The sequence below is a fragment of the Nonomuraea sp. NPDC049486 genome, from assembly GCF_040676925.1.
GTDB classification, from domain to species: Bacteria; Actinomycetota; Actinomycetes; order Streptosporangiales; family Streptosporangiaceae; genus Nonomuraea; species Nonomuraea ferruginea.
On record NZ_JBFAPV010000008.1, the window covers coordinates 200230 to 312373 of the forward strand.

The 112144-nt window shown below is 71.4% G+C and carries 105 protein-coding genes (2 of these 105 running past the window's edge); 61 read left to right on the top strand and 44 right to left on the bottom strand.

Translation table 11 applies throughout. The annotated features are described in order from the left end of the window. The 5 genes from AB0K05_RS24010 to AB0K05_RS24030 all read left to right on the top strand — a co-directional run. Positions 1-1333, top strand: partial view of an RICIN domain-containing protein gene (locus tag AB0K05_RS24010; protein ID WP_271276073.1) — the 3' portion only. It extends 689 nt beyond the left edge of the window; 1333 of the gene's 2022 nt are visible here — the last part of the coding sequence; the start codon falls outside the window, past its left edge; the stop codon is at positions 1331-1333. 43 nt (positions 1334-1376) lie between these two features. Then, complete coding sequence (locus tag AB0K05_RS24015; protein WP_148036254.1) at positions 1377-2828, top strand: non-reducing end alpha-L-arabinofuranosidase family hydrolase; 1452 nt, start codon at positions 1377-1379, stop codon at positions 2826-2828. A 132-nt stretch (positions 2829-2960) separates the two neighbouring features. Next, on the top strand, positions 2961-3986 hold the full coding sequence (locus AB0K05_RS24020) for an iron ABC transporter permease (RefSeq protein ID WP_364231729.1): 1026 nt from the start codon (positions 2961-2963) through the stop codon (positions 3984-3986). Further along, positions 3983-4756, top strand: a complete 774-nt coding sequence (locus tag AB0K05_RS24025; protein WP_271276071.1) for an ABC transporter ATP-binding protein — start codon at positions 3983-3985, stop codon at positions 4754-4756. The genes AB0K05_RS24020 and AB0K05_RS24025 overlap by 4 nt, the downstream gene beginning before the upstream one ends. Positions 4757-4769: 13 nt before the next feature. Then, positions 4770-5768 (top strand): ABC transporter substrate-binding protein, encoded by a 999-nt coding sequence (locus AB0K05_RS24030; protein WP_364231733.1) that lies wholly within the window; start codon positions 4770-4772, stop codon positions 5766-5768. Positions 5769-5783: 15 nt separating this feature from the next. Here the strand turns inward: AB0K05_RS24030 and AB0K05_RS24035 are convergent, their stop codons facing one another. The 3 genes from AB0K05_RS24035 to AB0K05_RS24045 are packed head-to-tail and all read right to left on the bottom strand — an operon-like array spanning position 5784 to position 8384. Further along, on the bottom strand, positions 5784-6443 hold the full coding sequence (locus tag AB0K05_RS24035; protein ID WP_271276069.1) for a TetR/AcrR family transcriptional regulator: 660 nt from the start codon (positions 6441-6443) through the stop codon (positions 5784-5786). Positions 6444-6447: 4 nt separating this feature from the next. After that, positions 6448-7533, bottom strand: coding sequence for an MFS transporter (locus AB0K05_RS24040; RefSeq protein ID WP_364231736.1), 1086 nt, complete (start codon positions 7531-7533; stop codon positions 6448-6450). Between the two features lie 50 nt (positions 7534-7583). Beyond that, positions 7584-8384: an acetylxylan esterase gene (locus AB0K05_RS24045; protein WP_364231739.1), complete on the bottom strand. Its 801-nt coding sequence runs from the start codon at positions 8382-8384 to the stop codon at positions 7584-7586. 114 nt (positions 8385-8498) lie between these two features. Between AB0K05_RS24045 and AB0K05_RS24050 the strand changes: the two genes are divergently transcribed. Continuing rightward, positions 8499-9620 (top strand): helix-turn-helix domain-containing protein, encoded by a 1122-nt coding sequence (locus AB0K05_RS24050; protein WP_364231742.1) that lies wholly within the window; start codon positions 8499-8501, stop codon positions 9618-9620. Here the strand turns inward: AB0K05_RS24050 and AB0K05_RS24055 are convergent. The 5 genes from AB0K05_RS24055 to AB0K05_RS24075 all read right to left on the bottom strand — a co-directional run bounded on the left by AB0K05_RS24055 (position 9592) and on the right by AB0K05_RS24075 (position 15273). Then, positions 9592-10986, bottom strand: coding sequence for a carboxylesterase family protein (locus AB0K05_RS24055; RefSeq protein WP_364231745.1), 1395 nt, complete (start codon positions 10984-10986; stop codon positions 9592-9594). The two genes, AB0K05_RS24050 and AB0K05_RS24055, sit on opposite strands and share 29 nt — an antisense overlap. A 40-nt stretch (positions 10987-11026) precedes the next feature. Continuing rightward, complete coding sequence (locus tag AB0K05_RS24060; RefSeq protein WP_364231748.1) at positions 11027-11485, bottom strand: hypothetical protein; 459 nt, start codon at positions 11483-11485, stop codon at positions 11027-11029. Positions 11486-11612: 127 nt separating this feature from the next. Further along, a complete protein-coding gene (locus AB0K05_RS24065; RefSeq protein ID WP_364231751.1) occupies positions 11613-12791 on the bottom strand; it encodes an MSMEG_0565 family glycosyltransferase in 1179 nt (392 codons plus the stop codon). Beyond that, the gene (locus tag AB0K05_RS24070; RefSeq protein ID WP_364231754.1) at positions 12788-14338 is read right to left on the bottom strand and encodes an FdrA family protein; all 1551 of its coding nucleotides are present in this window, start codon (positions 14336-14338) and stop codon (positions 12788-12790) included. The genes AB0K05_RS24065 and AB0K05_RS24070 overlap by 4 nt, the downstream gene beginning before the upstream one ends. Continuing rightward, positions 14335-15273 carry a carbamate kinase gene (locus tag AB0K05_RS24075; RefSeq protein WP_364231756.1) on the bottom strand — a complete coding sequence of 313 codons (939 nt, stop codon included), beginning with the start codon at positions 15271-15273 and terminating at the stop codon, positions 14335-14337. The genes AB0K05_RS24070 and AB0K05_RS24075 overlap by 4 nt, the downstream gene beginning before the upstream one ends. Positions 15274-15387: 114 nt before the next feature. On the opposite strand from AB0K05_RS24075, the gene AB0K05_RS24080 reads away from it, so the two are divergent. The 3 genes from AB0K05_RS24080 to AB0K05_RS24090 all read left to right on the top strand — a co-directional run bounded on the left by AB0K05_RS24080 (position 15388) and on the right by AB0K05_RS24090 (position 17856). Then, on the top strand, positions 15388-16044 hold the full coding sequence (locus tag AB0K05_RS24080; protein WP_364231759.1) for a hypothetical protein: 657 nt from the start codon (positions 15388-15390) through the stop codon (positions 16042-16044). A 179-nt stretch (positions 16045-16223) separates the two neighbouring features. Beyond that, positions 16224-17393, top strand: a complete 1170-nt coding sequence (locus AB0K05_RS24085; protein WP_364231762.1) for an MSMEG_0568 family radical SAM protein — start codon at positions 16224-16226, stop codon at positions 17391-17393. Then, positions 17362-17856 (top strand): MSMEG_0567/Sll0786 family nitrogen starvation N-acetyltransferase, encoded by a 495-nt coding sequence (locus AB0K05_RS24090; RefSeq protein ID WP_364231764.1) that lies wholly within the window; start codon positions 17362-17364, stop codon positions 17854-17856. The genes AB0K05_RS24085 and AB0K05_RS24090 overlap by 32 nt, the downstream gene beginning before the upstream one ends. A 32-nt stretch (positions 17857-17888) precedes the next feature. Here the strand turns inward: AB0K05_RS24090 and AB0K05_RS24095 are convergent, their stop codons facing one another. Continuing rightward, positions 17889-18842, bottom strand: a complete 954-nt coding sequence (locus tag AB0K05_RS24095) for an AIR synthase related protein (protein WP_364231767.1) — start codon at positions 18840-18842, stop codon at positions 17889-17891. Between the two features lie 83 nt (positions 18843-18925). On the opposite strand from AB0K05_RS24095, the gene AB0K05_RS24100 reads away from it, so the two are divergent. The 6 genes from AB0K05_RS24100 (at position 18926) to AB0K05_RS24125 (ending at position 25978) form a co-directional block, all read left to right on the top strand. Further along, on the top strand, positions 18926-19747 hold the full coding sequence (locus tag AB0K05_RS24100) for a phosphosulfolactate synthase (RefSeq protein ID WP_364231769.1): 822 nt from the start codon (positions 18926-18928) through the stop codon (positions 19745-19747). Further along, entirely contained in the window at positions 19744-20658 is a 915-nt protein-coding gene (locus tag AB0K05_RS24105) for a hypothetical protein (RefSeq protein ID WP_364231771.1), read from the top strand. Before AB0K05_RS24100 ends, AB0K05_RS24105 begins: the two co-directional genes overlap by 4 nt. Continuing rightward, positions 20655-21857: an adenylosuccinate lyase family protein gene (locus AB0K05_RS24110; RefSeq protein ID WP_364231774.1), complete on the top strand. Its 1203-nt coding sequence runs from the start codon at positions 20655-20657 to the stop codon at positions 21855-21857. Before AB0K05_RS24105 ends, AB0K05_RS24110 begins: the two co-directional genes overlap by 4 nt. Positions 21858-21949: 92 nt before the next feature. Then, a complete protein-coding gene (locus tag AB0K05_RS24115) occupies positions 21950-22978 on the top strand; it encodes a pyridoxal-phosphate dependent enzyme (RefSeq protein WP_364231776.1) in 1029 nt (342 codons plus the stop codon). Continuing rightward, positions 22975-24558 (top strand): argininosuccinate lyase, encoded by a 1584-nt coding sequence (locus AB0K05_RS24120; RefSeq protein WP_364231778.1) that lies wholly within the window; start codon positions 22975-22977, stop codon positions 24556-24558. The genes AB0K05_RS24115 and AB0K05_RS24120 overlap by 4 nt, the downstream gene beginning before the upstream one ends. Next, the gene (locus tag AB0K05_RS24125) at positions 24545-25978 is read left to right on the top strand and encodes a DUF1116 domain-containing protein (protein WP_271280108.1); all 1434 of its coding nucleotides are present in this window, start codon (positions 24545-24547) and stop codon (positions 25976-25978) included. The genes AB0K05_RS24120 and AB0K05_RS24125 overlap by 14 nt, the downstream gene beginning before the upstream one ends. Before the next feature lie 40 nt (positions 25979-26018). Here AB0K05_RS24125 and AB0K05_RS24130 read toward each other — a convergent pair whose 3' ends face one another. From AB0K05_RS24130 to AB0K05_RS24150, 5 genes are all read right to left on the bottom strand, one after another. Further along, positions 26019-26432 carry an OsmC family protein gene (locus tag AB0K05_RS24130; protein ID WP_187281463.1) on the bottom strand — a complete coding sequence of 138 codons (414 nt, stop codon included), beginning with the start codon at positions 26430-26432 and terminating at the stop codon, positions 26019-26021. A 77-nt stretch (positions 26433-26509) separates the two neighbouring features. Continuing rightward, on the bottom strand, positions 26510-27343 hold the full coding sequence (locus AB0K05_RS24135) for an amidohydrolase family protein (RefSeq protein WP_148034931.1): 834 nt from the start codon (positions 27341-27343) through the stop codon (positions 26510-26512). Continuing rightward, entirely contained in the window at positions 27343-27834 is a 492-nt protein-coding gene (locus AB0K05_RS24140; protein ID WP_148034932.1) for an MSMEG_0572/Sll0783 family nitrogen starvation response protein, read from the bottom strand. Before AB0K05_RS24140 ends, AB0K05_RS24135 begins: the two co-directional genes overlap by 1 nt. Positions 27835-27881: 47 nt before the next feature. After that, complete coding sequence (locus tag AB0K05_RS24145; RefSeq protein WP_148034933.1) at positions 27882-28136, bottom strand: hypothetical protein; 255 nt, start codon at positions 28134-28136, stop codon at positions 27882-27884. 1 nt (position 28137) lies between these two features. Further along, a complete protein-coding gene (locus AB0K05_RS24150; RefSeq protein WP_333485759.1) occupies positions 28138-29493 on the bottom strand; it encodes an FAD-dependent oxidoreductase in 1356 nt (451 codons plus the stop codon). A gap of 130 nt (positions 29494-29623) precedes the next feature. Between AB0K05_RS24150 and AB0K05_RS24155 the strand changes: the two genes are divergently transcribed. Further along, positions 29624-30199: a cupin domain-containing protein gene (locus AB0K05_RS24155; RefSeq protein ID WP_148036247.1), complete on the top strand. Its 576-nt coding sequence runs from the start codon at positions 29624-29626 to the stop codon at positions 30197-30199. Between the two features lie 51 nt (positions 30200-30250). On the opposite strand, the gene AB0K05_RS24160 is transcribed toward AB0K05_RS24155, so the two are convergent. Further along, positions 30251-31135, bottom strand: coding sequence for a sulfotransferase (locus AB0K05_RS24160; protein WP_148036246.1), 885 nt, complete (start codon positions 31133-31135; stop codon positions 30251-30253). 317 nt (positions 31136-31452) lie between these two features. Here AB0K05_RS24160 and AB0K05_RS24165 point away from each other — a divergent pair, with 317 nt between their 5' ends. The 7 genes from AB0K05_RS24165 (at position 31453) to AB0K05_RS24195 (ending at position 38088) form a co-directional block, all read left to right on the top strand. Further along, on the top strand, positions 31453-31719 hold the full coding sequence (locus AB0K05_RS24165; protein ID WP_271280234.1) for a hypothetical protein: 267 nt from the start codon (positions 31453-31455) through the stop codon (positions 31717-31719). A 129-nt stretch (positions 31720-31848) separates the two neighbouring features. Next, on the top strand, positions 31849-33507 hold the full coding sequence (locus AB0K05_RS24170) for a PQQ-dependent sugar dehydrogenase (RefSeq protein WP_364231785.1): 1659 nt from the start codon (positions 31849-31851) through the stop codon (positions 33505-33507). Positions 33508-33516: 9 nt separating this feature from the next. Further along, positions 33517-34017: a DinB family protein gene (locus AB0K05_RS24175; RefSeq protein WP_271280236.1), complete on the top strand. Its 501-nt coding sequence runs from the start codon at positions 33517-33519 to the stop codon at positions 34015-34017. Positions 34018-34057: 40 nt separating this feature from the next. Then, positions 34058-35680, top strand: coding sequence for a lysine--tRNA ligase (gene lysS, locus AB0K05_RS24180; RefSeq protein WP_271280237.1), 1623 nt, complete (start codon positions 34058-34060; stop codon positions 35678-35680). Next, positions 35677-36201: an AAA family ATPase gene (locus AB0K05_RS24185; protein ID WP_271280238.1), complete on the top strand. Its 525-nt coding sequence runs from the start codon at positions 35677-35679 to the stop codon at positions 36199-36201. The genes lysS and AB0K05_RS24185 overlap by 4 nt, the downstream gene beginning before the upstream one ends. Positions 36202-36372: 171 nt before the next feature. Continuing rightward, positions 36373-37098, top strand: coding sequence for a glycosyltransferase family 2 protein (locus tag AB0K05_RS24190; RefSeq protein WP_148036241.1), 726 nt, complete (start codon positions 36373-36375; stop codon positions 37096-37098). Positions 37099-37116: 18 nt separating this feature from the next. Continuing rightward, positions 37117-38088, top strand: a complete 972-nt coding sequence (locus AB0K05_RS24195; protein WP_148036240.1) for a 2-dehydropantoate 2-reductase N-terminal domain-containing protein — start codon at positions 37117-37119, stop codon at positions 38086-38088. On the opposite strand, the gene AB0K05_RS24200 is transcribed toward AB0K05_RS24195, so the two are convergent. Beyond that, the gene (locus AB0K05_RS24200; protein ID WP_271280240.1) at positions 38054-38581 is read right to left on the bottom strand and encodes a DUF6886 family protein; all 528 of its coding nucleotides are present in this window, start codon (positions 38579-38581) and stop codon (positions 38054-38056) included. The genes AB0K05_RS24195 and AB0K05_RS24200 overlap by 35 nt on opposite strands. A gap of 83 nt (positions 38582-38664) precedes the next feature. On the opposite strand from AB0K05_RS24200, the gene AB0K05_RS24205 reads away from it, so the two are divergent. Further along, the gene (locus tag AB0K05_RS24205; protein WP_364231789.1) at positions 38665-39129 is read left to right on the top strand and encodes a hypothetical protein; all 465 of its coding nucleotides are present in this window, start codon (positions 38665-38667) and stop codon (positions 39127-39129) included. 102 nt (positions 39130-39231) lie between these two features. Continuing rightward, positions 39232-41133, top strand: a complete 1902-nt coding sequence (locus AB0K05_RS24210; RefSeq protein WP_364231792.1) for a nitrate- and nitrite sensing domain-containing protein — start codon at positions 39232-39234, stop codon at positions 41131-41133. Between the two features lie 7 nt (positions 41134-41140). Here AB0K05_RS24210 and AB0K05_RS24215 read toward each other — a convergent pair whose 3' ends face one another. Both AB0K05_RS24215 and AB0K05_RS24220 read right to left on the bottom strand, forming a co-directional pair. Continuing rightward, the gene (locus tag AB0K05_RS24215) at positions 41141-41881 is read right to left on the bottom strand and encodes an MBL fold metallo-hydrolase (RefSeq protein WP_364231794.1); all 741 of its coding nucleotides are present in this window, start codon (positions 41879-41881) and stop codon (positions 41141-41143) included. A gap of 10 nt (positions 41882-41891) precedes the next feature. Then, on the bottom strand, positions 41892-42032 hold the full coding sequence (locus tag AB0K05_RS24220; protein WP_187281584.1) for a hypothetical protein: 141 nt from the start codon (positions 42030-42032) through the stop codon (positions 41892-41894). 341 nt (positions 42033-42373) lie between these two features. Between AB0K05_RS24220 and rho the strand changes: the two genes are divergently transcribed. The 3 genes from rho (at position 42374) to AB0K05_RS24235 (ending at position 46368) form a co-directional block, all read left to right on the top strand. Then, positions 42374-43447 carry a transcription termination factor Rho gene (gene rho, locus AB0K05_RS24225; RefSeq protein WP_364231796.1) on the top strand — a complete coding sequence of 358 codons (1074 nt, stop codon included), beginning with the start codon at positions 42374-42376 and terminating at the stop codon, positions 43445-43447. Between the two features lie 61 nt (positions 43448-43508). Continuing rightward, positions 43509-44450 (top strand): putative RNA methyltransferase, encoded by a 942-nt coding sequence (locus AB0K05_RS24230; protein ID WP_364231799.1) that lies wholly within the window; start codon positions 43509-43511, stop codon positions 44448-44450. Between the two features lie 151 nt (positions 44451-44601). Beyond that, a complete protein-coding gene (locus AB0K05_RS24235; protein WP_364231803.1) occupies positions 44602-46368 on the top strand; it encodes a prolyl oligopeptidase family serine peptidase in 1767 nt (588 codons plus the stop codon). Here the strand turns inward: AB0K05_RS24235 and AB0K05_RS24240 are convergent. Beyond that, a complete protein-coding gene (locus AB0K05_RS24240; protein WP_271279592.1) occupies positions 46365-47855 on the bottom strand; it encodes a GAF domain-containing SpoIIE family protein phosphatase in 1491 nt (496 codons plus the stop codon). The two genes, AB0K05_RS24235 and AB0K05_RS24240, sit on opposite strands and share 4 nt — an antisense overlap. A 177-nt stretch (positions 47856-48032) precedes the next feature. Between AB0K05_RS24240 and AB0K05_RS24245 the strand changes: the two genes are divergently transcribed. Then, positions 48033-52208, top strand: coding sequence for a HAMP domain-containing protein (locus AB0K05_RS24245; protein ID WP_271279591.1), 4176 nt, complete (start codon positions 48033-48035; stop codon positions 52206-52208). A gap of 2 nt (positions 52209-52210) precedes the next feature. Then, positions 52211-52840 carry a response regulator gene (locus AB0K05_RS24250; RefSeq protein WP_148037228.1) on the top strand — a complete coding sequence of 210 codons (630 nt, stop codon included), beginning with the start codon at positions 52211-52213 and terminating at the stop codon, positions 52838-52840. A gap of 4 nt (positions 52841-52844) precedes the next feature. On the opposite strand, the gene AB0K05_RS24255 is transcribed toward AB0K05_RS24250, so the two are convergent. Continuing rightward, the gene (locus AB0K05_RS24255) at positions 52845-54053 is read right to left on the bottom strand and encodes an NYN domain-containing protein (RefSeq protein WP_364232111.1); all 1209 of its coding nucleotides are present in this window, start codon (positions 54051-54053) and stop codon (positions 52845-52847) included. A gap of 184 nt (positions 54054-54237) precedes the next feature. Then, on the bottom strand, positions 54238-58260 hold the full coding sequence (locus AB0K05_RS24260; protein WP_364231807.1) for a zf-HC2 domain-containing protein: 4023 nt from the start codon (positions 58258-58260) through the stop codon (positions 54238-54240). 109 nt (positions 58261-58369) lie between these two features. Here AB0K05_RS24260 and pyrE point away from each other — a divergent pair, with 109 nt between their 5' ends. Beyond that, positions 58370-58903 carry an orotate phosphoribosyltransferase gene (gene pyrE / locus AB0K05_RS24265; RefSeq protein WP_271278350.1) on the top strand — a complete coding sequence of 178 codons (534 nt, stop codon included), beginning with the start codon at positions 58370-58372 and terminating at the stop codon, positions 58901-58903. On the opposite strand, the gene AB0K05_RS24270 is transcribed toward pyrE, so the two are convergent. Further along, positions 58878-59273, bottom strand: a complete 396-nt coding sequence (locus tag AB0K05_RS24270; protein ID WP_148036231.1) for a hypothetical protein — start codon at positions 59271-59273, stop codon at positions 58878-58880. The two genes, pyrE and AB0K05_RS24270, sit on opposite strands and share 26 nt — an antisense overlap. Positions 59274-59601: 328 nt before the next feature. On the opposite strand from AB0K05_RS24270, the gene fbaA reads away from it, so the two are divergent. The 3 genes from fbaA (at position 59602) to AB0K05_RS24285 (ending at position 62451) form a co-directional block, all read left to right on the top strand. Beyond that, on the top strand, positions 59602-60624 hold the full coding sequence (gene fbaA, locus AB0K05_RS24275; protein ID WP_148036230.1) for a class II fructose-bisphosphate aldolase: 1023 nt from the start codon (positions 59602-59604) through the stop codon (positions 60622-60624). A gap of 34 nt (positions 60625-60658) precedes the next feature. After that, entirely contained in the window at positions 60659-61069 is a 411-nt protein-coding gene (locus tag AB0K05_RS24280; protein WP_148036229.1) for a DUF3151 domain-containing protein, read from the top strand. 98 nt (positions 61070-61167) lie between these two features. Beyond that, the gene (locus AB0K05_RS24285) at positions 61168-62451 is read left to right on the top strand and encodes an adenylosuccinate synthase (protein ID WP_148036228.1); all 1284 of its coding nucleotides are present in this window, start codon (positions 61168-61170) and stop codon (positions 62449-62451) included. 7 nt (positions 62452-62458) lie between these two features. Here AB0K05_RS24285 and AB0K05_RS24290 read toward each other — a convergent pair whose 3' ends face one another. Further along, positions 62459-63106 (bottom strand): GNAT family N-acetyltransferase, encoded by a 648-nt coding sequence (locus AB0K05_RS24290; RefSeq protein ID WP_271278351.1) that lies wholly within the window; start codon positions 63104-63106, stop codon positions 62459-62461. Between the two features lie 85 nt (positions 63107-63191). Here AB0K05_RS24290 and AB0K05_RS24295 point away from each other — a divergent pair, with 85 nt between their 5' ends. Together AB0K05_RS24295 and AB0K05_RS24300 are read left to right on the top strand one after the other, a co-directional pair. Continuing rightward, complete coding sequence (locus tag AB0K05_RS24295; RefSeq protein WP_271278352.1) at positions 63192-63560, top strand: GNAT family N-acetyltransferase; 369 nt, start codon at positions 63192-63194, stop codon at positions 63558-63560. Positions 63561-63615: 55 nt separating this feature from the next. After that, positions 63616-64521 carry a glycerophosphodiester phosphodiesterase family protein gene (locus AB0K05_RS24300; protein ID WP_364231814.1) on the top strand — a complete coding sequence of 302 codons (906 nt, stop codon included), beginning with the start codon at positions 63616-63618 and terminating at the stop codon, positions 64519-64521. Here AB0K05_RS24300 and corA read toward each other — a convergent pair whose 3' ends face one another. Beyond that, positions 64522-65532 (bottom strand): magnesium/cobalt transporter CorA, encoded by a 1011-nt coding sequence (gene corA, locus AB0K05_RS24305; protein ID WP_261809017.1) that lies wholly within the window; start codon positions 65530-65532, stop codon positions 64522-64524. It abuts the gene before it with no gap. A 494-nt stretch (positions 65533-66026) separates the two neighbouring features. Here corA and purD point away from each other — a divergent pair, with 494 nt between their 5' ends. From purD to AB0K05_RS24330, 5 genes are all read left to right on the top strand, one after another. Further along, the gene (gene purD / locus AB0K05_RS24310) at positions 66027-67241 is read left to right on the top strand and encodes a phosphoribosylamine--glycine ligase (protein ID WP_364231817.1); all 1215 of its coding nucleotides are present in this window, start codon (positions 66027-66029) and stop codon (positions 67239-67241) included. Further along, a complete protein-coding gene (locus AB0K05_RS24315; protein WP_148036223.1) occupies positions 67238-68074 on the top strand; it encodes a phosphoribosylaminoimidazolesuccinocarboxamide synthase in 837 nt (278 codons plus the stop codon). Before purD ends, AB0K05_RS24315 begins: the two co-directional genes overlap by 4 nt. Positions 68075-68152: 78 nt before the next feature. Further along, positions 68153-69418 carry a UDP-N-acetylglucosamine 1-carboxyvinyltransferase gene (murA, locus tag AB0K05_RS24320; protein WP_148036222.1) on the top strand — a complete coding sequence of 422 codons (1266 nt, stop codon included), beginning with the start codon at positions 68153-68155 and terminating at the stop codon, positions 69416-69418. Between the two features lie 201 nt (positions 69419-69619). Beyond that, complete coding sequence (locus AB0K05_RS24325; RefSeq protein ID WP_364231821.1) at positions 69620-70909, top strand: GTP cyclohydrolase IIa; 1290 nt, start codon at positions 69620-69622, stop codon at positions 70907-70909. 273 nt (positions 70910-71182) lie between these two features. Beyond that, on the top strand, positions 71183-72130 hold the full coding sequence (locus AB0K05_RS24330; RefSeq protein ID WP_148036220.1) for an EamA family transporter: 948 nt from the start codon (positions 71183-71185) through the stop codon (positions 72128-72130). Here AB0K05_RS24330 and hisC read toward each other — a convergent pair. From hisC to AB0K05_RS24360, 6 genes are all read right to left on the bottom strand, one after another. After that, positions 72117-73178 (bottom strand): histidinol-phosphate transaminase, encoded by a 1062-nt coding sequence (hisC, locus tag AB0K05_RS24335; protein WP_219545483.1) that lies wholly within the window; start codon positions 73176-73178, stop codon positions 72117-72119. The genes AB0K05_RS24330 and hisC overlap by 14 nt on opposite strands. Positions 73179-73223: 45 nt before the next feature. Further along, complete coding sequence (locus AB0K05_RS24340) at positions 73224-73889, bottom strand: NUDIX domain-containing protein (protein WP_271278355.1); 666 nt, start codon at positions 73887-73889, stop codon at positions 73224-73226. A 38-nt stretch (positions 73890-73927) separates the two neighbouring features. Next, positions 73928-75721 (bottom strand): DUF4434 domain-containing protein, encoded by a 1794-nt coding sequence (locus tag AB0K05_RS24345; protein WP_364231823.1) that lies wholly within the window; start codon positions 75719-75721, stop codon positions 73928-73930. 10 nt (positions 75722-75731) lie between these two features. After that, positions 75732-76823 (bottom strand): glycosyltransferase, encoded by a 1092-nt coding sequence (locus AB0K05_RS24350; protein WP_148036216.1) that lies wholly within the window; start codon positions 76821-76823, stop codon positions 75732-75734. A gap of 18 nt (positions 76824-76841) precedes the next feature. Further along, on the bottom strand, positions 76842-78095 hold the full coding sequence (locus AB0K05_RS24355) for a nucleotide sugar dehydrogenase (protein ID WP_271278362.1): 1254 nt from the start codon (positions 78093-78095) through the stop codon (positions 76842-76844). Positions 78096-78219: 124 nt separating this feature from the next. Continuing rightward, on the bottom strand, positions 78220-79857 hold the full coding sequence (locus tag AB0K05_RS24360) for a glycosyltransferase family 4 protein (protein WP_261809016.1): 1638 nt from the start codon (positions 79855-79857) through the stop codon (positions 78220-78222). A gap of 103 nt (positions 79858-79960) precedes the next feature. Between AB0K05_RS24360 and wecB the strand changes: the two genes are divergently transcribed. From wecB to AB0K05_RS24375, 3 genes are all read left to right on the top strand, one after another. Further along, on the top strand, positions 79961-81091 hold the full coding sequence (gene wecB, locus AB0K05_RS24365) for a UDP-N-acetylglucosamine 2-epimerase (non-hydrolyzing) (RefSeq protein WP_148036213.1): 1131 nt from the start codon (positions 79961-79963) through the stop codon (positions 81089-81091). A 65-nt stretch (positions 81092-81156) separates the two neighbouring features. After that, positions 81157-83193: a glycosyltransferase gene (locus tag AB0K05_RS24370; RefSeq protein ID WP_364231827.1), complete on the top strand. Its 2037-nt coding sequence runs from the start codon at positions 81157-81159 to the stop codon at positions 83191-83193. 59 nt (positions 83194-83252) lie between these two features. Next, positions 83253-83663 carry a DUF302 domain-containing protein gene (locus AB0K05_RS24375; protein ID WP_271278360.1) on the top strand — a complete coding sequence of 137 codons (411 nt, stop codon included), beginning with the start codon at positions 83253-83255 and terminating at the stop codon, positions 83661-83663. A 22-nt stretch (positions 83664-83685) separates the two neighbouring features. Here the strand turns inward: AB0K05_RS24375 and AB0K05_RS24380 are convergent, their stop codons facing one another. Then, complete coding sequence (locus tag AB0K05_RS24380) at positions 83686-84333, bottom strand: hypothetical protein (protein WP_219545478.1); 648 nt, start codon at positions 84331-84333, stop codon at positions 83686-83688. A 294-nt stretch (positions 84334-84627) separates the two neighbouring features. Here AB0K05_RS24380 and AB0K05_RS24385 point away from each other — a divergent pair, with 294 nt between their 5' ends. The 5 genes from AB0K05_RS24385 to AB0K05_RS24405 all read left to right on the top strand — a co-directional run bounded on the left by AB0K05_RS24385 (position 84628) and on the right by AB0K05_RS24405 (position 89992). Further along, a complete protein-coding gene (locus AB0K05_RS24385) occupies positions 84628-86349 on the top strand; it encodes an NAD(P)-binding protein (protein WP_364231829.1) in 1722 nt (573 codons plus the stop codon). Positions 86350-86576: 227 nt separating this feature from the next. Further along, positions 86577-88679, top strand: a complete 2103-nt coding sequence (locus tag AB0K05_RS24390) for a nitrate- and nitrite sensing domain-containing protein (protein ID WP_271276685.1) — start codon at positions 86577-86579, stop codon at positions 88677-88679. Next, positions 88676-89080 (top strand): roadblock/LC7 domain-containing protein, encoded by a 405-nt coding sequence (locus AB0K05_RS24395; protein WP_148036208.1) that lies wholly within the window; start codon positions 88676-88678, stop codon positions 89078-89080. The genes AB0K05_RS24390 and AB0K05_RS24395 overlap by 4 nt, the downstream gene beginning before the upstream one ends. Continuing rightward, positions 89077-89439 (top strand): DUF742 domain-containing protein, encoded by a 363-nt coding sequence (locus AB0K05_RS24400; RefSeq protein ID WP_148036207.1) that lies wholly within the window; start codon positions 89077-89079, stop codon positions 89437-89439. The genes AB0K05_RS24395 and AB0K05_RS24400 overlap by 4 nt, the downstream gene beginning before the upstream one ends. Then, complete coding sequence (locus tag AB0K05_RS24405; protein WP_148036206.1) at positions 89420-89992, top strand: ATP/GTP-binding protein; 573 nt, start codon at positions 89420-89422, stop codon at positions 89990-89992. Before AB0K05_RS24400 ends, AB0K05_RS24405 begins: the two co-directional genes overlap by 20 nt. Here AB0K05_RS24405 and AB0K05_RS24410 read toward each other — a convergent pair. The 4 genes from AB0K05_RS24410 to AB0K05_RS24425 form a co-directional block, all read right to left on the bottom strand. Further along, positions 89989-90375 (bottom strand): DUF742 domain-containing protein, encoded by a 387-nt coding sequence (locus AB0K05_RS24410; protein WP_148036205.1) that lies wholly within the window; start codon positions 90373-90375, stop codon positions 89989-89991. The two genes, AB0K05_RS24405 and AB0K05_RS24410, sit on opposite strands and share 4 nt — an antisense overlap. Then, entirely contained in the window at positions 90372-92660 is a 2289-nt protein-coding gene (locus AB0K05_RS24415; protein WP_364231834.1) for a nitrate- and nitrite sensing domain-containing protein, read from the bottom strand. The genes AB0K05_RS24410 and AB0K05_RS24415 overlap by 4 nt, the downstream gene beginning before the upstream one ends. A gap of 62 nt (positions 92661-92722) precedes the next feature. Next, positions 92723-93475 carry a DUF998 domain-containing protein gene (locus AB0K05_RS24420; RefSeq protein WP_364231837.1) on the bottom strand — a complete coding sequence of 251 codons (753 nt, stop codon included), beginning with the start codon at positions 93473-93475 and terminating at the stop codon, positions 92723-92725. Between the two features lie 54 nt (positions 93476-93529). After that, complete coding sequence (locus AB0K05_RS24425) at positions 93530-94237, bottom strand: TetR/AcrR family transcriptional regulator (protein ID WP_148036202.1); 708 nt, start codon at positions 94235-94237, stop codon at positions 93530-93532. A gap of 83 nt (positions 94238-94320) precedes the next feature. Here AB0K05_RS24425 and AB0K05_RS24430 point away from each other — a divergent pair, with 83 nt between their 5' ends. Continuing rightward, a complete protein-coding gene (locus AB0K05_RS24430) occupies positions 94321-95568 on the top strand; it encodes a saccharopine dehydrogenase C-terminal domain-containing protein (protein WP_364231840.1) in 1248 nt (415 codons plus the stop codon). Here the strand turns inward: AB0K05_RS24430 and AB0K05_RS24435 are convergent. Both AB0K05_RS24435 and AB0K05_RS24440 read right to left on the bottom strand, forming a co-directional pair. Then, positions 95557-95742, bottom strand: a complete 186-nt coding sequence (locus AB0K05_RS24435) for a hypothetical protein (protein WP_148036200.1) — start codon at positions 95740-95742, stop codon at positions 95557-95559. The genes AB0K05_RS24430 and AB0K05_RS24435 overlap by 12 nt on opposite strands. A gap of 59 nt (positions 95743-95801) precedes the next feature. Next, complete coding sequence (locus tag AB0K05_RS24440; RefSeq protein WP_271276680.1) at positions 95802-96251, bottom strand: MarR family transcriptional regulator; 450 nt, start codon at positions 96249-96251, stop codon at positions 95802-95804. Between the two features lie 61 nt (positions 96252-96312). Here AB0K05_RS24440 and AB0K05_RS24445 point away from each other — a divergent pair, with 61 nt between their 5' ends. Continuing rightward, a complete protein-coding gene (locus AB0K05_RS24445; RefSeq protein ID WP_271276679.1) occupies positions 96313-96822 on the top strand; it encodes a VOC family protein in 510 nt (169 codons plus the stop codon). 60 nt (positions 96823-96882) lie between these two features. Continuing rightward, a complete protein-coding gene (locus tag AB0K05_RS24450) occupies positions 96883-97149 on the top strand; it encodes a hypothetical protein (protein ID WP_148036198.1) in 267 nt (88 codons plus the stop codon). On the opposite strand, the gene AB0K05_RS24455 is transcribed toward AB0K05_RS24450, so the two are convergent. Then, positions 97146-98438, bottom strand: a complete 1293-nt coding sequence (locus AB0K05_RS24455) for a TIGR04013 family B12-binding domain/radical SAM domain-containing protein (protein WP_271276678.1) — start codon at positions 98436-98438, stop codon at positions 97146-97148. The genes AB0K05_RS24450 and AB0K05_RS24455 overlap by 4 nt on opposite strands. Positions 98439-98611: 173 nt before the next feature. After that, positions 98612-99535 (bottom strand): prolyl aminopeptidase, encoded by a 924-nt coding sequence (pip, locus tag AB0K05_RS24460; RefSeq protein WP_271276677.1) that lies wholly within the window; start codon positions 99533-99535, stop codon positions 98612-98614. Between the two features lie 400 nt (positions 99536-99935). Here pip and AB0K05_RS24465 point away from each other — a divergent pair, with 400 nt between their 5' ends. Further along, on the top strand, positions 99936-100121 hold the full coding sequence (locus AB0K05_RS24465; protein WP_219545470.1) for a hypothetical protein: 186 nt from the start codon (positions 99936-99938) through the stop codon (positions 100119-100121). Here AB0K05_RS24465 and AB0K05_RS24470 read toward each other — a convergent pair. Continuing rightward, positions 100118-102133 (bottom strand): CehA/McbA family metallohydrolase, encoded by a 2016-nt coding sequence (locus tag AB0K05_RS24470; protein ID WP_364231846.1) that lies wholly within the window; start codon positions 102131-102133, stop codon positions 100118-100120. The genes AB0K05_RS24465 and AB0K05_RS24470 overlap by 4 nt on opposite strands. 279 nt (positions 102134-102412) lie before the next feature. Here AB0K05_RS24470 and AB0K05_RS24475 point away from each other — a divergent pair, with 279 nt between their 5' ends. Beyond that, positions 102413-103402, top strand: coding sequence for an LLM class flavin-dependent oxidoreductase (locus tag AB0K05_RS24475; RefSeq protein ID WP_364231848.1), 990 nt, complete (start codon positions 102413-102415; stop codon positions 103400-103402). Here AB0K05_RS24475 and AB0K05_RS24480 read toward each other — a convergent pair. Continuing rightward, complete coding sequence (locus AB0K05_RS24480; protein ID WP_364231850.1) at positions 103352-103822, bottom strand: nitroreductase family deazaflavin-dependent oxidoreductase; 471 nt, start codon at positions 103820-103822, stop codon at positions 103352-103354. The genes AB0K05_RS24475 and AB0K05_RS24480 overlap by 51 nt on opposite strands. A gap of 100 nt (positions 103823-103922) precedes the next feature. On the opposite strand from AB0K05_RS24480, the gene AB0K05_RS24485 reads away from it, so the two are divergent. The 3 genes from AB0K05_RS24485 to AB0K05_RS24495 are packed head-to-tail and all read left to right on the top strand — an operon-like array spanning position 103923 to position 106675. Beyond that, entirely contained in the window at positions 103923-105050 is a 1128-nt protein-coding gene (locus AB0K05_RS24485; RefSeq protein ID WP_364231852.1) for a sensor histidine kinase, read from the top strand. Beyond that, positions 105047-105640 (top strand): response regulator transcription factor, encoded by a 594-nt coding sequence (locus AB0K05_RS24490; protein ID WP_271276672.1) that lies wholly within the window; start codon positions 105047-105049, stop codon positions 105638-105640. The genes AB0K05_RS24485 and AB0K05_RS24490 overlap by 4 nt, the downstream gene beginning before the upstream one ends. Positions 105641-105685: 45 nt before the next feature. Beyond that, entirely contained in the window at positions 105686-106675 is a 990-nt protein-coding gene (locus AB0K05_RS24495) for a hypothetical protein (protein WP_271276671.1), read from the top strand. Here AB0K05_RS24495 and AB0K05_RS24500 read toward each other — a convergent pair. After that, positions 106654-107205 (bottom strand): ABATE domain-containing protein, encoded by a 552-nt coding sequence (locus AB0K05_RS24500; RefSeq protein ID WP_271276670.1) that lies wholly within the window; start codon positions 107203-107205, stop codon positions 106654-106656. The two genes, AB0K05_RS24495 and AB0K05_RS24500, sit on opposite strands and share 22 nt — an antisense overlap. 85 nt (positions 107206-107290) lie before the next feature. Here AB0K05_RS24500 and AB0K05_RS24505 point away from each other — a divergent pair, with 85 nt between their 5' ends. The 3 genes from AB0K05_RS24505 (at position 107291) to AB0K05_RS24515 (ending at position 110423) form a co-directional block, all read left to right on the top strand. After that, a complete protein-coding gene (locus tag AB0K05_RS24505) occupies positions 107291-108547 on the top strand; it encodes an MFS transporter (protein ID WP_271276669.1) in 1257 nt (418 codons plus the stop codon). A gap of 88 nt (positions 108548-108635) precedes the next feature. Beyond that, complete coding sequence (locus AB0K05_RS24510; RefSeq protein WP_364231856.1) at positions 108636-109751, top strand: DUF5931 domain-containing protein; 1116 nt, start codon at positions 108636-108638, stop codon at positions 109749-109751. 21 nt (positions 109752-109772) lie between these two features. Beyond that, positions 109773-110423: a response regulator transcription factor gene (locus tag AB0K05_RS24515; protein ID WP_364231858.1), complete on the top strand. Its 651-nt coding sequence runs from the start codon at positions 109773-109775 to the stop codon at positions 110421-110423. 6 nt (positions 110424-110429) lie between these two features. Here AB0K05_RS24515 and AB0K05_RS24520 read toward each other — a convergent pair whose 3' ends face one another. After that, positions 110430-110720 (bottom strand): YiaA/YiaB family inner membrane protein, encoded by a 291-nt coding sequence (locus AB0K05_RS24520; RefSeq protein ID WP_364231860.1) that lies wholly within the window; start codon positions 110718-110720, stop codon positions 110430-110432. A 133-nt stretch (positions 110721-110853) separates the two neighbouring features. Between AB0K05_RS24520 and AB0K05_RS24525 the strand changes: the two genes are divergently transcribed. Next, a complete protein-coding gene (locus AB0K05_RS24525) occupies positions 110854-111729 on the top strand; it encodes a hypothetical protein (protein WP_364231863.1) in 876 nt (291 codons plus the stop codon). A 10-nt stretch (positions 111730-111739) separates the two neighbouring features. On the opposite strand, the gene AB0K05_RS24530 is transcribed toward AB0K05_RS24525, so the two are convergent. Next, positions 111740-112144, bottom strand: the 3' portion of a protein-coding gene (locus AB0K05_RS24530; protein WP_219545459.1) for a nuclear transport factor 2 family protein. Its footprint extends 51 nt past the window's final position; the window shows 405 of its 456 coding nt (coding positions 52-456); the start codon falls outside the window, past its right edge; it ends in the stop codon at positions 111740-111742.

Sequence of the window (112144 nt, forward strand, 5' to 3'; positions counted from 1 at the left end):
GGTGCCGAGGCTGGACTTCGGCTCGGGCGCCTACGACCTCAACGGCGGCCGGGCGTACGTGAAGGGCATCTGGGCCTCGACCCTGAACTACCGGCCCAGCAACAGCACCTACTACTGGATCGGCTGCGTCGAGTTCAACCGGACGTACGTCTACACCGCCTCCGCCGTGGACGGCACGTGGAGCAAGCGCTCGCAGATCAACAACTGCTACTACGACGCCGGCCTGCTGGTCGACACCGACGACACCATGTACGTCGCGTACGGCAACGGCACCATCAGCGTCGCCCAGCTCACGGCAGACGGGCTCGGCCAGGTCCGCGCCCAGCAGGTGTTCCAGACCCCGAGCAGCGTCGGCACCCTGGAGGGCGCCCGCTTCTACAAGCGGAACGGCTACTACTACATCTGGCTGACCCGCCCCGCCAACGGCCAGTACGTGCTCCGCTCCACGTCGCCGTGGGGTCCGTACGAGATGCGCCAGGTCCTGCTCGACATGCCCGGCCCCATCTCCGGCGGCGGCGTCCCCCATCAGGGCGGGCTCGTCCAGACCCAGAACGGCGCGTGGTACTACATGTCGTTCGTCGACGCCTACCCCGGCGGGCGGGTCCCGGCGCTCGCGCCGATCACCTGGAACGGCGACTGGCCGACCGTGCAGACCGTCAACGGCGGCTGGGGCGTCACCTACCCGAAGCCGAACATCCAGACCAGCCGGACCGTGGCATCCATGATCGGCCCCGACACCTTCACCTCGGGCAGCCTCGGGCACCGCTGGGAGTGGAACCACAACCCCGACACCAGCCGCTTCTCCACGGGCAACGGCCTGCGCCTGCAGACCGCGACCGTCACCGGCGACCTCTACAACGCCCGCAACACGCTGACCCACCGCATCCAGGGCCCGTCGTCGACGGCGACGATCGAGCTCGACTACTCGCAGATGAGCAACGGCGACCGCGCCGGGCTGGCCATGCTGCGCGACCAGTCGGCCTGGATCGGCGTCAAACGCGACAACGGCGTCAACCGGGTCGTGATGACCAACGGGCTCACCATGAACAGTTCGTGGCAGACCACCGGCACCGGCACCGAGGCGGCGAGCGCGAACATCTCGGGCGGCCGGCTCTGGCTGCGGGTCAGCGCCGACATCCGGCCCGGGTCCGGCAGGCAGGCCCGCTTCTCCTACAGCACGAACGGCAGCGACTTCGTGAGCCTCGGCCCGGCCTTCGCCCTGAACAACGCCTGGCAGTTCTTCATGGGCTACCGCTTCGGGATCTTCAACTACGCCACCCAGTCACTCGGCGGCGCGGTGACCGTGCGCCGCTTCGACCTCACCACCCCTTGACCTCGACCCCTTGACCTCGACGCAGAAAGGCGCGAACCCGTCCATGAAGAACAGATTCCTGGCCGTCCTCGCGACGGTGGCCGCCTTACTGGCGAGCCTGCTCGTCGCCCTTCCCGCCGCCCACGCCGCCACCGTGGACACCAACGCCTGGTACGTCCTGGTGAACCGCAACAGCGGCAAGGCCCTGGACGTCTACAACCTGTCCACCGCCGACGGCGGCCGCATCACCCAATGGACACGTAACAACGGCAACCAGCAGCAATGGCAGTTCGTCGACTCGGGCGGCGGCTACTACCGCCTGAAGTCCCGCCATTCCGGCAAGGTGCTGGACGTCTACAACTGGTCGACCGCCAACGGCGGTGCGATCGTCCAGTGGGCCGACCACAACGGCACCAACCAGCAGTGGCGGCTGGCCGACAGCCCGGACGGATACGTGCGGCTCATCTCCCGCCACAGCAACAAGGCACTCGAAGTGCAGGGCGCCTCCACCGCCGACAACGCCAACATCGTCCAGTACGACGACTGGGGCGGCAACAACCAGCAGTGGCAGCTCGTCCGGGTGGACGGCGGCGGCGGCGACCCGGGCCAGTGCGACCTTCCCTCGACGTACCGCTGGACGTCGACGGGCCCGCTGGCGCAGCCGAAGTCGGGCTGGGTCTCGCTCAAGGACTTCACCGTCGCCCCCTACAACGGCAGGCACCTCGTCTACGCGACGACGCACGACACGGGCACCAGGTGGGGCTCGATGAACTTCAGCCTGTTCACCAACTGGTCGGACATGGCCTCGGCCAGCCAGAACACGATGTCGTCCTCCACCGTCGCGCCCACGCTCTTCTACTTCGCCCCCAGGAACATCTGGGTGCTCGCCTACCAGTGGGGCAGGACCGCCTTCTCCTACAGGACGTCGAGCGACCCCACCAACCCGAACGGCTGGTCGTCGGAGCAGCCGCTCTTCTCCGGAAGCATCTCGAACTCCGGAACCGGCCCCATCGACCAGACGCTCATCGGTGACAGCACGAACATGTACCTGTTCTTCGCCGGCGACAACGGCAGGATCTACCGGGCCAGCATGCCCATCGGGAACTTCCCCGGCAATTTCGGCACCACCTCGACCGTGATCATGAGTGACACGACGAACAACCTGTTCGAGGGCGTCCAGGTCTACAAGCTCCAGGGCCAGAACAAGTACCTCATGCTCGTCGAGGCGATCGGCTCCCAGGGCCGCTACTTCCGCTCGTTCACGGCCACCAGCCTGAACGGTTCGTGGACGCCGCAGGCCGCCACAGAGGGCAACCCCTTCGCCGGCAAGGCCAACAGCGGCGCCACCTGGACCAACGACATCAGTCACGGCGAGCTGGTCCGCGCCAACGCCGACCAGACCTTCACCGTCGACCCCTGCAACCTGCAGCTGCTCTACCAGGGGCGCAGCCCCAACTCCGGCGGCGACTACGGGCTCCTGCCCTACCGCCCGGGTCTGCTGACCCAGCAGCGCTGATGGCGTGACCTCGAAGGCGGGCCCTGCACAAGGGCCCGCCTTTGACATGCCGTGCCGCTTCCCTGATGATAAGCGGCAATGAAAACGGTTTTCGTTCCTAAGCGGCCGTCCGAGGCGCGCGAAGGCCCGCGCGTGGGCGTGATCGTCGTGTCGCTGGCCGTCGCCCTGGCGGTGTCGGTGCTGCTGGCGATCGGCTCGGGGGCCGCGGCCGTGCCTCCCGGCCAGACGCTGCGCTACCTGTGGGCGGCCGTCACCGGCGGTGCGATCTCCGCCGAGGAGATCACGGCCTACCAGATCATCTGGCAGGTCAGGACGCCGCGGGTGCTCCTGGCCGTGCTGGTGGGAGCCGGGCTCAGCGCGGTCGGCGTGGCGGTCCAGGCCATGGTGCGCAACGCGCTGGCCGACCCGTTCGTCCTGGGGGTGTCGTCAGGGGCGTCGGCCGGGGCCGTCCTGGTCACGGTGTCCGGCGGGCTGGCCGCGATGGGGATCTACGCGGTCTCCGCGGGCGCCTTTCTCGGCGCGCTGCTCGTCTCGGCCCTGGTCTACCTGGTCTCACGTCGAGGCGGCGGGCTGGAGCCGCTGCGCCTGGTCCTCACCGGGGTGGCGATGGCGTTCGGGTTCCAGGCGGTCATGAGTCTGATCGTCTACTTCGCCCCGGACGGCGAGTCGACCAGCACCGTGCTGTTCTGGTCGATGGGCGGCCTGGGCGGGGCGACGTGGGGAGCGCTGCCGGTGGTGACGGTCGTCGCGGCCGTCTCCGTCGTGGTGCTGCGGCGGCTCGGCCGGAGCCTGGACGTGCTGGCTCTGGGCGACGAGACCTCGATGAGCCTGGGGGTGGACACCGAGACGCTCCGCCGCGGGCTGTTCGTCCTGACCTCGCTGCTCACGGGCGCGATGGTGGCCGTCAGCGGCGCGATCGGGTTCGTCGGGCTGGTGATGCCGCACGTGGTGCGGCTGTGGGTGGGTGCCGCGCATGTGCGCGTGCTGGCCGTCGCGCCGCTCGCCGGCGCCGTCTTCATGGTCTGGGCCGACCTCATGGCGCGGACCGTGGTGGCGCCGCGCGAGCTGCCGATCGGGGTGATCACCGCGCTGGTCGGCGTGCCGGTGTTCGTCACGCTGCTGCGCCGGCGCGGCTACCTCTTCGGGGGCCGGTCATGACGGCCGACCTGAAGGTGGACGGCCTGTCGGTGTCGCTGGGCGGCGCCACCGTCGTCAGGAGTCTTTCGCTCGCCGTCGGGCCCGGCCAGGTCGTGGGGCTGATCGGGCCCAACGGCTCGGGCAAGACGACGGCGTTGCGGTGCGTCTACCGGGCGCTGCGGCCGTCGCGCGGCGCGATCTGGATCGACGGTCAGGACCTGTCCGCCATGACGCTGCGGGACAGCGCGCGCGTGGTCGCCGCGCTCACCCAGGAGGGAGGCGCGGATCTCGACTTCACGGTCGAGGAGGTGGTCGCCCTCGGCCGGGCCCCGCACGTACGGGGCAACCAGGCGCTCGGCCCGCGCGAGCGGGAGCTGTGCCGGCAGGCCATGGAGCGGATGCAGGTCCTGCACCTGGCGGGCCGGGGGGTGTTGTCGCTGTCCGGCGGCGAACGCCGGCGGGTGCTGGTCGCCCGCGCGCTCGTCCAGGAGCCGCGGCTCCTCGTCCTGGACGAACCGACCAACCATCTCGACCTGCGCCACCAGATCCGGCTGCTGTCGATGCTCAAGGGCTCCGGCCTCGGCGTGCTCGTCACCCTGCACGACCTCAACCTCGCCGCCTCCGCCTGCGACCACCTGGTCGTGCTCGCCGCGGGCGAGGTCGTCGCCTCCGGCACGCCCGGCGAGGTCCTCACCGAAGCTCTCCTGCGCGACGTCTTCGACGTCGTGGCCAGCGTCGTCCCCCATCCCCTCACCGGTGTGCCGCAGGTGCTCTACGACCTCGGCCCATGAAAGGAACCACCGCATGATCGCGCGTACGTCCCGCTCCCTCCGTCCGATGGCCGCCATCCTGACCGGGACACTCCTGCTCGCCGGCTGCGGCGCGCGGATCCAGGACGGTACGGCGTCCGTACGGAAGGTGACCGTCAACCGGTGCGGCGAGCAGGTCGAGTACACGACGCCGGCCCGCGCCGTGGTGTACGAGGCCGGCAGCGCCGACAAGCTGTTCGCCCTCGGTCTCACCGAGCACGTGCACGGCTACGTCATGCCGCCCGCGAACCCTCCGGTCGAGGAGTCCCCCTGGGCCGCCGAGTACGCCGAGGTCGAGTTCCTCAGCGACGACCTGCTCAACCGCGAGCTCGTGGTGGACGCCAAAGCCGACTTCGTGGTCGCCGGATGGCGTTCGGGCTTCAGCGACCAGCGCGGCATCACCCCGGCCATCCTCGACGGGCTGAAGATCCAGAGTTTCATGCACGCCGAGTCGTGCTTCAACTATCCCGGCCATCCCGAACGGGTCACCCCCTTCGAGGGCCTCTACACCGACCTGGAACGCCTCGGCCGGATCTTCGGCGTCGAGGACCGGGCACGGGCCCTGGTCGCCGGATACCGGGAGCGCGTCGAGGCGGTGCGGGCGCGGACGCCGAAGGGCGACCCCGTGCCGGTCTTCCTGTACGACTCCGGCACCGACAAGCCCTTCACCGCGGGCGCCCAGGTGCCGCCCAACGACATCATCCGCTTCTCCGGCGGCCGCAACGTCTTCGCCGGGCTGGACGCCCGCTGGAGCGAGGTGACCTGGGAGGCGGTGGTCGAGGCGCGGCCGGAGGTCATCGTCATCCTCGACTACGGCGACAAGCCCGCCCGGGAGAAGATCGCGTTCCTGAAGGAGTTCCCCGCCACCAGCGCACTGCCCGCGGTGGTGCACGACCGCTTCTACGTCCTCGACTACAACGAGGGCATCAGCGGGCCGCGCAACATCGACGGTCTGGAAGGCTTCGCCGCCTACCTCCGCGACCTGGAACGGTGACCGGGCCCACCGTCGTCAGGGGCGCCCCGCCAGGGTCAGCCGCAGGGCGAACTCCGCGTAGGTGTCCGCGACCTCCTCGGGTTCGTACGGCATGGCGGAGTCGTACCAGTTGGCCACCCGCATCCCCATCCCGCTGATCGCCGTGACCGCCAGGAAGGCGTCGGGCACGTCGAAGACGCCCTCGCTGATGCCCTCGTCGAGGATGTCGATCAGCAGCTGGCGGCCGTCGGCGCGGAGCATGAGCGCGGGGCCGGCCAGCTCGGCGGAGAGGGCGTGCAGTTCGTTGTTGGCGACCACCGCGAGCATGGGGAACTCGGCGTGGACCAGGACGTGCGCGCGGGCCACGCGGCGCAGGCGCGCCTCGGGGTCCGCCGGCCCCGCGGAGGCCGCCTCGACGAGCCGCCGGTGGTGCTCCTCGTGACCGATGCGGACCAGCTCCGCCAGGACGTTCTCCTTGGCGGGGAAGTGGGAGTAGAGGGTCGCCGAGCGGATCCCGCAGGCCGTTCCGAGGTCGCGGATGGACGTGCCGTAGAAGCCCCGCTCGGCGAAGAGCAGCAGCGCCTCGCGCAGGATCCGGCCGGAGGTGCCCTCCAGCAGGACGTGCTCCGGGAGCCGGACCTGGGAGGCGGCGAACCGTCGCTGGGTCGCGAGTGCTGCCGATCGATCGTTAGTCACGACCTCATTCTGCCGTGAGGTCGCTCCGGCTGGTCTCCTTCAGCGCCAGCGTGCAGGCGAGCGACACCAGCAGCGAGGCGCAGACGTAGGCCGCGACGGCCCAGATCCCCCAGGCGGCGAGCAGGGCGGTGGCGATCAGCGGGGCGAGGCCGCCGCCGCGCACCGCGCCGATCTGCCCGGCGACCGAGGCGCCGCTGAAGCGCACGGCCGTCGGGAACTGCTCGGCGATGAAGGTGATCAGCGGCGAGTACATGATGGTCACCAGGCCGAAGGCGAGCGCGTAGGCCAGGTAGATCAGGGTGGCGCCGCCGGTGGCCAGCATGGCGAAGAAGGCGAAGCTGAACAGGGCGGTCAGGGCGGAGCCCGTCACGATCATCGGGCGGCGGCCGAAGCGGTCGGAGAGGCTGCCGCAGAGCGGGCCGAAGACGATCACCATGACCGAGCCGATGGCCACCGCGACCAGCGGCACCTGCGCCGGGTGCCCGAGCTGGGTGGTCAGGTAGGAGCCGGCGAAGACGAGCAGCACGTAGAAGATGACGTAGAAGCCGAAGCCGGTGCCCACCCCGAGCAGGACGGTGCGGGTGTGACGGCGGAAGACCTCCAGGATGGGCGCGCTGTGGCGGGTGCGGGACCCGGCGAAGACCGGGCTCTCCGGGGCGGAGGCGCGGATCGCCAGGCCGACGAGCACGAGCACCGCCGAGAGCAGGAAGGGGATGCGCCAGCCGTACGAGAGGAAGTCGGTCTCTTCCATGCCGGCCACCGCCATGATCGCGATCGTGGCCAGGAGCAGGCCGGCGGGTCCGGCGGCGGGGATGAAGCTGCCGATGTAGCCGCGGCGGTGCCGGGGCGCGAACTCGGTGGTCATCAGCACCGCGCCGGTGACCTCGCCGCCGTAGGAGAAGCCCTGGATGACCCGGAGGGTGACCAGGAGCACCGGCGCCCAGATGCCGATCGTGGCGTAGGTGGGGAGCAGGCCCATCGCCGTGGTGGCCAGGCATGCTCGATGACGGTGCCCACGAAGCTGCCGATGGTCACCCGCAGGAGGGCGGGTCTTGGCCGGCTTTCGACGGTCATGGGGGTTCCTTTCCAAGCGATCGATCGGTAGGGCGAGCGTAGCCTACCGATCGATCGGCAGGAAGATCAGCGGGGGACGTGGGCGTTGCGGCGGACGTCCGACCAGGTGACGCTGTCGACGCAGATGCCGCAGTTCGGCCCGTAGAACAGGGCGCGGGCCTGGAGGTCGTCCATGAGCTGGAAGCGCCACCAGGCGGTGGTGGGCGCGGCGAACGGGCCGGGGTCGCCGACGACGGTGAAGTGGTCGGCGCCGCGCACCTCGCCGTAGATCGCCGGGATGTGGTCGGCGGCGTTGTAGAACGCCTTGACCAGCGCGGGCCAGACGATGGAGTCACGCTGGCCGGCCATCAGGAACGCGGGGCCGTGGACGTCGTCGATGTCGGCCAGCGGGCCCGGCTGGATGGGCAGGATGGTGTCCACGCGGGAGTCCGCGCCGACGACGATGGCGGCCGCGCCGCCCTGGGAGTGTCCCGAGGCGCCGATGCGGGTCAGGTCGACCTTGCGGTGGAAGACGCTCGACGGGTCGGCGTCGCGCTGGGCGAGGGCGTCGATCCCGGCGCGCATGGAGATGCCGAGGTTCGACATCGGGGTGTTGGCGGCGGAGACGATGAAGCCGTGGCTGGCCCACTGCAGGAGCAGGTCGCGGTAGACGAGCGGCGCGCCGCCCGTGCCGTTGCCCCAGACGATCACCGGGTGCCGGCGGTCGCTCCCGGCGATGTCGCGGGGGTAGTAGAGGGTGTTGACCGCGCCGATCTCGACGGCGGTGGCGTAGGGGCCGGGTGCGCCCCAGTTCGTGGTCGCGGCACTGGCGGGAGCCGTGCCGAGGGTGAGCACGAGGAGCAGGGGGATGAGCAGGCGTCTGAACAAGGCGGCCTCCTGGCTGGGGGTTCACCCGCCATCCTGGTTGCGCCGGGAGCCGCCGTCTTTGCGCACTTGGGGCAAGGATTGACGGTGCGGTTTGGGCAATGTGACGATCCCGGGATGTCCGACCTCCACAGCCGGATGGCCCCGAGGGTGCGGGAGCTCACTTCCGCGGTGGTCGCCCGGTGCGCCGCCGAGATCCCGTTCTACCGGGACCTGCCGCCGGAGATCCTGAGCGGTGAGGTGACCCGTTCGGTCTCGGCCGTCCTGGCGATGCTGCTGCGCACGCTCCGCGGGCACGACGCGGTGGGGCCGGGCGATCTGACGCGCATCATCGAGTGGTCGGCGCGCCGGGCCGAGGAGCGGCTGCCGCTGGAGGCGGCGGTGAGCGCCTACCTCATCGGCGCCGAGGTCTGGTGGCGGGCGCTGACCGAGGCGGCCGGGCCCGGCGAGCTGGCCGAGGCCGGCGAAGGGCTGCTCGGCTACCTGCGTACGGCGATGCCCGCCGTCGCCCTGGCCCACCAGCAGGCGCAGGAGGACATCAGGAGCGAGGACAAGCGGGTGCGACGGGCGCTCATCGGCGCGCTGCTGAGCGGCCGGCCGTACGAGAGCCTGGCCGAGGCGGCGGGCGTGGAGGTGGGCCAGGCGCACGAGGTGGTGCTCTTCGACTTCGGGCAGCCCGCGCCGCCGGCCCGGCTCGTGCAGTCGGCGATGGACGCGCACACCGGGTCGCTGGTGCTGATGGACCACGTCGACGGGGTCGCGCTGCTGCCTGACGGGTGCCCGCCGGAGCCGCTCGCGGACAGGCTGGCCGACGTCGTGGGACGGCCCCTGCTCGTCGCCGCGGCCCTGGCGGAGGAGCCCGCGCGCATCCCGGAGGCGGCGCGGGAGGCCCGCGCGGTGATGGAGCTGGTGCGCAGGCTCGGCAGGCCGCCGGGCCTCTACCGCTTCGACGACGTGCTGCTGGAGCACCAGCTCGCGCGGCCGGGCGCGGGCCTGTCACGGCTGGCCGCCAAGCTGGCGCCGCTCGACGGCCATCCCCACCTGCTGGAGACGTTGCGCGCGTTCGTCCACCGGGGGCACAACCGCCGCCGGACCGCGCTCGACCTGCACATCCACCGCAACACGCTCGACTACCGGCTGCGGCGGGTGAGCCTGCTGACCGGGCTGGATCTGGCGGTGCCCGCGCAGGCGCGGCTGCTGGAGGCGGCTGTCACCGCTCGCGATCTAGCCAGATCCTGAGCTCCTCGTCCCTGGGGGCGTGGACGACGCCGGAGCCCGGCGAGTCGAAGACCATGACGGGCCGGGAGGAGTCCCACCGCTGCCAGCCCGGGTCGCCGGTCTTGGCGAAGGCGACCCAGGCCCGGTGCATGGCGTCGGCCAGCTCCTGCGGGGCGTCGTCGCCGACCAGCTCACGGCAGTGCCGGAGGTTGTCGAAGACGAAGCCGATCTCCAGGCCGTGGCATGCGCCCAGGTCCATGACCGGTGAGCGCCAGGCGAACTCGTAGACGTGGGCCCGTTCCACGGAGTCGGCCAGGCGGTTGAGCGGGCCCCGCATGAGCAGGTCGGTGGCCATCTCGCCGAGGATCTCGCCGGGCCTGGCACCGGGCCGGGCGGACCGGTAGAGCCGGGCGGCGCGGGCGGGGATGCGGAACTTCAGCAGGGCCAGGCGCAGGGTCAGGCGGCTGACCCGGTCCACGGCGCCGGTGGGCACGAACCAGAGGCGGTACTCCTCCCGGTTGGCGCCGATGAGGAGGTCGGCCTCGACCGGGGCGGCCCCGGGCTCGGCCACGATGTGGAAGGCGGGGCCGCCGGTGATCGGGTTCGCCTTGCCGACGACCTCGGCCTGGGTGTCGAGCAGCCGCTCGCGGTCGACGGCGGCGAAGGCCCCGGCCGTGGCGGGCACGCCCAGCTCGGCCGCCATCAGCTTGACGATCTTGGCGGCCTCCTCGCGCGTGGCCGTGTGCGGGGGGCCGCTCTGCATGATCGCCCGGTGGAACAGCCTCTTCGCCCGCGGGCTGGTGAGCAGCGCGCCGATGCTGATCGCCCCCGCCGACTCGCCGAACACGGTGACGTTGCCGGGGTCGCCGCCGAAGGCCGCGATGTTGTCGCGTACCCATTCCAGCGCGGCGACCTGGTCGAGCAGGCCGCGGTTGTCCGGCGCGTCCGGGAAGACGCCGAAGCCCTCCACGCCGAGCCGGTAGTTGATCGAGACCAGCACCACCCCGTCGCGGGCGAAGGCGTGGCCGTCGTACAGCGGCATGCTCGACGAGCCGTTGCGCAGGGAACCGCCGTGGATCCAGACCATCACCGGGCGGGCGCCGTCGTCCACGCCCGGTGTCCAGACATTCAGGTTGAGGCACTCGTCGCCGGGGATCGGCTCCTCGGGGATGAGCCGGTCGAGCGGCGGCCGGTAGGGACGCTTGGGCGCGGTCGGCCCGAACCGCAGCGCGTCACGGACCCCCTCCCAGGGGCGCACGGGCGCGGGGGCGCGGAAGCGTTCGGCCCCGAAGGGCGCGGCCGCGTAGGGGATGCCGCGGAAGACCGGGATCCCGTCCTGGAGGTGGCCACGCACCTTGCCGTGCCGGGTGACCGCGATGATGTCCATGGCCCGAATCCTACCGATCGATCGGTCGGAAACAAGGCGCCTACAGGCCGGTCATCACGAGGCTCATGTAGTACCAGTAGCCGCTGCCGAAGATGTGCTGCGGGATCTCCTGGACCTCTCCCGTGGCGAGCGTGGCGCAGGTGAAGCCCCAGGCGGTGACCGAGCCCAGCACGTCGCCCTGGCCGACGACGGGCAGGGTGACCTCGCGAAGGCTGAACAGCGCCGACCCGGTGGTGCCGATGGTGGTGGCCGGGTTGGCGAAGTTGCCGGAATAGGCTCGGTCACCGTTGTTCATGGCGACGTACCGGCCGCCGCCGGGGTACATGTACCCGGCGAGGTTGATCCGGATCTCGTCGCCGTTGTTCTCGTCGGTGTCGTAGGCGTCGACGAAGTTCAGCTCCACCCGGCAGGTGCCGGCCGTCGTCGCGGCGGCCGGGGCCGCGGACACGGCCAGCCCCACCGTCAGCGCGAGCGTGAGGACGAGCTTGTGAGATCGCATGCCGTTACTCCCTCTGGTCGACCGGCGTTCCATGGCGAAACGCGGGCAACCTCAGGGTGCGGCAGGCGGCGTGGCAGGTCAGTGGCCGAATGCACACTCCATCCGTGCCCTTTGGCACGATAAGGCGTCAGTGTGCGGTGAGCGCCTCCGGGCTGCCGGCGTACAGCTCCAGGTGCCGGCGGGCGCTGGCGGTCCACGTGTAGCGGTCGGCCAGGCTCAGGCCCGCGGCGCGGAGCCGGGCGCGGACGGCCTCGTCGTCGAGCACGGCCGAGAGCGCGTCGGCAAGCGCTCCCGCGTCGCCGACGGGGGTCAGCAGGGCGTCGCGGCCGGGGACCAGCCACTCCCTGAACACCGGGATGTCGCTGGTGACCACGGGAAGACCGGCCGCCATCGCCTCCAGAGCGGCCAGGCCGAACCCCTCCTTCACGGAGGGGAACGCCAGCACGTCCGCCGCCGCGTACCACGCCGCCATCTCGTCCTCGGGCACGGTGCCGAGTTCGACGACGTCCTTGCCCAGGCTCAGGCCGAGGGCGCCCAGGCTCGCCAGCACCTTCTCCCTGTAGGCGCGGTGATCCTGGAAGGAGTGGCCGCCGAGCACGGCCAGCACGGGCGGCGGCGTACGCTCGCCGACCAGCCTGGACAGCGCGGCCACCAGCGTGTCGCTGCCCTTGCGCGGCTCGATGCCGCCGACGGACAGCAGCAGCGGCCGGTCGGTCGCGCCGACCCGGGCCCGCAGCCGGGCCACGACCTCCGGGGAGTGCCGGCTGTAGCGGGCCGGATCCACGCCGTTGGGCACCACGTCGGCCAGGACTCCGTAGTCCTCCCGCAGGATGTCCTGCCAGATCTTGGTGACCACCAGGATCTGGTCCGGCTCCAGGATGGCCTGGCGCTGGCAGTCCATCAGGATCTCGCTGTCGAAGTCGTCCACGTGGTGGACGGTGCGGACGACTCTGCTGGGGATCCCGGCGTCGCGCACGCGGGCCGCCGCACGGGCCGCGATGCAATCCTGGGTGTGCAGGATGGGGTAGGCCGGGGCGAGGTCGGCCAGGGCGGCCTCCAGGGCGTCGATGTTCGCCGCGACCTTCTCCTCCAGCCCGCCGGTGGTGACGGGCGCGGTGACGACGTGGGTCGGGGCGGCGACCGGCCGGAAGAACCCCTTGCCCGGGTCACCGAGTCCGATGATCAGGACGTCCTGGCCGAGCGCGTGCATCGCCTCGCCCAGCGCCAGCGTGTGCGCGACGCCGCCCCTCGGCCGGGTGCTGTAGGTGATCAGGGCGACGGGAGGAAGGCGGAGGTGTTCTGTCACCGGTGGGACTCCGTTAGTTCAGGGCGGCGGCTCGCGATGGCCGCCGCCGTGTACGCGGCGCGCGCCGCGGTCTCGGTCACCAGGCAGCCGATCCCCTCCAGCGTCGCGCGCTGCCTGGCGTAGCCCTGGGGATCGGTGTCGGAGCCGAGGACGTACGCGACGACCTGCGGGCCGCCGTCGGCCATGATCTCGCCGAGCACCGGTGCGAGCTGCCCCGCCGGGTCCTCGTGCGAGCCGTAGCCGAGCACCACGTCGAGCAGCACCACCGCGACCTCGGGATCGCGGGCCTCCTGGCGGAGGATCTGGATGCGGTTGCCGGGGTCGATCATCGGATGCGGCCTGCCGACGGTGTATTCCTCCGCGCCCAGGTCGAGCAGCACGTTCGAGCCGGGCGGTGCGGGGACCGTGTTGCCGGGCAGGAGCGGCTCGTTGGAGTACACCTCGCCCAGCAGGTCGTTGATGATCACCTGGGCCTCGTAGCAGAGCGTTCCGCCGGAGTAGTAGCCGCGGACGGTGCGCCGCTCGTCGCCCAGGGCGCCGAGCCGCTCCTCCACCTGGGCGCGCAGGCCTTCGGAGGTGGCCGGGGGCGTCTTGCCGGCGAGCCGGGCGGCGGTGAGCGCGCCCTCCTCCAGCGTCCGCGCCATCCGCACCCCGGACGGCGGCTCCATCTCCGAGAGGCCGAGGAACGCGGCCACCGCCGGGGTGGACCCGCACTCTTCCAGCACGGTGTGGGCGACCGCCTCGCTCGGCGGCTTGGACACCAGCAGGATCACCTCGGTGTCGGGGTCCTCGTCGAGAGCGCGCACGGCCGCCTTCGCCATCCGGCCGCCGATGGCCTCGGACAGGTCACGGCCGCCGACGCCGATCACGTGCGAGACGCCGACGCCCCAGCGGTCGAGCAGGGCCGACACCTCCTGCGCCCCGGTGCCCGCGGCGGCGACGACGCCGACCGGCCCGCGGCGTACCGCGTTGGCGAACCCGAGGCCGGTGCCGGAGATCACCGCGGTGCCCGCCCCCGGCCCCATGACCAGCAGGCCGAGCTCGTTCCCCCGCTTCTTGAGCTCCGCTTCCTCGTCCAGCGAGACGTTGTCGCTGAACAGCAGGACGTGCAGCCCTTGGGAGAGCGCGTGGTGGGCCTCCAGCGCCGCGTAGCCACCGGGCACGGAGACGATCGCCACGGACGCGTCCGGCATCTGCGCGACGGCTCCGCTGACGGTGCGTGGCGCGGCGGCGGCGGTCTCACCGGACTCGGCGCGGGCGTCCTCGAACGCGGCGTGCTCTCCGGCGGCGAGCGCGGCCTCCGCCGCGGCCTCGTCGCGGGCGCGCACGGCGAGTACGAGGTCGTTCGCCCCGGCCTGGCCGACGGACTCCGCCCCGAAGCCCTCGGCCTCGAGGTTCTCCCGGCCCGAAGGCGTCGCCATGACGGCGCCCGCCCAGGTGACGCCGCCCTGTTCGGCCATGACCGAGGTGGCGACGAGCAGCCGAAGTGAGTCGAGGTAGGTGTCACGGACGACGCGGACGCGGGCGAGGTTGTCGTGGGTGCTCATGCGATGCTCATTGCTTGCTCGGGAACGATGTGCGTGCCGACACGGTTCTGCGGGTCCAGGGCTTCGAGCATGCGCTCCGCCGAGGTGATGACGGTGGTCCCGCCGCTCTCCCGTACGAAGTCGGTGGCCGCCCGGATCTTGGGCCCCATGCTCCCGGCCGGGAACTGGCCCTCGGCGAGATACCGCTCGGCCTGCGCGAGAGACAGCTCGTGGACGGCGCGGGCCCGCGGGGTGCCGTAGTCGACCATGACCGCGTCGACCCCCGTCACCAGGATCATCATCGTGGCCTTGAGTGATCCGGCGAGGCGCGCGGCCGCCGAGTCCTTGTCGATCACGGCGTCCACGCCGTGATAGCGGCCCTGATCGTCACGGGCCACGGCCACTCCGCCGCCGCCGGCGGCGAGGACCACCTTGCCGGCCGCGAGCAGGGGCGTGACCGCGGACAGCTCCAGCATCTCGGTGGGATGGGGCGAGGGGACCATCCGCCGGAAGCCCCGCCCGGCGTCCTGTCTCATCTCCCAGCCGCGCCGCTCGGCCATGGCCGCGGCCTCCGTCTCGGTGAAGAAGGGTCCGATGGGCTTGGTGGGCGTGCGGAAGGCGGGGTCGTGCGGGTCGACGACCATGTGCGAGATGAGGCCGACGGCCGTGCCGGGCCCCCGGATGGTGTCGATCGCGCGCACCAGGACGCTGCCGAGCTGCCCTTGTGACATCGCGTTCAGCGAGTACAGCGGCTGCGGTGGCACCAGATCGACGCTCCCCTCCTGTTGGATCGCCAGATGGCCGACCTGCGGGCCGTTGCCGTGGACGACGACCACCGACCAACCCGCCTCGCATAGGTTCGAGATCCCCGACGCCATCTGGGCGGCGTTGCTCTCGATCTGCTCGGCTGTACCCGGCTGATCCGCGCGGGTCAGGGCGTTACCGCCGACAGCCACCACAGCTACGTTGCTCACTGCTTGGTCGCCCCTACCTCAATATCCGATACTAGATGTAACGTTTAGTATAGTGAACTGTCCAGGAGGAAATATCAAATGTCCGAGACTGAGGGTGTGCGTGACCCAGGGCCCGCACCCGACGCCCGGCAGGCCGCGAGCGAGCTTCTCCGCCTCTGGACCGCGGCCGCGGAGCGGGCCTTCGCCGGAAGCGCCCACCAGCCGGACATCTACCTCAGGACCACGCGCCTGGTCGGTGCGGTCGCGCAGCGGCTCCGCGAGTCGGGGCGGGGCCTCGAACCGCTGGTCGAAGCCTGGGCCGAGCACCGCGAGCTGGTTCGCCGGGTGGTCGAGTCCAGCGAGCTGCTGACGTCGGACGGCCTTGACGTCGAGGCCGTCGCGGGCGCCGCGTTCGCGATGCGTTACCGGGAGGCGCTCGAAGAGGTCACGCTGGACGACCGCCTGGCCGCCCTCGCGCAGGCCGCACCGGGCGCCGGATGGCTGGTGCTGGAGGAGTCCGGCTACCGTCCCGGAGATCCGTTCGTCCCGTACCGGCGGCTGGAGGTCGACCCCGCCACCGGGCGGGCGCTGCTCGTGACGACGCGCCCGGACGAGACGTTCACCGCCTGCGTGCACACCGTCGAGCAGGGGCGCATCGACCTGGAGACCGGCCGGCTCGCCTCAGGCGAGCCCGGCGACGGGGGACACGTCCTTCACGAGGCCGCCTCCGCGGAGGAGCGGGAGGTGTGGGTGACCCGGCTCAAGGGCTCCTGAAGAGACACGCCACAGACCGGGCGATTGTGGGCATACCCGGTCATTCGCTGACGCCTAGTTGCCACTCCCTACATTCTTTCTATAGTAGTCAAAGAGTAGTTTCCTATAGTAAATGCGTCATCCTTCATGGCGGTCTAGCCGAGCACCGTTAAGAGTCGGCCCGGACAAGGAGCCACATCATGACCGAGGCACCCGACACCCACCGGACCCTCGACCAGGAGGAACTCGCCGAGTTGATCGCCCGGTTGCAGAGCCGGGGGTTGCGGACCGAGATCTCCATGGAGGCGCGGAAGGGCGGCGCCGGTCCCGCCGACGCGGGGATGCTGTGGATCGACGGAAGCCCGGCCACGGTTCCCACCACGGCCGACTACGTGCGTGACTCCCCGTACGCCCTGCGGCAGGAGGACGACGGTTTCGGCATCTACGAGGGCTCGGTCCGGTTGGCGGACGCGGCGTTGGCTCCCCGGCCGAAGTACTACGACTTGAAGACGGCCGACGGCGTCCCCTACTGGCAGATCGCGCTCATGCACCTGGACTCCATGGCCAGCACGGTGCTGCAGACCTGCGCCTACTGGGGCAACTCCGACCAGTGCACGTTCTGCGGGATCGGGGTCTCCCTCGCGGCCGGTCGCACGATCGCCAAGAAGACGCCCGAGATGCTCGCGGAGGTGTCGGTGGCGGCCCGCGACCTGGACGGCGCCGTCGACGCCACGCTCACCACCGGCAGCACCGCCACCCCGGACCGCGGCGCCCTCTACGTCGGCAGGTGCGCCCAGGCCGTGAAGGAGGCGTCCGGGCTGCCGGTGCAGGTCCAGTTCGAACCCCCGTCCGACCTCGACGTGATCAACCGGGTCCGCGACATGGGCGTGGACTCCGTCGGCATCCACGTGGAGACCTTCGACCCCGAGGTGCTCGCGCGGGTCGCGCCGGGCAAGGCGCGCTGGGGCATCGAGGCGTACTTCTCCGCCTGGGAACGCGCGGTCCGGGTCTTCGGCGAAGGACAGGTCTCGACGTACGTGATCCTCGGCATGGGCGAGGACCCCGACCTCACGGTGGACATGTGCCGCCGGGCGGTGGACATGGGCGTCTACCCGTTCATCGTCCCGCTGCGCCCGGTCCCCGGGAGCCTGATGGAGGACGAACGGCCCCCGTCCGCGGACTACGTCGAGGGGATCTACCGGCAGGTGGTCCCGCACATGCTGCGACGCGGGCTCACCGCCACCGGGGTCATGGCGGGATGCGCACGATGCCAGGCGTGTTCGGGGCAGGCCGCCCTGGAACGTGCCGGTTCTGGTTCGACGAAGGGTGTGGTGCCCGATGGGCGCGTCTCTCTCCCGCTCGTTTTCTGACCAGGCCGCGCCGCATCACGTCTGCCGTACGGTGACGGCGGCGGAGGAGCTGGAGGAGCACCTCCGGATCCGGCGGTCGGTCTTCGTGGCGGAGCAGTCGCTGTTCGAGCAGACCGACCAGGACGAGTTCGACCGCGACCCCAGCGTCCACCACGTGCTCGCGTTCGCCGACGGCGTGCCGGCCGGCACGGTCCGGCTGTACCGCTACCCCTCGCCCGACGGCGAGAGGCTGTGGAAGGGGGACCGGCTCGCGGTGCTCCCGGAGTATCGGCACCTGTGGCTGGGGGGCCCGCTGGTCAGGTACGCGGTGGAGACCGCCGCGGCCGCCGGCGGCGCGCGCATGATCGCGTACGTCCAGCTCGGCAACGTGAGCTTCTTCCGGCGGCTCGGCTGGTCGAAGGTGGGCGGCCCGGTCGCCTACGTCGGCGTGCCCCATCAGCAGATGAGCATCGACCTGACGTGATCACTTCGTACGTCAGGAAGGCCGGGCGTGTGTCAACGGCCCAGCCGGGTGACGGACTCCTCGTTCAGGTCGAAGACCACGACCGAGCCGGAGGCGTCGCGCAGGCGCACCTCGCCGGTGTCGTCGAGGGTGCCGAGCCGGCGCGCGGTCAGCCCTCGCGCGGTGAAGGCCTTGGCGCACTCCTCGACCCGGTCGTCAGGCGTCGTGAGCAGGAAGGCGAAGCAGGGGAAGCAGGACAGCCAGTCGGCGACCGGCACGCCCTCGGGCACGGGGAGCTCGTCCATGTCCACCTGGACGCCCAGCCTGTCGGCCTCCAGCAGCATGGCCAGCGAGCCGATCATGCCGGCCATGCTGACGTCCTTGGCGGCCACCGCCGCGCCCGACTCCGCCACCTCGGCGAGGGCCCGGACGTCGCCCGCCAGGCGGTCGCCCCGCTCGTCGAACGACGGGAAGAACAGGAAGTCGTCGCGCATGCGCCCGTCGAGGCAGCAGGCGAGCATCAACGCCTGGCCGGGGGCGGCGTGCGTGGCCGACAGCACCTTCTCCGCGGTGCCGAGACCGAACGCCGACAGGCTCGGCGGGCCGTCGCTCTCGGTGAGGTGGCCGCCCACCACGGGCACCTGGTAGGTCTCGCCGGCCCACTTGAGGCCCTCCAGGATCTTCCTGGTGACCTCGCGCGGGCCGACGATCGTGTCGACGATCGCGAGAGGACGGGCGCCCATGGCGGCGAGGTCGTTCACGTTCGCCAGGACGGCCGCCACCCCGGCGCCGTAGGGGTCCTTCGCGACGAAGGAGGGCAGCATCGCCTCCCCGCCGACGATCAGGTTGCGCCCGCGGTCGTGCACGACGGCTCCGTCGTCGCCGGGACCGGACCACCAGTCACCGCCGCCGAACACGTCGGTGACCGCCCCGATGGCGCTCTTGGCCGTGACGCCCGGAAGGCCGCGCAGCCGATGTGCCAGGTGGTCGAGGTCGTTGATCGGCACGATGAGTTCTCTTCCATGCGGTGGGTGGTGCCGGCAGACAGAGCAGGCGCTGAAGACGTCATTCTAGTGAGGAAGCCTTTCCCGTGACAGGACACCCCGTTCGCTACCGTGAAGCGTCGCGCGGCCAGACATCGCAGGTCGCCGGCTTTCTCACCCTTCCGGAGCGCACGACCAAGCCCCGCCGGCGCGGCATCTCGCACGTCCTCGACAACGGCATGTCGGTGGCCGAGGCCGAGCTCCGGCTGTCCTCCGCCGCCGCGAGCATCGACGTGTGGAAGTTCGGCTGGGGCACCGCCTACATCGATCCGGCGCTGGACGCCAAGCTCGACCTGCTGGCCGCGCACCAGGTGCTGGCCTGCACCGGGGGGACCCTGCTGGAGGTGTCGTGGCAGCAGGGCGTGCTCGACCGGTTCATGGACTGGGCCGAGTCGGTGGGGTTCCCGTGCATAGAGGTGTCGTGCGGCTCGGTGGCCATCCCGCGCGACGACAAGAACGCGATGATCAGCGCGGCGGCGTCCCGGTTCGTCGTGCTCTCGGAGATCGGGGTCAAGAGCCCCGACACGCCTCCTTCGGCCCGGCAGTGGGGCGCCGACGCGCGGGCCGACCTGGAGGCGGGCGCGCGCTGGGTGGTGACCGAGGGGCGCGAGAGCGGCACCGTCGGGCTGTACGACCCGGCCGGCGAGGTGCGCACGGAGATCGTCGACGCGGTCGTCTCGGCGGTGGGCCTGGAGAACGCCCTGTTCGAGGCGCCCCTTCGCGCGCAGCAGGCCTGGCTCATCCGGCGTTACGGCGCGAACGTGAACCTCGGCAACATCGCTCCGGCCGACGCCCTGGCGGTCGAGACGCTCCGGCTGGGGCTGCGCTCAGACACGATGGGAACTTTCCCACTGGAGGATTCACCATGATCCCGCATCAGTATCGAACCGTGGCGTTCACCGACGTCCCGGTGGATCTCGACGAGCGTTCCCTGCGGGAGTTCTTCCTGAGCCGCCAGGTGTATCGCAGGACCCGGTTCGTGGTGGCCCGCAACGACGACGGACTGGCCCTGGTCGAGGTCACCAAGGCAGGCGAGGAGGAGCTGTTCGTCGACGTCACCGACGTGCGCGTGCTGGCCTCGCCCCAGGAGACGATCCTCGTGGACCGGGCCGACATCGACACCGCCGTGCCCAGTCAGCTGCTGCGCGCGGCGTCCGGGATCGCCGGCGCCCCGCGCTGCGTGGTCGTCCGCGGCCGTTACGGGCACGTCAACTTCATGCTGGACGCCGTCCCGCGCCGGGTGCACGTGCTCGACGTCGCCCCGCCCTGGCCGGCCAAGCTGGTCGACCAGGTACGGCGCGTCCTCGACACCGCCGAGGAGCTGCCGGCGACCGAGTGCGTGTCAGAGGTCGTCGACCTGGAGGAGATGGCCGCCCGCGAGCCGGCCGGCCACTACCTGCTGCCGTGCCGAGGGGGCGGCATCACGGTCCCCGGGGCGGAGGTCTCCTATCTCGACGAGGTGCCGCCCGAGGCGGACTGGCTGCTGCTGGGCTGCGCCCGCTCGCGCGCCATCCACGACCACTTCTATCCGGACCGGGCGGCGGGCGTGACCCAGGTCGACATCTGCCCGGCCGCGCTGGCGGCCAGCAGGCCGCTCCCTCCCGGCGAGGCCCGGCTCACCAAGTGCTGCCTGCTGGAGGAGCACATCGAGACCCGCGGCGACACGGTGGTGGTGCCCTGGGGAGCGTCGTTCACCCTGGTCTCGGCGGGGCTGGCCGCCGCCTCCGACCTGGCCGAGGAGCTTCGTACCACCGAGGAAGGGCGGGAGAACGCGACGTGAGCGCGCGCATCTCGGACTCGACGGTCTACTCGCACCTGTGGGGCACCGACGAGCTGCGACAGATCTTCGACGAGCGGGGCCGCCTGCAGGGGTGGCTCGACGTGCTGGCCGCACTGGCCAGGGCGCAGGCGGCGGAAGGGCTCATACCCGCAGGGGCCGCCGAGACCATCACCGCCGAGCTGCGCGTCGACCGGCTCGACCTGGACCGGGTCGCGCGCGGCACCCGCGAGACCGGCCACTCGACCCTGGGCCTGATCCACGAGCTGCGCCGGGTCCTGCCCGAGCCGGCCCGCGAGCACGTCTACGTCGGCGCGACCGTCCAGGACGTCACCGACACCTGGACCTCGCTGGCGACGCGCGCGGTCGGCGGCATCGTCTGGCGCGACCTGCGCCGGATCGAGGACCGTCTGCTCGACCTGGCCGTGGCGCACCGCGACACCCCGATCGCGGGCCGGACGCACGGCCAGCCGGGGGCGCCGGCCACCTTCGGCTGGAAGGCGGCGTCCTGGGCGGACGAGATCCGGCGGCACCTCGACAGGCTGCGCGAGGGCGCCCCGCGGTGGCTCGTCGGGCAGCTCGGCGGCGGCATCGGGACCCTGGTCGCGTACGGCGACCGCGGACTCGCCGTACGGGCCCGCTTCTGCGCCGACCTCGGGCTGGCCGACCCCGTCATCTCCTGGCTGAGCGCCCGCGACCGGATCGCCGAGTTCGGCGGCCTGCTCGCCCTGGTCACCGGCACGCTGGCGCGGATCGGCGAGGAGGTGTACGAGTTGCAGCGCCCCGAGATCGGCGAGCTGGGCGAGCCGCGTCCCGACGGGGTGGTCGGCAGCATCACGATGCACCACAAGCGCAACCCCGAGGGCAGCGAGCACCTGAACACGCTGGCCCGGCTGGTCAGGGCCAACGCCGGGGTGCTGCTGGAGTCGGTCGTCAGCCAGCACGAACGTGACGGGCGGGCCTGGAAGGCCGAATGGGTGGCGCTGCCCGAGGTGTGCCTGCTGTCGGGCACGGCGCTCAGGCTCGGCGTCCAGCTCGTCGAGGGACTCGAGGTGCGCTCGGACCGGATGGCGGCCAACCTGCGCACCCACCTGGGCGGCACCCAGAACCCGTCCGACGCCGGCGCGGCCGCCGCCATGGTCGACCTCGTGGTGGCCCGCGCCCGCCGCGCCAGGTCGGAGGAGTCGCCTTCATGGCCGTAACCCCAGACCGCCGAGACCCCCGCGACCCCCGGCAGGTGCGCCGGCCGTGGGAGAACCAAGGGGTGGCACCGCCTCGGGCTGAGCTGGCCGTGTTGCCCACCCCCCTTGTGGAGGCGCCACGGCTGGCCGAGGCGCTGGGCGTGCGCGGGAGGATGCTGCTCAAGCGCGACGACCTCACCGGCTTCGCGGTGGCCGGGAACAAGGCGCGTCAGCTGGAGATGCTGATCGCGGCCGCCCGCGAGTCGAGTGCGAGCGTGCTGGTGACCGGCGGGACCCCCGGTTCGAACTTCTGCCAGGCCGCCGCGGCGGCCGCCGCCTGGGCGGGCCTGCGCTGCGTACTGATCTACGCCGGATCGCCTCCCCAGACCTCGCACCCCAACCTGCTGGCGGCCCGCCACTGGGGCGCGGAGATCCGATGGACCCACGACCCGGACCGCGCCTTCGTCGACGTCGCGATCGAGAGGGCGGCCGGCGAACTCGGCCAGACCGCCTTCGCCGTACCACGCGGCGGCGCGACCCCACTCGGCGCGACCGGCTTCCACCTGGCAGCCCTCGAACTCGCCACCCAACTCGTACACCAAACCGCGCCCCAGCACGGGGACCAAACCGCGGCCCAGCACGGGCCTCACTCTGAGGGCCGGTCCGGGGCACAAGCCGGGGCTCACGTTGAGGGCCGGCTTGAGGGGCCTGTTGTGGTTGTCGTGGCGGCGGGGTCTGGGGGGACGCAGGCGGGGCTGGTGTCCGGGGCCGTGGCGTCGGGGCGCAGGATGCTGATTCGTGGCGCCTCGGTCAGCCGGCCGCCGGACGAGACCGCGCGGCGGATACTCGAGCTCGGCGAGGGATGCGCCCGGTTGATGGGGACCGAGATCCCGGAGGCGTCCGATGTCGTGGTGGAGGACGCCCGCGGCCCCGGGCACGCCCGCCCTTCGGAGGAGGGCGAGCGCGCCGCGCGGCTGGCGCTGCGCGCCTCAGGGGTCGTCCTCGACCCGGTCTACACCGCGAAGGCGCTGGGCGCCCTCCCGCGCATCCTCGGCGAACGACGCCACGACCCCGACCTGACCACAGTTCTCTGGCACACCGGCGGCCTGCTCGACGCCGTCGCCGGATGGGAGGCACGATGATCGACGACGGACTGCCGTCCGCACCCTCGGCGCACCACCGGGGCGGGCTCGACCGCCTGGGCCCACCGGTGGAAGGCCCGGCCCAGGAGCTGATCGACAGCGGGTTCGCGCTGGAGAACGCCGACTCGCCGCTGCTGCACGCGGGCCTCAACCTCGCCGACCTCGCGCACCTCGTCGATCTGCACGAACGCGGGGTGGTCCCCTACAGCGCCGCCGAGCAGCTCATGCGGGTGCTGCTCCGGGCCGTGCGCACCCCGGCCGAGGACTTCCCCTACGACCCGGCGTTCGGCGAGCCGTACAACTCGCGGGAGCGGTACTTCACCGCCCAGATCGGTGACGACGCCGGGTGGCTGCACGCCGGCCGGCCGCGGCGCGAGGCGGTGCGCATCGCCCTGCGGCTGCACGTGCGGAGCGTCCTGGAGGACCTGATCGAGGCGGCGGCGGAGCTGGCGCAGGCCATCGCGAAGGTCGCGGCGGGCAACAGCACGACGTGGCTGCCCGACCAGACCTACCTGCAGCACGCGCAGCCCTCCACGTTCGGCCACTACCTGGTCAGTTTCGCCTACCCGGTCCTGCGCGACGCCGAGCGGCTCATGGACGCCCTGACCTGGGTCAACACCAGTCCGGGCGGGGCGGGCTGCGTCAACGGCAGCCGGCTGCTGGCCGACCGGGGCAGGGTCGCCGAACTGCTCGGCTTCGAGGGTTTCATCCAGCACACGCGCGACGCCATGTGGCAGATCGACGGGCTCATCGCGGCGCTGTCGCACGCGTCCAGCCTGCTGACCACGCAGAGCAAGCTGGCCGAGGACCTGGAGATCTGGGCCAGCAACGAGTTCGACTACATCACCATCGCCGACGGGTTCAGCCGTTCCAGCGTGCTCATGCCGCAGAAGCGCAACCCGTACGCCCTCTCGATCATCCGCGGCGCCTCCGGCACCCTGATCGGCCGGCTCACCGGGTTCCTCGCCGTCAGCAAGAGTCCGTCGGCCCGCAGCGACAACCTGATCTACGCGTACGGCGAGATCCCCCGCGCGCTGGACCTGGCGCTGCGTACGACGAGGCTGACCAGCGGGGTCATCCGCAGCATGACGGTGAACGCCGACCGGATGTGGGAGGCCCTGGAGTCGGGCTTCAGCCAGGCGACCGACCTGGCGGAGTTCGTCATGCAGACCTGCCGGGTGGACTACCGGACCGCCTACCAGGTGGTCGGGATCGCCGTGCGGGAGGCGAGCAGGGAAGGGCTGCGCGGCATCGACCTCGACGCGGCCCGGCTGGAGTCCGCCGCCCAGCAGTACGCCGGGATCTCCCTCGGGCTGGAGGGCCGGGACCTCACCGAGATCCTCGACCCCCGGCACATCGTGGAGACGCGGACGCTGGCCGGCGGAGCGGCCCCGCCCGTGGTCGAGGCGATGGCCGCCGACTGCCTCGCGGAGGCGACCGCGTTGCTGGGCCGCGCGCGGACCGCGCGCGCCTCGTTCGAGCACTCCGAGGCCGCGCTGGTCGCGCTCGCGGAGAACTTCATCAAGGGGGACCCCGCCGAGGGGAACGACATCAAGGGAGAAACCGATGAACGCCACTGATACCGCCACCCCGGTGCGCCTTCCCGGGGAGGTGAACGTCGTCAACATCGGCCTGCCGCTGTTCGCCGAGGCGATCGCCGAGCAGAAGCGCCCGGTGGTCCAGGTCGACTGGCGGATTCCCGGTGGCGGTGACGCCGAGGTGGTCGCGGCTCTTCGCCGCCTCTACGGCCGGCACGCGGCGACGATCGACGCCGCCAACAAGGAGGTCTTCCGGCGGCTGGACCGGGGCGCGCCGCAGCTGGTCGGCGTGCGGACCGCAGGCGAGGTGATCCCGATCCTGGCCGAGGGCCGGGTGCTCCTGCACTGCGGGCCGCGCATCGCGATCGAGGACACGGTCGACCCGTTGCGCCGCTCGATGCGCGCCGCGGTCTGCGCCGAGGGGTGGGCGCGCGACCCCGAGGAGGCCGACGCCCTGCTCCTGGACGGTTCCGTACGGCTGGAGCCGGCCAACGCGCACGGCGTGGTCGTGCCGATGGCGACGGCGATGGGGCCGGGCACGCCCGTGTGGGCCGTCGAACTCGCCGACGCCGGCGTCACCACCTACGCGCCGATCGGCCAGGGGCCCGGCGACGTGGCGTGGTTCGGCCGCGACACCCCCGGCGCGATCGACCGTCTGGTGCTGCTGCGCGAGGTGGTCGGCCCGGTGCTGGCCGCCGCCCTGGCCGAGGCCGGGCCGGTCGACGTGATGTCGCTGGCGGCGCAGGCGGTCGCCATGGGCGACGACGTGCACGTCCGCACGCAGGCCGCGACCAACCTGCTGCTGCGCAACCTGCTGCCCGCGCTGGTGTCGGGCGACCACCCCCGCCGGACGGAGGCGGCGACGTTCCTCTCGGGCAACCACCTGCTGTTCCTCACGCTGGCCATGGCCGCCGCCCGGGCGCTGACCGCCTGGGCCGCCGAGGTCGAGAACAGCTCGGTCGTGACCGGCATGGCACGCAACGGGACCGACTTCGCCGCCTGGCTGGCCGGGCCGTCCTCCGACTGGCACCTCGCGCCCGCGCCGATGGTGGAGCGCGCGCTCTACCACCCGGGGCGGAGTGAGGCGGACGCCGCCCCGGACATCGGGGACAGCTCGGTGCTGGAGCTCGTGGGCCTCGGCGGCGCTGCCGCGGCCGGTTCGCCGGCGGTGGCCCAGATCGTCGGCGGGACCATGGCGGCCGCCGCCGAGCTGACCACGCAGCTCGACCAGGTGTGCGTGGGCAACTCCAGCCGGTTCATGATCCCGGTGTGGGGGATGAAGGGCTCACCGGTGGGCGTCGACGTGCGCAAGGTCGTCGAGCTCGGCATCACCCCGCAGGTGACGACGGGGATCCTGCACAACGCCGACGGCAGCGGCCAGGTCGGCGCCGGTGTGGCCACGGCGCCGGTCCAGGCGTTCGTCGACACGATGATGGCGCTGGACGCGAAGCTGGGGAGCTGACCCGGAGGCGAGGCGTGCTCCGCGCGGGGCGCGCCTCGCCTCAGGCGCAGATGTCGGCCTGCCGTACGTCGATCTTGGGGACGTGGGCGAGCGTGTTGGAGACGTAGCAGACCCGGGAGGCCGGGGCGAGCAGCGGTTCCAGCTCCTCGATCGGCAGGCTGGTGTTCACGGTCAGCCTGATCTCCTTGAAGCGCGGGCCGTCGTACTCGCCGACCGCCGACACCTGGAGGTCGGGCAGTTCGATGCCGCGTTTGCGCGCCGACCACGCCAGCGCCAGCGCGTAACAGGACGCGAGCGACCCGAGGAAGTAGTCGGTCGGCATCGGGCCGGTGTCGGTTCCGCCGGCCTCCGGGGGCTCGTCCACCGGGAACGAGAACGCCCCGGCCGTGACGGTCGCCCGCCAGTCGCCCTCCCACTTCGCGATGACTTCTTGCGATTCTCCGGATCTTGCCAAATCTGCTCCCTTGCAGCGCATAGATGAGAGACCGCGGGCCCCGGGGCGGCGCCCCGGGACCCGCGGCCCCCTGTGAGTCAGCTGTACAGGCGGTCGAAGTTCTCGTTGAAGACGAGGTCCGCCAGCTCACCGTCGCCGACGGCTTCGATCATGCGGTGGTACTCACCCGCGAAGTCGCCCCACGGCAGGTCGGAGGCGAACAGCACGCGGTCGCCGCCGATCCCGCGCCGTTCGATCTCCTGCGCGAGCCAGTACGGAGCGAACCCGACGGACCAGGTGAGGTCGGTGTAGACCTTCTTGCCGGCCTCGATCCAGTCGAAGAACCTCGTGCCGATGAGCTTGATGTGGCCGCTCACCCCGCCACCGAAGTGGACCAGGTGGACCGGCGTCTCGTCGGCGTACCGGTCCACCAGCTGGCCGACCTTGTCGATGTCCGACTGCGCACCCGGCGAGGTGTGCACGTGGACGACGAGGTTGTTGGCCTTGGCGGCGGCGAAGATCTTGTCCAGCTGGACCTGGCATTCGGCGTCCTCGACGGACCCGCCGAGCAGGAAGCTGATCTTGAGAGCCTTCACCCCGGTCTCGCCGACGAGCGTCAGCGCCTTCTCGGTGAGCTCGGCGTCCTGCGGTCGCGGAGACGCCCACACCGCGGCGCGGAGCCGGTCGTCCCGCGCCGCCGCCTCGACGACGAGCTCGTTGAGCTCGAACGAGTGCTTGGGATCGGGGACCCCGTAGTTCGGGATCACCAGCGCCCGCTCGGTGCCCTCCGCGTCCAGGTCGGCGAGCAGTTCGTCGACGGTGGCGCGGGCCTTCACGTCCGGGTTGACGGGCGGTCCGCCGTAGAACGGGAAGGCGGGCAGAACTCCGATGTGCCGGTGGGCGTCAGAGTGCCGCGATGGTGCTTTCGTCATCACATGGTCCAAGTGTTGAGCTGGAAGTGGCCCTCCCGCCATGCCGTCAGGGCGGAGTCCAGGACGTCGAGCGGGTTGAACGCCTTGATCCCCGGGATCAGGTCGTCCTCCCGCATGCCGTACAGCGCGCCCATGGCGAAGCGGCAGGCGTAGATCGTGGCGCCCTCGTCCAGGAGAGTCTGGAGCTGCCTGTTGACCGCCAGGTTCCCCGGGAACCCCTCCTTGCCGACCGCGGGGTAGCCGCGACCGGCGGCGCCGAGCAGCACGGCGGGGCCGTAGAGGACGACGGTCAGCTTGAACCCCTTGCGCTGCAGGCGCGTGGACGTCATCAGGTTGACGAGGGAGACGGACCCTTCGAAGGGGACCGAGTGGATGAAGACCGTGGCCTTCTGACCCTCTTCGGCCCGGATGTCTTCGAAGACCTTCTCGCTGGTGTCCCAGAGAACGTCGCCTTCGGCGGGAGTCGCGACGGTTACCGTCTTGGTGGACATGTCACTCCTTTGTGAATAACTCGCTCTATGGTTGTCGGCCTATGCGGTCAGACCGCGGGTCCTTTTCGTGGCGGCTGCTGCTTCCACTGCTTCTGGTGGCTCCCCGGCATGCGCGCGATGACCGCGTTGCGCAGCTTCAGAGGCAGCCGGTGGAAGACCGGGACGTAGATCCGGCGCCAGAAGATCTCGACGCCGCGGGGCGGCAGAGGACGGGTGGCGCCGAGACGGGCGGCCACCTTGTCCTGCGCGTCGATCATCAGGTAGTGCTCGGACGTCTGGCGTACCCAGCGAGTCAGCCCCATCTCACTTCCCCAGCTTCGACAGGGCGTTCTGCGCCGCGAGCGAGATGGGCTCGTTGAGCGCGCCGATGGGCGGGCTGTAGACGTTCTCCATCGTCGCCAGGTCGTTGATCGTGATCCCGGTGCGCACGGCCATGGCCAGGAAGTCGGCGCGTTCCTTGATGCCCTCGCCGCCGACGAGCTGGGCTCCGATGAGCCGCAGATGCTCGGGCTCGGCCAGGAGCTTGACCTTGACCGGCTTCACGTCGGGGTAGTAGCGCGCCCGGGAGATGCCCTGCGCGTTGCCCACGACGAAGGGGACGCCGAGGGCGGTCGCCAGCGTCTCGCTGAAGGATACCCCGCCGATCATCCACTTGCCGGCCACCATGCCCCAGGGCACGTAGACGGCCTGGTACTCGCGGGTGCCGCCTGCCGCGTTCACCCCGGCGACCTTGCCCTGCGCGTAGGCGTGACTGCCGGAGAGCCCCTGGATCGGCACGTTGGAGACGCCGTGCGGGATCTCGGTGCAGTCGCCGGCCGCGTACACCCCGCTCACCGAGGTGCGCATCCGGCCGTCGACGATGAGGCCACCGCTCATGCCGGTCTTGAGACCCGCGGCGGTGGCGAGCTCGACGTTGGGAACCTTCTTCGTGGCGACGACCACCAAGTCCGCCTGGATGCCGCCCTGCGACGTGGTGACCTCGCGCAGCTTGCCGCCGTCGCCGACGAAGCCGGTGACCTTGGTGTTGAAGTGGAGCTTGGCCCCCATCTCGATCCAGGACTCCTGGACCGGCTCCATGATGTCCGGGTCGGTCGCGGACGACATGGCCCAGGGGGCGGGGTCGACCAGGTGGGTCTCGATGCCGCGGTGGGCGAGCGCGGTGACCATCTCGGCTCCCAGCGGCGTCGCCTCGTCGACGACCGCGGTCTTCACCGTGTCGAGGACCTTGTCCCACTCCATCGCCTGGCGGATGTTCTTGACGTAGTAGATGCCGCCCAGGTCGCTGTTGGGCACATCAGGGTCGGCATAGTCGAAGCCGGTGGCGAGCACGAGCGAGTCGTAGCGTTCGACGGTCCCGTCGGTCGTGGTCACCGTCTTGGCCTTGACGTCGATGCTCGCGACGGTCGTCTCGTAGCGGATGTCGATGCCCTGGTCGACGTACTGCTGCTTGGTCGCCATGAACAGCGACTCGAAGCTCGCGATCTCGCGGCCGTGGACGTAGGGAATCCCGCAGGGGCTGTACGCGGCGTCCTCGTATCCGGTGAAGACGATGACCTCCGCGCTCGGGTCCGTGCCCTTGGCGGCACCCGCGGCACCCATCCCAGCGGCTCCACCGCCTACAACAACGATTCGCCTGGTCATCTCCCGCTCGTCTCCCATCGGAACTCACCGCATTGAGCATGCTCAAATTTCTATTCACCATACTTGACGTAGCTCTGAGGTACCGTCAAGGTGTGTACAAGGACTGGTTGAGAACCCGAGAAACGCGTGAGTTTGGCGGAGGGTCTGCGTGATCGCACGAGTGGCCGAAGTCGTCTCCGGTATCGGCCCGAAGATCAAGTCACTCCGCAAGCAGAACGGCTACTCGCTTCAGTCACTTGCCGAGCGCGCCGATGTGTCGGCGGCGACGATCCACAAGATCGAGCAGTCGGACATGGTCCCCACCATCACGACCCTGCTCAAGATCGCCGGAGCGTTCGAGCTCCCCGTGTCCTACTTCGTCGAGGACGACGACGACCACCTGCCGACGGTCCACACCCGGGCCGCCAACAGGCGCCCGATCTACACCTCCCACGCGGGGCTCGATCTGGCCGGGATCACCGGCCCGTACGGCGACTTCCTGATGGCGGCGGCCGTCGCGACGGTCCTCCCCGGCGCGAGCAGCGGCAGCAAGCCGATGGGACACCCCGGCGAGGAGCTGCTCTACGTGATGTCGGGCAAGCTGGCGTTCACGGTCGCCGACACCGCTTACATGCTGGGCGCCGGCGACTCGCTCCACTTCCGCACCCAGCAGCCCCACTCCTGGCGCAATCCGGCCGAGGAAGACTGCGTGGTCCTCTGGATGGCGCTGCGCCCGCAGCAGTGAAGCCGTGCGTCTCCTCCCTGGAGACGCACGGCTTCCGTCGTGCTGGTGACGTCAGGCGTAGCCCCACGCGCCGGCGTACTTGGCGAGCCGGGGCGAGAGCGTGGCCGTGCCGAAGGTGCGGGCCGGCTGGATCCGGCCGGACTTGATGTTGTCGCTGCGGTCGCCCAGGTTCGGCAGGTACCTGCCGTGGTCGTGCTTGCCGTAGTCGAGCATCTCCGGCTCCCAGGGCACGCCCAGGTAGTCGCAGACCTCGCGGGTGACCCGCTCGGGCTCGGCGGTCAGCTCCTCGTAGCGGAGCGTCAGGCCGTCGAGGGTGGTGCGGGCCTTCTCCAGGGGCTTGAAGTACTTCAGCGCGTTGGCTTCCAGGGCTTCGCGCGAGCTGGTGTTGCCCTTGCGGTTCTCCAGGGAGGAGACCACGCCCTCCGGGTGGCGCAGCAGGAAGAGGAACTTCGCCTTCGGCCAGGCGTACTTCAGCCGCTCCCAGGTGAAGACGTTGCCCGGGGTCTTGTCGACGATGACGTCCTTGCCGCTGCGCTGCAGCTCCAGGTGGAGGATGCGGTCCCACAGCACGTGCTCCAGCTCCACCTGGTCCAGGCCGAGCTCCAGCATGGACTCCTCGGAGAAGCCGGGGGCCGGCTGCACCCTGAGCGTGCGCAGGTGCAGCTCGTGCGGGGCGCGGACGCGGGAGTGGCTGTTGAGCAGGCTGCGCAGGAGCGTGGAGCCTGAGCGGACCGAGGCGATCACGAAGACGGGCGACTCCACCTGGCGCGGCATGATCGGGACGCTGTAGTCGACGACCTGCACGCGTTTCGGCGGGCGGGGGGAGTCGGCGCTCCTCGGCCTGTTCGCGTCCATCGCCTTGGCCGGTTTCGGGGGACGCAGCGCCTCACCCAGAAGCCGAACCCTTCGCCTGATGCCGGTTTTCACGACGCTCATGCGCGACCTGCTGCCTTTCCGTCCGCGTGCTTCCCTCTCCCCCGATTCGGGCGTCCGGAACAAGAGTTACGGTCGCCGTAGTGCGACAAACGTAACTTAAACGGTAGATAACGGCAAAAATCCCCCATGTCAGCCCCACTCGTCCGCGGGGAGATCGTCGGCGGCGTCTGGGCCGGCATCACATACGTCCTTACCTGGGGAGGGGTCCCGACAACCTATCTCCGCACCTCCCGCGCGGCTATCCGAACGGCTACTACTCCCAGGGAACCTGGAGCCGCCGCTAGCATGCCGGTACGGCGATCAGAAGGAGATCAGCGATGCCCCAGCACTCCCCGGTCCGTCGAACCCCCCTCGACGCGGAGGAACGGGCCCGCGCCGAGGCCGGCTTCGCCTCCCTGGTCACCGAGCACCTCCTCACGAGCGGCCGGTTCAGGGTGAGCGCCGACACCCCGGAGATGGTCGACCTCTTCCAGGGCGTGGCCCGCAGGGTGGGCGAGCGGCTCGGACGGCCCGTGGTCAGCTACGCCAACGGCCGATACATCGTGATCGCCTTCAGCCAGGAAGAGACCGCCGCCCTGGCCTGAAAGTTTCACCTCCAAGACAGGCGTCGTCGCAGGTCGCGGGCTCTGACCTGCCGCGGTCGTTGAGGTCTCGCGCCACCGGTGCCTACGGTGCTGGCGTCCGCATACGACGATCCCGCCAAGGAGCCCGTCATGCGCGCCCGTCTCGTCCCCGCGCTCGTCATGGCGCTGGTCGCCCTGGTCCTCACCGCCCCCGAGGCGCGGGCCCAGGTGGTCGGCGGGTTCGACTTCGATCGGGCGGAGGTGTCCGTCACGGGGCTGCAGGTGCCGTGGGGGCTGGCCTTCCTGCCCGACGGCAGCGGACTGGTCTCCGAGCGCAACACCGGGCGCATCATGCGGGTACGCCCCGGCCAGGCGCCCACGCAGGTCGCCACGGTCGCCGGGGTGAGCGCCTCGGGTGAGAGCGGGCTGCTCGGCATCGCGGTCAGGGACGGCTGGGTGTACGCGTACTTCACCAGCACCGCCGGCGACAACCGCCTGGTCAGGTTCGAGCTGACCGCGCCGCAGACGCAGACCGTGATCCTCTCCGGGGTGCCCAGCGCGGCGATCCACGACGGCGGCCGCATCGCGTTCGGTCCCGACGGCATGCTGTACGTGGCGACCGGCGACGCCGGCACCACCTCGAACGCGCAGAACCTCAACAGCCTCGCGGGGAAGATCCTGCGCATCACGCCCACCGGCGCGATCCCCGCCGACAACCCGTTCCAGGGCTCCCGGGTCTGGAGTTACGGTCACCGCAACGTCCAAGGGCTGGCCTGGGACGCGCAGGGCAGGATGTACGCGACCGAGTTCGGCCAGAACACCTGGGACGAGGTCAACCGGATCGTCGCGGGCGGCAACTACGGCTGGCCCACCTGCGAGGGCGCCTGCGGCAGCGGTTCCTTCCGCAGCCCGATCGTCACCTGGACCACGGCCGAGGCGTCGCCGAGCGGTCTCGCGTACGCGAACGGCACGCTCTTCGCGGCGGCGCTGCGCGGCCAGCGGCTGTGGGCGGTGCCGCTGAACCCGGACGGCACGGCGGGCACCCCGCAGGCCGAGTTCACTTCCGAGTACGGGCGGCTGCGCGCGGTCGCGGTGGGCCCCGACGGCTGGCTCTGGGTGGCGACCAGCAACCGCGACGGCCGCGGCAACCCGGTCGCCCAGGACGACCGGATCGTCCGCGTCCCACCGGCCTCGACCGGGGGCGACACCACCCCGCCGACCGCCCCGGGCAACCTGACCGCGACGGGCACGACGGCCACCGCGACCACCCTGACGTGGGCCGCCTCCACCGACGACACCGGCGTCACCGGTTACGACGTGCTGCGCGCGCCGGGCTCGTCGGGCGGCTCGTTCGCCCAGGTGGGCACCGCCGCGACCACGACCTTCACGGCCACCGGGCTGACGCCGCAGAGCACGTACCGCTTCCAGGTCCGCGCCCGCGACGCGGCGGGCAACCTCTCCCCCGTCTCCGGCACGGTCACCGTCACCACCACCACGGGCGGCACCACGGGCGGATGCGCGGCGGTGGCCACCACCCAGACGCAGTGGCCCACCGGTTACGTCGTCCAGCCCGTCACGGTGACCAACACCGGGACGTCCCCCATCACCGGCTGGCGGGTCACGGTCACCCTGCCGGCCGGGCACCAGATCACCGGCTCGTGGAACGCCGCCAGGTCCGGCGCGGTCTTCGAGAACGCCCCCTACAACGGCGCCCTCGGCCCCGGCCAGAGCACCACGTTCGGCTTCCAGGCCACCCGGTCAGGCGCCGACGCCGGGCTGCCCTCCGGCTACGCGTGCGAAGTGCGCTAGCTTGCCCGGATGGAACGGACACCACCCATCTTCACCGGTGACGAGCGCGCCGTGCTCAACAGCTGGCTCGACTGGCAGCGCGAGACGCTCGCCGCCAAGTGCGCCGGGCTGAGCGAGGAGCGGCTGCGCGAGCGCGCCGCGCCGCCGTCGGGCCTGTCCCTGCTCGGCCTGGTCAGGCACATGGCGCACGTCGAGCGGGCCTGGTTCCGCCAGATCATCGACGGCGAGGACGTGCCGCGGCTGTGGGGCAAGGACACCCGCCAGGACGCCGACTTCGACGAGGTGGACACCGCCTCGGCCGAGGAGGCGTTCGCCACCTGGCGGGCCGAGATCGCGCGGGCCCGGGAGATCTCGGCCGCCCTGCCGCTGGACGCGCTCGCCAAGCGGCAGCGCCACGGCCAGGACGTGTCGCACCGGCGCACGCTGATCCACCTCATCCAGGAGTACGCCCGCCACAACGGCCACGCCGACCTGCTGCGCGAGCGGATCGACGGCACGACCGGGGAATAGCGCGTTGGCCTCGGCCCCGGGGAACCGCAAGAATGGCGCGATGAGCGTGGCTGACAGCACGGAGACCGACTGGGTGTCCAGGTTCGCGGATGAGGTGATCTCCGAGGCGGAGCGCCGCGCGCCGGGCGAGCCCATCGTGTGCGCCTCGGGCCTCAGCCCGTCGGGGCCGATCCATCTGGGCAACCTGCGCGAGGTGATGACCCCTCACCTGGTCGCCGACGAGATCCGCAAGCGCGGGCACGCGTGCGTGCACCTGCTGTCGTGGGACGACTACGACAGGTTCCGCAGGGTGCCGGCGGGCGTCGACCCGTCGTGGGCCGAGCACGTGGGCAAGCCGCTCAGCTCGGTGCCCGCGCCTCCGGGCAGCGACCACGCCTCGTGGGCCGACCACTTCAAGGCGCCCATGATCGAGGCGCTGGCGGAGCTGGGCGTCGACTACCGCGGCATCAGCCAGACCGAGCAATACACCTCGGGCGCGTACCGCGAGCAGATCCTGACCGCCATGCGCGAGCGCGAGAGCATCGACGCGGTGCTGGCGCGCTACCGCACCAAGCAGGGCGAGGAGCGGCCGGGCGCCTATTACCCCTATCGCCCGTACTGCGAGATGTGCGAGCGCGACCTGACCACGGTCACCGCCTACGACGACGACACCACCGAGCTGGCCTACTCCTGCGCGTGCGGGTTCGGGGAGACGGTGCGGCTGGCCGAGCACGACCGCGGCAAGCTGGTGTGGAAGGTCGACTGGCCGATGCGCTGGGCGTACGAGGGCGTGGTGTTCGAGCCGTCGGGCGTCGACCACCACTCGCCCGGCTCGGCCTGGGTGGTCGGCGGGGAGATCGTCGGCCCGGTGTTCGGCGGCGAGCGGCCGATCGGGCCGATGTACGCGTTCGTCGGCATCACCGGCATGGCCAAGATGAGCAGCTCGAAGGGCGACGTGCCGACCCCGGCCGACGCGCTGCGCATCATGGAGGCGCCGGTGCTGCGCTGGCTCTACGCCCGCCGCAAGCCGTCCCAGTCCTTCAAGGTCGCCTTCGACCAGGAGATCCAGCGGCTCTACGACGAGTGGGACGCGCTCGGCCGCAAGGTCGCGCAGGACGAGGCGCAGCCGGCCGAGCTGGCCGCGCACGCCAGGGCCGTGCGCACCTCGCGCGGCCCGCTGGCCGCCACCCCCCGGCCCGTGCCCTACCGGACTCTCGCCTCCATCGCGGACGTCACGACCGGCGACACCGGCCAGATCGGGCGCATACTCGGCGACCTCGACGGCGTCGCCGCGCTCGACGAGGTCCGGCCGAGGCTGGACCGGGCGCAGGCGTGGATCGACACGCACGTGCCCGCCGACCAGCGCACGCGGGTGCGCGAGTCGCCCGACGAGGAGCTGCTGGGCTCGCTCGGCGAGGACGAGCGCGAGTCGCTGCGCATGCTGACGGAGGGCCTCGACGAGCACTGGTCGCTGGAGGGGCTGACCACGCTGGTGTACGGGGTGCCGAAGCTGCGGGCCGGGCTGGCGGCCGACGCCAAGCCGACGCCCGAGGTGAAGGCGGCGCAGCGGGCCTTCTTCGCGCTGCTCTACCGGCTGCTGGTGGGCCGCGACACCGGGCCGCGGCTGCCGACGCTGCTGCTGGCGGTGGGCGCCGAGCGGGTCCGCAAGCTGGCCGGCGTGTGAGCGCCGTCTACCTGATCACCGGCATCCAGGCGGCGGGCAAGTCGACCGTGGCGCAGGCGCTCGCCGAGCGGCTGCCCAGGGCCGCGCACGTGCGGGGAGACGTGTTCCGCCGCATGGTGGTCACCGGCGGCGTGCCGATGACCCCCGGCGCCGGCGATGAGGCGGTGCGCCAGCTCCGCCTGCGTTACCGCGTCGCGGCCGCCGCGGCCGACCTCTACGCGAGTGAGGGGTTCACCGCCGTGGTGCAGGACGTGGTGCTCGGCCCCGACCTGGAGCTGTTCACCCGGCTGGTGACCACCCGCCCGCTGATGGTGGTGGTGCTCGCGCCGGACGCCGCCACCGTGGCGCGTCGGGAGGCGGAACGCGCCAAGACCGCCTACGGCGCGTGGACCGTGGCCGAGCTGGACGCGGGGCTGCGCCGCGACACGCCGCGCATCGGCCTCTGGCTCGACACCTCCGCGCAGACCCCCGCCGAGACGGTCGACGAGATTCTGGCCCGTACGAAGGAAGCCACGATCTAGCGCATGGGACGGCTCGTTGTCAAGCCGTCATGACCGGATGGACGTTCGCCGGTAAGAACACCTTTTCCGTATATGTTCGCAGGTCACGGAGTGGTCACCGACACAGAGATCCGCGACTGATGCAAGGCGTCGTCAAGTGTCTTGCATGCGCGTGAAGGGATCTTTGCCTGCATGAACGAGCAGCCCTTCCCCGCCACCGTCAGCGTCATCGTCCCGGCGCTGAACGAGGCAGACAACCTCCCCCACGTCTTCGCCACCCTACCGGCCTGGATCGACGAGGTGATCCTGGTCGACGGCGACTCGACCGACGACACGGTGGCGGTCGCCCGCCGCCTCCGCCCTGACCTGCGCGTGGTCGCGCAGACCCGGCGCGGCAAGGGCAACGCCCTGATCGAGGGAGCGGCGGCGGCGAAGGGCGACATCATCGTCATGATGGACGCCGACGGATCGACCGACGGCCGCGAGATCCGCTCGTTCGTCAACGCGCTCGCCGCCGGCGCCGACTTCGCCAAGGGCTCGCGGTACGCGCCGGGCGGCGGCTCCGACGACCTCAGCCCGCTGCGCTCACTCGGCAACCGGGCGCTCACCGTCCTGACCAACCTGATGTACGGGACGCGCTACACCGACCTGTGTTACGGCTACAACGCGTTCTGGGCACGCCACCTCGACGCGCTCGCCCTCGACTGCGACGGCTTCGAGATCGAGACCCTGATGAACATCCGCGCCGCGAGGGCCGGCCTGGTCACCAGGGAGGTGCCCAGCCACGAGCGCTGCCGCATCCACGGCGAGAGCAACCTGCACGCGCTGCGCGACGGCTGGCGGGTGCTGAAGACCATCTTCCGGGAGCGATTTCGCGCCTCCACGGCCTCCCCGGCCGAGGTGGCGCTCGCCAAATGAAAGGTGACACCTCCTAACATGCGATATATCGTGATCGGCGCGGGAGCGGTGGGCGGCACCATCGGGGCCCGGCTCCACCAAGGCGGCCACGACGTGCTGCTGGTGGCACGCGGAGCCCACTACGAGACGCTGCGCGAACGCGGCCTGCGCCTGATCACCCCCGGCTCCGACCAGGTCATCGACATCCCCGCGACGGACGGCCCGGTGCCGGCGCGCGACGGCGACGTGCTGATCGTGGCCACCAAGTCGCAGGACACGGTGGCCGCGCTCGACCCGTGGCCCCGCCACCTGCCGGTGGTGTGCGCGCAGAACGGCGTGGCCAACGAGCGGACCGCGCTGCGCCGGTTCGAGAGGGTCTACGGCATGTGCGTGTGGCTGCCGGCCCTCCACACCGAGCCCGGCGTCGTGGCCGCCTACGGGTGGCCGCGCTCGGGGCTGCTGCACGTCGGCCGCTACCCGTACGGCTCCGACGAGCTGGCCAAGCAGATCGCCACCGACCTCGACCGCAGCCACCTCGTCGGGGTGACCTCCACCGAGGTCATGCGGTGGAAGCACGGCAAGCTGCTGACCAACCTGACCAACGCCGTCGAGGCGCTGTGCGGGCCCGACCCCGCCGCCCGGCCCCTGCTGGACCAGGCCAGGGCCGAGGGCGTCGCGGTGCTGGAGGCGGCCGGGATCCCGTACTCGACGCCGCGGGAGGAGCGCGAGCTGCGCGGCGACCGCGTCGACATGCGCCCGATCGGCGGCGAGGCGCGCGGCGGCGGCTCGTCCTGGCAGAGCCTGGCCAAGGGCTCGGGCTCCATCGAGGCCGATCACCTCAACGGCGAGATCGTCCTGCTGGGGCGCGAGCTGGGCCTGCCGACCCCGGTCAACGAGGTGCTGCAGCGCGAGGCCAACCGGTTCGCCCGCGAGCGGCGGCGGCCGGGCTCGATGACGGTCGAGGAGCTGACCGCGCTCATCGGCGCGCGTTCCGCATACGGATTCCGCTGAACTCCAGGCTGCTGCCGATCACCTCCTCCCAGAACGGCCAGAGGCTGTCGAGCAGCCGGAGCTGGATGCCCGCCCGCTCGTGCAGCTCGACCAGGTCGCCCACCGGCTCGGGCGGGCCGAGCGGCGTCACGGGCGCCGTGGACACCACGGCGTGCGGCGGGTCGCCGATGGGCGCGAAGCCGTCCGCGGGCAGCCGGTAGGCGTAGAGCCTGGTCTCCAGCATGGGCCTCAGCCAGCCGTACTCGATGGCGTGCACCCGGTCACCGCAGCCCGCGCCGATGATCCGTACGGCGTCCTCCGCGGTGGTCCCGGGCCCCGTCCAGGCCAGCGCCCGCGGGCAGGCGCGCGGAAACCAGTAGTCAGGGCACCGGTCGGCCCCCACCGCCCACACGTACGGCTCGCTCTGCCTGGACGTCGGCGCCACGTGGGGGACGAACCGCTCGATCGTCGGATCCTCCGAAAAGTGCAGAACCTCGCCGGGATCGGGTCTCATTCCTTGATCCTCGCGCATATCCCCACGCTCCTTGGGCAGTTGGACGTCGCTTTGACGACAAGGGGTGAGTGCAGATGATCTTCATGGGTCTGTTACTGGTGATTCTCGGCGCCGGCGCGGCCATCCTGGTCCTCGCCGAGGAAGGCACGAGCTACAACCTGTTCGGCTACACCTTCCAGCCGAACCACGTCGAGATGTTCCTCGCCGGCGCGGCCGCGGCCGCCGTGCTGCTGCTCGGGCTGTGGCTGATCGCGCTCGGCTCGCGCAGGTCCGCCAGGCACCGCCGCGCGCTCCGCGGCGCGCGGGCCGACGCCTCCCACCGGGTGGCCGAGCTGGAGAGCGAGAAGCGCCGGCTGCAGGAGAAGCTGGAGAAGGAGCACGCGGCGAACCAGCGCACCGCCGCGGACGAGCGCGCGGCGGACCGACGCACCGCCGCCGACGAGCGCGCGGCGGACCGGCGCACCGCCGCCGAGGAGCGCGCGGCCACGGCCGAGCGCGCCGACGACGACCGCCTCGTGGCCGGCCGTCCCGAGCAAACCAGGCGATGACCGCTCCGGGCGCGGGGGCGTCGAGCCCCCGCGCCGGCGCATGACCCCGGATCGCGCTGGGGTGTAATCTGCGAGGCGCCCGCACATGCCTCCGGAGGTCGCATGCCCCCCACACGTGGCCGTCCCATCGCGATCAAGCTGCTCATCCTCCTGCTCGTCCCGCTGACCTCCCTGGTCGGGCTCTGGGCGTTCGCGGCGGGTCTGACGGCGGGCGACGGCATCCAGATGCTGGAGACCGACAAGCTGACCACCAACCTGGCCGAGCCCTCCAGCGAGCTGACCACTCACCTGCAGAACGAGCGGCTGTCCTCGATCCAGTTCATCTCGGCCAAGCGCAATCCGGAGACCCTGTTCCTCCAGCGCACGCTGACCGACGGAGCGGCCAAGGAGCTGCGCGAGCTGGCCGGGCGGCAGGACGACCTCACCCCCGCGATGAGCGCCCAGCTCAACGCGCTGTTCAGGCAGCTCGACCGGCTCACCCAGATCCGCCGCGACGTCGACGCGCCCAACCCGTCCCAGCTCGACCTGATCAACGGCTACAACCAGATCGTCGACGCCTCCTTCCGCATGTACGATGCCCTGGTCCTGGTGCCCGACCTGGCCCTCTACCGCAACGTACGGGCGCTGGCCATGCTGGCCGAGGGCAAGGAGATGCTCTCCAGGGAGCGCGCGATGATCGCCGTGGTGCTCAGCCGGGGCCGGGTGACCAGCGCGGAGCGTGAGGCGTTCGCCGAGTGGGCGGCGACCAGGCGGCTGCTCTACTCGCAGGCCCTGACGCAGCTCGACGGCGAGCTGCGCACCCCCTACCAGGAGCTGATCAGCTCTCCCCTCTACCAGGAGTTCCTGGAGGCGGAGGACGCGATGCGGGGCCAGGCCGTCGTCAACGGCCTGCCCGCGGAGGCGGCCACCTGGCCGGTCGACGCCAACAACCTGTGGAAGGCCGTCGAGGCCAACCAGCGCACCACCAGCGCCGCGTACGCGCAGCGGCTGGCGCCCGCGGCCACCGGCATCCTGATGAAGATCGCGGTCGCGGGCGGGGTGGGCCTGCTGGCGGTGCTCGCCTCGATCCTGCTGTCGCTCCGCTTCCGTAAGCGGCTCGTACGCGAGCTCGCCGGGCTGCGCGACGCCGCCACCCACCTGGCCCAGGTCCGCCTGCCCGAGCTGGTCGAGCAGCTGCGCACCAGCGCCAAGCCGCCGGTCGGCACCGCGGTGGAGCCGCTGGAGGTCAAGGCGGAGACGTCCGAGGTGCACGACATCGTGCACGCGTTCAACGACGTGCAGTCGACCGCCGTCAACGCGGCGCTCAGCCAGGCCAACCTGCGCCACGGCGTCAACCAGGTCTTCGTCAACCTCGCCCGCCGCAACCAGTCGCTGCTGCACCGCCAGCTCATGCAGCTCGACGGCATGGAGCGGGGCACCGAGGACCCGGTGATGCTGGAGGACCTGTTCAAGCTCGACCACCTGACCACCCGCATGCGCCGCCACGCCGAGAGCCTGATCATCCTCTCCGACCAGCAGCCGGGCCGGGGCTGGCGCAACCCGGTGCCGATCGTCGACGTGCTGCGGGCGGCCGTGGCGGAGGTCGAGGAGTACCAACGGGTCGAGGTGCTGCAGCCGCCGCCGGTCTCGCTCCTGGGCACGGCCGTGACCGACGTGGCCCACCTGATGGCCGAGCTGGTCGAGAACGCGACGCTGTTCTCGCCGCCGCGCACCCGCGTCGACCTGCGCACCACCTCGACCCCCCACGGTCTGACGGTCGAGGTGGAGGATCGCGGGCTCGGCCTGCCCCGCGAGGAGCTCGACCAGCTCAACACGCGGCTGGCGGAGAAGCCGGAGTTCGACCTGGCGCAGAGCGACCGGCTGGGCCTGTTCGTGGTCGGCCGGCTGGCGTCGCGTCACGGCATCAAGGTGACGCTCGCGCCCTCGCCCTACGGAGGGCTGACCGCGCGGGTGATGCTGCCGGCGAGCCTGCTGGCCGATCAGCCGGTGCTCGCCGGCCGGTAGATCACCTTCAGAGCCGTACGAACGGCTCCTCGAAGTGGGCGGTGGCCAGCAGCGCCCGCTCGGCCCGCAGCCCGGCCAGCACCTCGGCCCGGGTGGCGGCCGCGCGCTCCTGGTCGTCGTCGTAGACGTAGCGCACGGCCGGGTCGGCGAGCTGCGCGGGGTGCAGCACGAGGTCGCCGGTCATCGCCAGGTCGCCGAGCCGCACGATCTGGTGGCCGGGCGTGTGGCCGGGGGTCAGGTGGACACGCACGCCGGGCGCGACCTCGGCGTCGCCGTCGACCACCTGGAGCTGGCCCTTGATCACGTCGATCACCTGGTGGAGCATGGCGCCGCCGGCGGCCTCCAGCTCGGCGTCCTGGAGCACGTAGCGGGCGTTCTCGAACACGGGCCGGCCGTCGGCGACGGCCCCGCTGGCATGGTCGCTGTGCAGGTGCGTGAGGATCACGGTGCCGACGTCGGCGGGCGCGACGCCCGCGGCGGCCAGTTCCCCGGCCAGCGAGCCGGGGACCGGCGCCCAGCTGGACGCCGGTGAGTCGGTGCCGCCTATGCCGGTGTCGACCAGGGTCAGGCGGCCCGCGTGGTCGCGGAGCAGGTAGCAGTGGAAGTGGAGGATCCACGGCTCTTCCGGGAGGTCCGCTCCCGGGAACATCTCGGCGAGCGGGCGTCTGATCGCCTCGCCCATGGGGCCGACGGCGTCGCAGAGGGGTGTCACCTCGACGCCGGCCACGTGCAGCGGTTGGTGGGGCATACGCCCCAGATTAAGCGGCTACGGGCTGGCGCGGAACGAACTCGTTCTCCAGGTCCGCGGCGAAGACCGCGCGCCGGCAGGTGGCGCACCGGTACATGATCGGGCCCTCGTCGAGCTCGTTGTGGCATCGCGGGCAACGGGTGCTGTTCATGTCATCCCCCAAGGATCGTCTGCGTATAGGTAACCTCGCCGTCATTGCAAAGGTCCTGCAGGGCGCTTGCGGATTCCATGTCCGGATCGGACAGGACGGCGAGAAGAACATTGTTACGGTCCACGGCGCGTTTCACGCGCGAAGACACGAGAATGCCCCGGGAATAGCCCGAGAGGGCTAGACGTTTCATGGGCAGCGACGTGTGGTACGTTGCCGGTGGCGTTCGAGCTCAAGCTCCGCCGCTCTCCTCCCTCCCGATCTGCCCCTTCCGCGGGCCTCGGGTTTCCTCACCTACGCGCGCCGGTGCTTCTCTTACCGGCATGCCCTCAAAGGGGTTCATCATGTCTGTTCACGTCATCAGCGGCTTGCTGGACGTGCGGGACAAATCCGCATTCCTCCGCACCCGCCATCTACCCAGCTCCGGTGACCTGCGGCTGACCGCCGACCGGGTCAAGCAGCTCGGGCTCCGTCCCGGCGACCACGTGACCGCCAAGGCCGACGGCGGCAGGCTCGTCGAGGTCGAGACCGTCAACGGCGAGAGCCACTGGCGCGACCGGCCGCGGTTCGCCGAGCTGACGCCGGTGCACCCCGACGAACGGCTCCACCTGGAGACCGAGTCGCTCAGCACCCGGGTCATCGACCTGTTCGCGCCCATCGGCAAGGGCCAGCGCGGGCTCATCGTGGCCCCGCCCAAGGCCGGCAAGACCATGGTCCTCCAGGCCCTGGCCGCCGCCGTCACACAGAACCATCCCGAGGCGCACCTCATGGTCCTCCTGGTCGGCGAGCGGCCCGAAGAGGTCACCGAGATGCGCGCCGGCATCCAGGGCGAGATCTTCGCCTCCACCTTCGACCATCCCGACCGCGACCACACCGCGATCGCCGAGCTCGCCGTCGAGCGCGCCAAGCGCCTGGTCGAGCAGGGCCGCGACGTGGTGCTGCTGCTCGACTCGCTCACCCGCCTGGCCCGCGCCTACAACAACACCGCGCCGGGCAACGGCAAGACGCTCAGCGGCGGCCTCGACGCCGCCGCCGTCTACGCGCCCAAGCGGTTCTTCGGCGCCGCGCGCAACGTGGCGGGCGGCGGCTCGCTCACCATCCTCGCCAGCGCGCTCGTCGACACCGGCTCGCGGCTGGACAACAGCCTGTACGAGGAGTTCAAGGGCACCGGCAACATGGAGCTGCACCTGGTGCGCGACCTGGCCGAGCGCCGCGTGTTCCCGGCCGTCGACCTGGACGCCTCCGGCACCCGCCGGGAGGAGATCCTGCTCCCCGCGCGGGAGCGGCAGGTGGTCTGGCGGCTGCGCCGCTCGCTGACGGGCCTGGAGCGCCACCAGGGCATGGAGATGCTCGTCGGCAAGCTCCGCGAGACCGCGTCCAACGCCGACTTCCTGGTCCGGGCCGCCGCCACCGTCTGACGGCGCTGTCTGACGGGCCCGCGGCGCCCAGGCGCGACAGTAGGCCGCGACAATGGGCCGCATGCTGGCCGACATCGCCGAACACCTCGCCTGCCCCGTCTGCGGGCAGTCAATGCGGCTCGACCCCGGCGCGCTGCGCTGCCCCCGGGGCCACTCCTTCGACGTGGCCAGGCAGGGTTACGTGAGCCTGCTCGTCGGGTCCCGCCCTCCGGGCACGGCCGACAGCGCGGAGATGGTCGCCGCCCGCGACGCCTTCCTGTCCGCCGGTCACTTCGCGCCGCTGGAGAGCGCGCTGGCGGAGGCGGTCTGGAGCGCCCATGCCGAATCGTTCTCACACTCGCCTGACGACGGGCGCGCGAAGGCGTACGGTGGTTCTGGCCATGGGGCCGAGCCGGTCATCGTCGACGCCGGCGCGGGCACCGGCCACTACTCGGCGGCCGTCCTCGACGCGGCGGGACGCGGCGTCGTGATGGCGTTCGACGTGTCCAAGCACGCCGTGCGGCGGGCCGCCAGGGCGCACCCCAGGGTGGGGGCGTTCGTGGCCGACGTGTGGCGGCGCCTGCCCATCGGAGACGGGGTCGCCGACGTGGTGATGAACGTGTTCGCGCCCAGGAACGGGCCCGAGTTCCGGCGGATCCTGCGGCCCGGTGGGCGCGTCGTCGTGGTGACGCCCGCGCCGGGCCACCTCAGCCCGCTGGTGGAGGAGCTGGGGCTGCTGTCCGTCGACGCCGGCAAGGAGCAGCGGGTGGCGCGGAGCCTGGAGGGGTTCGCCGAGGTGGAGCGGCGGGTGGTGGCGTTCGACATGGCGCTCGGGCCTGACGAGGTCCGGGCCGTGGTGGGGATGGGTCCGAGTGCGTGGCACCTGGGCGAGGAGGAGCTGGCGGAGGGGATAACGCGAGTTTTCTCCCGCAATAACGCGAAAAGGCAGGGAAAAGTGGTGACGAAGGCAGAGTTCCACCTATCTACCTTCGAAGTGACACCTGGCGCAAGGTCACCCTCTTGACGGGCATCTGAGACTGGTGTTACTGATGGGGCGTTTAGTACCAAATTCCCCCACATTTCCGGAGTATTTCCGCGACGCAAGCGCAATACTGGACGGCAACCCGTTGCCGATGAGGACGGCGAGGGGCGCCCATGGGAGGGGAGCGCGGCGGATGAAGGCCGAGGAACGCTGGCAGGCCAGGTTCCGCGCGTCGCGCATGTCGCTGCCGTCCTACGCCCCCCTGGCCCCCAACCGCGCGATCTACCGCTCCAACGCCACCGGCACGTGGGAGGTCTACGCCTGGGACCGCGCGAGCGGCGCCACCCGCCAGGTCACCGACCGGCCGCTGGGCACGGCCCACGCCGCGATCGACCCCGCCGGTCAGTGGATCTACTGGTTCGACGACACCGACGGCGACGAGTTCGGCAGCTGGCGGCGCCAGCCCTTCTTCGGCGGCCCCGACCAGCCCGTCGCCCCGGGAGCGCCGCCCGGCCAGCCGGCCGGCATCGCGCTCTCGTCCACCGGCCTGGCCGCGATCAGCCTCGCCAGTGAGGGCACGTTCCGCATCCACCTGGTGCGCGACGGCGAGCACGTCAAGGTGCTGTACGAGCACGGCGAGGCCGCCTGGGCGGCCGGCATGTCCATGGACGGCGAGCTGATCGCGATCAACCACGGCGAGTACGGCGACTTCCGCCACCCCGCGCTGCGCGTCGTGCGCCAGTCCGGCCAGGTGGTCGGCGAGCTGTACGACGGCCCCGGCATGGGCGTCGTCGGCCTCAGCTTCGCCCCGGCGCCGGGCGACTCCCGCCTGCTCGCCCTGCACGAGCGCCGCCGCCGCCAGGAGCCGCTGGTCTGGAACCCGGTGACGGGTGCGCGCCGGGAGATCTGGCTGAAGGACGACGGCGAGATGACGGCCGAGTGGTACCACGACGGCCGCGGCCTGCTCATCCAGCGCGGTCACCGGGCCCGCAGCCACCTCCTCCGCTACGACCTGGCGGGCGGCGGGCTGACGCTCATCGAGACACCGCAGGGCGTCATCGAGGAGGCGCGCCCGCGCCCCGGCGGCCACGTGGAGTACTCCTGGTCCAGCGCCTCGCGCCCGCCGGTCATCCGCTCGACCAGCGGCCAGGTCGTGCTCAACCCCGGCGGCCCGGCCGCGCCGCCGAGCGTCCCCCTGGAGGACCTGGACGCCGAGGGGCCGGGCGGGCGCATCCACGCCCTGGTCTCCCGCCCGGAGAACGGCGCCGCCCCGTTCCCCGCGGTCTTCCTGCTGCACAGCGGCCCGACGAGCCACGACAGGGACGCCTTCTCCCCCGAGGTGGCGGCCTGGGTGGACGCCGGTTTCGCGGTCGTCCGGGTCAACTACCGCGGCTCGACCGGCTACGGCTCGGCCTGGCGCGACGCGCTGCACGGCGACGTCGGCCAGATCGAGCTGGCCGACGTGAACGCGGTGCGCACCGCCGTGGTCGAGGCCGGCATCGCCGACCCCGACCGGCTCGTGCTGGCGGGCACCGCCTGGGGCGGCTACCTCACGCTGCTCGGCCTAGGCACGCAGCCCGGCCTGTGGGCCGCCGGCATCGCCGCTGTGCCCATCGCCTGCCACCGGACGTCGTACGAGGACGAGGCCGAGAGCCTGCGCGCCTACCACCGCGCGCTGCTCGGCGGCTCGCCCGAGGAGCAGCCGGAACGCTACGCGGCCAGCTCCCCCATCACCTACGTCGACCAGGTGAAGAGCCCCGTGCTGATCCTGGCCGGCGAGAACGACACCCGCTGCCCGCCGCGCCAGATCCAGAAGTACGTGGCCCAGCTCGAACGGCACGGCCACGAGCACGAGGTCTACACCTACGACGCCGTACGGAGCAACCTGGTGGTCGCGGAGCGGATCGCGCAGACGGCGCTGCAGCTCGACTTCGCCCGCAAGCACCTGGGCCGGCGCTAGCGGGCGCGCAGCACCAGGATCGCCAGGTCGTCGGCGCTGGGCTCGGTGGCGAAGTCGGCCGCGCCCCGGCGGATGCGCTCCGCCACCGCCTTGGCCGACAGCCCCGCGCACTCGGCCAGCATTTTGGCCAGCCCGCCCTCGTCGTCGAGCAGCCGGCCGCCCGAGCGTCGCTCGGTGACGCCGTCGGTGACCGCCAGCAGCACGTCGCCGGGGTCGAGGTGGACGACGTCGACCTCGAAGACCACCTCGGGGAAGACGCCCAGGAGCGACTGCGGGGTGGTGATCGACTCCACGACGCCGCTGGGCTTGAGCCGCAGCGCCTCGGGGTGGCCCGCCGAGACCAGCCGGACCTCCAGGCCGTCGTCGGCCGGGGTGATGTCGCCGTGCAGCAGGGTCAGGAAGCGGGCCCGCTCGCCCTCTTCGAGGATCGCCTGGTTGAGCCTGCCGAGCACGGCCGCGACCCCGTAGCCCTCGCGGGCCAGCAGGCGGAGCGTGTGGCGGGCCAGGCCGGTGACCGCGGCCGCTTCCGGGCCGGTGCCGCAGACGTCGCCGATGGCGAAGCGCCACGAGTCGTCGCCGGCCTTGAACACGTCGTAGAAGTCGCCGCCCACTTCGTTGACCTCGCCGGCGGGCTCGTACACCACGCCGTAGTCGAGGCCGGGCACCTCGGGCTCGTTGGGCGGCAGGAGGCTGCGCTGCAGGGCGCGGTTGGCGGCGGCCTGCTGGGCGTAGACGCGGGCGTTGTCGGCGGCCAGCGCGGCGCGCCTGCCGATGTCCTCGGCGAGCTGAATGGCCTCGTCGGGGAACCGGTCGGGCCGGCCCAGGCACATCACGCCGAGACCTCGGCCCCGGGCGCTGAGCGGGACCGCGAGCACCTCGTTGTCGCCCAGGTGGAAGGTGGAGCTCATCCGGGTGCCGACGGCGCCGACGTCCAGATCGCTGAGCTGCTCGCGCAGCCCGTCGATCCTGGCCTCGTCGGCGTGCCACAGGTAGACGAGGCGGAGCGGCGAGGAGGCGGCGTCGGCGGTGTAGACGGCGCACCAGCTGCTCAGCCGCGGCACCACGACCTGGGCGATGATGGCGGGGACCATGTCGGGGTCGAGGGTGCCGGCGAGCAGGTCGCTGGCGTCGGCGAGGAATCCGAGCCAGTGGGGCCCGCGCCCGCTCTGCCGCTGCCACTCGACGGCTCCCGAGCTGTGGTGCGCGCCAGGTAGCGTGAGTCTGGCCCAATGGACACGGGAATCACCCGAGAAGGTGATCCCCCACTCGTCGACATGGACGGAGGGAGCTTTCTGATCACCATGTGAGGTGTTCCGCTGCTTCACCTCCACCTGGACGGAGCCGCCCAGGTGTCGCCAGAGCATCTCGAAAGGCTCGTCCACGACCTGCCCCGCGAGATCGCCGGCGATCTGCTCGGCGACATGGAGCATGCCGCCGGTGGCCCACGCGGTCATCACCTCGCGCGTGAACCTCATCGCGTCGGTCACAGCCGACTCGCCCGCCGCGAACGTCGCAGCTAGCACCGCATGGGGAGAAGCAGTCATCCCCTCGTGCCTACCACACTTCCCGTTGACTTGGGGTAAATCCAAGGACAGGACTACGAGCTACTCATCGTGACAGACTTGAATCACTCGCCGGAGTCCCCCGCGAGTGAAGGAGGCCCCATGACCACGGCCAAGGCCGCGCCAAGTCCTGAGGAGAGGACATATACCGAGGCGGATCTCGTCCCGATCCTGGAGACCCTGTTCTCATGGCGTGACGGCGACTTCCGGCGCCGGGTCCCGTATGCCCCTCCGGGCATCCTCAGTGAGGTGCGGTTGCTGCTCAACGAGGTGGCCGACCGCCGCGAGCACCTCGCCAACGAGCTGACCCGGGTGCGCAAGGAAGTGGTCAAGGAAGGCCGGTTCGGCGAGCGGCTGACGCCCGGCCCCGGGGTGGGGGCCTGGGCGGAGAGCGTGGAGTCGGTCAACATGCTGATCGACGCGCTGGTGAGCCCCGTGAGCGGCGCGGCCGACGTCATCGACGCGGTCGCCAAGGGTGACCTGTCGCGGCGGATCGACCTCGACCGCTCGGCCCGCGGCGAGGTGCGCCGGCTGGGCAAGGCGATCAACGGCATGGTCGACCAGCTCGCCCTGTTCAACTCCGAGGTGACCCGGGTGGCCAGGGAGGCCGGCACGGAGGGCCGGCTGGGCGGCAGCGCCAACCTGCGCGGCATGTCCGGCAGCTGGCGCGACCTCACCGAGGCGGTCAACACCATGTCGTCCCGCGTGGCCGCGCAGGTGCGCGACATCGCCGTGGTGACCACGGCGGTGGCCAAGGGCGACCTGAGCCGCAAGGTGACGGTCGACGCGGTGGGCGAGATGTTCGAGCTGAAGAACACCGTCAACACCATGGTCGACCAGCTCTCGGCGTTCGCCGAGGAGGTGACCCGCGTGGCCCGCGAGGTCGGCACCGAGGGCCAGCTCGGCGGCCAGGCCCAGGTGCGCGGCGTGTCCGGGGTCTGGAAGGACCTCACCGACAACGTCAACTTCATGGCCAACAACCTGACCTCGCAGGTGCGCAGCATCGCCACCGTGGCGACGGCGGTGGCCCAGGGCAACCTGTCGAAGAAGATCACCGTCGACGCGCAGGGCGAGATCCTCCAGCTCAAGGACACCCTCAACACGATGGTGGACCAGCTGTCGTCCTTCGCCGACGAGGTGACCCGTGTCGCCCGTGAGGTCGGCACCGAGGGCAAGCTGGGCGGCCGGGCCGAGGTGCAGGGCGTGTCGGGTGTCTGGAAGGACCTGACCGACAACGTCAACTCCATGGCAAGGAACCTCACGTACCAGGTCCGCAACATCGCCCAGGTGACCACCGCGGTCGCCAACGGCGACCTCACCCGCAAGATCGACGTGGACGCCCAGGGCGAGATCCTGGAGCTCAAGTCGACCATGAACACCATGGTCGACCAGCTGTCCTCGTTCGCCTCCGAGGTCACCCGCGTGGCCCGCGAGGTCGGCACCGAGGGCCAGCTCGGCGGCCAGGCCCAGGTGCGCGGCGTGTCCGGGGTCTGGAAGGACCTCACCGACAACGTCAACTCCATGGCCAACAACCTGACGTCTCAGGTGCGCCAGATCGCCGCGGTCTCCTCGGCGGTGGCCCAGGGCAACCTGTCGAAGAAGATCACCGTCGACGCCCAGGGCGAGATCCTCCAGCTCAAGGACACCCTCAACACCATGGTCGACCAGCTCTCGTCGTTCGCCGACGAGGTGACCCGCGTCGCCCGCGAGGTCGGCACGCAGGGGCAGCTCGGCGGCCAGGCCCGCGTCCAGGGCGTGTCGGGCGTCTGGAAGGACCTGACCGACAACGTCAACTTCATGGCCAACAACCTGACGTACCAGGTCCGCAACATCGCCGAGGTGACCACCGCGGTCGCCAACGGCGACCTCACCCGCAAGATCGACGTCGACGCCCAGGGCGAGATCCTCGCCCTGAAGACCACCATCAACCGGATGGTCGACCAGCTGTCCTCGTTCGCCTCCGAGGTCACCCGCGTCGCCCGCGAGGTCGGCTCGGAGGGCCAGCTCGGCGGCCAGGCCCGGGTCGAGGGCGTCGAGGGCACCTGGAAGCGGCTCACCGAGAGCGTCAACGAGCTGGCCGGCAACCTGACCACCCAGGTGCGCGCCATCGCCACCGTCACCAGCGGCGTGGCCCGCGGCGACCTGACCCGCTCGATCGCCGTCGAGGCGCAGGGCGAGCTGGCGGAGCTGAAGGACAACATCAACTCGATGGTGGCCAACCTCCGCGAGACCACCCAGGCCAACCAGGAGCAGGACTGGCTCAAGTCCAACCTGGCCCGCATCTCCCGGCTCATGCAGGGCCACCGCGACCTGTTCGAGGTGGCCAAGCTGACGATGAGCGAGCTGACGCCGCTCGTGTCCGCACGGTACGGCGCCTTCTACTCGGTCGATCCGGAGAACGAGCGCGAGCTGCTGCTGATCGGCGGCTACGGCGTCCGGCCCGACCGCGGGCCGCGGGCGAAGTTCGCCTTCGGCGAGGGCATCGTCGGCCAGGCCGCCGCCGAGGGCCGCCACATCGTCCTCGACGACGTGCCGCCGAAGTTCATCACCATCGACAGCGGCCTCAGCCAGTCGACGCCCGCGCAGATCGTGGTGCTGCCGATCCTGTTCGAGAACCGCGTGCTCGGCGTGCTGGAGCTGGCCTCCTTCAGCCCGTTCGGGGAGGTCCACCTCGACTTCCTGACACAGCTGGTGGAGAACATCGGCGTCACCATGAACACGATCATCGCCAACTCCCGCACCGAGGACCTGCTGACCGAGTCCCAGCGCCTCACCCGCGAGCTGCAGGAACGCTCCGACGAGCTGCAGCGCCAGCAGGAGGAGCTGCGCCGGTCCAACGCCGAGCTCGAGGACAAGGCGGCGCTCCTGGCCAAGCAGAACCGCGCCATCGAGATCCAGAACTTCCAGATCGAGCAGGCCCGCCGCACCCTGGAGGAGCGCGCCGAGCAGCTCGCCGTCTCCTCGCGCTACAAGAACGAGTTCCTCGCGAACATGTCCCACGAGCTGCGCACGCCGCTCAACAGCCTGCTCGTGCTGGCCAAGCTGCTGACCGAGAACGCCGAGGGCAACCTGACCCCACAGCAGGTCGAGTTCGCCCGCACCATCCACGGGGCCGGGTCGGCGCTGCTCCAGCTCATCAACGACATGCTCGACCTGTCCAAGGTCGAGGCCGGCCGGATGGACATCCACCCGACCCAGGTGTCGCTGCCCAAGACGATCGACCTGCTGGAGGCGGCGTTCGGGCCGCTGGCGGCCGACAAGGGGCTGGAGTTCAGCGTCGAGGTCGACCCCGACCTGCCGCAGGAGCTGCGCGCCGACGAGCAGCGGCTCCAGCAGGTGCTGCGCAACCTGCTGTCCAACGCGGTCAAGTTCACTCCCAAGGGCGAGGTGAAGCTGCGGGTCGTCCCGGCCTCACCGGACGTCGACTTCGACGACGACTCGCTGCACATCGCGCACGACCTGCTCGCCTTCCAGGTGATCGACACCGGCATCGGCATAGCGCCCGACAAGCGCGACGTCATCTTCGAGGCGTTCCGTCAGGCCGACGGCACCACCAGCCGCAAGTACGGCGGCACCGGTCTGGGCCTGTCGATCTGCCGCTCGATCGCGCGCCTGCTCGGCGGCGAGATCCACGTCGACAGCGAGCTGGGCAAGGGCAGCACGTTCACCCTCTACCTGCCGGCCACCTACATCGGCCCGCTGGCCGTCAGCGCCGCCGAGGGGCCGCGCAGCAGCGGGCAGCAGGTCGTGACCGCCTCCGTAGAGGAGCCGGCCACGATCCCCGAGGCGCCCGGCCTGCCGCTCGACCTGCCGCTGCCCGAGCTGGTCGAGGCGCCCGTCGAGACCAGCCAGTGGCAGGGCGACGACCCGCTCAGCGGCGCCAAGATCCTCATCGTCGACGACGACATCCGCAACGTCTTCGCGCTGACCAGCGTGCTGGAGCGACACGGCTCCACGGTCGTCTACGCTGAGAACGGCCGCGAGGGGATCGAACAGCTCGAACGGAACGAGGACGTCGCGCTCGTGCTGATGGACATCATGATGCCGGAGATGGACGGCTGGGCGACGACCTCCGCCATCCGGCGCATGCCCCAGTTCGCCGACCTGCCGATCATCGCGCTGACGGCCAAGGTCATGCGCGGCGACCGGGAGAAGAGCATCGCCTCCGGCGCCTCCGACTACGTGCCCAAGCCCGTCGACGTCGACCGCCTGCTGGAGCGGCTGCGCGGGTGGCTCAGCCGGGGCCGGGCCGCCGACTCTCCGGCCGAAGGGGCGTGACGATGCCAGACCGGGCCAAGATCCTGCTGGTCGACGACCGGGAGGAGAACCTCATCGCGCTGGAGGCGATCCTCAGCTCGCTCGACCTGGTGCCGGTGCGCGCCAGGTCGGGTGAGGAGGCGCTGAAGGCGCTGCTCAACACCGAGTTCGCGCTGATCCTGCTGGACGTGCGGATGCCCGGCATGGACGGCTTCGAGACGGCCGCCCACATCAAGCGCCGCGAGCGCACCAGAAACATCCCGATCATCTTCCTGACGGTCGTCGACAGCGCCCCCGACTACGCCTTCCGCGGCTACGCGGCGGGCGCCGTCGACTACCTCACCAAGCCCTTCGACCCGTGGGTGCTGCGGGCCAAGGTGTCGGTGTTCGCCGAGCTCTACAACATGAACAAGCGCCTGGCCGAGCAGGCGGCGCTGCTGCGCGAGCGGCTCGGCCACGAGCTGCCGCCGGGAGCCGGCGACCAGGCGTCGGTCCTGCCGGAGCTGTCCCGCCGCCTGCTGGCGGTCGAGGAGGAGCTGTCCCGCGTGCGTGAGCTCGCCCAGCAGTCCGACGCCTCCGCGCTGCGGGCCCCCCTCACCGACCTCACGGACCGCGTCACCCGGCTGCGCGCCGGCTTCGACGCCCTGACCTGACCGCTCAGCTGCGGGCGCGCTCCAGCGCGTCCCAGAACCCCCTGCGCAGGGCGTGGCGTACCTCGTCGTGCAGCAGGAAGTCGATCGGCAGCGACGACCCCTGCAGCAGCCTGGCCTCCAGGTCGGACGGCATCCGGGGCTTGCGCGCCAGCACCGCCTCCAGCCAGAGGGCGGGCGCGTCGCGGGCCACGGACTCGCCGAAGTCGTGGCCCTCGCGGTGGGCCGCCTTCACCGCGTCGGCCAGCGTCGTGGCTCCCGAGGAGGACGAGGCCGGCTGCTGGGTCACCGGCGCCGGCTGCGGCCCCGTGTAGGGGCCGAGCTGCTGATAGGTGCCCGCGCTCGAAGGCGACGAGAACTGCCCGGTGGTCGGCGACTGCTGCGGCAGCTGCCCGGTCGCCGGCGCGGCCGGCTGCTGCGGCACGGGCGGGTCGGCGGGGAAGGTGTACGAGGGCAGCGCCGGAGGCTGCGACTGGGCCCGGCTCGGCGGGGGACTCGCCGGCTGGGGCTGGCTCGCGGAGGAGTGCGGGGCGGCGTGGCTGCCGGTGCTGGCCGGGGCCGGCGGCAGCGAGCCGGTCGAGGAGGCCGGGGGCAGCGACGACGGCGCGGGCGCGGCGGGCAGCGAGTGTGAGCCGTGGCCGTTGCTCATCGGCTGGTGACCGTTGACGGCCTCCGACGACCCGGTCACCAGCGTCACGTACGGCCGCAGATGACCGGCGCCCAGCTCGATGAGGTCGTCGCACTCCTGGCGCAGGGAGCGCGAGGCGGCCCAGCTCCCGTCGGCGGCGATGTGGACCACGGTCAGCCGGACGCCGAGGTCCTGCGCGTCGCAGACGACCTGGGTGAGGTCCTCGTCGCCGCTCACCACGACCGCGTCGCAGATGGCGTTGTTGCGCGCCAGCGTCATCAGGTCGCGGTGGACCTGCGCGTCGACGCCCTCACGGCGGCCGGGCCTGATGCGGGACAGGCGGAGCTTGAGACCGGGGATGTCGGCCAGCACGTCGTGCTCGGAGGTGCGGCGCCCCTCGATCGTGGCCTCGTACCAGTAACAGCGCAGCAGCGGCAGGCCGGTGCGCTCGCGGGACAGGCTGGACATCAGCTGCAACAGCCCGGGATAGTCCCACGACACCGACTCGCGATGGCGGGTGCCATGCACGGCCATCGCGCCGTCCGCCAGCAGATAGCCGGCGTCGACGAACAGCGCGCAGCGATCCACTGACACCGCCCCTTTCGTGGTGGTCCGACGTGCTGGCTCTGCACCGTCAGAGCCGGACTCGGCGGCCCTGTCCCAGGGTAATGAAAGCGGGTGATCGCGCGAGGGTGAATCCCGACGATTCGCCCCTCGACCGGCGTTAAGCCAGACCCGTTAGGCGAACCGTACCAGTTTGTCCTGGTCACCGTCACGGTCGCGCACGAACGCTCACCGCAACGACCCCGAACAGCACCACGCCCTCCTTCCCCATGATCGTCAAGCTGGGACGGTGCCCGAGGGCGTGGCTCACCGTGTCGACATCGACACCGAACGTCGTGCCGACCGAGGCGTTGCCCGCGTCACGGTCGCGGACCTCCGGCATGACCCGGCCGTCGCCCGCATCGCGGCTGCCGCCTTCCGGCGTGACCGGGCCGTCGCCCGCATCGCGGTCGCCGCCCTCCGGCGTGCCGGCCGAGCCGCTGCCCGCGTCGCGGTTGCCGCGCTCCGGCGTGACCCGGCCGTTGCCCGGCGATAGCCGGTCGCCGCGTAGGCCCGCGTCGCCTGCCCAGGCGACCAGTTCCACCCGGGCGGGGGCGCCGGCGGGCTCCAGTCCGCCGAGTGGCAGCCGCAGCGCCGGGCTGTCGCCGCCGACGATCCGGGTGTCGTCGAGGACGACCGCGTTGCCGTACGGGGCGGCCGGGTCGGTGGTGATGACCACGAGGCTCCAGCCGGCGTGGCCCCGCGCGCCCATCGGCGGGTCCGCCGCCCACCACTCGCCGTTCTTGGCTGCGCTCGCCGCCAGCCCTGTGACGTCGGCGTACGCCTGGTAGGCGGGGCCGTGGGGCAGTTTCTGCCAGGCGACCCGGCTGGGCCGTACGGTCACGTAGCGGCCCCGGCCGGGCGGCTTCAGCTTGATCGGCCCTGCGCCCTCGGCGGTGGCCGACCAATAGAGCCCCGCCCAGAGGATCCGGCCGCCCAGGGGCAGGTCGAGCCGGGCGGCGCTGGAAGCTTTCGTTTTCCGGGACCTGTCGAGGTCGAGCGGCTCCAGGTCGCCGTCGCGGTGCTCACCCCCGGGCCGCTCCGCGCACCCCTGACGCTTGTCCGGGCACGTCAGCAACCCGTTCCCCACCGCCCTGACCGTCACCTTCCCGTCGGCGGCGAACCTGGCCGGCGCTCCCCCTTCCCACACCCCCACCGGCGCCCGCGCGCTCAGCCTGAGCGCGCCCGCCTCCACCCGCAGCCTGGGCCCCTCCCCCTCCGGAGCGTCCCGCGCCACCCGCACCCGCAGGAACACCGACGCGACCTTCCCCGCCGCCAACGGCGCCCTGGCACACCGCACCCCACCTCTGACGGCCCGGCACGCCCACCCACCGGCCCGCCCTTCCCTGACATCCCCCACCCACTGAACCGCTGCCCGGCCGTGGGTCTCCGCTTTGTCCCCCCACTGGACCGTCGCCCGGTCCTCGGTCTTCGCTTTGCCCACCACCCACTGGACCGCCGCCCGGTCCTGGGTCTCCGCCTCGTCCACCACCCACTGAACGGCTGCCCGGTCCTCGGTCTCCGCTTTGTCCACCTTCCACTGAACCGCTGCCCGGCCCTGGGTCTCCGCCTTGTCCCCCCACTGAACCGCCGCCTGGTCCCCAGCCCCGGTGGCACTCCCCCACAGCCGTCCCAGCGAACCGGCCCCCTCCTGTGAAGGCTCACGGGCAGCGGGTGGTAGGACGCCTCCACCCACGTCGATGCCCTCACGATCCGCGGTGTCCTCGTGCGCACCCACGAATCCACCCGCCGGAGAACCGGCCGTCTCCGGTGGAAGTTCGTGCAGTGCGGCGGGGAGGAGAACACCCCAGCCCACTGCGCCCAGGTCGGCGGCTACCCCGCGCGTATGCATAGGGATGGCGTTTCCTGGGGTGAGCGTGCCGTCATCACGGGGCGATACCTCGGAGGTGTCCCATCCTTCGGTGGCCGTGTCTGTCGCGCTCTGAGGGAGCCGGGAGGCGGCATGCCTTTCCGCCGCCACCCACTGGACCGCGCCGGGCTTTCCCGGGACGGTCCATGGGGTTTCCGCGATCGGGCTCGTCTGGGGGACGAGGGTGACGCCCGGAGGCAGCTCGATGGCGGCGTAGATGTCCCGGGTCGGCGCATTGCCGATGTTGCGGACGCGCATGGCCACGATGCCGTCCTCGCCCCGTACCAGGGAGCCCATCGCCGCTACGGAGGCGCGCAGGCGGGCCGTCCTGCGCTCACTGGACGCCCCCACCCGCTCGCGCTCCGGACGGCTGGCGCGTTCCCCTCCAGCCTCGTCCGAGGAGGACCGGGCGCGGTCCCTCCTCGGCTCACCGGACGAGGAGCCATCGCGATCCCGACCGGACGAGGAACCACCGCGATCCCTTCTGGCCTCACCAGGCGAGGAGCCGGCACGCTCCCGATCAGGCGTGCGTGACGAGGACCCGGCGCGATCCCTTCTCGGGTCACGGGACGAGGAACCACCGCGATCCCGGTCAGGCATGCGTGACGAGGAACCAACGCGGTCCTCTCCCGGGTCACCGGACGAGGAACCGGCACGCCCTCGATCAGGCCCACCGGGTGAGAAACCACCGCGCTCCCTTCTCCGGTCGGACGAGGAATCACCGCGATCCCGGTCAGGCTTGCCGGACGAGGAACCGGCACGCTCCCGAGCAGGTCGGCCGGGTGCGGAACCGTCGCGGTCGGCGCTGGCCCCGCTGGACGAGGAACCCGCGTGCTCTCGGTCAGGCGGGCCCGTACGGTCGCGGCTCGCCTCGCCGGGGGAGGCACCGGTGCGGTCCCCGCTGGCATGGTCGGGCGGGGAGCCTGTGTGGTTCCCGTCGGGGTCGTGGGGTGGGACGAGGGCGGGTGGGCGGCCCGAGGGGACGCCTGCGCGGGACGGGCCGTGCGGGCCCATCGCTGACGGCCGGTCAGCGGTGCCTGCCTCGCCGTGCAAGCCCGAGGCCTTGGAGTCCGACGGCGAGGCGGCGGCTGGGGTCCCCGAGCCTTGCGTGCTCGTGTCCTGGGGGGCCGCGTCCGACGGGCCGGCGGACTTCGAGCCTTGGGAACCCGTACCGCTGGAGGACCGCGCTTGCGCACCAGAGCCGTTCGCGTCGGAGCCGCCTGGGCCGGATCCGTCTTCACCCGAGCCATCCGAGCCTGGGCCGTCCGCGCCTGACCTGTCGCCGCCGGAGCCGTCTGAGCCCGAGCCACCCCCAGTGGAGCCGTCCGAACCCGAACCGCCCGTACCGCCCGCACCCGTATGGGAGAGGTTCTCGCCGTACGGGCCGACGTGGTCGTACTGGTCGGCGGCGGAGCGGGGGTGGGCGTCGGGGCGGGCTCCCACGTCCTGGCCCGACACCACGGCGAAGGCCGCCGCCACCGCCATCACCGTGGCCGCCCCGCCCGCCACCGCGACGTGCGTCCGCCGCATCCGGCCCAGCGTCCGCCGGGGAGCGGGGGCGGGCCGGGACAGAGCCTCCAGATAGCCGGCGGCCACGTCGCCCAGCACCAGGGGCCCGATGACCGTGCGCAGCCCCCGGTTGACGTCGGTGAGCTCCCGCAGGACGGTGTGACAGTTGGGGCAGTCGCGCACGTGCTCGTCGACCGACCGCGAGTCGCGCCGGGTCAGCCCGCCGCGCACGTACGCGCCCAGCTTGCCGATCACCGCCTTGCACTCGGGCGGCGGCGACCCCGTCAGGTAGAGCTGCAGGTACGCCTGCCGCAGCCCCTCACGAGCCCGGTAGGCCAGCGCCGAGACCCCGTTGGCCGACAGCCCGAGCAGCGGCGCCACGTCGGCGGACCGGGCGTTCTCCACCTCGGTGTGCCACAGCACCGCCCGCCACCGCTCCGTCAGCGACAGGTAGGCCTGGGCGATCAGCGACCCCTCCAGGCGGGCCGACGCCGGGTCGGCGGGCATGGCGGTGTCGGACAGCTCGATCTCGCCCGTCACGCGGGTGCGGTCGTGGACGGTGCGCCGGACCACGATCAGCAGGTAGGTGCGGAAGGCCGACGCCGGCCCGCCGCCACGGCCCACGTGGTCGAGCACCCTGGTGAACGACTCGGCGACGACGTCCTCGACCTCCGCCTCGCCGTACACGAGCTGCCCGGCCAGGGCGCGCGCGGCGGCCACGTGACGCTCGTAGAGCTGCCCGTACGCGGTGGCATCACCCCCTCTGACGGCATGCAGCAGGTATGCGTCGCTCTGCGGTGTTTCCACACTCATGGTGACCTCGCGGTTACGAACCGTTGCCCGTGCAGTCATTCCGCACTCACGCCCATGGCTAAACCGAGCGCGTCTCTTTGCCGTCGAGGACCGGCTCTAAGCTGAACCCATGAGCGACCGTGACAGACTGCTGGCCGAGATCGAGAAGAAGGCCGTCGTGCACGGCCGGGTGGTGCTCTCCTCAGGGCAGGAGGCCGACTTCTACCTCGACCTGCGCCGCATCACGCTCGACGCCGCGGCGGCCCCGCTGGTCGGCGGCGTGCTCCTCGACCTGACGGCCGACCTCGACTACGACGCGGTGGGCGGGCTCACGCTGGGCGCCGACCCGGTGGCGACGGCCATGCTGCACGCCGCGGCGGCGCGCGGGCGTTCGCTGGACGCGTTCGTGGTGCGCAAGGCGCAGAAGGCCCACGGGATGCAGCGCCGGATCGAGGGCCCCGAGGTGAAGGGCCGCCGGGTCCTCGTGGTCGAGGACACCTCGACGACCGGCTCGTCCCCGCTGACGGCGGTGGAGGCGCTGCGCGAGGAGGGCGCCGAGGTGGTCGCGGTGGCCACGATCGTCGACCGGGGCGCCGCGGCCAGGATGGCCGAGGAGGGCCTCGACTACCGTTCCGCCTTCACTCTGGCGGACCTCCGACTGTGAACGCCTCCCGCTCCCCCTGCTCGCCCCGCGGCCGGAGGGTGCCGTTCTCGGTGACGCGGACGGTGCCGGCGTCGGAGATCACCACGTCCAGCTCGGGCTCGAAGTAGCTGACCTCCTCGCCCTCGGTCATCTCTCGGTGCTGCAGCACGTCGCCGCCGGGGACCCGTACGGTGACGAGCGGGCAGGTGGCGGCCACGCACTCGATGCGCACGGTCGGCACCGGAGCGGTGACCGTGGGCGTGGCGGACGTCCGCTCGGGCGCGGCGTCCTCTGTGTCGAGCGAGTCGAACAACGCCCGCCCGCCGATGACCAGCAGCACCACGAGGGCCGCTGCCGCCAGGACGGCGAGCGCCAGTCGGGCGAGGCCCATCGGATCTGACCTGTGGCGTCCCACGCGCCGAGACTATCCAATGGTAAGACGGCTTTCCCGATGTGTTTCGAATGCCGACGGCCGACACCGAGACCGGGACGGTCAGCTTCTCGGCCGTGAACGACCGAGCTTGCGGCTCCTCACCGTCCATGGCTTCGACGGTTCAGCCGCTTCAGCAACCGCTTAGCCGATGTGGTCTGCTTGGCCTGCAGGCGGCGGCGCAGCCGCCCTCCCAAGCTGCCGTTTCCTCCCGGACGTGAACGCCCGCGGGGTTCCATGCCGGATTATGCTGAACAGCGCGAAGCCGTTACTTCTAGGGAGATGACTCATGCCCATCGCGACTCCTGAGGTCTATGCGGAGATGCTCGATCGAGCGAAGGCAGGCGGGTTCGCCTATCCGGCGATCAACGTGACCTCTTCCCAGACGCTGAACGCCGCTCTTCGCGGCTTCGCCGAAGCGGAGAGCGACGGCATCATCCAGGTGTCCACGGGCGGCGCCGAATACCTGTCCGGTCCGACGGTCAAGGACATGGTGACCGGTGCGACGGCGCTCGCCGAGTACGCCCGGGTGGTGGCCGCGAAGTATCCCGTCACGGTGGCGCTGCACACCGACCACTGCCCCAAGAACAAGCTCGACGGTTTCATGCGCCCGCTCGTCGACATCTCGCTGGAGCGGGTGTCGAAGGGTCTCGACCCGCTGTTCCAGTCCCACATGTGGGACGGCTCGGCCGTGCCGCTGGAGGAGAACCTGGAGATCGCCAAGGAGCTCCTCGACAAGTGCGCCCGCGCCCGGATCATCATGGAGATGGAGATCGGCGTCGTCGGCGGCGAGGAGGACGGCGTCGTCGGCGAGATGAACGAGAAGCTCTACACCACGACCGGTGACGCGCTGGCCACGGCGGAGGCCGTCGGCCTGGGCGAGCAGGGCCGCTACATGCTCGCCGCCACGTTCGGCAACGTCCACGGGGTCTACAAGCCGGGCCACGTCAAGCTGCGGCCGAGCGTGCTGAAGGAGATCCAGGAGGCGGTGGGCGGCAAGTTCGGCAAGGAGAAGCCGTTCGACCTGGTCTTCCACGGCGGCTCCGGCTCGGCGCTGGAGGAGATCCACGAGGCGATCTCGTACGGGGTCGTCAAGATGAACGTCGACACCGACACCCAGTACGCCTTCACCCGGCCGGTGGCCGACCACATGTTCCGCAACTACGACGGCGTGCTGAAGGTCGACGGCGACGTCGGCCAGAAGAAGACGTACGACCCGCGTTCGTGGGGCAAGTCGGCCGAGACGGGCATGGCCGCCCGCGTCACCGAGGCGTGCGAGCACCTCAAGAGCAGTGGGACGAAGCTCTCCTAGCCACGAAGACGGCCCGGCGGGTATGACTTGTCCTATGGATAACCTTCTCGCCGGGCCGCCCCCGACGCAGCTGCCGGACACGCCCGAGGCCAGGGAGGCCCTCGATTCCGGCGTCAAGGCCTCCGACGTGGCCGCCCGTTTCCCCGCCTACCCGGCGGCCTGGGCGGCGCTCGCGGAGGAGTACTTCGCCCAGGGCCACGCCGTCACCTCCTACGCCTTCGCCCGCACCGGCTACCACCGCGGGCTCGATCATCTGCGCCGCAGCGGGTGGAAGGGGCATGGGCCGATCCCATGGGAGCACGAGCCCAACCGCGGGTTCCTGCGCTGCCTGTACGCGCTGAGCCGGGCCGCCCAGGCGATCGGCGAGAAGGACGAGGCCGAACGGTGCCTGCAGTTCCTCAAGGACAGCAGCGAGAGCGGCTATGACGCGCTGACCAAGGGGTAGCTCTTGGGACGATAAGCCCCACTCGGGTAGTCTCTCCACGCAAGAGCCCCTGTCGCGCTTGCGCCAGGGGTTTCGTTTTGTGTTCGGGAGACTTCACCATGCCGGCTGCCGTTCTCGTGGGTGCCCAATGGGGCGATGAGGGCAAGGGCAAGGCCACCGACCTGCTCGGTGGCGACGTCGACTACGTCGTCCGTTATCAGGGTGGCAACAACGCGGGCCACACCGTGGTCATCGGCGACCAGAAATACGCGCTGCACCTGCTGCCCACGGGCATCCTGTCGCCACACGTGGTGCCGGTGATCGGCAACGGTGTCGTGATCGACCCAGGGGTGCTGCTGGGCGAGATCGACGGCCTGGCCAAGCGGGGCATCTCCGCCGAGCGGCTGCTCATCTCGGCCAACGCGCACCTGATCATGCCTCACCACAAGGCGCTCGACAAGGTGACCGAGCGCTACCTGGGCAAGGCCAAGATCGGTACGACCGGCCGCGGCATCGGCCCGGCCTACGGCGACAAGATCTACCGGGTCGGGGTGCGGGTGCAGGACCTGCTCGACCCCGGCATCCTGGCCAAGAAGATCGAGGTTGCGCTGGGCGAGAAGAACCAGGTGCTCACCAAGGTCTACAACCGGCGCGGCATCGAGGCCGACGCGGTCGTCGAGGAGTATCTCGGCTACGCCGAGCGGCTCAAGCCGCACATCGCCGATACCTCCCTGGTGCTGAGCAAGGCGCTGGACGAGGACAAGTTCGTGCTGCTGGAGGGCGGTCAGGGCACGCTCCTCGACATCGACCACGGCACCTACCCGTTCGTCACCTCCTCCTCGCCCACCTCGGGCGGCGCCTGCGCCGGCGCGGGCATCCCGCCGAACCGGCTCACGAAGGTGATCGGCATCCTCAAGGCCTACACCACCCGTGTCGGCTCCGGTCCGTTCCCGACGGAGCTGGAGGACGAGATGGGCGAGTGGCTGCGCCGGACGGGCGGCGAGTACGGCGTCACGACCGGCAGGAACCGGCGCTGTGGCTGGTTCGACGCGGTGATCGCCCGCTACGCCACCCGGATCAACGGCGTCACGGACTTCTTCCTCACCAAGCTGGACGTGCTGTCCGGCCTGGAGCGGATCCCGGTGTGCGTGGCGTACGACGTCGACGGGACGCGGCACGACGAGATCCCGATGACGCAGACGGAGTTCCACCACGCCAAGCCGATCTACGAGGAGCTGCCGGGCTGGCAGGAGGACATCACGGGCGCCAAGACGTTCGAGGACCTGCCGCCGAACGCCCAGGCGTACGTGCGCGCGCTGGAGGAGATGAGCGGCGCGCCCATCTCCGCGATCGGCGTGGGCCCGGGCCGCGACCAGACCCTGGTGATCCGTTCCCTGGTCTGACCAGCGGTCAGCCGGTGAAGACCGCCGCCGTCATGGGTGAGCGGAGCCGCCAGCCGAGGCTCTCGTAGAGCTTCCTGCCCTCCGGGGTGGCCACCAGGACACCTGTGGTGGCGCCCCGGGAGACGGCGGTGGCGGCGAGCGTCTTCATGACGACGACGCCCAGGCCGCGGCGGCGGTGGTTCTCGGCGGTCTCGACCCGGTCCACCACGGCCGCCCAGCCGGCCGTGGCGAGCTGGCCGCGGGCCGCTATCTCGCCCGCGTCGGTCAGCAGGCGGGCGACGGTGACGCCGGCCCGGGTGGTCACGGCCAGCGTGTAGCCGGGCGGCGCCGCCGCGTGCTCGCGGGTGAGCGTGCCGGTCATCAGATACTCGGGCGGGTCGATGGCCCAGCCCGGAGGCAGCCAGGGGGCGATCAGCTCGGCCGGGGCGCAGAGCTTCAGCCAGGTGCCTGGCACCTTGATCGCGGACGTCAGCCGCTGGATGAGGGCGGGCGTCGGGTCGGGGACGACGTGGCGGGCGACGTGGCCGGGCAGGCCGGTGTCCACCCGCAGCCCCCAGGGCTCGGTCACGGGCGGCGGGGTGCCGCGCGAGACCGTCCACCCGTCCACCCAGGCCCGTACGGTGTCGAGCCGGGTGGATTCGAGAGCCTTGGTCATAGTTGCTCAGCTTATTGCAATATTGTTGTATTTTTTGCCAAAAAACTGGGTGCACAGTGGGGTAACGCCTGCTTAACCTCCTCCCATGGACATCCGTCGCGTCACCCGGTCCGAGGCCGTCGAGGAGGCCGGTCACCTCTTCGACGCGGCTCCCCAGAGGTTCGCGGACGAGGGCTGCCATCTCCTCGTCGCCTACGTGGACGGGTTCCCCGCGGGGATGGTGACCGGGGTGGAGATGACGCACCCCGGCAAGGGCACCGAGATGTTCCTGTACGAGCTCTCCGTGGACGACCGCTTCCGCGGCCGCGGCATCGGCCGGTCACTGGTCACCGCGCTCGCCCGGCTGGCCCGCGAGCGGGGCTGCCAGGGGCTGTGGACGGCCACCGGCGAGGACGACAGACCGGCCGATGACGAGGACCAGGCCGTCCACACCTGGGAATTCGGCCGGCCGTAGCTCCGGTCGGGCGTGGCACTGCCTGAACACGGCCCGCGCCAGATAGGGTCCCGGTGTGCGCGTTGAGATACATGGTCATCGGGGGGCGAGGGGCCTCTGGCCCGAGAACACGCTGCCCGGAATGAGCCGGACGATGGAGCTCGGGGTGCACGCTCTGGAGCTCGACGTCGCGCTCACCGCCGATCGCCGGCTCGTGCTCACGCACGACCTGACGGTCTCCGCCGTCACGAGCGCCGACACGCGACCGGTCACGCCGGACGACCCGGCTTTCCCGTACGTCGGAAAACCGATCAACTCGCTCACCCTCGCGCAGCTCCGCACCCTCGACGTGGGGGTGCGCTTCCCGCGCCATCCGCAGGACCCGTTCGCGCTGACCCAGGTGGCGATGCCCGAGACCCGCATGCCCACGCTCGGGGCCGTGCTCGGGCTGGTCAACGCCTACCAGGCGGCGGGCGTACGGCTGCACATCGAGCTGAAGTCCGACCCGACGCGGCCCGCGCTGTCGGCCGCCCCCGAGGAGTTCGCCGAGCTGGTGCTCGACGAGCTCGACCGGCACGGCAGGCTGCACAACGCGGCGATCCTGAGCTTCGACTGGCGGATCATCTCGCGGGTGGCCGAGCTGGCGCCCGACGTCCGGCGCTTCGCGCTGGTCGAGCTCGACACCCTCGGCTGGAACGGCCCGCTCGGCGACGACGTCCCCGCCGCCGCCCGCGCCGCCGGCGCCACCACGCTCTCGCCCGAGCACGTGATGGTCGACGAGCGGCTCATGGCCCAGGCCGCCGCGGCGGGGCTCGACGTCGCCGTCTGGACCGTCAACGACACCGCGCTCGGCGCCCGCATGCTCGACCTCGGCGTCTCCGGGATCGTCACCGACTATCCCGACCGGATGCGCGAGCTGTGGCGGGAGCGCAGGCTTGAGCTGCCCGAGCCGGTCGGGCCGCTCAAGCCGGTCGGCGTCTGACTAGAGCCAGCCGTTGCGGCGGAAGCCGCGGTGCAGCAGCACGCACACCGTGACCATCACGGCCAGCACCGCGGGATAGCCCCACACCTGGCGGGTCTCGGGCATGAAGTCGAAGTTCATGCCGTAGATCCCGGCGATCATCGTCGGCACCGCCAGGATGGCCACCCAGGACGAGATCTTGCGCATGTCCTCGTTGGCCAGCGCGTTCGAGCGGGCCAGCGCGGCCTGCAGGATCGAGCTGCACAGCTCGTTGGACGACTCCACCTGCTCGCACACCCGCGCCAGGTGGTCGCCGACGTCGCGGAAGTATTCGCGCATGTCGGAGGGGATCACCCGGCGCTGCGGCAGCGCGGCCAGCGGCGCCTGCAGCGGGGTGACCGCCCGCTTCAGGTCGAGCATCTCGCGCTTGAGCTGGTAGATCCGGTTGATGTCGCGGGAGCTGACGTCGGCGAACACCGTGGCCTCGACGTCCTCCAGCTCCAGCTGCATGAGGTCGGCGACCTGGAGGTAGCGGTCGACGACGTGGTCGGCGATCGCGTGCAGCACCCCGGCCGGGCCGCGGGCCAGCAGGTCGGGACCGTCCTCGATGCGCTCGCGCACCTCCGTCAGCGGGCAGTGCTCGCCGTGGCGCACGGTGACCACGAAGTCGGGGCCCAGGAAGATCATGATCTCGCCGGTGGCGATGATCTCACCGGCGGGCTCGGCGCTGTCGAGGTACGCGATCGTCTTCAGCACCATGAACATCGAGTCGCCGTAGCGCTCGACCTTGGGGCGCTGGTGCGCCTTGACGGCGTCCTCGACGGCGAGCGGGTGCAGCCCGAAGACCTCGGCCAGCCACTCGACCTCCGGCGCCGCCGGCTCGTGCAGGCCCACCCAGACGAACGCCTTGGCGCCCTCGGTGATCCTGTTGTGCCGGCGGACCAGCTCCAATGACTCGACGATGCCCGCGGCCCGGGTCTTCTCGCCCTCGATGTACGCGGCGTACTCCACGATGGAGTCGACAGGTGGCACGCACGCCTCGGTCACGGTCTGGAGGCGCGGACGCGGCTGGTGCCGCTGAACGGGGTGACGGTTGATGCGACGGAAAAGCGTGGACGAGCGCATGGCAGTCCCTTTCCGCCCGACCTGGCACGCTCCACGCGCGTGATGCGACATCACCTCTTAAAAGCGGGAATGCGTGGAGGCACGATCAGGCTGCCGGATTGGAGTGGTCGGGGGTATTCGAGATGTACGTGAACGAGCACGTACTGCTGGGATCACCAGGATTCATCCCGGACCACCTCCAATCACACGAGAAGCCATAAAGCCGCCCCAATTTACCACGGGGCGGGGAACGCACCTGACTGTACTAGCCTGACGGCCGCCGGATCCGGTAGAAGCTGCCGAAGAAGCCGGGACCCTTCTGGCATGTCCCGGCAGCTTGCTTCTGCCCCCGCCGCAGCCTTCCAATCCAGCCCCGAGGGGCTGAGGGGGGCGCGGGGCGCCGGGGCTGCGAGAATGGGCGGGTGCGCGTACTCGTTATTGGTTCCGGAGGGCGGGAGCACGCCCTCTGCCGTTCGCTCAGGCTGGATCCGCAGGTCACCGAGGTGCACTGCGCGCCCGGCAACCCGGGCATCGGGCAAGTCGCCGAGCTGCACGCCGTCGATCCCGTCGCCCCGGAGGCGGTCGCCGGGCTGGCGAAGCGGCTGGGCGTGGATCTGGTGGTCGTGGGCCCGGAGGCGCCGCTGGTCGCCGGGGTCGCCGACGCCGTGCGGGAGGCCGGCATCGCCTGCTTCGGCCCGTCCAGGCAGGCGGCGATGATCGAGGGCTCCAAGGCCTTCGCCAAGGAGGTCATGCTGGCCGCCGGGGTGCCGACGGCCGAGGCGCGGGTGTGCGACAACCCCGACGAGGCCGCGGCGGCGTGCGCCGAGTTCGGCGCCCCGTACGTGGTCAAGGACGACGGCCTGGCCGCCGGCAAGGGCGTCGTGGTCACCGGCGACCTGGAGGAGGCGCTGCGCCACGGGCGGGCGTGCGGGCGGGTGGTGATCGAGGAGTTCCTCGACGGGCCCGAGGTGTCGCTCTTCGCGCTCTGCGACGGGAGCACGGCGGTGCCGTTCCAGCCGGCCCAGGACTTCAAGCGCGCCTACGACGGCGACGCGGGCCCCAACACGGGCGGCATGGGCGCCTACACGCCGCTGCCGTGGCTCCCCGAAGGGCTCACCGAGCAGGTGATGCGCGAGGTCGTGCACCCGACGATCGCGGAGCTGGGCCGGCGCGGGCTGCCCTACCAGGGGGTGCTCTACGTGGGGCTGGCGCTGACCGCCAAGGGCCCGAAGGTGGTGGAGTTCAACGCCCGGTTCGGCGACCCGGAGACGCAGGTCCTGCTCGACCGGCTGGAGACGCCGCTGGGCGGGCTGCTGATGGCGTGCGCGACCGGCGAGCTGGGGCTCGACCCGGTGTTCAGGCCGGGCGCGGCGGTGACCGTGGTCCTCGCGGCCGAGGGCTATCCGGCCGCCCCGGTCAAGGGCGACGCGATCACCGGGCTGGAGCCGACGGACGACGCGTACGTGATCCACGCCGGCACGGCGCTGAAGGACGGCGAGCTGGTCTCGGCGGGCGGCCGGGTGCTCAACGTCGTCGGCACGGGCCCCGACCAGGAGACCGCCCGCCGCAACGCCTACGAGCTGGTCGAGCGGATCCGCATGCGCGGCGCCCACTACCGGACGGACATCGCCGGATGAGACACCTCCACTCCGGCAAGGTCCGCGACCTCTACGAGACCGGCGAGGGGACGCTGCTGATGGTGGCCTCCGACCGGATCTCGGCCTTCGACCACGTGCTGGAGTCCGAGATCCCCGGCAAGGGCGCCATCCTCACCCAGCTGTCGCTGTGGTGGTTCGACCAGTTGCGTGACGTGGTGCCCAACCATGTGGTGTCCGCGGGGCCCGACACGCGCAGCGTGCTGGTGAAGCCGCTGAAGATGGTGCAGATCGAGTGCGTGGCCAGGGGCTACCTGACGGGTGGCGGGCTGGGCGAATACCGCGCCACCGGCGCGGTGTCGGGCATCCCGCTGCCGCCGGGCCTCGAAGACGGGTCGCGGCTGCCCGAGCCGATCTTCACGCCGTCCACGAAGGCGCCCGCGGGTCAGCACGACGAGCCGATCCCGTACGAGCGGGTGGTCGCGGAGGTGGGCGAGGAGACCGCGGCGGAGCTGCGCCGCATCACGCTCGCGGTCTACGCGCGGGGGGCGGAGATCGCCCGCGAGCGCGGCATCATCGTCGCCGACACCAAGATCGAGCTGGGCTACGACGCCGACGGCGTGCTGACGCTGGGCGACGAGGTGCTGACGCCCGACTCGTCGCGGTTCTGGCCGGCCGACCAGTGGAAGCCGGGCCGGTCGCAACCGTCCTATGACAAGCAATATGTCCGTGATTGGCTTACTTCGCCGGAATCGGGATGGGACAAAGATTCCGGAACTCCACCACCGCGGCTGCCCGATGTCGTGGTCGAGCGCACCCGCGATCGATACCGAGAAGCGTATGAGCGCATCACCGGGGTTGCCTTTACAGGATGATTCGGCCGGGTCAAGTGGTGTTACCGGCTACTGTTGGCCGGGCCTAGCCTCACGCTGAACTCTCAAGGAGCCGCCCGAATGGTCCGTTACCGCGTGCGCGGTGGCAACCCCCTGCGTGGAACCGCTTTCATCCAGGGCGCCAAGAACGCCGTGCTGCCGATGATCGGTGCGGCTCTGCTCACGGCCGAAGGCCGCACCGTCCTGCGCAACGTACCGATCATCGAGGACGTGCGCCGCGCCGTCGAGCTGGCCGAGGCCGTGGGCGCGTACGTCGAGCTGCACGAGTCCGAGCGCACGCTCGTCATCGACGCCTCCCGGCTGACCAGCCCGGTGCTGCCCGCCGAGATCGCCCGCCGGTTCCGCGGCTCGGTGCTCTTCACCCCCGCCCTGCTCCACCGGCTGGGCGAGGCGATCGTGGAAGGCGTCGGCGGCTGCAACCTCGGCAGCCGCAACCTCGACTTCCACTACCTGGGCTACAAGCGCCTGGGCGCGGTGGTCGACGAGGGCGAGACGGTGATCCACGTCAAGGCGTCCGGGCTGACCGGCGCCACCCTCTACCTCGACACCCCCTCCCACACCGGCACCGAGAACCTCATCATGGCCGCCGCCCTGGCCAAGGGCACCACGGTCATCGAGAACGCGGCGCTGGAGCCCGAGGTCCTCGACGTGATCGACATGCTCACCAAGATGGGCGCGCGGATCAGCGGCGGCGGCACCGGCTTCATCACCGTCGAGGGCGTCGAGGAGCTGCACGCCGTCGAGCACACGGTGATGCCCGACCGGCTCGACGCGGGCGTGTTCGCCATGGCCGCGGCCATCACGCAGGGCGAGGTGAGCCTCGTCGGCACCGGCCTCGACCTGGGGGTGGTGCGCTACAAGCTGGAGCAGATGGGCGTCGACTTCGCCCGCCAGGGCGCGGTGCTGCAGGTGCGGTGCGACGGGCCGCTGCGGCCGATCAACATCATCACCGACACCTATCCCGGCTTCGCCACCGACCTCCAGTCGCCGATGATGACGGTGGCCGCGCTGGCCGGCGGCACCAGCTACATCCACGAGCGCATCTTCGACGGCCGCTTCGCGCTGGCGGGCGAGCTCAACAAGATGGGCGCCAACGTGGAGGTCGACGGCAGCCGGGCGATCGTGCGCGGCGCGACCCCGCTCACCGGAGCCGGCGTAACCGCTCACGATCTGCGTTCGGGTATAGCGCTGGTGCTCGCCGGACTGGCCGCCAATGGCGAGACCGTCATCGACTCCGGATACCTCATCGATCGCGGTCACGCACATCTCGCGCCCCGAATGCGAGCTCTCGGCGCGGACATTACACGAGAGATTTCTGAGCGTTGATAACGGCTGGAAAAACCCCGTTGAGCTGCTGATACATCTTCTCGGGCGGTCAACCAGAACGTCTTTCCGGAAAAGTCGGGCGTGACATTACGGCCCCCGCGAGCGATCGTTCCAAAAGAGAGCACTGCAACGGATCGCAGGATGGGACGAACATTGGTCGAGAGGGCGGAAGAAACTTCCCGAGTGTCACGCCCGGGCGCTATGACACCGGATCTCACCATTGGCGTGGTCGGACCTCATGACCTGGTGGAGCGGGTCATGTTGATGGGTCACGCCGCAGCGCCGCTTCCCTGCCGCCTGGTGGCCGCCGCCTATCGCGACGAGCAGGAAGCGCCCGACAAGGTGACACGGCTCGGTCCCGGCGTCGACGCCTGTCTGTTCGCCAGCCCGGTGCCCTACGACCTGGCCAGGCGTTCCGGCGTGCTGACGATGCCCGCCACGTACGTGCAGGTCGGCGGGACGGCGTTGATCGCGGCACTGGCGAAGGCGGCACTGGACACGCGGGTGGACCCGCAGCGGGTGAGCGTTGACGTGGTCAGCCGGGCCGATGTCGAGGAGGCGTACACAGACCTCGGCATCCCGGCGGCGGACGTGCACAGCCGCGACGAGCCGGGCGCCACCGGCACGATCGCCGCCTTCCACGAACGGCTGTCCCGCCAGGGCACGACCACGGGGGCGCTGACGTGCCTTCCCGCCGTGGCCGAACGCCTGCAGGCGGCGGGGGTGCCGGTCATCAGGATCAGGCCGACGTCGGCGGCCATCCGCACGGCGCTGCACACCGCGGCGCTGCTCGGCGCGCACCACCGGCTGGAGGAGTCACAGCTCACGGTCGTGCTGGTGGAGGTGCCGACGCTGCGCGAGCCGGTGCGCCGGGCGGCGCCCCGCTACTGGCGCGACGAGCTGCGGCTGTCGCTGCACCGGCTGCTGGTCCAGGAGGCCAACCGGATCAACGCCACCGTCTGGCCGATCGACGACCACAGCTATCTGGTGACCGCCACCAGAGGCTCGGTCGCGACGGCCACCGACGGGTTCAGGGTGCTGCCGTTCGCCGCCAGGATCCGCGACGAGCTGGGGCTGGCGGTCGAGGTGGGTGTGGGCATGGGTCGCACCACCCACGACGCCGAGTCGCACGCACGGGCCGCGCTGGCGCGCACGCAGGCGGGCAAGCAGGCGCAGGGGTTCGCGGTCGACCGGGAGGGCCGGGCGCTCATCCCGGCCCCGCGGATGCCGCCGACCGGCGCGGCCGCGCTCAAGCCCAAGGGCGTGGAGGTGCTGTCGCGGCTGGCCGCCAAGCTTGAGGGCGGCGACACCGTGGTGGACGCGGAGGGCGCGGGCAAGATGCTGGGGGTGACGCCGCGTACGGCGCGGCGGCTGCTGCGCACGCTGGTTGACGAGGGACTCGCGTGGCCGTTGCCGCCCAACCGCACGCCGCAGCCGGGCCGGCCGCGCCAGCTCTACCGCCTCATCGTGGAGAAGCTGGGGCCCCGCTGACGTCCATGGGCCGGGCCCGCCGCCCTTCCTTCCCCCCTCCGGCGGCGGACCGGTTCATGGACTGTCTACTTCTGGTTGATTCGCGGTTGGGGCGTGGAGAGACGGGTATGAATTTCGTCGCCCCCGATCGATGGGATTCGGACGGGGGCGCCAACCGTTCTGGGGGCGCCCCGCCGACCACCACCCGTCCGGGCCGAAGCCCGGGGGTTCCCACATCTCAACGTCTGATACCCGCATGCGCTCTGTCGGCGGCGAGGACTATCGTCATGAGTCATGACAGCTGACACACCTGACCGGCGGGTCTCGCTCGCCGTGTGGACGGCACTGGGCATCGTCTACGTGGTCTGGGGTTCCACCTACCTCGGCATCGCCATCGTCATCGAGACGATGCCGCCCATGTTCAGCGGCGCCATCCGCTTCCTCTCCGCGGCGCTGTTGCTGGGCGCGTTCCTGGCCATCAGGAAGGGCCCCGCCGTCTTCCGGATGACGCGGCGCCAGTTCGGCAGCGCGGCGCTGGTCGGGCTCCTGCTGCTGACGGGCGGCAACGGCATGGTGGCCGTCGCCGAGCAGCACATCTCCAGCGGCCTCGCCGCGCTGCTCGTGGCGTCCGTGCCGCTCTGGCTGGTCGTGTTCAGGATCGCGGTACGCGACAGGCCGATGGTGCTCACGCTGGCCGGGGTGCTGGTCGGGTTCGCCGGGGTGGCGGCCGTGTCGCTCAGCGGCGGCGGGGCGAGCGGCAGCGCCACCGGGATCGCGGTCATCCTGCTCGCCTCCGCGTCCTGGTCCGTCGGCTCGTTCCTGTCGGGACGGATCGCGATGCCCGCCAACACGTTCGCGGCCAGCACCGTCGAGATGGTCGCCGGAGGCCTCGGCATGGTCGCCGTCGGCGCCGTGGCGGGCGAGCGGCTCGACCCCGCCCTCGTCTCCGGCCGCTCCTGGGCCGCGCTCGCGTATCTGATCGTGATCGGCTCGCTGGTCGGGTTCACCGCCTACACGTGGCTGCTGGGCAACGCGCCGATCTCGCTGGTGTCGACGTACGCGTACGTGAACCCGATCGTGGCCGTGATCCTCGGCGTGCTGGTGCTGCAGGAGCAGGTGACCGTGCAGATCCTGCTGGGCGGGCTGGTGATCCTGGTGGGCGTCGCCCTGGTCGTGTCGACGGAGCGGCGACGCCCCAAGAAGGCCCCCGAGCCGGCCGCGGCGGTGTCTACGCCTTCATGAAGGCGGCGGCGGCGGTCAGGAAGGCGTCGTTGGCCTCCGGGTCGCCGATGGAGACCCGGGCGCCCTCCCCCGCGAACGGCCGCACCGCGACGCCCTCGGCGGCGCAGGCCGCGGCGAAGTCCATGGTGCGCTCGCCCAGCCGCAGCCAGACGAAGTTGGCCTCCGTCGGCGGCACCTCCCAGCCCTGGGCGATGAGCGCCTCGCGGACCCGGGTGCGCTCCTTGACCACCCGCTCCACCCGCTCGAGCAGCTCGTCCTCCGCCGCCAGCGACGCGATGGCCGCCACCTGGGCGAGCTGGTTGACCGCGAACGGGATGATCGTCTTGCGCACGGCGGCGGCGACCGGCTCCTGCCCGACCACGTAGCCGACGCGCAGCCCCGCGAGCCCGTACGCCTTGGAGAACGTGCGCAGCACGCAGACGTTCGGCCGGTCGCGGTAGAGGGTGAGGCCGTCGGGCACCGACTCGTCGCGGACGTACTCACGGTAGGCCTCGTCGAGCACCACCAGCACGTGCTCCGGCACCCGGTCCAGGAACGCCACCAGCTCACGCTCGCGGATCGAGGTGCCGGTCGGGTTGTTGGGGTTGCACACGAACACCATGCGCGTCCGGTCGTTGATCGCCTCGGCCATGGCGTCCAGGTCGTGGTCCTCCCCGGCCAGCGGCACCCGTACGGACGTCACCCCGGCCAGGTCGGCGAGGAGCGGATATGCCTCGAACGACCGCCACGCGTAGACCACCTCGGCGCCCGGGTCGCCGACGCTCTCGAACAACTGCTGCGCCACCGTCACGGACCCCGCGCCCAGCGCGATGTGCTCCGCCGGCACCCCGAACCGCTCCGCGATCGCCTCGGTCAGCTTGACCGCCCCCGGATCGGGATAGCGGTGGATCAGCCGCGCCCCCTCGGCGATGGCCTCCACGACGGACGGCAACGGCTCGTAGGGCGACTCGTTGGACGACAGCTTGTAGGACCGGCCGTCGGGCGTCATGACGGCCTTGCCCGGCTTGTAGGCCGGCATGGTGTCGAGGATCGGGCGGAAACGAGGCATGTCCATACGATAGGCCAGCCCTCGCCAGGGCATCACCGGCCCTGGTCATTCCTTGAGCGAGCGGAGCATCGGGGGGTGCAGGAGCTCGGCGGGGCCGCGGCGGTAGAGCTTGGCGGGGCGGCCGCCGTCGCGGGTCGTGGTGGCGCCCGTCTCCACGAGGAAGCCCTCCGCCTTGGTGACCTTGCGGTGGAAGTTGCGCGGGTCGAGCGTGCGGCCCCAGACGATCTCGTACACCCTCCGCAGGTCGGCCACCGTGAACTCCGGCGGGCAGAAGGCGGCGCCCAGCGAGGTGTATTCGAGCTTGGCCCTGGCCCGCTCGACCCCGTCGAGCATGATGCGGCGGTGGTCGAAGGCCATGACGGCGAGGGATTCGACGGGCTGCCAGCTCATGTGGGCCTTCTCCGAGGCCGGCAGGTCGGGGGCGATGCCGAGGTAGGCGACGCTGAGCACGCGCTGGCGGGGGTCGCGGTCGGGGTAGCCGTAGGTCTGGAGCTGCTCCAGGTGGACGGGGGCGCCGGGGAGGCCGGCGCGCTCCGACAGGATGCGCTGGGCGGCCGCCGGAAGGTCCTCGTCGAGCTGGATGAACCCGCCCGAGAGCGACCAGCGGCGCAGGAAGGGCGGGTTGTCGCGACGCCAGGTGAGCGCGCTGAGCGCCTGGTTACGGACCGTGAGCACGACCAGGTCGACGCTGACCGGAATGCGCGGGACCATGCAGGCACGTTACACGCTGCCGCACGACCTGGTGACCGTCAGGCGTCGATGCGGACGTGCAGAGGCTCGCTGGTCGACTGCCCGGACGGGATCTTGACCTTGATGCGGACCCACTCCCCGGACGGCACCCGGCTCCAGTCGAAGGGCACCCAGGCCGTCTGCATGTGCTCGGGCAGCTCGTCCAGAGGGTCCTCGTCCAGCCAGCCCACCTCGGAGACGACCAGGTCGGCCGTGCCGCCCGACCACTCGACGGTGACGGTGCCGTCCTTCAGGTTGTAGCCGCGCACCTCCACCCCGTCCTCGGGGGCGCGGGCGCGGCGGATGGCGTCGACCGCGATCGGCCGCTGCCAGTCGCGCATGATCTCCGACTCCACCGACGGCGACCCGCAGGTCATGAAGTCGCTCCACATGTACGAGACGATCTTCTGGACGTAGCGGCCCGCCATGGCGACGGCCTGGTCGAGCCGTTTCTTGTCGGTCTTGCCGCGGGTGCCGTGGGCCGCGCAGGGCTCGTCGCCCGACGGCTCGAAGGCTTCGACGTTGGCCCAGAGCTGCACGTCGTGGCCGCCCTCGATCATCTCCTCGCGGGCCGCCGCCATCTCGCGGTAGTAGTCGCGGGTGGAGCCGTGGTAGGCGGTCTTGTAGGTGGTCTCGCCGACGACGGGGCGCAGCCGCTCGTCCACCTCGTCGCCGCGCTCGTCGGGCCAGTAGAGGCCGACCTTGCCGGTGCCGCGGCTGTCCTGCGGGGCGATGATGCCGACGCCGGTCCGCGCCAGCGCCTTGAAGCCCTCGGCGACCTGCGCGGGGGTCTGGCCGAAGGCGACGCGCTTGCGGGCGTCGAGATAGGGGCTGATGAGGATGGGCTTGCCCGGCAGCTCCTGGCGGACGATGCGGTGCTGGTCGGCGTACACCTCAAGGGTGGGGTTGTCGGCCAGCGTGTCGGCCATCTGCACCTCGAACGGCTGATAGACGCCGCCGAGCGACTGCCGCTCGGCGAAGCGCGCGCCGTAGTCCTGAAGGATGCGGCGGGTGACCGTGGTGAGGGTGCCGATGTGCTTGCGGTTGGCCCTGATCGGGCTGGCGGGGTCGCGCGGCGCCAGCGGCAGCGCGGGGAAGACCTGCACGCCGAACTGGTCGCCGAGGTCGAGCAGCTTGGTCAGGCTGTCTTCCGGCGAGCCGGCGATGAGGATCAGATCGTACGTGGAGCCCTTGGAGAAGTCGCAGGTCGGGTCGTCGGAGCCGTCCGGCGGGGCGATGAGGCGGAAGTAGGTGCGCTTGCCGCCGTCGATCGAGCGTTCCATGGGCTGACACCTGAACAGGCCGTCGCCGAACGACTCGTCGGTGCGGTAGACGTACACGCGCCCGATGCGGTTGTCGGGGTGCGCCTCCTTGAGGTCCCGCTCGGCGGACTCGTAGCAGCTGACCCCGTCCTCCTCGCACGCCTTGTAGAGGGAGTCGACCTCGCCGTCGCGGGTCTTGACGCGCCCCTTGCGGTCGACGGTGCGGAACTGCAGGCCGTAGCCGATCCTGATGACCGTGTCGCCGCCGACGCGGTGGATCTCCTGGAGCTGGCTGCGCCAGGTGCACGGGTTGGACGTGGGGGTGATCCAGTAGCCGGTGACGGCGTAGGGCGCCTTCTCCTGGGTCTCGAACGTTCCACAGGGGTCGGTGAACTCGCTGACCATCGGCGTCGGCTGGACGCGCGTCGGCGAGGCCTCGGCCTGCGGGGTGGCGGACTGGAGGGGTTCGTCGTCGCCGACGGGCAGGACGACGACCACCGCCGCGATCGCGGCCAGGATCGCTGCCCCCAGGAGGACGAAGAGCCAGCGCACGTTGGGAACCCTACCGCCGCTTCACCCCGGCCCAAGCTTCGAGCTGGGCGACGAATCGCTTGGCCGAGTTGGGCCAGTGGTGGTTGGCGCGGGCGGCGGCGTAGCCGCGCGCGCCCTGGGCGCGGCGCTCGCGCACGTCGTCCCTGAGGGTCAGCACGGCCTGGGCCACCGCCTTCGGGTCCTCCCACGGCACCACGACGCCGCTCTCGTAGCGGTCGACCAGCTCGACGGCGCGGGGTGAGGGGGTGGTGATGACGGGGATGCCGTGCGCCATGTACTCGATGATCTTGGTGGGCATGGAGTGGCGGTAGTTCGGCTCGTCGTGCAGCAGCGACAGGCCGGCCAGCGCGCCGTCGAGCCGCTTGAGCGCCTCGTCGTTCGGCATGAAGTCGCGCCACTCCAGCACGCCGTCGTGCACGGCCTTGTTGAGCACCAGGCGGCTCTGCGGGTCGGCGTAGCCGATCAGCTCGACGGCCACCCGGTACGGCTGGAGCAGCCGGGCCACCTCGATCGCCTCGAACACGCCGCGGGCCCTGGACAGCCAGCCCAGGTAGACGATCCGGTCGTCGCCCGGCGGGGTGACCGAGTCGGGCACCCAGGTCTCGTTGGGCACGATCAGGTGGGCGTGCTTGAACCGGCCCGCGTACGCGGTCTCGGCCAGCAGCAGGTGCAGGTTGCGCTCGGCGATGCTCTCCAGCATCCGGGCGAGGAACCGTACGGGCGGGCGCAGCAGCGACGGCAGCCACGGCTTGAGCGAGAGCGTGGCCGGGGTGTCCTCGTGCACGTCCCACACGACCGGCGGCCGGTTGCGCATCCCCCAGACGGCGAACAGCAGCTCGGGGTCGTGGATGAGGGCCAGGTCGACCTTGTCGCGCATGCGCTTGAACAGCCTGCGCGCGGCCCACATGGCGGAGATCCGCTTACGCTGCACCGCTCTGGGCAGGTCGACGCCGGTCACCCAGGGACGGGGGACGACTCCGTGGGCGGTGTAGGAGGCGGCGTACGTGACCTCATGACCGGCATCCACCAGGGCGCGGATCTGCCGGTGCAGGATCCTCGCGTCCTCGGGGTTATGCACCACCGTCATGACGAGCACGTGCACGCGCGTTGCCTCCGGTCGCTACAGCCGCTCGACGCGTTCACCCTCGGTGAGCACACCGCGGGTGTCGAGCACGAGCCTGGCCTTCGCCTCGACCATCCCCAGGTCGAACGCGGCGTGCTGTTGCAGCAGCACCGTCACGTCGGCATCGGCGACGGCCTCGGCCAGATCTTCCTCACGCCGCACGGGCGTGCCGTCCACTGACCACTCCTTGACGTGCGGGTCGGCGAACGTGAGATCGGCGCCCAGCTCCAGCAGCGCACGCGCCACGGGCAGGGCCGGGGTCTCGCGTTCGTCGGCGATGTCCGGCTTGTAGGTGACGCCGAGCATAACGACTCTGGCGCCGTTCACCGCCTTTTTGTGTCTGTTGAGCAGACGTTGCACACGGGCCACCACGTAGGACGGCATCCGCTCGTTGATCTCCTGGGCCAGTTCGACGAACCTGAACGGGTAGCCGAGCTTGCGGACCGTGTAGGAGAGGTACGAGGGATCGACCGGTATGCAGTGGCCGCCGACGCCGGGGCCGGGCAGGAACTTGTGGAACCCGAACGGCTTGGTGGCGGCCGCCTCGATGGCCTCCCAGAGGTCCACGCCGAGCTCGTCGCAGAAGATCGCCATCTCGTTGACGAGAGCGATGTTGACGTGCCGGTAGGTGTTCTCCAGCAGCTTGGCCATCTCCGCCTCGCGGGTGCTGCTGACCGGCACGACCTGCTCGACGAAGCGTCCGTAGAAGGCGGTGGCCCGGTCGCGGCAGGCGGGCGTGTAGCCGCCGACGACCTTGGGGGTGTTGCGCAGACCGTACTTGGGGTTGCCCGGGTCGATACGCTCCGGCGAGAAGGCCAGGTGGAAGTCGACGCCGGCGGTCAGCCCTGAGGATTCGAGCAGCGGGCGGACCAGCTCGTCGGTGGTGCCCGGCCAGGTCGTCGACTCGAGCACGACGAGCGTGTCCTTGCCCATGTTGCGTGCCACGGTCTTGCTGGCGCCCTCGACCGCGGACAGGTCGGGCCTGTGGTCCTCGTCCAGCGGCGTGGGCACGCAGATGACGATCGTGCTGCACTCGGCCAGGACCGTCTCGTCCAGCGTGGCGGTGAACCCGTTGGCCAGCATGTGGTCGAGATCGGCGTCGGTCAGGTCATCGATGTAGGACTGCCCGGCCTTCAGAGCGTCGACCTTGCGGGGGTCGACGTCGAGGCCGACGACCTTCAGCCCGGCGGCCACCGCCTCTTTGGCGAGGGGCATGCCGACGTAGCCGAGGCCGATGACAGCCAAGTCGATTTCTGTCACAGCTGTGCCTTAGAGAGCCGGATACAACACTTCATGGTCGCAAAGGTTATCTCAAGTCCACCTAGCTCACGCCTAATGCGACGGAACCGATCAGAACAGACAGCCCAAGAGAAGGTCATCTTTCCGCAAGGCTCCTGTACAGGGCTTGATAAGTCTCGGCAACACGGCTCCACGTGCGCTTCGCGGCCACTTCCGCACGGCCCGCCTCGCCCATCTCGGCCCGCTTGGCGGGATCGTCGGCGAGCGCGCCCAGCGCCTTGGCGAACTCGCCCGGGTCGCCGGCGGGCACGAGCATGCCCGCGCCGTCGCTGCCGACCAGCTCCGACAGCGCCGGCAGGTCGCTCAGCACGACCGGCTTGCCCAGCGCCATCGCCTCGACCGGCTTGAGCGGCGTGACGAGCCTGGTCACCCGCAGGTCCTCGCGCGGGCAGACGAAGATGTCGATGGCGTCCTGCGCCTGCAGGGCCTCCTCCGGCCCCACCCGGCCGGGCAGGATCGCGTCGGACAGCCCCAGCTCGGTCACGAGCTCCAGCAGGTTCTCGCGCTCGGCGCCGTCGCCGACGATGAGCACCCGCACCGGGTTGCCCTGGTCACGCAGGAGCGCCGCGGCCCGCAGCAGGGTGGCGAAGCCCTCGTACGCCACGATGCTGGAGACCGAGCCGACCACGATCTCGCGATCCTCGATGCCCATCTCGCGGCGGAACGAGGCCCCGTCGTACTGGGCTGTGAGCAGCGAGTCGTCGACCGCGTTGGGCGCCAGGTGGATCCTCTCGCGGGGGACGCCGCGCTCGACGATCTCCGTGGCCATGGTCTCGGCCAGCGTGACGACCGCGTCGGCCTCCCGCATCAGGAACGCCTCGCGCTCGCGCTGGAGCACGTGGCGCTGGCTGCCGACCCGTTTCGGGTCGCGCGAGGCCCAGGTCTCCTCCAGGAACCCGCGTACCTCGTACACGAACGGGGTGCCCGTGCGGTCGCGCACGGCGTGCGCGACCGAGCCGTTGCGGTGGTCGGTGGCGGCGTGCAGCACCTGCGGGCGGAGCTGGGTGACGAGCTTGGTGACCGCGTCGGCGCCCTTGATCATGCGGCCGCGCATCTCGAACGGCACCTCGCCGCGCCCGTCGGGCAGCATCCGGTAGTAGGGGACGCCGTCCAGCTCCTCGTACGGCGCCGCGTCCGCGTGGCCCTGGAGCATGGGGAAGCCCCAGCTTGTGACCACGTGCGGGTCGAGCCCCGCGGCCTTCTGGGAGGTGACGATGCGGTGGGTCCTGACCGTGTAGCCGGCCTGGGTGTACGGGAGCGAGTTCGTGATCAGGTGGACCACGCGCCCGGCGACCCGCTCCAGGATGGCCACCTTGGGGCCCGGCGGGATCGGGTCGGGGCTGATCGCCTCCAGCTCGCCGCGGTAGTAGGCGGCCCTGCGCTTGACGAACGGGTATTTGGTGAAGGGTTCGAGCACCTCGGCGGCCATGCTGACGCGGCCGGAGTCCCAGTGTTCCTTGGCTTCGTCCCACGGCGCCCTGATCATGCGCATGCCCAGCTTGCGGACGACGCGGCGGGCGCGGCGCGCGGCGGGCCAGGCCACCTTGCCGATGACGGGCCGCAGGCGCGGCGGCATCGCGTCGGCGGCCGCCTGGGCGGCCCGGACCGGGTCGGCCCTGACCTTGGTCACGACCACGCGGGAGACGATGATCGGATGCTGGATGAAGCCCTTCAGAAGCCCACCGACGCCGGCACGGGCGGACTTCGCGGACACCCCAGCGGAACTTTTCGAGGAGTCTTGAGGACTGGCGTCGGATGCCACGCGGTGACCGTACCATAGGCAGCGTTTTTTCCCTTCCGCTATGAAAGGCGAGGTCATGGGGGACAACGTCCTGGTGCTGCACGTTCTGGGAGCCCGGCCCAACTTCGTGAAGGCGGCCCCGGTGGTGCGCGCGCTCGGCGAACTCGGCGTGCGGCAGGGCATCATCCACACCGGCCAGCACTACGACGCGCTGATGTCGGACGTGTTCTTCGCGGACCTCGGCCTGCCCGACCCGGTGGCGAACCTGGGGGTGGGCTCCGGCAGCCACGCCAGGCAGACGGCGGCCCTGCTCGTCGGCCTGGAGGACACCTTCCAGGAGCACGACCCGGACCTGGTGGTCGTCTACGGCGACGTGAACTCGACGCTGGCCGCGATCCTCGTCTGCGCCAAGCTCGGCATCAAGACCGCGCACGTCGAGGCCGGGCTGCGCTCGTTCGACCGGTCCATGCCGGAGGAGGTCAACCGGGTCGTCACCGACTCGCTGTCCGACCTGCTCTTCGCCACCTCGCCCGACGCGCTCTCCCACCTGGCGGCCGAGGGCGTGCCCGCCTCCAAGGTGCACCTGGTGGGCAACCCGATGATCGACAGCCTGTTCTCCGCGCTGCCGTCGCTCGACCCGGCCCCGGTGGTGGAGCGGCTGGGCCTGCCTGAGCGGTACGCGGTCGCGACGCTGCACCGCCCGGCCAACGTGGACACCCCGGAGGCGGCGCGCGAGCTGGTCTCGGCGGTGCTCGACGTGGCCCGCCAGATCCCGCTCGTGGTGCCGATCCACCCGCGTGGCCGCACCCGCCTGGCCGAGGCCGGGCTGGTCGACGGCCCCTCGGTGCGCGTGGTCGACCCGCTGGGGTATGTGGACTTTCTCTCACTCGTCCGGGGCGCCGCGCTGGTCGTCACCGACTCCGGGGGCGTGCAGGAGGAGACCACCATGCTGGGCGTGCCCTGCCTGACCGTGCGGCCCAACACCGAGCGCCCGGTCACGATCACCCACGGCACGAACCGGCTGGTCACGCCCGCCCTGCTGCCCGCAGCGGCGGAGAAGGCGCTGGCCGACGGGGCGGTCACGCCCTCCGGCGAGCTTCCCCCGCTGTGGGACGGCGCCGCCGGGCCGCGCATCGCCCGGGTGATCTCCGCGTGGCTGAAGGGGGACAACCTCTCCCCCGCCGCCCAGGGGGCGCGTTCCGAGTAACCCCACTTTTCGTACGGATCTCGCCGTACTATGACATACCCCGCACCAGCGTTAGGCGATGCCCCATGGCCGAAACCCCTGAAGAGCCCACGTTCCAGCGCCTCGGACCGGTGAACTGGCTGCCCGAGGAGCGCAAGGTCGTCGAGCGCCACGAGGCGGAGATCAGGGAGCTGCGCCGCAGGCTGGAGATCGCGGAGGCCAAGGCCGCCTACGCCGCCTGGAAGCTGGAGGCCACCCAGGCCAAGCGGACCTTCAAGCTGGGCGAGGCCATCGGGTCCAGGAGCCCCGGCAAGATGCTGGAGGCCGTCAGGTCCAGGGACCGCGCGCCGAAGGCGCCGATGCCGGTCAACGAGGCCATCGAGCTCGCGAACCACAGGGCGCCCGAGGTCAAGGTGCCGGCGGTCAAGTGGCCGGCGGGGCCGGTGAACCGTCCCGACCTGAAGGTGGCGGTCATCCTGGACGACTTCTCCAGGATGGCCTTCCGCTACGAGTGGGACCAGATCGAGTTCGGGCTCAAGGACTGGCCGGAGATCTTCGCGGAGAAGCGGCCGGACCTGCTGTTCTGCGAGTCGGCCTGGCACGGCAACCAGGGCCGCTGGCGCTACCAGATGACCGGCACCAACGCGCCCAAGGAGCCGCTGCGCGACCTGGTCTCCTGGTGCAGGGCGGCGGGCATCCCGACGGTCTTCTGGAACAAGGAGGACCCGCCGAACTTCGACTTCTTCATCGACACGGCCAAGCTGTTCGACTACGTGTTCACCTGCGACGGTGACATGTTGCCGAAATATCGCGAAATTCTGGGCCACGACCGGGTGGACGTGCTCCAGTTCGCCGCCCAGCCGCGCGTGCACAACCCGGTCCAGCAGCGGGAGGGCCGGCTGCACGACGTGGTCTTCGCCGGCATGTACTTCCGCGACAAGCACCCCGAGCGCCGCGAGCAGATGGAGACCGTGCTCGACCCGGTGCGCGAGCTGGGCCTGCACATCTTCGCCCGCAACGGCGAGGTGGACGAGAAGTACGCCTGGCCGGAGAAGTACCGCCCGCACATCGTGGGCGAGCTGCCGTACGACCAGATGCTCGCCGCGTACCGGATGTACAAGGTCTTCCTGAACGTCAACTCGGTGCTCGAATCGCCGACCATGTGCGCCCGCCGCGTGTTCGAGCTGTCGGCCTGCGCCACCCCGGTGGTGTCGGGCTGGTCGCGGGCCGTCGAGGAGACGTTCGGTGACCTGATCCCGATCGCCCGCGAGCCGATCGAGTCGTACAACCAGGTGCTGCACCTGATCAACAGCCCCGAGCTGCGCGCCCGGCAGGGGCATCTGGCGATGCGCGAGGTGTTCGACAAGCACCTGTTCACCCACCGCGTGGACCAGATACTCCAGCTGCTCGGCCGCCCGGCGACGCCGCGGTCACGGTCGATCTCGGTGGTGCTGCCGACCAACCGCGCCGCCCAGATCGAGCACGCGATCTCGTCGGTGGCCAAGCAGATCCACCGGCCGGTGCAGCTGATCATGGTGCTGCACGGCCTGGACATCGACCCGGTCGTGGTGGCCGACAAGGCTCGCATGGCGGGCATCACGGACGTGACCGTGCTCCCGGCCGACCCTGGGCTGTCGCTGGGCGCCTGCATGAACCTGGGCATCGACGCCGCCGAGGGCGAGCTGATCGCCAAGATGGACGACGACAACCTTTACGGCGAGCACTACCTGTCGGACCTGCAGCGCGCCTTCGACTACACCGAGGCGGAGCTGGTCGGCAAGGGCGCCCACTACTCGTTCTTCGAGGGCTCCAACACCACCATGCTGCGCCTGCCGGGCCTGGAGCACCGCTACTCGTTCCTGGTGCAAGGCGGGACGTTCCTCGGCAAGGCGGACATGTTCCGCACCTACCGCTTCCCCGACCTGACCCGGGGCGAGGACACCCACCTGGTCCGCCGCCTCAAGGAGGACGGGGTCAAGATCTACTCGGCGGACCGGTTCAACTTCGTCTACTGGCGCAGCGCGGACTCGGCGATGCACACCTGGCAGGCCGACCACATCAAGCTGACCAGGAACGCCCAGTTCTCCTTCGTCGGCCGCCCCGACGACCACGTGCTGATCTGACGGCGTGTTGCGGGCGCCGTGCCGTGCACCCGGCGGGGAGCCGTGCCTATGGTGGCGCGATGAGGGACGATTGCGGCCTGGTGACGATCAGCGGTCACGAGGCGTTCGACAAGACGGTCGACGACGTGTGCGCGGCGGTGACCGCGGCCGGCTACCACGTGTTCGCGCGGGTGGACCACACGGAGAACGCGGTGCGGGCCGGCAGGGAGCTGCCTCCGACCACGCTGGTGCTCTTCGGCGAGCCCACCGTCGGCACCGACCTGATCGCGGAACGCCGCACCGCGGCCATCGACCTGCCGTCCAAGATCCTCGTGTGGCAGGACGGGGACGCCGTGCGGCTGACGTACAACACCGCCGACTGGCTGGTGCGCCGCCACGGCGTCGAGCGGGAGGGCGCCGCCGCCGCGCGGACCCTGGAGGAGGCGACCGAGCAGATCTGCCGGCGGACGGCGGCCTCCGCGCGCGCGTAGGCGGCGGCTGGGTCTCCGCGGTTCAGACGGCGGCCCGCGAGAGGTTCTGGTCGGCGAGCTTGCCGAGCTCCATCAGGCCGGCCCGTTTCACCTCGCGGCCGACGACCATGAGGCTCATGACGAGGGTGCCGCGCCTGATCGTGACCGTGCCGATCTGGGCCTGCCGGTCGCCGCCCGACGCGGTGGTGAGGTAGGCGCGCGACTCGTCGCCCTGCTTCGGCATCTTCAGGTCGCGGGTGCGGTAGACCACGTCGATGCCGCGCACGTGGGCGTGGTACGCGTCGCACTCGCTGGGCAGCGGGCCGGGGAACACCCCGGCGGGCAGCGAGACCACGGCCTGGGTGATCGACCCCTTCGGCGAGGCGAACCCGACGACGGCGGCCGGAGCCTTGGCGACCTCCGGCTGGGCCACGTCGAGCAGGGCCGCGCCCGCGCACTCGGGGTGGTCCAGCTTGGCCTGGCGGACCGACTCCAGCCCCTGTCTGGTGGACCGGAGCGTGCTGTAGGTGCCGACCTCCGGGCCGTACGCGACCTGCATGCCCTTGGGCGCCGGCAGCAGCGCGGCGCGGAGCTTGGCCGCCTCGGCGGGCTTCGGGGCGGACGCGGGCGGCGGGGTGGACGCGGCGGGCGCCGCGGCCTTCTCCGAAGAGCAGCCCGCTATGACCGTCATGCTTAGAAATGCGGCGGAAAATGCCTTAAGCATGAGTTCTCCATTTCACTTCAACGGCATCGGGTAGACGCTAAAGGAAACGCGCGCCGCGCGAACCGGCAACGGCGCTATCCACCGGATTCAACGCATTCGACAAGACCGCCCAACCCACCTTCTAGCAGCGACTACGGCCCGCGCTCGGCGAATCGGACGGCATTTACCCAACGGCATTCACCGTCACAAGTAGCGCAAAGACTCAGCCACCCGCAGCGCGGCGCCATTGGCCTTTTCCGACGAGTCCCGATGATCGGCCCCATGGGGGACATCGGCCGTTCGGCGGCGGGACGCGAACTGGGCATGGGGCGCGCCATCTCGCGCCGCGACTTCTTCGACGGGGTGGCCGTGACGGCGGGCGCCGCGGCCCTGGGCGCCTCGGGAGGAGCCGGAACGGCCTATGCCGCCTCGTCGGCCCCGGCGGCGCCGGCGTTCCGCGGCAACACCTCCCAGGCGCTCGGCGTGCTCCACGCGCTGCGCGACGGCCGGTTCTGGCAGCAGGCGGACCCGCCCGTGCCGACGGGGGAGGCCTACGACCTGGTGGTGGTGGGGGCCGGGCTGAGCGGGGTGAGCGCCGCCCACGAGTGGCTGCGCCGCCATCCCGGGGCGCGCGTGCTGATCCTGGACAACCACGACACGATCGGCGGCCACGCCCAGCGTCCCGGCTCGGGTTCGGTGGCGGCGCCCGTGACCTGGACGCCGGAGTTCCGCGAGCTGCTCGACCGGCTCGGCGTCGTGGCCGCACCGTGCCAGGAGTGCGGCGCCGACGACAGCGTGATGTGCGACCGCGAGACGTTCCCCGTCGAGACGCTGGTGTCCACCGGCGCGAGCGCCGCCGGGTGGATCGGCCGCCTGCCCGTCGCCGACGCCGCCAGGCAGGACCTGATCCGCCTGCACACCGACCCGCCCGACCCGTTCCCCGGGCTCGGGCCGGAGGCCAAGCAGGAGCGCCTGGCCGACCTCACCTACTCCCGCTATCTGCTGGACTCGCTGCGCGTGCACCCGGACGCCGAGCGGTTCCACCGGACCCTGCCCAGCGCCTCCTGGGGGTACGACACGCGTGTCCTGGGCGCGGTGGACGCCTGGGGGCTCGGCTACCCCGGGTTCGGCGGGCTCGGGCTGGACGAGGGCAAGCCGTCGCGGTTCAGCGCGCCCACGATCGCCAAGGAGTGGGGAGTGACCGGCCGGGTGGCGCACCTGCCCGGCGGGGTGCACGGGCTCGTCCGGGCGATGCTGGACGCGATGGGCGGCAGGGCCAGGTTCCGGCTGTCGAGCCCCGTCGTGTCCGTGCGCAACGACGGCCCGCCCGAGACCGCGACCACCGCCACCGTCGGCTACTTCGACGGCCACGAGGTCAGGTCCGTCGGCGCCGGGGCGGTGATCCTCGCCTGCTGGCACTCCGTCGTCCCGTACCTCGTCCCCGACCTGCCGGGCGCGCAGCGCACGGCGCTCCGCGCGGCGGTGAAGACGCCGCTGGTGGAGGCCGTGGTGCGGCTGCGCAGCGCGGACGCCTGGCGGCGGCTCGGCGTCTCGCGCACCCGCTGGACCGGCGCGTACTGGTGCATGAGCGAGCTGACCCACGACTCCGGCGACGGCGTCACGGCGCGGCTGGTGGCCGCGCCCTCCCGTTCGGAGCTGGGTCCCGCCGAGGGGGCGGCCGCCGGGCGGCAGGCGCTGCTGCGCACCCCGTACGCGATGCTGGAGTTCGGGGCGCGCGACCAGCTCGCGCGGCTGCTCGGCGCCGGCGGGTTCGATCCGGGCAGGGACGTCGAGGCGGTGGCAGTCTACCGGTGGGGTCATGGCTACTCGCCCGAATACTGCCGTCCGTGGCACGGGTTCCATCCCGACGGGCCGTCGCCGGCCGAGGCGGCGCGCAGGCGGTTCGGCCGGATCGGGCTGGCCGGATCGGACGCGGCTCCCTCTGCCAGGGCGGACGCCGCCGTCACCGCCGCCCATCGGGCCGTCGGGGAGCTCTCAGGGTGAGACGGAGAGGTAATACCCTCGTGTCCTACTCGGTACCTTCCTGGGGTCCGCTTCGGTAATCGCAGAAAACATCCCTGTTCCTCCCACTGCGGCGGGTGCTTAATCGGTGCTAGTCTCCTGTGCGATCTTCCGGAGGTGTATTTACACAGAAGTTGTGGAAATGCCCTCGACTCCGAGGTTGGGACATGGGCTCGCAAAACCGGTCAATTCGGTTCAAGATCTTTATATTGCTGCTGTTACCCCTCCTGTCCTTGAGCGCGCTCTGGGGCTTCGTGCTCAACCTCACTGTGAGCGACGGATGGTCGTTGCTGCGCGGCGACTCCCTTCACCAGACGGTCGGCGTCACCTCCACTGAGCTGGGCGTCGAGCTCCAGGCCGAGCGGGAGCGCTCACTTCTCAAGCTCACGGACGGTGAGCCCAGCGCCGAGCTCGGCGAGCAGCGCGCCCGCACCGACACCGCGGTCGACGCCTTCCGCGAAGCCGTCATACGGGCCGAGGACGACCTCGCCGACGACATGCGCGCGCCGCTCAACACCGTGCAGGCCGAGCTGTCGCGGCTGCACGCCATCCGCTCGGGCATCGACGGCGGCTTCAGCACCAGGATGCTCGGACTCAACGAGTACAACCGGCTGCTCGACGCCATGTTCCGGTTCTACGACCACCTCGCCCCCGCCCCCGAGCTGACCATCTACCAGCAGGTCACCGCGCTGCAGACGATGAGCAACGCGCACGAGTTCCTGCTCAGGGAGCACGCCCTCGTCCGGGCCGCCCAGCTCGACGGCCGGCTGATCGAGCCCGAGGCGGCCGCCTTCACCGAGTACGCCTCCTCCAGGAAGTTCCTGCACGCGCGCGGCCTCGCGGGTCTCGACGTCGAGCTGCGCCAGCCGTACGAGGAGCTCTTCAAGAGCCAGACCTTCCTGACCTTCGCCACCATGGAGGCCCGGGTCATCAGGTCCGGCGCGCCGCCGCCCGACGGCGGGAGCTGGAACGACAACACCGGCAAGGTGATCACCGAGCTGGAGAGGATCAACGGCCTGGCGGCCGAGGAGCTGGGCGGCAGGGCCGCCGGCGCGGTCACCGCCACCAGGGTCCAGATCGGCGTCGCCGGCGGCGTCGGCCTGGTCGCCGTGCTGGCCTCGATCATCATCTCGGTGCGTTTCGGCCGCCGGCTCGGCGCCGAGCTGGCCGGGCTGCGCTCGGCCGCCGTCGAGCTGTCCGAGCAGCGCCTGCCCGACCTGGTCAGGCGGCTCAGCAGGGGCGAGGAGGTCGACGTCGCCCAGGCGGCCAGACCGATCCAGGTCAGCGGCTCGGCCGAGATCAGCGACGTGGCCGGCGCGTTCGGCGCGGTCCAGGCCACCGCGGTGCGCGCCGCCGTCGGCCAGGCCGCGCTGCGCCGCGGGCTCGGCCAGGTCTTCCTGAACCTGGCCCGGCGTAAGCAGGGCCTGCTGCACCGCCAGCTGTCGGTGCTCGACGGCATGCAGCGGCGCACCCACGACCCGGACCAGTTGGAGGAGCTCTTCCGGCTCGACCACCTGACCACCCGCATGCGGCGGCACGCGGAGAGCCTGATCATCCTCTCGGGCTCCGCCCCCGGACGGGCCTGGCGCAAGCCGGTGCCGGTGATCGACGTCGTCCGGGCGGCCATCGCCGAGGTGGAGGACTACACCCGGGTCGACGTGGCCGGCATGCACGGCAGCGCGGTGGACGGCTCGGCCGCGGCCGACCTCACCCACCTGATCGCCGAGCTGGTGGAGAACGCCACGATCTACTCACCGCCCGACACCACGGTCCACGTCCGCGGCGACCGGGTCAGCAACGGCTACTCGGTCGAGGTGGAGGATCGCGGGCTCGGGCTGCAGCCGGAGGAGTACGACGCCTACAACCGCGTCCTGACGGAACCTCCGGAGTTCGACCTGGCCGACAGCGACAGGCTCGGCCTGTTCGTGGTCGCCAAGCTGGCCCAGCGGCACGCCATCAAGGTGCTGCTGAGGCGATCACCGTTCGGCGGCACCACCGCCATCGTGTTCGTGCCGGACAGGCTCGTCACCGACCAGCAGGAACTGCCCCCCGCCAAGAACGACGGGCTGCCCTCGCTGCCGGGCCGGACCAGGAAGAAGGCCCTGGCGGTGGTCAGCGGCACGCACGCGGGCTTGCCAAGGCGGGTCCGGCAGGCCACATTGTCATCCCGGCTCAAGGACGGCCAGCCGCCCGAGCCGGAGCCCGAGCGGAAGAACGAACGCTCTCCCGACGAGGTACGCGACCTGTTCTCCGCGTTCCAGCGGGGAACCCAGCGCGCCCGAGAAGAAGCTGATGAGGAGGGGGAGGCATGAGTGTGCCGACGACCAACACCGGTGAGCTGAACTGGCTCCTTGACGACCTGACGACCAGGGTGGGCGCGGTCAGGCAAGCGGTCATCCTGTCGACCGACGGCCTGGCCGTCGGTTATTCCAAGGGTCTGACCCGCGAGGACGCCGAGCATCTGTCCGCCGTGGCCGCCGGTTTCCAGAGCCTGGCCCGGGGCACCGGCCGCCATTTCGGCGGCGGTGACGTACGCCAGACCATCGTGGAGATGGAGTCCGCGTTCCTGTTCGTGACGGCGGCGGGCCAGGGCACGTGCCTCGCGGTGCTCGCCGACGCCAACGTCGACGTGGGCCACATCGCCTACGAGATGGCGATGCTGGTCAAGCGGGTGGGCCAGCACATCACGACCAACCCGCGAGCCATGCCATGAGCGATACCCCGCAGTGGTTGGACGAGGACGCGGGGCCGATCGTGCGGCCCTACGCCCTCATCCGAGGTCGTACGAGGTCGTCGGGGGACAATCTCGACCTCGTCGCGACCGTCCGCGCCGTGGGGGAAGCTCCGGGCAGCCTCTCCCCCGAGCAGTCGCTCATTCTCCGGGCGGCTCGCAACCCGATCTCGGTGGCCGACGTGGCCGTCGAGCTCGATCTGCCTGTCGGCGTCGTCCGGGTGCTGCTGGGCGACCTGCGTGACCAAGGCCTCATCTCGGTGTCGGCCCCCTCAGCGGCGGGATCGCGCCCGAGTGAGGGCATTCTCAAGGAAGTGATCAATGGACTCCGTGCTCTCTGAGGACCCCGTCGCGCTCAAGATCCTCATTGCCGGGGGCTTCGGCGTGGGGAAGACCACCCTGGTGGGGTCGATCAGTGAGATCAGGCCGCTGCGCACGGAAGAGGTGCTGTCCGACCGCGGGGTCGGCGTCGACGACCTCGACGGCGTCGAGGCCAAGACCACCACGACCGTGGCGATGGACTTCGGCCGCATCACGATCCGCGAGGGCCTGGTCGTCTACCTGTTCGGCACCCCCGGCCAGGAGCGGTTCTGGTTCATGTGGGACGAGCTGTCCTACGGCGCGCTGGGCGCGGTCGTGATCGCCGACACCCGGCGGCTGACCGACTGCTTCCCCTCCGTCGACTACTTCGAGCAGCGCGGCACGCCGTTCGTGGTGGCCGTCAACTGCTTCGACGACGCCGAGCAGCACAGCGTGGAGGACGTGCGCATCGCGCTCGACCTGGACCCGGACGTCCCCGTGATGCTGTGCGACGTGCGGCGGCGCAACTCGGCCAAGGAAGTCATGATCACCCTTGTCGAGCACTCGCTGCGCACGCTGACCACGACAGGTTAGAGCGCGCGCAGCCCGTTGATCACTTCACGCAGGAGGCTCTCCGTAGGCGTCGCGGCCTTCGACCGCGGCGCCTTCACCACGACCAGGCCGTAGTCGATCAGGTCGCCGATCAGCACCCTGACCACCGCCACCGGCAGGTCGAGCTCCCCCGCGATCTCGGCGACCGGCCTGGCGTGCTGGACCACGCAGTTCAGCAGCCGCCGGTGCTGGGCCCCCAGCTCCGCGTTCGCCGGAGCGGGCTGCCCGGTGAGCGACACGGTGGCCAGCATGTCGAGCACGGTGGACAGCGCCTTGGCCGCGGGCCTGGTGCGTCCGCGGGTCACCGCGTACGGGCGCACGACAGGCCCGGCCTCCTCGTCGACCCACTCACGCTCGCGACTCACGATGGCGTCCCCCCGTCCTGGTCACTGTCCTGACGTCCGCGCTGCCAGCCCGACTGGAGAGACGAGAGCAGGGCCCTGGTCTCCTCGGGCGAGCGCTCCTGCGCCGGCTCCCGCGGCTCCTCCGCGACCGGCGCGCTCTGCTGCTTGAGCCGCTCCGGCAGGTTGGCCTGGCGGACCCGGCGGGGCAGCCCTGATCCCCCCGACGACTCGGCGTTGCGCTTGGCGGTACGGACCCGGCGCGGCAGCTCGCTCGGCCCCGGGCCCGCGGGAGGCCGGTTGTCCTGCGGAGCGCTCTGCGTCTCCGTGCCCTCCCTGCCCTCCCTGCCCTCTCTGCTCTCCCTGCCGACCACCGACACCGTGACGGACTCCAGCTCGGGCGGCTCCGGCGTCCGGATCGACGGCATCTGCTGGACCAGCTGCACGGGCACCAGCACGATCGCCGTGGTCCCCCCGTACGGCGAGGGCTTGAGCGTGACGCTCACCCCGTGCCTGGCCGCCAGCATGCCGACCACCGCGAAGCCGAGCTGCTCGGTCCGCGCAGGGTCGAACTCGGGCGGGCTGGCCAGCCGCCGGTTGACGGCCTCCCTGGCCTCGTCCGTCATGCCCAGCCCGCGGTCCTCGACCTCGACCGCGAAGCCCTTGCCGACCAGCTCGCCGCGGACCGACACCTCGCTGCCTGGCGCGGAGAAGGTGGCCGCGTTCTCGATCAGCTCGGCGAACAGGTGCATGAGGTCGGCCACCGCCTCACCCGGGATGCCGCACTCCGGCATCGGGTAGACGCGCACCCGGGTGTACTCCTCGACCTGGCCCGCGGCCCCGTTCAGCATGTCCTCGACGCCGATGACGCCGCGCCAGCGCCGGCCGGCCGCGCCGCCGGACAGCAGCACCAGGCCCTCGGCGTGCCGGCGCATGCGGGTCGTCAGGTGGTCGAGCTTGAACAGGCTCTCCAGCGCCTCCGGCTCCTCGGTCTGCCGCTGCATCTCGTCCAGCAGCTTGAGCTGGCGCTGGACCAGCGACTGGCTGCGCCTGGCCAGGTTGCGCAGCGCCTCGGCCACGCCCTCGCGCAGCCTGGCCTGCTCCAGCGCGGCGTCGACCGCGGTGTGCCGGACGCTGTCGAACGAGGCCGCCAGGTCGGTCACCTCGCTGGTGGCGCCCGCCTCCACCTCGATCGGCGGAACCTCGGCGGCCTGGTCCACCGGCTCGCCGCGGCGCAGCTTGGCGACCACGCCGGGCAGGCGCACCTCGGCCAGCTCCTGCGCGGAGCCGCGCAGCGCCGCCAGCTCGCGCGAGAGCCGCCGGCCGACCCGTACGGAGACGACGACGGAGAAGACGACCGCGATGAGCCCGAGCGCGCCCGCGACGGCGGCGCGCACGATGATGACCATGCCGGCGGGCTCCATCCGGGCCAGCAGGATGTCACCGGCCGTGTAGAGGCCCTGGGTGTACTCCTCCAGCACCGGCTCGACCTGACCCCGCCACACCTGCAGGTCCACCGGCTGGCCGGAGACGTACGAGTGCAGCAGCCGCTCCACGGAGCCGTAGTTCCCGGTGGCGGCCATCCTCTCCAGCGGGGCCCGCATCTCGGGGTCCAGGTTGGCCATGACCTTGGGGAAGAGGTACGTGCGCGCGCCGTCGATGCCGGCCAGCAGGTGGATCTCGGCCATCGTCCACCCGTCGCCGCCGGGGACGGCGTTGCCCGCGACGATCAGGGCGTGCTCGCGGCTGAGGAGCTCGCGCACCTGCGCGGCCATGATCAGGGCCTGCGACTGCCGGGACAGCTCGACGTCGGTGCTGACGGTGAAGGCCGCGTACAGGCGGTCGATGGCGTCCGGGATGGTGGCGTACTCGGTGATCAGGGCGTGCGGGGTCAGCGTCCGGCTGTCGACCTTGCTCCTGATCTCCGTCAGCCGGTCGACGGCCTTGAAGACGTCGGCGAGCTGCGTCTTCATGTCGTCGTCGAGCGCCGCCTGGGTGTCCTCGGACAGCGCGCCGTCGGTCAGGTTCTTCCTGACCCGGTCCACCGTGGCACGGGCGTCGGCCAGCTTCTTGGCGTTGACGGGAGCGCCGGACAGCAGCTCGGCGGAGGCCAGGCGCTCGGCCTGGAGGTTGACCACGAGGAAGTCGGCGTGATCGATGATCCCGGTCCAGAAGGTCTCGACCTTGAGGAGGTTCAGCGCCTCCCTCGACGTCGTGCTCGCGGCGAATCCCCAGAGCGCGACCAGGGAGACCAGCGGGATGACGAGCAGCGTCGAGATCTTGAATCGGATGGATCTGCCCGATGCCATGACACCTGCTCCCGGTTAGAAGATCGCGGGAGAGAATAGCACTCATCGAGGCCGAGATAAGATCAACTAGCGATAAATCTGTGATATGTCGTGATTTTGACTGTGGTACTGACCCAGACCACGCGCACCAACCATGCTGCCAGCACGGCCAGCAACGCCACCTCCGCGCCCAGCAGCGCCCGCTCCACCAACCCGATCATGACCCGCTCCCCGGGCAGCGCCACGTACGTGATCGCCAGCACCCCGAGCCCGCCCGCCAGGGCCAGCCACTCGACGACCCTGGCCACCGGCCGCCACACGGGGTCGCGGGCCAGCCTGGGCACCAGCAGCGCCCCCGCCGCCGGCAGGCTGACGAACGCCGCGATCGACACGTACTGGTGAACCTGCGCGGCGAACGTCGGGTCGGCGCCGAACGGTGTGGTCGGGACGGCCGCCGCCACCAGCAGCGCGCCCGACCACACCAGGAGCAGCCTCTCCGGCATCCCCCTCACCGGAGCCCCCATAGACCGCAACCCCGCCAGCAGCGCCAGCGAGCCCAGGGCCACCACCGCCATCGCGACCTCCGTGACGCCCCCGCGGTCGGCCACGGCGTACTCGCTCACGGTCACGTGCAGCGGGTTCAGATCGGAGTCGAGTTGCGCGAACCCGATCCCGGCCACGCCGGACACGATCGCGGCGAGCGCGACGAGCGGGTAGGCCCGGGAACCGGCGGGGAGTCCGCCCGCCGGCCGCCCCGCCACGCCCCCGCGCGGCCGGGACCCCTCCACGTCGGCATCGGCCTCGGTGGCGGGCAGTTCCTCGGTGACTCCGGTCATGGCAGAGAGTCTTCCGGGAGGACGGCGCCGCGACATCCGGCGTCGTCCCTTACCTCACCCTGACCGATCCCTGAGTTGCCGGGCCGCGCTGTCGAGGAGCATGTCCAGGGCCGCCGGGTAGCCGCTGTCGTTCATCCTGGCCACCAGGAGGGGCGCCGTGGCGGCGATGTGGGGGTGGGTCTCGGCCGGGAGGCGGGCGTAGGTCTCGCGCCAGACCTCCTGGTCGGCCTGCCGTGCCGCCTCGGGCAGCGCCAGGGAGGCGGCGTCGAGCACGGCGAAGGCCAGGCTCTGGTCGATGAAGGCGTGGTAGACCCGCACGGCGTCGGGGTCGGGGAAGCCCTCGGTGCGCAGGATGCCGAGGATCGTCTCGTCCACCGCCACCTCGTGCGGGCGGCCCGCCACCCGGCTCGCGGTGAGCACGGCCGCCTGCGGGTGCGACAGGTAGGCCCGGTAGATGCTCAGCCCCAGCGCCCGCAGGTCGGCCCGCCAGTCGCCGGTCGCGCGCCAGCTCTCCAGCGCCGCGGCGAACAGCGCGTCGGCGATGGCCAGGGTCAGGTCGTCCATGCCCCGGAAGTAGCGGTAGATCGTGCTGGCGTCGGCGCCCAGCGCCAGCCCCAGCCGCCTGGCCGTCAGGCCCGCCGCGCCGTGCTCCTTGAGCATGCGCAGGGCGGTGGCGATGATCAGCTCGTGGCTGAGCACCCGGCCCTGCCGGGTGGGCCGGCGCCGCCGTCGTGCCGCCTCGGGCACTACGCGCTTCGGCATACCTCTCCTTATGCCAACACCATTGACGTTGATGAGCGTACTCGTCTTTCCTTGAAGGGCACCCCCCGCAACCAGGAGAGATCATGCGTATTCTTCTTGTGGGCGCCGGCGGTGTGGGCACCGCCATCACCCGCATCGCCACCCGCCGCGAGTTCTTCGACCATATGGTGGTCGCCGACTACGACATTTCCCGGGCTCAGGCGGCCGTCGCCGCGCTCGGCCCCGGCGAGACCCGCTTCACCGCGGCCGCGGTCGACGCCTCCGACACCTCGGCGGTCGTCGGCCTGCTTCTCGGCCACCGGTGCGACGTCCTGCTCAACGCCACCGACCCCCGCTTCGTGATGCCGCTGTTCGAGGCGGCGCTCGCGGGCGGGGCGCACTATCTCGACATGGCGATGTCCATGTCCAGGCCGCACCCCGAGCACCCGTACGAGCAGGTCGGGGTGAAGCTCGGCGACGAGCAGTTCGCCCGCGACGGCGACTGGCGGCGGGCCGGCCGGCTGGCGCTGGTCGGCATGGGCGTCGAGCCGGGGCTGTCCGACGTGTTCGCCCGCTACGCCGCCGACGAGCTGTTCGACGAGATCGAGGAGATCGGCGTACGCGACGGCGGCAACCTCACCGTCGACGGCTACGAGTTCGCCCCGTCGTTCTCCATCTGGACCACGATCGAGGAGTGCCTCAACCCGCCGCTCGTCTACGAGCGCGACCGGGGGTGGTTCACCACCGAGCCGTTCAGCGAGCCGGAGGTGTTCGACTTCCCCGAGGGCATCGGCCCGATCGAGTGCGTGAACGTCGAGCACGAGGAGGTGCTGCTGGTCCCCCGCTGGGTGGACGCCGGGCGGGTCACCTTCAAGTACGGGCTCGGCGAGGACTTCATCTCCAGGCTCAAGACCCTGCACGAGCTGGGCCTGGACGGCACCCGGCCGGTCACCGTGCGGACCGACCGCGGCCCCGCCCGGGTCTCGCCGCGCGACGTGGTGGCCGCCGTGCTGCCCGACCCGGCCGAGCTGGGCGACCGCATGCACGGCAAGACCTGCGCCGGCACCTGGGTGAAGGGCGTCAAGGACGGCCGGCCGCGCGAGGTGTACCTCTACCACGTGGTCGACAATCAGTGGTCGATGCGCGAGTACGGCTCGCAGGCCGTGGTCTGGCAGACCGCCGTCAACCCGGTCGCCGCGCTGGAACTGGTCGCCGGCGGCACGTGGCGGGGCGAGGGCGTGCTCGGCCCCGAGGCGTTCCCGCCGCGCCCGTTCCTGGACCTGCTGGAGGAGTACGGGTCGCCGTGGGGCCTGCGCGAGCAGGAGCCCGCCGGAGTGGGGTCAGAGGCCTGACGGGTCGCGGCCCACGCTGATCTCCTCGGCGATGCGCCGGATGTCGGCGCCGGTGAAGCCGGGGGCCTGGGGCAACTGCCGCAACAGCGCGTCGATCACCACGGGCACCGGCTGGCCGGCGAACCGGCCCGCGATGCCGTGAACCGTGCGGAACAGCGCCTCTTCGTCGTGCATCCCCGTCTCCTCATACGACTACCCGGGACACGGTACGACGGGGCGCCGACAGTTTCCGGCTATCGCTTCAGCGTGTCCCGTACCGTGGCGCAGATCTCATGCAGGCTGCCGGCCTGCTCGGGCGTGAGCACGTCGAACAGGACGCGGCGCACCTCCTCGACGTGACCGGGCGCGGCGGACTCCAGCGCCGCGAAGCCCGCGTCGGTGAGCACGGCGACGTTGCCGCGCCGGTCCTCGGGGCAGCGGTCGCGGCGGACCCAGCCGCGCTCCTCCAGCCGGGCCACCGCGTGCGAGAGCCGGCTCTGCGAGCTCTGCGCCTTCGCGGCCAGCTCGCTCATCCGCAGCGCGCGCCCCGGCGCCTCCGACAGCGCCACCAGGATCATGTAGTACGCGTGCGGCATCCCGGCGTCGCGCTGCAACTGCCGGTCGAGCGCCTCATGCACGAGCTGGGTCGCCGCCATGAAGCTCCGCCAGGTGCGCTGCTCTTCGTCGTCCAGCCATCGGGTCACATCTGACAATTTACTTGAACTCTCATATACTTGGGAACGAATCCGGCCAAAGGAGATCATCATGCCCGTCCAGCGGCTCAATCATGCGGTCCTCTACGTTCGGGACGTCGAGCGCAGCGTCGCCTTCTACCGCGAGGCCCTCGGCTTCGAGCCGGTCATGGAGATGCCCGGCGCCGCGTTCCTCCAGGCGGCCGGCTCGTCCAACGACCACGACCTGGGGCTGTTCCAGATCGGCGCGCAGGCCGGGCCGTCGCCCGCCGGGCGCACCGCCGTCGGGCTCTACCACCTGGCGTGGGAGGTCGACACGCTCGACGAGCTGGAGCGCGTCGCCGCCAAGCTGAGCGAGCTCGGCGCGCTGGTGGGCGCCTCCGACCACGCCACCACCAAGGCGCTCTACGCGCACGACCCTGACGGGCTGGAGTTCGAGGTGTCCTGGCTGGTGCCGGCCGACATGATCGACGACGAGCTGCTCTCCGCCAGGACCCGCGTCCTGCCGCTCGACCTGGCCGCCGCCAAGGAACGGTTCGGCGCACACACGCGCGGCGGCGTCGGAGTGTCGATCCCGGTCTGACGTGATCGGGCGGGTACGGGTTACCGTGGTGTTAATCCGATTCCCCTCCTGGAGAACGTCATGCCGAGGGATCCAGACCACGTGCTCGACGCCATCGACGGCGTCGTCGACGAGTGGGAGACGCTGAGCGCCGACGCCATGCGCTGGGCGCCGCCCGAGGACAAGAGCGACGACCTGCTGCGCGAGGTGAGCGAGATCTTCGGGCCGCTGGCCAACGCGCTCACCCAGGCGTTCCGCCCGCTGGGCGACGCGGTGAACCGCGTCCTGGACGACCTGCTCCCCGACGACGAGGGGCCCGCCTACGACCAGGACGACGACGAACGCTAGCCCGTCCGGCGCCGGCGGGTCCGGCGCGGGTAGGCCTTGGCGGTCTCGGCCAGTCTCGCGGCGTGCTCGGCCTGCTTGCGCCAGTGGCCGTAGGCGTCGCCGCGCTGAGCCAGCCGGTCGAGCTCACGCACCGTGGCCAGGGGGATGAACGCGGGCTCGGCGTCGCGCCACGGAGTGCCCGGCAGCGGCATGAAGGTGTGGGTGTGGATGCGCGCCCCCAGGTCGGCCAGATCGGCGGCCAGCCTGAGCGAGGCCTCCTGGTCGTCCTCCTGCTCGCCCGGCATGCCGAAGATGAAGTCGACGTTCGGCCGGAAGCCGTGCTCCACCGCGATCCGCACCGCGTCGCGTACGGGTGAGGTGTCGTGGCCGCGCCCCGAGGCCGCGAGCACGCGGTCGGAGCCCGACTGAGCGCCGATGATCAGGTTGTCGTTGGCGACGTAGCGCTTGAGCAGCCGCATGGCCTCGGGCGTCACGTGCTCGGGCCGCACCTCGGAGGGGAAGCTGCCGAAGAACACCCGGCCGTGCGGCGGCAGCTCCTCCTTGACCCCGGCCAGCAGCTCCTCCACGGCGTCCAGGTCGGGGCCCGGCCCCGGCGACCCGTACGAGAGCGAGGTCGGCGTGATGAACCGGACGTCGCGCAGCCCGTGCCCGGCCATCTCCCGCACGTGTTCGCGCACGCTCGCCACCGATCGGTGGCGGAACTGGCCGCCGAACATGAAGGGCGTCTGGCAGAAGCGACAGGTGTAACGGCACCCTCTGGTGATCTCGATCGGCCCGAACCGCCCGCGCCGGGCCGGGAAGGACGGGAACGCGTCCAGCGGGAGCTGCGGCGCCGGGCGGGTGCGCAGCGCGACCCCGTCGGCGTCCCTGAGCGCGAGCCCGGGGACGCCCGTGAGCGGGTCGCCGCCGCGCAACGCCTCGACGAGCGCGACGATCGTCGACTCGCCCTCGCCGACGCCGGCCAGGTCCCATCCGGCGTCGATGACCTGCTGCGGCTCGGCGGTGGCGTGCACGCCGCCCGCGATGTGCAGGACGCCGTCCCGATCTGCCAGCGCCCGCACCGCCGCCAACTCGGCGGCCATCGCGTCGGCGTCGGGCGAGTAGAACGACCACAGGACCAGCACCCGGTCGGCCCGGCTGGCGGCGATCTGCGCCGCCGTCTCCTCGACGGTGGTGCCGAGGCGCAGCCCGTGCTCGACCCCCGCGGTCTCCAGCGCGGCGAGCAGGGCGTGCACGCCGTAGGTCACGGCCTTGCGATATCGGACCACCACGTCAACAGCGAGCGCCACGCCGTGCAGCGTAGCCGACGACCACCCGGATGTGCGGCGCGCGCCGTTCACCCGGGATCGTCATGGGGTCCTTGCCGACAGCCACCCAGGTGTGCGGCGCGCCCGTTCACCCGGGATCATCGCGGGGTCCTTGCCGACGGCCACCCGGTGTGCGGCGCGCCGTTCACCGGCCCTTATCGGGCGAACCGCTCGACCGCCGCCTTCAGGGCGTCGCGCATGCCCGGCTGACCGCCGCTGTGGCCCGCCTCCTCGACGATCACCAGCTCGCAGCCCGGCCACGCTCTCGACAGCTCCCACGCCGTCCGCAGCGGGCTGCTCAGGTCGATCCGGCCGTGTACCAGGACGCCGGGCACGTCGCCCAGCTTCTCCACCCCGGCCAGGATCTCGCCGTCCTCCAGCCAGGCGTGGTTGCTCCAGTAGTGGGTGACCAGCCGCGCGAACCGCATCCTGAACCGGGGGTCGGTGTAGCGCGGGTCGGGCTCCTGGTCGGCGCGCACCCGTACGTGGGAGTCCTCCCAGTCGCACCAGTCGCGGGCCGCCTTCTCCCGGACGGCCGGGTCGGGGTCGGCGAGCAGCCGGGCGTAGGCGTCGACGAGCCGCCCGCCACCCGGGGCGCCGTCGCGGAACCGCTCCCACTCGCGGGGGAAGTAGTGGCCGACGCCCTCGGTGATCCACTCCACCTCCCACCGGGTGGTGGTGGCGACGCCGGACATGACGATCTCGGTGACCCTGTCGGGGTGGCGGATCGCGTAGGCCAGGCCGAGCGTCGTCCCCCACGAGCCGCCGAACAGCATCCACCGGTCGATGCCCAGGTGCTCGCGGAGCAGCTCCATGTCGGCGATCAGGTGGAGGGTGGTGTTCACGGACAGGTCCGTGTCGTGGTCGGCCGCGTCAGGCGTGCTCCTTCCACAGCCGCGCTGGTCGAACAGCACGACCCGGTACTTCTCCAGGTCGAAGAACCGCAGCCACCCGGGACTCGCCCCCGACCCCGGACCGCCATGGACCACCACGGCGGGTTTCCCACCGGGCGCGCCGTGGACCTCCCAATGCACGTGGTTGCCGTCGCCTACGTCAAGCATGCCGCTCTCATTGATCATGACCCCATCCTCACCCCTTCTGAACGGAAACCGCCTCACACGCGGGGTCCAGGGGCGGGAGCCCGATCGCGCCGTCCCCTTTCCTGTTTGACGGAAACCGCCTCACACCAGGTCCGGAGGCGAACCGTCCGCCCCCTTCTGAACGGAAACCGCCTCACACACGGGGTCCGGGGGCGGGAGCCCCATCGCGCCGTCCCCTTCCTGTTCGACGGAAACCGCCTCACACACGGGGTCCGGGGGCGGGAGCCCCTGGCAAGGGGGTGTGGGGGAGCTTGGCTCCCCCGCAGAGCGCCGCCCGAGTCGGGTTCGCGCGCAGCGCGCTGCCTTGCGAGGACCTTGATGTCGGCGCGGGCATGGAAAACCGCCTGATCTTGTCGGTGGCGGCTGCCATAGTGAGGGAGTGTTCCACACCTCCTCCCTCGTCCCCTGCCATGTCCGTCACCTGCCCGGCGGCGCCATCGAGCTGATGCCGATCGTGCTGCCGATGACCCTCACGGCCGCCCAGCGCCGCAGCCTGGCCGCCGTCCTCCTGGAGGGTCTCGACGACGACACCGCCCCCGCCGGCGCGGACCTCTGCCTGGCCTAGCCCAGCCTGGCCCGGTAGACCTGCCGCGCGCGGTCGTAGAGCGCCACGTGGTCGTCGTACTGGTCCTTGGTCGCGAAGACCCCCGACTCCCGCAGCACCTCCTCCAGCCGGTCCAGCCAGTCCAGGCACCACCGCACGTCCTCGGGCCGCGCCACACGCGTGCCCGCCACGTTCAGGTAGACCGGGCTCGTGTGCGCGTACGCGCCGCTTCCGTGGAAGCTTCGCGGGTGCGGCCCTCCGGTGGCGACCGCGACCACGTACGTGGGCTCGCCCGCGGTCAGCGTGGCCGTGAGGCGGCCGGGCGGCCCCTGGGCCACCACCCCGTCGGCGGTGCGGATCTCCAGGGTCTCGACCTCGGGCCCGACCGAGGTGACGGTGATCTCGACGTGCTCCCCGGGCGCCAGGTCCAGCGTGTCGCCGGGGGCGTGGCCGTTCACCGTGAGGTCGAGCCACGGGCCGGTGGTGGCGAACGTGCGGCCCATGAGGATCGCCTCGGCGAACGACTCGGCGGTGAGCGGGCCGTCCACCCGCGCGTACACCCGCTCCCACCCGGGCGGGCCCGACGAGGTGCCGCGGTGGCAGAACGACAGCACCGCGTCGGTGCCGGCGGTCACCGTCAGCCGGTTGCCGGCCCCGATCAGGCGCCGGTAGACGGCGGCCGTGGCGCTGATCGACGAGTGGTTGAGCACGTCCAGCGTGTCGATCAGGCCGAGCGCCGCGTCGGCGACGATCTCCCTGGCCGAGCAGTTGCGCCCGCGCCGCACCGCTGCCTCCGGCGGGTCGGTGTCGGAGACCGGCAAGTGGAACGGGTGCCCGTAGCCGAGCACCGCGCCCATCTCGTGCAGCTTCTCGCAGGCGACCGCGTTCGGGGGCCAGTCGGCGTCGCCGGAGAAGCCCGTGTGGAAGCGCTCGGGCAGCCCGCGCAGCCCGAAGGCGCCGACGTGGCCGACCAGGTCGTTGCGGTACTCCACGCCGATCCTGGCCAGGTGGCGCCCGTCGGACCACGGCAGATCGCGGCCCAGCCAGTGTTCGAGCGCCTCCCGGTCGTAGACCCGCGCGCTCGCCACGTTCCCGGCCACCAGGTTGAGCACGTGCAGGTCCTCGCCGTGCTGGGCGGCCGCGGCCAGCCCGGGTGCGGCCGGTTCCTCGCCCATCCAGTTGAGGTGGACGTGCATGTCGCCGCCGTACCAGCCGTGCGCCGCCGCGTCGTACAGCCGCTCGGGGGTCAGCTCGACCAGCGTCTCCCCGCCCGCGGCCGGGGTCAGCGCGACCTCGGACTCGGCGTACTCCATGCCCCTGGTGACCGTCACCGTGATCGGCTCGGCGGGCACGGCCACCACCAGGTCGTCGCCGTGGAAGTACGCTCTGCCGTGCCCGTCGACCTTGGGCGGGGCGCCCTCGGGATACCAGCCCTGCCCGCCGGCCGACGTCACGCTCCACCGGCACGGGAACCCGGCGCGCAGCCGCACCGCCGCCGCCTCCGCCCGCCTGGTCAGCGGCGCCAGATCGACCGGCGCCCCGTCGGCGACGACCTCCCGCCGCACGCCGACGATCTTCGCTCCGCGTGGCGGGACCTCGTACGCGTCGCCGTCCACGAGCACCGTGACCGGCTCGTCCCGGCTCGAGTCCAGCAGCAACCACGTACGGCCTGGCTCGTCACCGAGCACCACCCGCGCGCGGGCCTCCAGCGTGACCGCGCTGGGCCGCAGCCGCAGCGCGGGCAGTGAGGTGAGCGCTTCGCCGCCGAGCGCGTCGCGGACCACCCGGTCGACGTCCACCTCGCCCATCCGGTCGTCGATCTCGTCCTCGGACGCCCCGGGCAGGCGCTCGGCGAGCTGCCGCATCCCGGTGGCCCAGTAGTCGTGGCTCCGGTCGAGGAAGACGGTGGCCCACGCCTGGACCACGTACGACAGCGGCTCCTCGCCCCAGCACACGCCGTGCTGATCGCGGAGGTCCCGGTAATCGGTCAGCGCGCGGGCGACAGTCTCGGGAAGCAGCGGATCGTCACACATCGGACACTCCTCGAAGTCACCGACATCGTGTCACGAAACGCTGGACCCGTCAGGTACTTACCACCCACCGCCCGACTGCACGGCCGAGACGACCACGGCGAGCCCACTCATCCCGACCATCCCGATGATGACCATAAGGGCGACGATGCGACGGTTCACATGGCGGATGCTACCCGGCGTCCAGGGAGAAGACGGCCAGGCCAGGAGGAGGTGCGCCGGAAATAATGGGACCCGGGCACCGGTTACGTTTTGGTACCCGCTCAAGGAAAGGTACGTCCCATGCCCCTGCCTCTCTCCATTCTCGATCTCGCGTACATCGGCAAGGGAGAGACCGCCGCCGACAGTTTCGCCGCCAGCGTGGAGCTGGCGCGGCGCGCCGAGCAGTGGGGATACCGGCGCATCTGGTATGCCGAGCACCACAACATGCCCTCGATCGCGTCCTCGGCCACCAGCGTGCTGATCGCGCACGTGGCCGCGCGGACGAGCACCATCCGTCTCGGCGCCGGCGGCGTCATGCTGCCCAACCACTCCCCGCTGACCATCGCCGAGCAGTACGGCACGCTCGCCACGCTGCACCCCGGCCGGATCGACCTGGGGCTCGGGCGGGCTCCCGGCAGCGACCAGAAGACCATGCGGGCGCTGCGCCGCACGCCCTCCTCGGCGGACAGCTTCCCGCAGGACGTGCTGGAGCTGCAGGGCTACCTGACCGGTGACTCCCGCATCCCGGGCGTGGACGCGACACCGGGCAAGGGCACCGACGTGCCGCTGTACATCCTCGGGTCCTCGCTGTTCGGCGCGCAGCTCGCGGCCATGCTCGGGCTGCCGTACGCGTTCGCCTCGCACTTCGCGCCCGCCGCGCTGGAGGAGGCGGTCGCGCTCTACCGGCGCGAGTTCAAGCCGTCCGCGCAGCTCGCCGAGCCGTACGTGATCGCCGGCGTGAACGTGATCACCGCCGACACCAAGGAAAAGGCGGAGGAGCAGTTCCTGGCCGCCAAGCGCAACCGGGTGAGTCTCCTGCTGGGCCGCGAGCGTGAGTTCACCGCCGAAGAGGCGGACATGATTTTGGAGTCGCCCGCCGGCCAGCAGATCCTCCAGATGACCAAGTACTCGGCCGTCGGCACGCCCGGCGAGGTCAAGGAGTATCTGGGCCGGTTCGCCGAGCATGTCGGGGCCGACGAGCTCATCACGGTGTCGGCGGCCCCCGACCGGGAGGCCTGGCTACGCTCCTTCGAGCTTCTCGCCGAGGTCCAGGGCCTCGTCCCCGCCTGACGGCTCCAGGATCACCAGCGGGATGTCCCGGTCCGTTCTGGACTGGTACGTGTCGTACGTCGGGAACACGGTGGCCATGCCCGGCCACAGCTCCTTCTTCTCCTGCTCGGTGGCGGTGCGGGCGCGGGCGGCGAACCTGTCGGCCCGCACCTGCACGGTGACGTCCGGATCAGCGGTCAGGTTGAGATACCAGGCGGGGTGCTTCGCGGAGCCGCCGTTGGAGGCGACGAGCAGGTAGCGGTCGCCGTCCTGCCCGTAGATCAGCGCCGTGCGGCGCAGTTGCCCCGACTTCCTGCCCCGGGTCGTGAGCAGCAGCGTGGGCAGCCCCTGGAACAGGTGCCCGCTCTCTCCGTCCGTCTCCACGTAGCGGCGGATGTGCTCGGCCACCCAGCCCGTCGGGCTGTCGATTACCTCGTCCATGCGATCAAGTGTGGGACTTCGACCGGGGTTGAGGTCAAGTCGCCCAGCCCATGACATTCGTCAGGTCTGCGCCCGGAGTCCCCCGGTTAGGGTGATCGGCATGAAGGGCCGGCTCTGGACCTCCGTCTACCTCGCCGTCCTGGTATGGCCGCTCCCCGGCTTCCTGTCCCGCTCGCCGTCCGCCGCCGAGGTGGCGCTCGTGGCAACGGGGCTGGTCTGCTTCGCCGCGCTCTACCTCCGGGTCGTGTGGACGGCCCTGGACCGTCCGCACGGGAACGCGACCCCGTACACGCTCGTCCTCCTGTACGCGGCCGCGGCCGGACTGGCGCCGGCGCTGGGCGAGCTGTGGGTGTTCGCCGCCTCCTTCTTCCTGATCACGGCGCTGGCGGCGACCCTGCCCGAGCGGGCCATGCCGGCCGGGGCCGCGCTGACCGTCGGAGGCGTCGCGCTGGCGCTGCCGCTGCTGGGCGCGTCGCTCGCGGACAGCTGGTGGATCCCGCTGCAGGCGGCGGTGTTCGCCGGGGCGATGCGCGCCTTCCTCGCGCTGAGCGCCGCGAACCGTGCCCTGTCCCGGGCGAACGCCGAGGTGGAGCGGCTGGCCGTGGACAACGAGCGGCTGCGCTTCGCCCGCGACATGCACGACATCCTCGGCCACAGCCTGGCGGTGATGACGTTGAAGAGCCAGCTCGCGGGCAAACTCCTCACGGCGGACCCTTCACGGGCGGCTGCGGAGATCGGGGACGTCGAGGACCTGTCCCGTCAGGCGCTGTCGGACGTGCGCGACGCGATCGCCGGCTACCGGGAGCTGTCGCTGCCGGACGAACTCGACGGGGCGCGGCGGGCGCTCGCCGCCGCCGGCGTGCCCGTGGAGGTGTCCGCCGAGCCGGTCCCCGCGGAGGTGGAGCCGGTGCTGGCGTGGGTGGTGCGGGAGGGCGCGACGAACGTGGTCCGGCACAGCCGCGCCCGCCGGTGCCGCATCGGGCTGGGGACCGCCGGCGGCGAGGCGTACGTCGAGGTCACCGACGACGGCCGCGGCTCCGCCCCCGGCGACGGCGGCACCGGGCTGCGCGGGCTCGCCGAACGGGTCGAGCTCGCGGGCGGCACCCTGCACGGCGGACCGGCCGAGCACGGCGGCTTCCGCCTGCACGCCCGTGTCCCTCTGCCGGCCCGCCCGCCCCGGGAAGACGCCGTTCCCCGGGCCCGGCCGCCTGCGAAAGGAAGCTCATGATCCGCGTCCTGCTCGCCGACGACCAGCATCTCGTACGGGAGGCGCTGGCGGCCTTGCTCGGCCTGGAGCCCGGCATCGAGGTCGCCGGCCAGGTGGGCCGCGGGGACGAGGTGGGTGCCGCGGTCGCCGCGACGCGGCCCGACGTCGTCCTGCTCGACATCGAGATGCCCGGCGGCGACGGCCTCACCGTCGCGGCCGGGCTCACCGGCGTACGGGTGATCATCCTGACGACGTTCGGGCGGCCCGGTTACCTGCGGCGCGCCATGGACGCCGGCGTCGCCGGTTATGTGGTCAAGGACGCCAGGGCCGGGGAGCTGGCCGACGCGATCCGCCGGGTGCACGCCGGTGAGCGGGTGTTCGACAGGAAGCTGGCCGCCGCCAGCCTCTCCGAAGGCGCCAACCCCCTCACCGGCCGCGAACGCGACGTGCTGCGCGCCGCCACCGAGGGCGGGACGATCGCCGACATCGCCCGCCGTCTGTACCTGTCGGACGGCACCGTACGCAACTACCTGTCGTCGGCCATCGGCAAGCTCGGCGCCCGCAACCGGGCCGAGGCGGCACGCGCCGCGGAGGCCAAGGGCTGGCTCTGACGAACGTCACTACCGGCCGCCCGCCGCTCTCGCGACGCTGGTGACATGGGGAAACGCATCGCGCCCGCGCTCGGGCTCTTCTTCCTGTCGCCGCTCATCGGCGAGTTCCTGCTGGGCAATCTGCCCGTCACCATGCTGGTCGCGCTGATCACCCTGGCCCCGCTGTACGGGGGCGGCGCGCTGCTCGTCCGCGAGCTGGCCAGGCGCCGGGGCGTGGGCTGGCCGGGCATCGTGCTGCTCGCCGTCGCGTACGGCCTGATCGAGGAAGGGCTGGTCACCCGATCCCTGTTCAACCCCGGCTTCGCGGGGATGGACCTGCGGTCGTACGCCTGGATCCCCGGCGTGGAGGTGAGCGCCTGGTGGACGGTGTTCGTGCTGGGCGTTCACGTGGTGGGCAGCATCTGCGTGCCGATCGCCGTCATGGAGTCGCTGGTGCCCGCCCGGGCCTCGGAGCCGTGGCTGCGCAGGCCGGGCCTGGTGGTGGCGGGGGTGCTGCTCGTCCTGGGGGCGGCGGCCTCGGCGGTGTTCGCGACGGATCCGTACGATCCCGGGTTCGGGCGGCTCGCGGGCGTGGCCCTGCTGGCGGGCCTGCTGGTGTTCCTCGCCCTGCGCCGCCGCACCCCCGCCGCGCCGGGCACCATCCGGTCCGGACGGGGGCCCGGGGGCTGGGCGGTGCTCGCGTTCTCGCTGGCGGCCGGGGCCGCGTTCTGGCTGCCCGTGATGAACGTGGACGCGCTCGGCGCCTGGCTGGTCACGGCCATCCACCTCGCTCTGTACGCCACCGTCTGCGTGCTGGTCGTGCGCTGGTCCGGGCAGCCGGGATGGGGGATGTGGCAGCGGTTCGGGCTGGCGGCGGGCGGTGTGCTCACCTACGCCTGGCACGGCTTCCCGCAGCCTCCGGCCGTCCCCACCGATCCGATGGCCGACCTCATCGGGAACCTGGTCTTCGCGGTCGCGGCGGTCGCCCTGCTCGTCACCGCCGCCACGAGAATCCGCTCCCACGCCGCGGGCCGCTACGTCGAGTGGGTGGCGTAGTAGCGGCGGGACTTGTCGCGGCTGCCGCACGTCGTCATGCTGCACCAGCGGCGCCGCCGGTTCCTGCTCGTGTCCAGGAACAGCCACACGCATGACGGGCAGGCGCCGAGCCGGTCCAACGGCCCGTGGGTGAGCAGCTCGACCGCCGATTCGGCGACCTCCCACAGCAGCACGCGCACCGTACGGGGAGCCTCCCACCGCAGCCGGTAGGTGTCGCCGTCCTCGTCGAGCCGGGCGTGGCCGGATCCCTCGGCGTAGGCGGCCATCAGCGCGGCGAGGTCCTCCCGGGGCGGCTGCCCGCCGTGGGCGAGCGCCCAGAACACCCGGAAGACGGCCTCCCGCAGCTCCCGCGCCTCGGGCAGAGCGTCCGCCAGCCCGGCCGGGTCCTCGACGGCCAGGCCGACGGCGCCTGCCCAGGTCAGGGCCTCCTCGGGCGTCGCCAGCCAGTCCCGCTCGGCGACGGGGCGGGCGTTGACGGTGTTGGCGAAGTCCAGACAGAGCGCGTTCCCGACCAGTTCCACTGCGGTCATGCCTCCAGTATCTCACCAATCAATCCCGATTGACAGGTGAGACCGCGCAGTCTTACCGTTCAACCTACTTTGAAAGGTGAGACCTATGCGCATCCTTCCCGCGTCACTCGGCCGGTCGTTCAACGGCCTGTGGTTCGGCACCGGCGCCGCGAACCTCGGTGACGGCATGGCCCTGTTCGCGCTGCCCCTGCTGGCCCTCGCCGTCGGCGCCTCGCCCGGCGGGGTGGCGGCCGTGACGACCGCGCTCACCCTGGCCTGGCCGCTGTTCGGGCTGCACGCGGGCTGGATCGTCGACCGCGTCGACCGGCGCGCCCTCCTCACCGGGGTCAACCTGGCCCGCGCCGCCCTCCTGGCCGGCCTGACCGCCGCCCACCTCGCGGGAGTCCTCTCACTCCCGCTGATCATCGCCGCGGCCGTCCTGCTCGGCGTCGCGGAAACCCTCGTCGACACGGCGCTGACCTCGACCATCCCGCGAGTCGTGCCCCCCACCGCGCGCGGTCGTGCCAACGCCCGCGTCGAAGCCACCATCAACGTCACGAACCAGCTCGCCGGCCCGCCCCTCGCCGGCCTCCTGGCCGCGACCACCCTCGCCCTGGCCACCGGCGCCAGCGCCGTCCTCTACGTCCTGGCGGTCGCGGGCATCCTCGTCATGACGCTCTCCCCCGTACCGGCCGGCGCCGGCACGCCCCACCCCGACCGGCCCCGTGACGGCCTGGTCGCGGGCCTGCGCTACCTCTGGCGCCAGCCCGTGGTGCGCACCCTCACCCTCTACACCGCCGTGATGAACGTCGTGTGGGCCGCCGCCACCGCCCTGCTCGTCGTGTACGCGGTCGCACCCGGCCCGCTCGGGCTCACCACCACCCAGTACGGGCTCCTGCTCACCGCCATGGCGGTCGGCGGCCTGGTCGCGTCGGCCGTGGTGGAGCCACTGCGCCGCCGCTTCGGCGTGACCACCCTGCTCATCGCCGACGCCGCCGGCACCGTGCTCCTGGTCCTGCCCGTCGCCGTGGACGCCCCCGCCTGGGCGGTCGCCGCCGGCGCGGTGGTGGCGGGCGCCGGGTCGAGCATCTGGCGCATCCTCGTGGCCACCATCCGCCAGAACCTCTCCCCGCCCGAGCTGCTGGGCCGGGTGTACGCGGCCTCACGCGTCCTCAGCTGGGGCGTCCTTCCCCCGGGCGCGGCCCTGGCCGGAGTGATAGCGGAGCTGTGGGGGGTGCGCGCGGCGTTCGTCCTCGCCACGGTGCTCGCGCTGGTGGTGATGGCGGCCTTCATCCGCTACGCACTCCGCACCGACCTGTCGGCGGCCGTCGAAGCCCCGGACGAAACCGTCGCGGCTCACTGATGACTGCCGAACACGGGTGCGGCTCGTTAGGCGGCGCCCGGGGTGAGTCACCATATAGTCGGACGCCGATCGAGCGTGATGGGGCCGGATGGAGATCGAGGGGTCGTTCTGGCGGGCGATCGCGGTCTACCGCGTCGCCTCCCTGGTCTACGCCGCGCTGCTGCTGGCGACCGCCGGCGGCTACCAGCGTCCGCTCGCGGGCTGGCTCGTCCTCGGTGTGATGGCGGTCTGGACGGTGGTCACCACCGTCGCGTACTCGACCGTGAGAAGCCGCAGGCTCCTCACGGTGGACGTCCTCGTCACCCTCGGCTGCCTGCTGGCCTCGCCCTACGTCCAGGGATCCCAGGCCGGGCAGGCGGGTCTGATGCCGGTCACGGCGACCTGGGTCGGCGCGCCCGTGCTCGCCTGGGCCGTCTACGGCGGGCGGCGGGCGGGCGCGGTCGCGGCCGTCGTCCTGTCGCTCGCCGACCTGTGGCTGCGCGGGCTGCACGAGTTCAACCTCTCCGTCCCGGTCAACGGAGCCGTCCTGCTCATCCTCGCCGGGGCCGTCGTCGGGCACGTGGCGCGGCTGACCAAGCAGGCGGAAGAGCGTCTTCAGCAGGCCGCCGAGCTGGAGGCGGCCAACCGGGAACGCGAGCGGCTGGCCCGCGGGATCCACGACTCGGTCCTCCAGGTCCTGGCGCTGATGCAGCGCCGCGGGCAGGAGATCGGCGGGGAGGCCGCCGAGCTGGGACGGCTCGCCGGAGAGCAGGAAGCGGCGGTACGGGAGCTGATCCGCAGCGGCCCGGCCCCGGCGGCACAGGACAGCGCGGGCCTGGTCGACGTGGGCGCCCGCTTACGCCGACTCACCACACCGGCGGTCACCGTCTCGGCGCCGGCCACCCCCGTGCCGCTCCCCGCCCGTCAGGCCGACGAGGTGGTCGCCGCCGTCGGCGCGGCGCTCGACAACGTCAGGCGGCACTGCGGCGAGGACGCCAGGGCCTGGGTCTTCGCCGAGCACGACGGCGACACGGTGACCATCACCGTGCGCGACGAGGGCCCCGGCATCCCCGCCGGACGACTGGAGGAGGCCGAGACGGAGGGCAGGCTCGGCATCGCGCAGTCCATCAAGGGCCGGATCGCCGGCGTCGGCGGCACCGTCGGCTTCACGTCCGTGCCCGGCCAGGGTACCGAGGTCGAATTCGTCATCCCCGTCCGCACGTGAACCCGGGTCTACAGTTACGGCATGACCAGCGCACTGCGGGTGATGGTGGTGGACGACCATCCGATGTGGCGGGACGCGGTCGCCCGCGACCTGGAGCACGCCGGCTACCAGGTGGTGGCGACCACCGGCGAGGGCCGCCAGGCGCTCCGCGTCGCCGGCGCCGTACGCCCCGAGGTGGTCATCCTCGACCTGAGGCTGCCCGACCTGCCCGGCGCGGAAGTGGCCAGAGGGCTGGCCGCGTCCGAGCATCCGCCCCGCGTCCTGATGCTGTCGGCGAGCGGCGAGCACGAGGACGTGCTCGAAGCCGTCAAGGCCGGCGCCTCCGGCTACCTGGTCAAGTCGGCGAGCCGGGAGGAGTTCCTCGACGCCGTCAAGCGCACGGCCGAAGGGGAGCCGGTCTTCACCCCCGGCCTGGCCGGCCTGGTGCTCGGCGAGTATCGCCGCCTCGCCACCCAGCGACCTTCCGACGACGGCCCCCGCCTCACCGACCGCGAGACCGAGGTGCTCCGCCTGGTCGCCAAGGGCCTGTCGTACAGGCAGATAGCCGAGCGGCTCGTCCTCAGCCACCGGACCGTGCAGAACCACGTACAGAACACCTTGAACAAGCTCCAGCTCCACAACCGCGTCGAACTCGTCCGATACGCGATCGAACGCGGACTCGACGAGGCGTAGACCGGCTCAGAGATTGTCGACCTTGAACGGGTCGTGCTCGGAGAGCAGCTTGTCCAGGCGCGCCTGGTCGACCCGGCTGGCCGTGTTCGCCGCCTCCTGCCGATCGCGCACGCACTTGGCCAGGCCGAACGCCGACGTCACGGTGTAGAGCACGGCGACAGCCAGGAACGCGCGGACCCAGGGGTTGACCGGCAGGTAAACGATGCCGATCCCCACGCTGCCGAGTGCGACCGCGAAGGAGATGACACATTGCGCGTAGTAAGCGGCGGTCATGGTGGGCTGGACTGGTTTGGTCATGCCACCCAGCGTCCGGCACGGACCGGGCGCCCGCCTGAGTACGCGTACCCAATCCCGCCTGAGTAGCAGGCACTGCCGTGACGATGACGGCCCCGTTACGATCGCCTTGGAAGCATTGCCGTAGCGAGGACATATGCCGGTGAGACGATGGACCGCCCTGGCGACCGCCGTACTGATCGCGTCGGCACCGTTCGCCACAAGTCCCGCCGCCGCCCAGACAGGCGCCCCGGATCCGGCGCGCGCTCTCAAGCGGCAGCTCGGGAACAAGCAGGGCGTCCGGATCTCCGAGACCAGCCGCTACTTCTTCGGCGGGAAGTCGACGGTCTCCGGGAACGGGACCCGGATCAAGGGCCGCCTCCGGCTCGCCCCGTCGGGCCCGGCGGCCGCGGACTACACCTGGTGGGACCTGCCCTCGGCGAAGACGAAGAAGAAGCCGGAGCTCCACCGCGTGATCCGCGTCGGTGCGGACGTGTACGTCGACGCCGGCCAGTATCCCGGGCCGACCCCGGAGGGCAAGGAGTGGATCAGATACCCCTCGAAGCACAGGGGGAGCATGGGCCGGGACATGGATCGGGACGTGAGCCTACAGCCGATCAGCGTGTACGACCCGTCCACGCTGAAGGCCGTGCTGAAGCGCTCGGCGAGCAAGCCCGTCTCCGGCGGATTCCTGTACTGGGGCGCCATGAGCTACAAGGACCTGCGCAAGGTCTCCAAGGGCGCCGCCATCAGCTGGACCTCCGGGCGGCCGATCAGCGGGAAGAACAAGGGGAAGATCGCCTGGCGCCTCTGGACCGGCCGTGACGGCCTCCTCAAGCGCCTGACCACCACCGACACCGCAGGAGCGGGAAAGAAGCCGCCGGTCAAGCGGACCGACACGCGCTACACCGGCTGGGGGTCCCGCGTCGTCGTCACCGCCCCGCCCGCCGATGAGGTCATCGACGAGCGTGACCTGCTGGAGTACGTCCGCGAGCAGAACGCGCACATCCCGGAGGACGAGAAGAACTCCTGAAGCGGGCGTGTCACCTGAGCGGGATGGACCGGCCCAGCTCGTCGGCCGGGCGCGAGCCGGAGATGCGCCGTTGCTCCTCGGTGATGGCCACGTCGTTGATGCTGGCCTCCCGCCGCCGCATCAGCCCTTCCGCGTCGAACTCCCAGAGCTCGTTGCCGTAGCTGCGCCACCACTGTCCGTCGGCGTCGTGCCATTCGTACTGGAACCGGACCGCGATCCGATCGTCGGTGAAGGCCCAGAGCTCCTTGCGGAGCACGTAGTCGAGCTCCTTCTCCCACTTACGGGTCAGGAAGGCGATGATCTCGTCCCGGCCGGTGATGAACTCGTCGCGATTGCGCCAGACCGAGTCGGGAGTGTAGGCGAGGGCCACGCGGCGCGGGTCGCGGGTGTTCCAGGCGTTCTCGGCCGCCTGGAC

Coding starts and splice junctions, on each gene's coding strand:
- AB0K05_RS24015 (WP_148036254.1), top strand. CDS start 1,377: ATGAAGAACAGATTCCTGGCCGTCCTCGCGACGGTGGCCGCCTTACTG.
- AB0K05_RS24025 (WP_271276071.1), top strand. CDS start 3,983: ATGACGGCCGACCTGAAGGTGGACGGCCTGTCGGTGTCGCTGGGCGGC.
- AB0K05_RS24030 (WP_364231733.1), top strand. CDS start 4,770: ATGATCGCGCGTACGTCCCGCTCCCTCCGTCCGATGGCCGCCATCCTG.
- AB0K05_RS24050 (WP_364231742.1), top strand. CDS start 8,499: ATGTCCGACCTCCACAGCCGGATGGCCCCGAGGGTGCGGGAGCTCACT.
- AB0K05_RS24055 (WP_364231745.1), bottom strand. CDS start 10,986: ATGGACATCATCGCGGTCACCCGGCACGGCAAGGTGCGTGGCCACCTC.
- AB0K05_RS24060 (WP_364231748.1), bottom strand. CDS start 11,485: ATGCGATCTCACAAGCTCGTCCTCACGCTCGCGCTGACGGTGGGGCTG.
- AB0K05_RS24070 (WP_364231754.1), bottom strand. CDS start 14,338: ATGAGCACCCACGACAACCTCGCCCGCGTCCGCGTCGTCCGTGACACC.
- AB0K05_RS24085 (WP_364231762.1), top strand. CDS start 16,224: ATGACCGAGGCACCCGACACCCACCGGACCCTCGACCAGGAGGAACTC.
- AB0K05_RS24090 (WP_364231764.1), top strand. CDS start 17,362: ATGGGCGCGTCTCTCTCCCGCTCGTTTTCTGACCAGGCCGCGCCGCAT.
- AB0K05_RS24105 (WP_364231771.1), top strand. CDS start 19,744: ATGATCCCGCATCAGTATCGAACCGTGGCGTTCACCGACGTCCCGGTG.
- AB0K05_RS24120 (WP_364231778.1), top strand. CDS start 22,975: ATGATCGACGACGGACTGCCGTCCGCACCCTCGGCGCACCACCGGGGC.
- AB0K05_RS24125 (WP_271280108.1), top strand. CDS start 24,545: ATGAACGCCACTGATACCGCCACCCCGGTGCGCCTTCCCGGGGAGGTG.
- AB0K05_RS24135 (WP_148034931.1), bottom strand. CDS start 27,343: ATGACGAAAGCACCATCGCGGCACTCTGACGCCCACCGGCACATCGGA.
- AB0K05_RS24140 (WP_148034932.1), bottom strand. CDS start 27,834: ATGTCCACCAAGACGGTAACCGTCGCGACTCCCGCCGAAGGCGACGTT.
- AB0K05_RS24145 (WP_148034933.1), bottom strand. CDS start 28,136: ATGGGGCTGACTCGCTGGGTACGCCAGACGTCCGAGCACTACCTGATG.
- AB0K05_RS24150 (WP_333485759.1), bottom strand. CDS start 29,493: ATGGGAGACGAGCGGGAGATGACCAGGCGAATCGTTGTTGTAGGCGGT.
- AB0K05_RS24160 (WP_148036246.1), bottom strand. CDS start 31,135: ATGAGCGTCGTGAAAACCGGCATCAGGCGAAGGGTTCGGCTTCTGGGT.
- AB0K05_RS24165 (WP_271280234.1), top strand. CDS start 31,453: ATGCCCCAGCACTCCCCGGTCCGTCGAACCCCCCTCGACGCGGAGGAA.
- AB0K05_RS24170 (WP_364231785.1), top strand. CDS start 31,849: ATGCGCGCCCGTCTCGTCCCCGCGCTCGTCATGGCGCTGGTCGCCCTG.
- AB0K05_RS24175 (WP_271280236.1), top strand. CDS start 33,517: ATGGAACGGACACCACCCATCTTCACCGGTGACGAGCGCGCCGTGCTC.
- lysS (WP_271280237.1), top strand. CDS start 34,058: ATGAGCGTGGCTGACAGCACGGAGACCGACTGGGTGTCCAGGTTCGCG.
- AB0K05_RS24190 (WP_148036241.1), top strand. CDS start 36,373: ATGAACGAGCAGCCCTTCCCCGCCACCGTCAGCGTCATCGTCCCGGCG.
- AB0K05_RS24195 (WP_148036240.1), top strand. CDS start 37,117: ATGCGATATATCGTGATCGGCGCGGGAGCGGTGGGCGGCACCATCGGG.
- AB0K05_RS24200 (WP_271280240.1), bottom strand. CDS start 38,581: ATGAGACCCGATCCCGGCGAGGTTCTGCACTTTTCGGAGGATCCGACG.
- AB0K05_RS24205 (WP_364231789.1), top strand. CDS start 38,665: ATGGGTCTGTTACTGGTGATTCTCGGCGCCGGCGCGGCCATCCTGGTC.
- AB0K05_RS24210 (WP_364231792.1), top strand. CDS start 39,232: ATGCCCCCCACACGTGGCCGTCCCATCGCGATCAAGCTGCTCATCCTC.
- AB0K05_RS24215 (WP_364231794.1), bottom strand. CDS start 41,881: ATGCCCCACCAACCGCTGCACGTGGCCGGCGTCGAGGTGACACCCCTC.
- AB0K05_RS24220 (WP_187281584.1), bottom strand. CDS start 42,032: ATGAACAGCACCCGTTGCCCGCGATGCCACAACGAGCTCGACGAGGGC.
- rho (WP_364231796.1), top strand. CDS start 42,374: ATGTCTGTTCACGTCATCAGCGGCTTGCTGGACGTGCGGGACAAATCC.
- AB0K05_RS24230 (WP_364231799.1), top strand. CDS start 43,509: ATGCTGGCCGACATCGCCGAACACCTCGCCTGCCCCGTCTGCGGGCAG.
- AB0K05_RS24235 (WP_364231803.1), top strand. CDS start 44,602: ATGAAGGCCGAGGAACGCTGGCAGGCCAGGTTCCGCGCGTCGCGCATG.
- AB0K05_RS24245 (WP_271279591.1), top strand. CDS start 48,033: ATGACCACGGCCAAGGCCGCGCCAAGTCCTGAGGAGAGGACATATACC.
- AB0K05_RS24250 (WP_148037228.1), top strand. CDS start 52,211: ATGCCAGACCGGGCCAAGATCCTGCTGGTCGACGACCGGGAGGAGAAC.
- AB0K05_RS24260 (WP_364231807.1), bottom strand. CDS start 58,260: ATGAGTGTGGAAACACCGCAGAGCGACGCATACCTGCTGCATGCCGTC.
- pyrE (WP_271278350.1), top strand. CDS start 58,370: ATGAGCGACCGTGACAGACTGCTGGCCGAGATCGAGAAGAAGGCCGTC.
- AB0K05_RS24270 (WP_148036231.1), bottom strand. CDS start 59,273: ATGGGCCTCGCCCGACTGGCGCTCGCCGTCCTGGCGGCAGCGGCCCTC.
- fbaA (WP_148036230.1), top strand. CDS start 59,602: ATGCCCATCGCGACTCCTGAGGTCTATGCGGAGATGCTCGATCGAGCG.
- AB0K05_RS24280 (WP_148036229.1), top strand. CDS start 60,659: ATGGATAACCTTCTCGCCGGGCCGCCCCCGACGCAGCTGCCGGACACG.
- AB0K05_RS24285 (WP_148036228.1), top strand. CDS start 61,168: ATGCCGGCTGCCGTTCTCGTGGGTGCCCAATGGGGCGATGAGGGCAAG.
- AB0K05_RS24290 (WP_271278351.1), bottom strand. CDS start 63,106: ATGACCAAGGCTCTCGAATCCACCCGGCTCGACACCGTACGGGCCTGG.
- AB0K05_RS24295 (WP_271278352.1), top strand. CDS start 63,192: ATGGACATCCGTCGCGTCACCCGGTCCGAGGCCGTCGAGGAGGCCGGT.
- AB0K05_RS24315 (WP_148036223.1), top strand. CDS start 67,238: ATGAGACACCTCCACTCCGGCAAGGTCCGCGACCTCTACGAGACCGGC.
- murA (WP_148036222.1), top strand. CDS start 68,153: ATGGTCCGTTACCGCGTGCGCGGTGGCAACCCCCTGCGTGGAACCGCT.
- AB0K05_RS24325 (WP_364231821.1), top strand. CDS start 69,620: ATGACACCGGATCTCACCATTGGCGTGGTCGGACCTCATGACCTGGTG.
- AB0K05_RS24330 (WP_148036220.1), top strand. CDS start 71,183: ATGACAGCTGACACACCTGACCGGCGGGTCTCGCTCGCCGTGTGGACG.
- hisC (WP_219545483.1), bottom strand. CDS start 73,178: ATGCCTCGTTTCCGCCCGATCCTCGACACCATGCCGGCCTACAAGCCG.
- AB0K05_RS24340 (WP_271278355.1), bottom strand. CDS start 73,889: ATGGTCCCGCGCATTCCGGTCAGCGTCGACCTGGTCGTGCTCACGGTC.
- wecB (WP_148036213.1), top strand. CDS start 79,961: ATGGGGGACAACGTCCTGGTGCTGCACGTTCTGGGAGCCCGGCCCAAC.
- AB0K05_RS24370 (WP_364231827.1), top strand. CDS start 81,157: ATGGCCGAAACCCCTGAAGAGCCCACGTTCCAGCGCCTCGGACCGGTG.
- AB0K05_RS24375 (WP_271278360.1), top strand. CDS start 83,253: ATGAGGGACGATTGCGGCCTGGTGACGATCAGCGGTCACGAGGCGTTC.
- AB0K05_RS24380 (WP_219545478.1), bottom strand. CDS start 84,333: ATGACGGTCATAGCGGGCTGCTCTTCGGAGAAGGCCGCGGCGCCCGCC.
- AB0K05_RS24385 (WP_364231829.1), top strand. CDS start 84,628: ATGGGGGACATCGGCCGTTCGGCGGCGGGACGCGAACTGGGCATGGGG.
- AB0K05_RS24395 (WP_148036208.1), top strand. CDS start 88,676: ATGAGTGTGCCGACGACCAACACCGGTGAGCTGAACTGGCTCCTTGAC.
- AB0K05_RS24400 (WP_148036207.1), top strand. CDS start 89,077: ATGAGCGATACCCCGCAGTGGTTGGACGAGGACGCGGGGCCGATCGTG.
- AB0K05_RS24405 (WP_148036206.1), top strand. CDS start 89,420: ATGGACTCCGTGCTCTCTGAGGACCCCGTCGCGCTCAAGATCCTCATT.
- AB0K05_RS24415 (WP_364231834.1), bottom strand. CDS start 92,660: ATGGCATCGGGCAGATCCATCCGATTCAAGATCTCGACGCTGCTCGTC.
- AB0K05_RS24420 (WP_364231837.1), bottom strand. CDS start 93,475: ATGACCGGAGTCACCGAGGAACTGCCCGCCACCGAGGCCGATGCCGAC.
- AB0K05_RS24425 (WP_148036202.1), bottom strand. CDS start 94,237: ATGCCGAAGCGCGTAGTGCCCGAGGCGGCACGACGGCGGCGCCGGCCC.
- AB0K05_RS24430 (WP_364231840.1), top strand. CDS start 94,321: ATGCGTATTCTTCTTGTGGGCGCCGGCGGTGTGGGCACCGCCATCACC.
- AB0K05_RS24435 (WP_148036200.1), bottom strand. CDS start 95,742: ATGCACGACGAAGAGGCGCTGTTCCGCACGGTTCACGGCATCGCGGGC.
- AB0K05_RS24445 (WP_271276679.1), top strand. CDS start 96,313: ATGCCCGTCCAGCGGCTCAATCATGCGGTCCTCTACGTTCGGGACGTC.
- AB0K05_RS24450 (WP_148036198.1), top strand. CDS start 96,883: ATGCCGAGGGATCCAGACCACGTGCTCGACGCCATCGACGGCGTCGTC.
- pip (WP_271276677.1), bottom strand. CDS start 99,535: ATGATCAATGAGAGCGGCATGCTTGACGTAGGCGACGGCAACCACGTG.
- AB0K05_RS24470 (WP_364231846.1), bottom strand. CDS start 102,133: ATGTGTGACGATCCGCTGCTTCCCGAGACTGTCGCCCGCGCGCTGACC.
- AB0K05_RS24475 (WP_364231848.1), top strand. CDS start 102,413: ATGCCCCTGCCTCTCTCCATTCTCGATCTCGCGTACATCGGCAAGGGA.
- AB0K05_RS24480 (WP_364231850.1), bottom strand. CDS start 103,822: ATGGACGAGGTAATCGACAGCCCGACGGGCTGGGTGGCCGAGCACATC.
- AB0K05_RS24485 (WP_364231852.1), top strand. CDS start 103,923: ATGAAGGGCCGGCTCTGGACCTCCGTCTACCTCGCCGTCCTGGTATGG.
- AB0K05_RS24490 (WP_271276672.1), top strand. CDS start 105,047: ATGATCCGCGTCCTGCTCGCCGACGACCAGCATCTCGTACGGGAGGCG.
- AB0K05_RS24495 (WP_271276671.1), top strand. CDS start 105,686: ATGGGGAAACGCATCGCGCCCGCGCTCGGGCTCTTCTTCCTGTCGCCG.
- AB0K05_RS24500 (WP_271276670.1), bottom strand. CDS start 107,205: ATGACCGCAGTGGAACTGGTCGGGAACGCGCTCTGTCTGGACTTCGCC.
- AB0K05_RS24505 (WP_271276669.1), top strand. CDS start 107,291: ATGCGCATCCTTCCCGCGTCACTCGGCCGGTCGTTCAACGGCCTGTGG.
- AB0K05_RS24510 (WP_364231856.1), top strand. CDS start 108,636: ATGGAGATCGAGGGGTCGTTCTGGCGGGCGATCGCGGTCTACCGCGTC.
- AB0K05_RS24515 (WP_364231858.1), top strand. CDS start 109,773: ATGACCAGCGCACTGCGGGTGATGGTGGTGGACGACCATCCGATGTGG.
- AB0K05_RS24520 (WP_364231860.1), bottom strand. CDS start 110,720: ATGACCAAACCAGTCCAGCCCACCATGACCGCCGCTTACTACGCGCAA.
- AB0K05_RS24525 (WP_364231863.1), top strand. CDS start 110,854: ATGCCGGTGAGACGATGGACCGCCCTGGCGACCGCCGTACTGATCGCG.